91 protein-coding genes and 1 tRNA gene (2 of these 92 only partly in view) are annotated in these 115343 nt (G+C 70.5%); 56 read left to right on the top strand and 36 right to left on the bottom strand.

Features of this window, described 5'->3' with window-relative positions:
* From GTZ93_RS01615 to pdxA, 4 genes are all read left to right on the top strand, one after another.
* On the top strand, positions 1 to 709 hold the 3' portion of the coding sequence (locus GTZ93_RS01615) for an alpha/beta fold hydrolase (RefSeq protein ID WP_139919856.1). 311 nt of this gene lie to the left of the window's left edge; the window shows 709 of its 1020 coding nt (coding positions 312–1020); its start codon lies beyond the left edge, outside the window; it ends in the stop codon at positions 707 to 709.
* Positions 710 to 885: 176 nt separating this feature from the next.
* The gene (locus GTZ93_RS01610) at positions 886 to 1893 is read left to right on the top strand and encodes a peptidylprolyl isomerase (protein WP_121752233.1); all 1008 of its coding nucleotides are present in this window, start codon (positions 886 to 888) and stop codon (positions 1891 to 1893) included.
* 65 nt (positions 1894 to 1958) lie between these two features.
* A complete protein-coding gene (locus GTZ93_RS01605; protein ID WP_139919857.1) occupies positions 1959 to 2930 on the top strand; it encodes a peptidylprolyl isomerase in 972 nt (323 codons plus the stop codon).
* A complete protein-coding gene (gene pdxA / locus GTZ93_RS01600; RefSeq protein ID WP_257979310.1) occupies positions 2927 to 3979 on the top strand; it encodes a 4-hydroxythreonine-4-phosphate dehydrogenase PdxA in 1053 nt (350 codons plus the stop codon). The genes GTZ93_RS01605 and pdxA overlap by 4 nt, the downstream gene beginning before the upstream one ends.
* On the opposite strand, the gene GTZ93_RS01595 is transcribed toward pdxA, so the two are convergent.
* From GTZ93_RS01595 to GTZ93_RS43190, 4 genes are read right to left on the bottom strand one after another with little or no spacing between them, the layout of a single operon-like run.
* Entirely contained in the window at positions 3900 to 4220 is a 321-nt protein-coding gene (locus tag GTZ93_RS01595; RefSeq protein WP_121752234.1) for a hypothetical protein, read from the bottom strand. The genes pdxA and GTZ93_RS01595 overlap by 80 nt on opposite strands.
* A gap of 8 nt (positions 4221 to 4228) precedes the next feature.
* Positions 4229 to 4723 (bottom strand): SRPBCC family protein, encoded by a 495-nt coding sequence (locus tag GTZ93_RS01590; protein WP_139919858.1) that lies wholly within the window; start codon positions 4721 to 4723, stop codon positions 4229 to 4231.
* Entirely contained in the window at positions 4720 to 5070 is a 351-nt protein-coding gene (locus GTZ93_RS01585; RefSeq protein WP_139919859.1) for an ArsR/SmtB family transcription factor, read from the bottom strand. Before GTZ93_RS01585 ends, GTZ93_RS01590 begins: the two co-directional genes overlap by 4 nt.
* A gap of 41 nt (positions 5071 to 5111) precedes the next feature.
* Positions 5112 to 6659: an AgmX/PglI C-terminal domain-containing protein gene (locus GTZ93_RS43190; RefSeq protein WP_161662615.1), complete on the bottom strand. Its 1548-nt coding sequence runs from the start codon at positions 6657 to 6659 to the stop codon at positions 5112 to 5114.
* A 298-nt stretch (positions 6660 to 6957) separates the two neighbouring features.
* On the opposite strand from GTZ93_RS43190, the gene GTZ93_RS01575 reads away from it, so the two are divergent.
* A complete protein-coding gene (locus GTZ93_RS01575) occupies positions 6958 to 7230 on the top strand; it encodes a type II toxin-antitoxin system RelE family toxin (protein ID WP_139919861.1) in 273 nt (90 codons plus the stop codon).
* Here GTZ93_RS01575 and GTZ93_RS01570 read toward each other — a convergent pair.
* Both GTZ93_RS01570 and GTZ93_RS01565 read right to left on the bottom strand, forming a co-directional pair.
* Positions 7154 to 7504: a type II toxin-antitoxin system Phd/YefM family antitoxin gene (locus GTZ93_RS01570; RefSeq protein ID WP_139919862.1), complete on the bottom strand. Its 351-nt coding sequence runs from the start codon at positions 7502 to 7504 to the stop codon at positions 7154 to 7156. The genes GTZ93_RS01575 and GTZ93_RS01570 overlap by 77 nt on opposite strands.
* An 81-nt stretch (positions 7505 to 7585) precedes the next feature.
* On the bottom strand, positions 7586 to 8671 hold the full coding sequence (locus GTZ93_RS01565) for an aldo/keto reductase (protein ID WP_139919863.1): 1086 nt from the start codon (positions 8669 to 8671) through the stop codon (positions 7586 to 7588).
* Positions 8672 to 8900: 229 nt separating this feature from the next.
* On the opposite strand from GTZ93_RS01565, the gene GTZ93_RS01560 reads away from it, so the two are divergent.
* Positions 8901 to 9797: an SMP-30/gluconolactonase/LRE family protein gene (locus tag GTZ93_RS01560; RefSeq protein WP_139919864.1), complete on the top strand. Its 897-nt coding sequence runs from the start codon at positions 8901 to 8903 to the stop codon at positions 9795 to 9797.
* The gene (locus GTZ93_RS01555) at positions 9794 to 10933 is read left to right on the top strand and encodes an OprO/OprP family phosphate-selective porin (protein ID WP_257979311.1); all 1140 of its coding nucleotides are present in this window, start codon (positions 9794 to 9796) and stop codon (positions 10931 to 10933) included. Before GTZ93_RS01560 ends, GTZ93_RS01555 begins: the two co-directional genes overlap by 4 nt.
* On the opposite strand, the gene GTZ93_RS01550 is transcribed toward GTZ93_RS01555, so the two are convergent.
* The 6 genes from GTZ93_RS01550 to GTZ93_RS01525 form a co-directional block, all read right to left on the bottom strand.
* Positions 10934 to 11269, bottom strand: a complete 336-nt coding sequence (locus GTZ93_RS01550; RefSeq protein ID WP_121758119.1) for an HPF/RaiA family ribosome-associated protein — start codon at positions 11267 to 11269, stop codon at positions 10934 to 10936. It lies immediately after the preceding gene.
* Positions 11270 to 11426: 157 nt separating this feature from the next.
* The gene (locus tag GTZ93_RS01545; protein ID WP_139919865.1) at positions 11427 to 12833 is read right to left on the bottom strand and encodes a S41 family peptidase; all 1407 of its coding nucleotides are present in this window, start codon (positions 12831 to 12833) and stop codon (positions 11427 to 11429) included.
* 68 nt (positions 12834 to 12901) lie between these two features.
* Complete coding sequence (locus tag GTZ93_RS01540; RefSeq protein WP_139919866.1) at positions 12902 to 13528, bottom strand: DUF1360 domain-containing protein; 627 nt, start codon at positions 13526 to 13528, stop codon at positions 12902 to 12904.
* Positions 13529 to 13623: 95 nt separating this feature from the next.
* Positions 13624 to 14631: a zinc-dependent alcohol dehydrogenase family protein gene (locus GTZ93_RS01535; RefSeq protein WP_139919867.1), complete on the bottom strand. Its 1008-nt coding sequence runs from the start codon at positions 14629 to 14631 to the stop codon at positions 13624 to 13626.
* A 52-nt stretch (positions 14632 to 14683) separates the two neighbouring features.
* Positions 14684 to 15526: a GIN domain-containing protein gene (locus GTZ93_RS01530; protein WP_121752242.1), complete on the bottom strand. Its 843-nt coding sequence runs from the start codon at positions 15524 to 15526 to the stop codon at positions 14684 to 14686.
* A gap of 33 nt (positions 15527 to 15559) precedes the next feature.
* Positions 15560 to 16978: a hypothetical protein gene (locus GTZ93_RS01525; protein WP_139919868.1), complete on the bottom strand. Its 1419-nt coding sequence runs from the start codon at positions 16976 to 16978 to the stop codon at positions 15560 to 15562.
* Between the two features lie 124 nt (positions 16979 to 17102).
* Between GTZ93_RS01525 and GTZ93_RS01520 the strand changes: the two genes are divergently transcribed.
* Positions 17103 to 18029 carry an aldo/keto reductase gene (locus GTZ93_RS01520; protein WP_161662614.1) on the top strand — a complete coding sequence of 309 codons (927 nt, stop codon included), beginning with the start codon at positions 17103 to 17105 and terminating at the stop codon, positions 18027 to 18029.
* A 10-nt stretch (positions 18030 to 18039) separates the two neighbouring features.
* Here GTZ93_RS01520 and GTZ93_RS01515 read toward each other — a convergent pair whose 3' ends face one another.
* Positions 18040 to 18534 (bottom strand): hypothetical protein, encoded by a 495-nt coding sequence (locus GTZ93_RS01515; RefSeq protein ID WP_120575686.1) that lies wholly within the window; start codon positions 18532 to 18534, stop codon positions 18040 to 18042.
* 166 nt (positions 18535 to 18700) lie between these two features.
* Between GTZ93_RS01515 and GTZ93_RS01510 the strand changes: the two genes are divergently transcribed.
* The 6 genes from GTZ93_RS01510 (at position 18701) to GTZ93_RS01485 (ending at position 24716) form a co-directional block, all read left to right on the top strand.
* On the top strand, positions 18701 to 19219 hold the full coding sequence (locus GTZ93_RS01510; RefSeq protein WP_120575687.1) for a pyridoxamine 5'-phosphate oxidase family protein: 519 nt from the start codon (positions 18701 to 18703) through the stop codon (positions 19217 to 19219).
* A gap of 429 nt (positions 19220 to 19648) precedes the next feature.
* The gene (locus tag GTZ93_RS01505; RefSeq protein WP_139915849.1) at positions 19649 to 20983 is read left to right on the top strand and encodes an inositol-3-phosphate synthase; all 1335 of its coding nucleotides are present in this window, start codon (positions 19649 to 19651) and stop codon (positions 20981 to 20983) included.
* The gene (locus GTZ93_RS01500) at positions 20961 to 21896 is read left to right on the top strand and encodes a phosphatase PAP2 family protein (RefSeq protein WP_139915850.1); all 936 of its coding nucleotides are present in this window, start codon (positions 20961 to 20963) and stop codon (positions 21894 to 21896) included. Before GTZ93_RS01505 ends, GTZ93_RS01500 begins: the two co-directional genes overlap by 23 nt.
* Before the next feature lie 4 nt (positions 21897 to 21900).
* The gene (locus tag GTZ93_RS01495) at positions 21901 to 23130 is read left to right on the top strand and encodes a GtrA family protein (RefSeq protein WP_167547846.1); all 1230 of its coding nucleotides are present in this window, start codon (positions 21901 to 21903) and stop codon (positions 23128 to 23130) included.
* Positions 23120 to 24115 carry a hypothetical protein gene (locus GTZ93_RS01490; RefSeq protein ID WP_120575691.1) on the top strand — a complete coding sequence of 332 codons (996 nt, stop codon included), beginning with the start codon at positions 23120 to 23122 and terminating at the stop codon, positions 24113 to 24115. The genes GTZ93_RS01495 and GTZ93_RS01490 overlap by 11 nt, the downstream gene beginning before the upstream one ends.
* A gap of 19 nt (positions 24116 to 24134) precedes the next feature.
* Positions 24135 to 24716 carry a protein-tyrosine phosphatase family protein gene (locus tag GTZ93_RS01485; protein WP_120575692.1) on the top strand — a complete coding sequence of 194 codons (582 nt, stop codon included), beginning with the start codon at positions 24135 to 24137 and terminating at the stop codon, positions 24714 to 24716.
* On the opposite strand, the gene GTZ93_RS01480 is transcribed toward GTZ93_RS01485, so the two are convergent.
* The gene (locus GTZ93_RS01480; protein WP_257978997.1) at positions 24643 to 25299 is read right to left on the bottom strand and encodes a sterol desaturase family protein; all 657 of its coding nucleotides are present in this window, start codon (positions 25297 to 25299) and stop codon (positions 24643 to 24645) included. The genes GTZ93_RS01485 and GTZ93_RS01480 overlap by 74 nt on opposite strands.
* A gap of 196 nt (positions 25300 to 25495) precedes the next feature.
* Entirely contained in the window at positions 25496 to 27985 is a 2490-nt protein-coding gene (locus tag GTZ93_RS01475) for an efflux RND transporter permease subunit (protein ID WP_120575693.1), read from the bottom strand.
* A gap of 441 nt (positions 27986 to 28426) precedes the next feature.
* Here GTZ93_RS01475 and GTZ93_RS01470 point away from each other — a divergent pair, with 441 nt between their 5' ends.
* The 3 genes from GTZ93_RS01470 to GTZ93_RS01460 all read left to right on the top strand — a co-directional run bounded on the left by GTZ93_RS01470 (position 28427) and on the right by GTZ93_RS01460 (position 32457).
* Positions 28427 to 30892, top strand: coding sequence for an efflux RND transporter permease subunit (locus tag GTZ93_RS01470; RefSeq protein WP_139915873.1), 2466 nt, complete (start codon positions 28427 to 28429; stop codon positions 30890 to 30892).
* A gap of 46 nt (positions 30893 to 30938) precedes the next feature.
* Positions 30939 to 31661: a hypothetical protein gene (locus GTZ93_RS01465; protein ID WP_139915851.1), complete on the top strand. Its 723-nt coding sequence runs from the start codon at positions 30939 to 30941 to the stop codon at positions 31659 to 31661.
* A 223-nt stretch (positions 31662 to 31884) separates the two neighbouring features.
* Complete coding sequence (locus GTZ93_RS01460) at positions 31885 to 32457, top strand: hypothetical protein (RefSeq protein ID WP_139915852.1); 573 nt, start codon at positions 31885 to 31887, stop codon at positions 32455 to 32457.
* 155 nt (positions 32458 to 32612) lie between these two features.
* Here GTZ93_RS01460 and GTZ93_RS01455 read toward each other — a convergent pair whose 3' ends face one another.
* Positions 32613 to 32828 carry a hypothetical protein gene (locus GTZ93_RS01455; RefSeq protein WP_169820352.1) on the bottom strand — a complete coding sequence of 72 codons (216 nt, stop codon included), beginning with the start codon at positions 32826 to 32828 and terminating at the stop codon, positions 32613 to 32615.
* Between the two features lie 186 nt (positions 32829 to 33014).
* On the opposite strand from GTZ93_RS01455, the gene GTZ93_RS01450 reads away from it, so the two are divergent.
* The 3 genes from GTZ93_RS01450 to GTZ93_RS01440 all read left to right on the top strand — a co-directional run bounded on the left by GTZ93_RS01450 (position 33015) and on the right by GTZ93_RS01440 (position 37266).
* Complete coding sequence (locus GTZ93_RS01450; RefSeq protein WP_121752248.1) at positions 33015 to 34283, top strand: hypothetical protein; 1269 nt, start codon at positions 33015 to 33017, stop codon at positions 34281 to 34283.
* A 137-nt stretch (positions 34284 to 34420) separates the two neighbouring features.
* Positions 34421 to 36565: a glycogen debranching protein GlgX gene (gene glgX / locus GTZ93_RS01445; RefSeq protein ID WP_139915854.1), complete on the top strand. Its 2145-nt coding sequence runs from the start codon at positions 34421 to 34423 to the stop codon at positions 36563 to 36565.
* 35 nt (positions 36566 to 36600) lie between these two features.
* On the top strand, positions 36601 to 37266 hold the full coding sequence (locus GTZ93_RS01440; RefSeq protein ID WP_139915855.1) for a class I SAM-dependent methyltransferase: 666 nt from the start codon (positions 36601 to 36603) through the stop codon (positions 37264 to 37266).
* A 16-nt stretch (positions 37267 to 37282) separates the two neighbouring features.
* On the opposite strand, the gene GTZ93_RS01435 is transcribed toward GTZ93_RS01440, so the two are convergent.
* Entirely contained in the window at positions 37283 to 37585 is a 303-nt protein-coding gene (locus GTZ93_RS01435; RefSeq protein ID WP_139915856.1) for a hypothetical protein, read from the bottom strand.
* 405 nt (positions 37586 to 37990) lie between these two features.
* On the opposite strand from GTZ93_RS01435, the gene GTZ93_RS01430 reads away from it, so the two are divergent.
* The 5 genes from GTZ93_RS01430 to GTZ93_RS01410 all read left to right on the top strand — a co-directional run bounded on the left by GTZ93_RS01430 (position 37991) and on the right by GTZ93_RS01410 (position 44758).
* Positions 37991 to 38060: transfer RNA gene (locus GTZ93_RS01430), tRNA-Leu, on the top strand.
* Between the two features lie 267 nt (positions 38061 to 38327).
* The gene (locus GTZ93_RS01425; RefSeq protein WP_126934877.1) at positions 38328 to 39452 is read left to right on the top strand and encodes a slipin family protein; all 1125 of its coding nucleotides are present in this window, start codon (positions 38328 to 38330) and stop codon (positions 39450 to 39452) included.
* A 112-nt stretch (positions 39453 to 39564) separates the two neighbouring features.
* Entirely contained in the window at positions 39565 to 42078 is a 2514-nt protein-coding gene (locus GTZ93_RS01420) for a VIT domain-containing protein (RefSeq protein WP_139915857.1), read from the top strand.
* Between the two features lie 101 nt (positions 42079 to 42179).
* Positions 42180 to 43994 carry an acyl-CoA dehydrogenase gene (locus tag GTZ93_RS01415; RefSeq protein WP_139915858.1) on the top strand — a complete coding sequence of 605 codons (1815 nt, stop codon included), beginning with the start codon at positions 42180 to 42182 and terminating at the stop codon, positions 43992 to 43994.
* 101 nt (positions 43995 to 44095) lie between these two features.
* Positions 44096 to 44758 (top strand): glutathione S-transferase family protein, encoded by a 663-nt coding sequence (locus tag GTZ93_RS01410; protein ID WP_139915859.1) that lies wholly within the window; start codon positions 44096 to 44098, stop codon positions 44756 to 44758.
* Between the two features lie 22 nt (positions 44759 to 44780).
* On the opposite strand, the gene GTZ93_RS01405 is transcribed toward GTZ93_RS01410, so the two are convergent.
* A complete protein-coding gene (locus tag GTZ93_RS01405; RefSeq protein ID WP_139915860.1) occupies positions 44781 to 45716 on the bottom strand; it encodes a hypothetical protein in 936 nt (311 codons plus the stop codon).
* 142 nt (positions 45717 to 45858) lie between these two features.
* Here GTZ93_RS01405 and GTZ93_RS01400 point away from each other — a divergent pair, with 142 nt between their 5' ends.
* Complete coding sequence (locus tag GTZ93_RS01400) at positions 45859 to 47529, top strand: ligand-binding sensor domain-containing protein (RefSeq protein ID WP_139915861.1); 1671 nt, start codon at positions 45859 to 45861, stop codon at positions 47527 to 47529.
* Positions 47530 to 47533: 4 nt separating this feature from the next.
* Here the strand turns inward: GTZ93_RS01400 and GTZ93_RS01395 are convergent, their stop codons facing one another.
* Positions 47534 to 48637, bottom strand: a complete 1104-nt coding sequence (locus tag GTZ93_RS01395; protein ID WP_139915862.1) for a putative NPN-dependent ornithine cyclodeaminase — start codon at positions 48635 to 48637, stop codon at positions 47534 to 47536.
* Between the two features lie 205 nt (positions 48638 to 48842).
* Here GTZ93_RS01395 and GTZ93_RS01390 point away from each other — a divergent pair, with 205 nt between their 5' ends.
* The 3 genes from GTZ93_RS01390 to GTZ93_RS01380 all read left to right on the top strand — a co-directional run bounded on the left by GTZ93_RS01390 (position 48843) and on the right by GTZ93_RS01380 (position 50717).
* Positions 48843 to 49157 (top strand): hypothetical protein, encoded by a 315-nt coding sequence (locus GTZ93_RS01390; protein WP_139915863.1) that lies wholly within the window; start codon positions 48843 to 48845, stop codon positions 49155 to 49157.
* 237 nt (positions 49158 to 49394) lie between these two features.
* Complete coding sequence (locus GTZ93_RS01385; RefSeq protein WP_120575711.1) at positions 49395 to 50099, top strand: LysM peptidoglycan-binding domain-containing protein; 705 nt, start codon at positions 49395 to 49397, stop codon at positions 50097 to 50099.
* A gap of 231 nt (positions 50100 to 50330) precedes the next feature.
* Complete coding sequence (locus tag GTZ93_RS01380) at positions 50331 to 50717, top strand: response regulator (RefSeq protein ID WP_120598280.1); 387 nt, start codon at positions 50331 to 50333, stop codon at positions 50715 to 50717.
* On the opposite strand, the gene GTZ93_RS01375 is transcribed toward GTZ93_RS01380, so the two are convergent.
* Both GTZ93_RS01375 and GTZ93_RS01370 read right to left on the bottom strand, forming a co-directional pair.
* Positions 50711 to 52636, bottom strand: a complete 1926-nt coding sequence (locus tag GTZ93_RS01375) for a sensor histidine kinase (RefSeq protein ID WP_257978998.1) — start codon at positions 52634 to 52636, stop codon at positions 50711 to 50713. The two genes, GTZ93_RS01380 and GTZ93_RS01375, sit on opposite strands and share 7 nt — an antisense overlap.
* A gap of 108 nt (positions 52637 to 52744) precedes the next feature.
* Positions 52745 to 53005: a hypothetical protein gene (locus GTZ93_RS01370; RefSeq protein ID WP_139915864.1), complete on the bottom strand. Its 261-nt coding sequence runs from the start codon at positions 53003 to 53005 to the stop codon at positions 52745 to 52747.
* Between the two features lie 188 nt (positions 53006 to 53193).
* Between GTZ93_RS01370 and GTZ93_RS01365 the strand changes: the two genes are divergently transcribed.
* The gene (locus GTZ93_RS01365) at positions 53194 to 53880 is read left to right on the top strand and encodes a response regulator (protein WP_139915865.1); all 687 of its coding nucleotides are present in this window, start codon (positions 53194 to 53196) and stop codon (positions 53878 to 53880) included.
* 9 nt (positions 53881 to 53889) lie between these two features.
* Here GTZ93_RS01365 and GTZ93_RS01360 read toward each other — a convergent pair whose 3' ends face one another.
* The 3 genes from GTZ93_RS01360 to GTZ93_RS01350 are packed head-to-tail and all read right to left on the bottom strand — an operon-like array spanning position 53890 to position 59098.
* On the bottom strand, positions 53890 to 56826 hold the full coding sequence (locus tag GTZ93_RS01360) for a bpX6 domain-containing protein (RefSeq protein WP_139915866.1): 2937 nt from the start codon (positions 56824 to 56826) through the stop codon (positions 53890 to 53892).
* The gene (locus tag GTZ93_RS01355; protein ID WP_139915867.1) at positions 56823 to 58640 is read right to left on the bottom strand and encodes an LpqB family beta-propeller domain-containing protein; all 1818 of its coding nucleotides are present in this window, start codon (positions 58638 to 58640) and stop codon (positions 56823 to 56825) included. Before GTZ93_RS01355 ends, GTZ93_RS01360 begins: the two co-directional genes overlap by 4 nt.
* Positions 58637 to 59098 carry a bpX5 domain-containing protein gene (locus GTZ93_RS01350; RefSeq protein WP_139915868.1) on the bottom strand — a complete coding sequence of 154 codons (462 nt, stop codon included), beginning with the start codon at positions 59096 to 59098 and terminating at the stop codon, positions 58637 to 58639. The genes GTZ93_RS01355 and GTZ93_RS01350 overlap by 4 nt, the downstream gene beginning before the upstream one ends.
* Before the next feature lie 145 nt (positions 59099 to 59243).
* Between GTZ93_RS01350 and GTZ93_RS01345 the strand changes: the two genes are divergently transcribed.
* Complete coding sequence (locus GTZ93_RS01345; protein ID WP_167547787.1) at positions 59244 to 59714, top strand: SRPBCC family protein; 471 nt, start codon at positions 59244 to 59246, stop codon at positions 59712 to 59714.
* A 53-nt stretch (positions 59715 to 59767) separates the two neighbouring features.
* Here the strand turns inward: GTZ93_RS01345 and GTZ93_RS01340 are convergent, their stop codons facing one another.
* Complete coding sequence (locus GTZ93_RS01340) at positions 59768 to 60922, bottom strand: AAA family ATPase (protein WP_139915870.1); 1155 nt, start codon at positions 60920 to 60922, stop codon at positions 59768 to 59770.
* A gap of 45 nt (positions 60923 to 60967) precedes the next feature.
* On the opposite strand from GTZ93_RS01340, the gene GTZ93_RS01335 reads away from it, so the two are divergent.
* From GTZ93_RS01335 to GTZ93_RS01325, 3 genes are all read left to right on the top strand, one after another.
* Positions 60968 to 61588, top strand: a complete 621-nt coding sequence (locus GTZ93_RS01335; RefSeq protein ID WP_139915871.1) for a hypothetical protein — start codon at positions 60968 to 60970, stop codon at positions 61586 to 61588.
* Positions 61589 to 61608: 20 nt separating this feature from the next.
* Entirely contained in the window at positions 61609 to 62319 is a 711-nt protein-coding gene (locus tag GTZ93_RS01330) for a YqiA/YcfP family alpha/beta fold hydrolase (RefSeq protein WP_120575721.1), read from the top strand.
* A 62-nt stretch (positions 62320 to 62381) separates the two neighbouring features.
* A complete protein-coding gene (locus GTZ93_RS01325) occupies positions 62382 to 63095 on the top strand; it encodes an esterase family protein (protein WP_139915872.1) in 714 nt (237 codons plus the stop codon).
* Positions 63096 to 63189: 94 nt separating this feature from the next.
* On the opposite strand, the gene GTZ93_RS01320 is transcribed toward GTZ93_RS01325, so the two are convergent.
* From GTZ93_RS01320 to GTZ93_RS01300, 5 genes are all read right to left on the bottom strand, one after another.
* Complete coding sequence (locus tag GTZ93_RS01320; RefSeq protein ID WP_167547786.1) at positions 63190 to 63831, bottom strand: LysM peptidoglycan-binding domain-containing protein; 642 nt, start codon at positions 63829 to 63831, stop codon at positions 63190 to 63192.
* 117 nt (positions 63832 to 63948) lie between these two features.
* Positions 63949 to 65355, bottom strand: coding sequence for an MATE family efflux transporter (locus tag GTZ93_RS01315; protein ID WP_139924205.1), 1407 nt, complete (start codon positions 65353 to 65355; stop codon positions 63949 to 63951).
* 78 nt (positions 65356 to 65433) lie between these two features.
* Positions 65434 to 67578, bottom strand: coding sequence for a beta-propeller domain-containing protein (locus GTZ93_RS01310; protein ID WP_161662613.1), 2145 nt, complete (start codon positions 67576 to 67578; stop codon positions 65434 to 65436).
* 133 nt (positions 67579 to 67711) lie between these two features.
* Positions 67712 to 68884, bottom strand: a complete 1173-nt coding sequence (locus GTZ93_RS01305; RefSeq protein ID WP_120599751.1) for a TIGR02266 family protein — start codon at positions 68882 to 68884, stop codon at positions 67712 to 67714.
* A 93-nt stretch (positions 68885 to 68977) separates the two neighbouring features.
* Positions 68978 to 70804: an Hsp70 family protein gene (locus GTZ93_RS01300; RefSeq protein ID WP_139923486.1), complete on the bottom strand. Its 1827-nt coding sequence runs from the start codon at positions 70802 to 70804 to the stop codon at positions 68978 to 68980.
* Between the two features lie 248 nt (positions 70805 to 71052).
* Here GTZ93_RS01300 and atpH point away from each other — a divergent pair, with 248 nt between their 5' ends.
* From atpH to atpA, 3 genes are all read left to right on the top strand, one after another.
* Positions 71053 to 71595: an ATP synthase F1 subunit delta gene (atpH, locus tag GTZ93_RS01295; protein ID WP_139923485.1), complete on the top strand. Its 543-nt coding sequence runs from the start codon at positions 71053 to 71055 to the stop codon at positions 71593 to 71595.
* A gap of 148 nt (positions 71596 to 71743) precedes the next feature.
* Positions 71744 to 73228 carry a sensor histidine kinase gene (locus tag GTZ93_RS01290; RefSeq protein WP_161662612.1) on the top strand — a complete coding sequence of 495 codons (1485 nt, stop codon included), beginning with the start codon at positions 71744 to 71746 and terminating at the stop codon, positions 73226 to 73228.
* 231 nt (positions 73229 to 73459) lie between these two features.
* A complete protein-coding gene (atpA, locus tag GTZ93_RS01285) occupies positions 73460 to 75007 on the top strand; it encodes a F0F1 ATP synthase subunit alpha (RefSeq protein ID WP_139923901.1) in 1548 nt (515 codons plus the stop codon).
* Positions 75008 to 75113: 106 nt separating this feature from the next.
* Here the strand turns inward: atpA and GTZ93_RS01280 are convergent, their stop codons facing one another.
* A complete protein-coding gene (locus GTZ93_RS01280; RefSeq protein WP_139923903.1) occupies positions 75114 to 75962 on the bottom strand; it encodes an HAD family hydrolase in 849 nt (282 codons plus the stop codon).
* A 217-nt stretch (positions 75963 to 76179) separates the two neighbouring features.
* Here GTZ93_RS01280 and GTZ93_RS01275 point away from each other — a divergent pair, with 217 nt between their 5' ends.
* The 4 genes from GTZ93_RS01275 to GTZ93_RS01260 all read left to right on the top strand — a co-directional run bounded on the left by GTZ93_RS01275 (position 76180) and on the right by GTZ93_RS01260 (position 81680).
* Positions 76180 to 78777, top strand: coding sequence for a PAS domain-containing protein (locus GTZ93_RS01275; protein ID WP_139917461.1), 2598 nt, complete (start codon positions 76180 to 76182; stop codon positions 78775 to 78777).
* A 70-nt stretch (positions 78778 to 78847) separates the two neighbouring features.
* Positions 78848 to 79714, top strand: coding sequence for an OmpA/MotB family protein (locus GTZ93_RS01270; RefSeq protein ID WP_161662611.1), 867 nt, complete (start codon positions 78848 to 78850; stop codon positions 79712 to 79714).
* Positions 79715 to 79800: 86 nt separating this feature from the next.
* The gene (locus tag GTZ93_RS01265; protein ID WP_139917457.1) at positions 79801 to 80685 is read left to right on the top strand and encodes a hypothetical protein; all 885 of its coding nucleotides are present in this window, start codon (positions 79801 to 79803) and stop codon (positions 80683 to 80685) included.
* Positions 80686 to 80846: 161 nt separating this feature from the next.
* Complete coding sequence (locus tag GTZ93_RS01260; RefSeq protein ID WP_139917456.1) at positions 80847 to 81680, top strand: hypothetical protein; 834 nt, start codon at positions 80847 to 80849, stop codon at positions 81678 to 81680.
* A gap of 74 nt (positions 81681 to 81754) precedes the next feature.
* Here the strand turns inward: GTZ93_RS01260 and GTZ93_RS01255 are convergent, their stop codons facing one another.
* From GTZ93_RS01255 to GTZ93_RS01245, 3 genes are all read right to left on the bottom strand, one after another.
* Entirely contained in the window at positions 81755 to 82444 is a 690-nt protein-coding gene (locus tag GTZ93_RS01255) for a nucleotidyltransferase family protein (RefSeq protein ID WP_139917454.1), read from the bottom strand.
* Between the two features lie 228 nt (positions 82445 to 82672).
* On the bottom strand, positions 82673 to 82981 hold the full coding sequence (locus GTZ93_RS01250) for a CBS domain-containing protein (protein ID WP_120579902.1): 309 nt from the start codon (positions 82979 to 82981) through the stop codon (positions 82673 to 82675).
* A gap of 131 nt (positions 82982 to 83112) precedes the next feature.
* Positions 83113 to 83649 (bottom strand): hypothetical protein, encoded by a 537-nt coding sequence (locus GTZ93_RS01245; RefSeq protein ID WP_167547785.1) that lies wholly within the window; start codon positions 83647 to 83649, stop codon positions 83113 to 83115.
* Between the two features lie 200 nt (positions 83650 to 83849).
* On the opposite strand from GTZ93_RS01245, the gene GTZ93_RS01240 reads away from it, so the two are divergent.
* From GTZ93_RS01240 to GTZ93_RS01230, 3 genes are all read left to right on the top strand, one after another.
* Positions 83850 to 86807 carry a hypothetical protein gene (locus GTZ93_RS01240; RefSeq protein ID WP_139917452.1) on the top strand — a complete coding sequence of 986 codons (2958 nt, stop codon included), beginning with the start codon at positions 83850 to 83852 and terminating at the stop codon, positions 86805 to 86807.
* A gap of 31 nt (positions 86808 to 86838) precedes the next feature.
* Positions 86839 to 88029 carry an OmpP1/FadL family transporter gene (locus GTZ93_RS01235; protein ID WP_139917450.1) on the top strand — a complete coding sequence of 397 codons (1191 nt, stop codon included), beginning with the start codon at positions 86839 to 86841 and terminating at the stop codon, positions 88027 to 88029.
* 86 nt (positions 88030 to 88115) lie between these two features.
* The gene (locus GTZ93_RS01230) at positions 88116 to 89405 is read left to right on the top strand and encodes a YecA family protein (RefSeq protein WP_139917448.1); all 1290 of its coding nucleotides are present in this window, start codon (positions 88116 to 88118) and stop codon (positions 89403 to 89405) included.
* A gap of 4 nt (positions 89406 to 89409) precedes the next feature.
* Here GTZ93_RS01230 and GTZ93_RS01225 read toward each other — a convergent pair whose 3' ends face one another.
* Positions 89410 to 90579: a cyclic nucleotide-binding domain-containing protein gene (locus tag GTZ93_RS01225; protein WP_139917446.1), complete on the bottom strand. Its 1170-nt coding sequence runs from the start codon at positions 90577 to 90579 to the stop codon at positions 89410 to 89412.
* A 339-nt stretch (positions 90580 to 90918) separates the two neighbouring features.
* On the opposite strand from GTZ93_RS01225, the gene GTZ93_RS01220 reads away from it, so the two are divergent.
* The 4 genes from GTZ93_RS01220 to GTZ93_RS01205 all read left to right on the top strand — a co-directional run bounded on the left by GTZ93_RS01220 (position 90919) and on the right by GTZ93_RS01205 (position 105439).
* Positions 90919 to 93150, top strand: a complete 2232-nt coding sequence (locus GTZ93_RS01220; RefSeq protein WP_139917444.1) for a Kelch repeat-containing protein — start codon at positions 90919 to 90921, stop codon at positions 93148 to 93150.
* Positions 93151 to 93334: 184 nt separating this feature from the next.
* Positions 93335 to 98674, top strand: a complete 5340-nt coding sequence (locus tag GTZ93_RS01215) for a hypothetical protein (RefSeq protein ID WP_139917442.1) — start codon at positions 93335 to 93337, stop codon at positions 98672 to 98674.
* 175 nt (positions 98675 to 98849) lie between these two features.
* Positions 98850 to 104945, top strand: a complete 6096-nt coding sequence (locus GTZ93_RS01210) for an FG-GAP-like repeat-containing protein (protein ID WP_161662610.1) — start codon at positions 98850 to 98852, stop codon at positions 104943 to 104945.
* Positions 104942 to 105439, top strand: coding sequence for a DUF6843 domain-containing protein (locus GTZ93_RS01205; protein ID WP_139917439.1), 498 nt, complete (start codon positions 104942 to 104944; stop codon positions 105437 to 105439). The genes GTZ93_RS01210 and GTZ93_RS01205 overlap by 4 nt, the downstream gene beginning before the upstream one ends.
* Before the next feature lie 50 nt (positions 105440 to 105489).
* On the opposite strand, the gene GTZ93_RS01200 is transcribed toward GTZ93_RS01205, so the two are convergent.
* Positions 105490 to 106668, bottom strand: coding sequence for a cyclic nucleotide-binding domain-containing protein (locus tag GTZ93_RS01200; protein WP_257979107.1), 1179 nt, complete (start codon positions 106666 to 106668; stop codon positions 105490 to 105492).
* A gap of 279 nt (positions 106669 to 106947) precedes the next feature.
* Here GTZ93_RS01200 and GTZ93_RS01195 point away from each other — a divergent pair, with 279 nt between their 5' ends.
* The 8 genes from GTZ93_RS01195 to GTZ93_RS01160 form a co-directional block, all read left to right on the top strand.
* Positions 106948 to 107790 (top strand): hypothetical protein, encoded by an 843-nt coding sequence (locus GTZ93_RS01195; protein WP_139917435.1) that lies wholly within the window; start codon positions 106948 to 106950, stop codon positions 107788 to 107790.
* A 165-nt stretch (positions 107791 to 107955) separates the two neighbouring features.
* Positions 107956 to 109239 (top strand): WD40/YVTN/BNR-like repeat-containing protein, encoded by a 1284-nt coding sequence (locus tag GTZ93_RS01190; protein WP_257979495.1) that lies wholly within the window; start codon positions 107956 to 107958, stop codon positions 109237 to 109239.
* A complete protein-coding gene (locus GTZ93_RS01185) occupies positions 109236 to 109886 on the top strand; it encodes a hypothetical protein (protein WP_254380198.1) in 651 nt (216 codons plus the stop codon). The genes GTZ93_RS01190 and GTZ93_RS01185 overlap by 4 nt, the downstream gene beginning before the upstream one ends.
* A complete protein-coding gene (locus GTZ93_RS01180) occupies positions 109883 to 111121 on the top strand; it encodes a YncE family protein (protein WP_139922912.1) in 1239 nt (412 codons plus the stop codon). Before GTZ93_RS01185 ends, GTZ93_RS01180 begins: the two co-directional genes overlap by 4 nt.
* On the top strand, positions 111118 to 111837 hold the full coding sequence (locus tag GTZ93_RS01175; protein ID WP_139922914.1) for a c-type cytochrome: 720 nt from the start codon (positions 111118 to 111120) through the stop codon (positions 111835 to 111837). The genes GTZ93_RS01180 and GTZ93_RS01175 overlap by 4 nt, the downstream gene beginning before the upstream one ends.
* A gap of 25 nt (positions 111838 to 111862) precedes the next feature.
* The gene (locus tag GTZ93_RS01170; protein ID WP_121754226.1) at positions 111863 to 112297 is read left to right on the top strand and encodes a hypothetical protein; all 435 of its coding nucleotides are present in this window, start codon (positions 111863 to 111865) and stop codon (positions 112295 to 112297) included.
* Positions 112298 to 112388: 91 nt separating this feature from the next.
* A complete protein-coding gene (locus GTZ93_RS01165; protein WP_139922916.1) occupies positions 112389 to 114854 on the top strand; it encodes a hybrid sensor histidine kinase/response regulator in 2466 nt (821 codons plus the stop codon).
* A 306-nt stretch (positions 114855 to 115160) separates the two neighbouring features.
* A protein-coding gene (locus tag GTZ93_RS01160) for a hypothetical protein (protein ID WP_139922918.1) crosses the window boundary here: on the top strand, positions 115161 to 115343 show its 5' end (the start). 576 nt of this gene lie beyond the right edge of the window; only the first 183 of its 759 coding nucleotides appear in the window; its start codon is at positions 115161 to 115163; its stop codon lies off the right edge, out of view.

Here is a 115343-nt window from a genome sequence, read left to right as displayed (position 1 = left end):
CTTCGACGACCAGGCCGAGCACGACGTGAGAACGGCTTTGCGCACCGTGATGTCCACCGGTGCCCAGCAAGTGCTGTGGGTGGGCCACTCCAAGGGCGGCCTGATGCTCTACGCCCACCTGGCCAAGAACCCCCAGGCGCCGGTGAAGGCGGCCGTCTCCCTGGGTGCGCCCTTCACCTTCGCGGTGCAGCCGGGCCTGCGAGCGTTCGTCCAGCGGGTGGAGCCCGTCCTCAAGCTCAAGGTCATCCCCACCCGGCGCGTCACCAGCATCGCCTTCTTCGGGGCGCCTCCGGGGCCGCTCACCCGGTACATGATGCTGGCGGACAACATGGATCCGCAGGTGGTGCGCTGGGCGCTGGCCAACGTGCCCGCGGACGTGGCCGGGGGCGTGGGACGGCAGTTCGCCCGGTGGATCACCACCAGCCAGTTCACGTCGTTTGACGGCAGCTTCGACTACCGCGAGCCGCTCGCCGGGGTGAAGATTCCCTTCCTGCTCATCGCCGGCAGCCGCGACCTGCTCGCGCCTCCGCTGGCGGTGGCCCGGGCGAAGGAGCACCTGGGCGGCCCCGTGAAGATGCTGGTCGCCGGCCGCGGCCACGGCTTCGAGGCGGACTACGGCCACGCGGACCTGATTCTGGGCCGCAAGGCGCCGGACGAAATCTTTCCCCAGGTGGAGGCCTTCCTGTCCTCCAACGCCACCCTGCTCTAGAGGAAAAGCCCTCCAGGAGGGCCGGTTGTCCGGGCCCGCCCGGCGTGCTACCCGGGAGGCCGTCCCATGGGCCCATCCGTTCGCTTCCCATCCCGGCCGTGACGTCCCGCTTGAAAGCCCCGCGGCCTGGCACCACCGTGGAAGGTCCCCTGTCCCCTCCCCCGAGGCCTCAGCGCATGCGTCCCGCTTCCTTCCGCGCCTCCTTGCTGTCGTGGTCCGCTGTCGTCACCCTTGGAGCGGCCCTTGGAGTCCTGGGGCTGACGGGCTGCCGACCGCAGGCCCAGGAGGGTCCGGACCCCACGGTGGTGGCCACCGTGAACGGCGAGTCGCTCAGCCGGACGGACTTCGAACAGGAGCTGGCGCGGGAGCTGGCCACCACGGAAGGTCCCGAGCCCACGCCCGAGGAGGTGGAGCCCTTCAAGCGGGCGCTCGTGGACACGCTCGTGAAGCGGATGCTGCTGCTCCAGGCCGCGAAGCAGAACAACATCGCCGTGACACCCGAAGAGGTGGACCGCGGCGTGCTGCGGCTGTCCGGCGACTACCCGGCGGGCAACTTCAACGAGGTGCTCGCCCAGGGGCAGCTGTCCATGGCGGAGCTGCGCGCGCGCGAGGCGAGCCGGCTCACCATCGAGAAGCTCTTCACCAACCACGTCTATTCGCGCGTGGCGGTGACGGAGGAGGAGCTGCGCGCGTACTACGCGGCGCACGAGGCGGACTTCCAGGAGCCGGAGGAGGTCCACGCCGCGCAGATGGTGGTGAAGGGGCTGGACGACGCGCGCAAGCTCCAGGTGCAGCTCAAGGCAGGCAAGAAGTTCTCCGACCTCGCCCGGCGCTATTCGCTCAGCGCGGACGCCAAGGTGGGGGGCGACCTGGGCTTCTTCCCCCGGGGACAGATGCCTCCGGCCTTCGACGAGGTGGTATTCAAGCTGGGGGTGGGGCAGGTTTCGGACGTGGTGTCCACGGAGTACGGCTACCACCTGTTCAAGGTGCTGGAGCGCAGGTCGGCGAGGAAGCGGGAGCTGGTGGAGGTGCGCGGGAAGGTGGAGGGGCGCCTCTTGGAGGCCAAGCGGGCGGCGGCGCAGGAGGCCTTCGAGAAGGAGCTTCGCGACAAGGCCCAGGTGGTGGTGAACGAGGCCACGCTGCAGACCATCCGCGGGCGGCCGGCGCCGCAGGCGGCGAAGTGAAGGACTTTTCCGGGAGCCAGGCGGTTGGGCTCGCCGGTGTCATGGTGTTCAAGAGGGTCGTTGCGATGAAGAACCTGGTGGCGTTCCTGGCGGCGGTGATGCTCCTGGCGGGGGGCACGTCCGCCCGCGCGGAGCTGGTGGACAAGGTGGCGGCGGTGGTGAACCGCGACGTCATCCCGCTGTCGGAGGTGCAGCAGCGCGCCGCGCCGGAGCTCCAGCGCGTGAACTCCGAAATCGACCCGCACAAGCGCGCCGAGGCCCGCGCGCAGCTGATGAAGACCGCGCTGGACACGCTCATCGGCGAGAAGCTGATGGAGTCGGAGGTCCAGCAGCTGGGCATCACCACCACCGAGGCGGAGGTGGATGAGCTGGTGCAGGACGTGCTCAAGCAGAACAACGTCAGCGACATGAGCCAGTTCGAGCAGCTGCTCAAGAACGAGGGCTTCACGCTCGCCGGCTACAAGGACATGCTCCGCAAGCGCGTGGTGCGCGACAAGCTGCTGCGCATGAAGGTGGGCCCCAAGGTGAAGGTCACCGAGGAGGACCTGAAGGCCGCGTACACGCAGTACACGCGCCTGGAGACCGAGGACGTGGAGGTGCACGCCCGCCACATCCTGGTGCAGGTGGACGCCAAGGCCACGCCGGAGCAGGTGGCCGCCGCGAAGCAGAAGGCGGAGGGCATCGCGCAGGAGGCCCGCCGGCCGGGCATGGACTTCTCCGCCCTGGCGCGCGCCCGCAGCGAGGGCCCCAGCGCGTCGGACGGTGGCGACCTGGGCTACTTCAAGCGCGGCGTGATGGTGCCCGCCTTCGAGAAGGCCGCCTTCAACCTCAAGGAGGGTGAAGTCAGCGAGCCCATCCGCACCAACTTCGGCTGGCACATCCTGAAGGTGGAGGAGCGCCGCAACATCGCCGTGGCCTCCTTCGAGGAGATGAAGCCCAAGCTGGAGTCCAAGCTCCTCAACGAGAAGACGGAGAAGTTCCTGGACCAGTACGTCCAGGAGCTGCGCTCGAAGGCCAACGTCGAAGTGAAGATGTGAGCCCGCGCCCGGTGGCCACGACGGACGTGCGCCCCCGCGTGGGCATCTCGCTGGGGGACGTGTCGGGCATCGGGCCAGAGGTGACGGCCCTGGCGCTGGCGAAGCCCGCGGTGCGCCGCGCGCTGGTGCCGGTCGTGTTCGGGGACGGGCCCACGCTGGATGGCTTTCCCCTCTTCCGCCGCTTCCCTCGCGTGGCCCTGGAGGAGCTGGGCCGCATGGAGGGGCCGGCGGTGGTGGAGGTGACGCACCTTCCCGCGAAGCACCGCGTGCCGGGCAAGCCCACGCGCGAAGGCGGCAAGGCGCAGTACGCGTACGTGCGGGCCGCCATCGACGCGATGCGCGCCGGGACGGTGGACGCGCTGTGCACCGCGCCCGTGTCGAAAGAGGAGATTTCGCGCGCGGGCATCCCGTTCATGGGCCACACGGAGGTGCTGGCGGACGCGTTCGGCGTGGACGTGTTGATGATGATGGACGGGCCTCGCGTGCGCATCGCGCTGGCGACGAACCACGTCCCCATCTCCGCGCTGCCGAAGCTGCTCACGGTGGAGAAGCTGGTGGCGCAGCTTCAATTGCTGTCGCGCAGCCTGCAGCCGGTGGTGGGCCACAAGCCGCGCATCGCCGTACTGGGCCTCAACCCGCATGCTGGCGAGGGCGGGATGCTGGGGCGTGAAGAGGTGGAGGTGATTGGTCCCGCCATCCGCCTTGCTCGGGCGAAGCGGGTGGATGCGCACGGGCCCATCCCCGCGGATGGCCTGTTCGCGCGGCCTGACGAGGTGGGCGCGAAGTACGACGTGGTGCTGGCCATGTACCACGACCAGGGTCTCATCCCGGCCAAGGCGCTGGACTTCGAGCGCACGGTGAACGTGACGCTGGGCCTGCCGGTGCCTCGCACGTCGCCGGACCACGGCACCGCCTATGCGATTGCCGGCACGGGGACCGCGAGCTGCGTGCCCATGATGGAGGCCCTGCTCAAGGCGGCCCGGCTTTCTTCGGGAGCCGGGCAGACAGGTGCTTCGCGAGGTCCTCGCCGTCCTCCTTCGGGTCGATGAGCTTCGCGTGCGTGCCCCGCGCCGTGGCGTCGGGGACCACGAGCACGGTGACCTTCCCCGTGGGGCAGTGACCCAGGCAGGACGCGGGGATGAGCTGCGTCCTGGCCGCCAGGCCGTGGGCCTTGAGGGCTTCACGCACCCGGCGCGGCAGGTCCACCCCGCCCGCGTCCACCGGCAGCCTCATCAGGCAACGGTGACACAGGTGCAACTCGATGGGGTCTGGGTCCTCCCGCGCGGCCATGCCTCAATCTAGCGCTGGAACCGCTTGCTGAGCTTGTTGAGCTGGCTCTCCATGCCCATGGAGGCCCGCTCCGTCCACTCCTTGCTGTGCATGGCGTCGGACGTGACGACCATCCGCACGGTGTCGCCCTTCGCCTCGAACTCCACCACCGTGGAGACGGTGTACGGCGTGACGCCGGGGATGAAGTCCACCACGTGCCGGTACGCGAGCCGCGTCTTCGGCGTCAGCTCCGTGTACGTGAGGCTGCTGGGGCTGGAGAGGGGCATGCCCGCCTGCTTCATGAAGGCGACCTGTTCCGGCGCGGTGGCGATCATGTCGTAGCGCAGCAGGCCTTCCGGACGCGCGTCCAGTTCGTGCACCTTCACGGTGAAGCCCTCCGGGCCCCACCAGGACTCGAAGCCGTCCTTCGTCGTCCACAGCTCCCAGACCTCGTCGAGCGTTGCCGTGTAGCTGCGGTCGAAGGTGACGGTGCTGCGCTTCGCGGTTTCGGTCTGGGTCGTCATGGGGGTTCCTCCTCGGATTTGGGGGCGTCCGTGCGTGCCTTGCGTCTTCGCTCGAGCGCCTGGCCGAACCGGTCGAGGCGGGCCTCCCAGAGGCCGCGATACCCGGTGACCCAGGCATCGAGTTCCTGAAAGGGCTCCGGGCGAAGCGAGTACAGCCGCTTCGTGCCCTCGGGGCGGACCTGGACGAAGCCCGCCTCCTGGAGGATCCCCAGATGACGGGAGACACCCGACTGCTGGATGTCCACCCGCGCCACCAGGTCGTTCACCGACAGCTCGCCGCCCTTCAGCGCCTCGACGATGCGGCGGCGCGTGGGGTCGGCCAGGGTTTGGAAGACGTCAACATTCATGGACGTGAATATACATATCCATGAATGTTTCGACTGTCCAGCTAGAAGACGAAGGGGTAGTGCACCGGGGTGTTCATGGCGACGCGGTGCACGGGGAACTTCCAGCCGCGCACCTGGTCCTCGATGCAGCCGGCGAGCGGGGAGCCCTTGAGGGCGTCGGTCTCCATGGCCACGCCGGAGACGGTGCCAGCGGTGTCCACGGACCAGCGCATCTGGAAGCGGCCGCCGTTCTCCAGGGCGGTGCCGGCCTTGAAGTTCTGGACGCAGGTGGCGATGGCGGGCTGGTTCGTGACGACCACATTGGTGATGTCCGAGGGCACGAGCTGCTCGCGCTCGGAGGTCGGGGCCGGCGGGATGTAGACGGTCTTCTCCTGGGCCTGCTTCGGGGCGGAGGCCTCCGCTTCGTCGGTGAAGCCGAGCTCGCGGGCGAAGTCCTCGTCGATTTCGGATCCGGGCTGCGCGGCTTCCTCGGCCTCGGCTTCGGCGGCGGCCTGACGGGCCCGGGCCATTTCCTCCTCGGAGATTTCGCCACCGAAGGACATCTCACGGACCTCGCTGCTGTCCTCGGGCGCTTCGAGCGTGGCCGCGCGCTGGGCCACGGGGGCCTTCTTCGGCGTCACCGGAGCGGGCTGCGTGGACGGCGTGGGGTCCGGGGCCAGCGTGTGCAGGCCGGTGGTCAGACCCGCGCTCGCGGGACCCGCGAGGACGGGCGTGTTCGGCGTGAGGGTCTGCGCGGCGCGCTGCGCGTCCGTCAGGGCGGGCGTGTTCACGCCGCCCGCGATGGACTGCGAGAAGTCCGGCGTGGCCAGCTGGGTGCCGGGAACACCGTAGAAGCCCTGCGTGCCCGGCTGGGTCGTCGCGAAGCCCTGGGTGCCCGGAGCGCCGATCCGCGCGGCGACGGTGCCCGGCTGAGTCGTCGCGGAGCCCGACGCGGCCACGGGGGTGCTGTTCAGGACCTGTGATTGCGGCGCGGGCTGCGTCTCATCCTTCGACGTGAGGCGCAGGCCCGCGACGACGAGGAGACCCGCGGCGAGCGCTCCCATCGCTATGGCGCTCACGAAGGACATGGGGCTCATGCCGAGGATGCGCGTGGACGCGTCGGCGATGGCGGGCGGAGGCTCGGGCGCCACGGGGGCGTACGGCATCCACGGCTGCGGCGCGTAGGCCTCGGCCGGAGAACCGGGCGTGGCCCAGACGGGCGACGGCGGCGTGGCGTCCCACGACGTCACGGCGCCACAGGAGTTCTCCTGGGAGGTGCTGGACGGGGACTCATCCGCGCGCAGCCACTCCGGGATGACGAAGTTCGCGGCCTCGGCGGACAGCGTGAGCTGGGGCTCCACGTTGTCGTTGGACAGCGGCGGCAGCGACTGGAGCCAGGTCTCCTCCGTGGAGGCCAGGTCGAGCAGCGTGCGCAGAGGGCCGGTCGCGAAGGACTCCGGCACGATGTCCTCTTCTTCGGAGGTCTCGGAGGAGAGCGCGCGATCCAGGCACGCATCCAGCTCTGCTTCGAAGGTCTCGGGGTCGCGGGAGAAGTCGGAACCGCCCACCTGCGCCCGCGAAGACACATCACCCGTCAGTAGCTCGCTCACGCCACCCTCCCCGCCGCCCATACAGCGCCAGACCGCCTGACCACCGACTCACTGCCAGGGGGCCGATGTTAGGAACGCCCCCCGTTCGCGCCACCGCGAGCGTCCGCCCGTGAACGCTTCAGCGGTCATTTGCCCCCGCGCGAGGCCCGAAACGTACGGCCCCGCACTCCACACTGTGCGCCGGTGTGCCGACAGGGATCGGCTTTCCACAGACACACCCGGCTTCCGTCCATGGCCGTTTAGTGACCCGGGGAAAGTAAGCAGTGGGGTGTAGAGCTACTGGGCCCACCGGCCCCGCATGAGAAAAAAGCCCCCCGCCACCTATACGGTCGAGTTCCTCCAGACCGCCGTGAAGCAGCTCGCGGCGGTGGATCCGGTCCATCAGCGCCGCATCGAGAAGCAAATCGACGCCCTCTCCACGGAGCCCCGGCCCGCGGGCGCGGAGAAGCTCAAGGGCAGTGACTACCTGCGGATCCGCATTGGCGACTACCGCGTCATCTACCAGGTCGAGGACGGCCGGCTCGTGGTGTTGATCGTCGAACTGGGCCACCGGCGGGAGATCTACCGCTAGCCGTCTTCTTCGCCTTCTTCGTGAGCCCCAGCTCCGCCTTCACCTGCTTCCACGCGACGCGCGGCTGGCCCTCGGACTCCCGGCGCGCGGCGTCCGCCTTCTGGATGTCCCTCCGGTCCTCCAGCGATTCCAGTGCCTGGAGGTCCTCGAAGGGAATCACCGCGACCAGCTTCTTGCCGTGCCGGGTCAGGACGAGCCGCTCCTTCCCGTAGGCCGCCCGGTTGAGCAGCTCCGCCAGGTCGTCGCGCGCTTCGGTGATGCTGACTTCCACCATGGCCGTTCCTCAGGAAACGTACGTTCTGTACGTATCATACAGAACGTCCCGACACGGCGCTTCCCGGCCCGGCGTGCCACTTCAGTACCGAGGGGCACCCGGCTTGGGCGTCAGGTTGCTGGGCGGGGCCTGGACTCCGTTCACGCGCAAGCCCGCGTGCATGAAGGAGGGTGCTCCCAGGAGGAAGGCCGCCGGGAAGTTGAGCGTGGGCTGGGATTCGTCATCCAGCGCCTTCACCTGCGCGGGCGTGAGCTTCACGTCCAGCGCACCCAGGTTGTTGTCCAACTGCTCCAGCGTGCGCGCACCCAGGATGGTGGACGCCACGCCCGGCCGGCCCTGCACCCAGGCCAGCGACACTCGCGCCACCGAGGTGTTCTGCTCCTTCGCCACGCGCTGGAGCACGTCGATGAGCCTGTAGGTCTTCTCGTTGAGCGACGCCTCCGCCCACGCGCCCCGGTCCGCCTTCTGCTTGCCCGCGTTCTCCCGCGTGTACTTGCCGCTCAGCACCCCGCTGCGCAGCGGCGACCACGGCGTCACGCCGAGCCCCAGCTCCCTCGCCATCGGGATGAGCTCGCCCTCCACCGTGCGCTCCAGCAGCGAGTATTCGATCTGCAACGCCACCAGCGGCGCCCAGCCCCGGAAGAAGGCCGTCACCTGCGCCTGCGCCACCTTCCACGCGGGCGTGTCGGAGAAGCCCACGTAGCGGACCTTGCCGGAGCGCACCAGGTCGTCCAGCGCCCGCATCGTCTCCTCGATGGGCGTGTTCGCGTCCCAGGCGTGCATCCAGTACAGGTCGATGTAGTCCGTCTGCAGACGGCGCAGCGATTCATCACATGCCGCCATCACCGACTTGCGGCCCGCGCCGCCGCCGTTCGGATCCCTCTCGAAGAGGTTGCCGAAGAACTTCGTGGCGATGACCACCCGGTCGCGCTTCGCGGGGTGCTTCCCGATGTGGTCCCCGATGATCTTCTCCGCGTGCCCGAACGTGTACACGTTCGCCGTGTCGATGAAGTTCCCGCCCCGCTCGATGAAGCGGTCCAGGATGGCGTTGGACGTCTCCACGCTGCTGCCCCAGCCCAGGTCCTCGCCGAACGTCATGGCGCCCAGGCAGAAGGGACTGACGCGCAGGCCGGAGCGGCCCAGGGTGACGTAGTGGTCGAGCGACATGGGCGGCTCCCTCGCGAATGGAAAGTGCGCGGAGCCAATCCCAGACGCCTCACCACTCCAACCGCCCTTCTCTCGGGCCGTCCAACGTCAGACACGCTCCCACGCCCATCCGATCAACGCCGGACATCCGCGCGCGCCAACGCCCCTGCGGCGTCGTGCCCCCCAGGGCAGGGTCAGTGTCCAGCGTCCGTGTTCCCCGGCCCTCCCTCCTGCGATAGGAGGACGTTCCATGCGAATCCTCTTCCCTGCCCTGCTGGGCATGACGCTGGCCGCCGTGGGTTGCTCGTCCTCCTCTGAGGTGAACGACCCCACGGAGAATCCCGTCATCGAGCGGGGCCCCAAGACCATCGCCGTGGACGGCGACCCCAACGGCATCTGGTGGGACGCAGAGAGCGCGACCCTCTACATGGCCGACGACGAGAACAACCGCGTGCTGCGCTACCGCGACGGCGAGGGCATCACGAAGGTGGCGGATCTGCCCGCGGCTCCCGCGGATGGTCCGGGCCTGGGCGGGATGGTGCGGATGGCGGACGGCACGCTGGTGGTGGTGCGCTTCGGCGGCGGCACCGCGGGCGACGTCGTCTACGTCAAGCCGGATGGCACCTCCGCCATCGTCCCCAACCTGCCCCCGGAGCGCCGCCGCATTGGCATCACCGTCACCGCCGACGGACAGCTGTTGGACGGCTACTTCGTGCGCAACAACAACGTGAACGTGGGCAGCGTGGCCCGCCTGGGTCTGGAAGGCACCGAGCAGGAAATCGTCGGCGCCCTGGTGAAGCCCGTGGGCGTGCTCGCGGTGAACGACACGCTCTACATCAGCGATCAGATCGCCGGGAAGGTGTACCGCTCGCCGCTGTCCGCGCCGTCGCAGCTGGTGGCCTTCGCCACGCTGAACAGCCCGGACCTGCTGGCCGTGGGGCCCAACGACACGCTGCTCACCGGCAGCCGCGACGGCACCGTGCTGAGCATCCGCCAGTCGGGCGAGGTGAGCGTGCTGGCCGGCGGCTTCCAGCAACCGCACGGCCTGGCCTACGACGCGAAGAACAAGCGCCTCTTCATCGCCGACCATGACGGCACTCCGGCGGACGGCACGAACCACACCCTGCGCATCATCCCGCTCGAATGAAGTCCGCTCCCCTGTTCACGCTGGCCCTGCTCGCGTCGGGAACCGCCCTGGCGCAGGAGGAGAACTACCCGCGCTTCACTCCCACCTTCGTGGCCGAGGTGGACTACCGCGTCCACGCGGACGACATCGAAGGGCACAACGGCTTCAACCTGGCGCGCCTGCGTCTGGGCGGGCGAGGCCAGCCCGTGCCCTGGCTGGTGGCCGTGGGCACGGCGGAGTGGGCGCAGGAGAAGCCCGCGCTGCTGGATGCGTACGTGGACCTCCTCGTCATCGACGGGCTGCGCTTCTCCGTGGGCTACGCGAAGACGCCGCTGTTCCCCGCCGGACGAGACCAGAGCATCGAGACGCTGCCCATCCCAGAGCTGCCGCTGGTGACGGCGGCGTTCTGGGCCCGGCGCGACCTGGGCGCGGAGGTGCAGTGGACGCCCGCGTCGCTGCCCCTGGAAGGCTGGCTGCGGCTGGGCAACGGCTCTGGCAGCCCGCTGGGCAACGACAACGCCCAGCCCTCCGTGGACGTACGCCTGGACGTGCGCCACTCCGGAGTCCGCGTGGGCGCGGGCGCGCACGTGGAGGACGCCTTCGACCGGCCCGGCATCGGCGGGCGAGGGGCGCAGAACTTCCTCTTCTACCGGCCGCCTCCGGTGTCCGGCTACCGCACCGTGACGGAGGCGCACGGGCGGCTGGACGCGGGGCCGGTGCGCGTGGACGTGCAGGCAGCCGCCGCGTGGGAGCACCGCTCGCGCGACACGGACGGCAACCCGGCCACGCCGCGCGAATCCCTGCCCACGATGAGCAGCCAGGGCCTGGGCGTGGAGGCGTCCTGGGTGATTCGGGGCATGCCGCGCAAGGGGGCGCGGTGGCCCGAGCCGCTCGCGGGCGTGGGCTCGGAGGGCATCCCCTCTGGCTCACTGGAGCTGGCCGCGCGCGTGGAGCGGCTGTGGCTGGGACGGGGCGCACCGGATGTGGTGCCCGGAGGCACCACGGCCGGCGCGCTGGCGTTCCACTGGTGGGTCACGCGATTCCTGGGCTTCGGCGTCGCGGGCTACGTGAACCACTACGACACGCCGCCCGTGGAGATGCCCACGCGCGACTGGTCGTACCTGGCGCTCCTGCGCACCACGGTCAGCCTGCAATGACTAGCGGTGGTGCGCGTGCTGGCGATCCACGTGGTGCTGAAGCTGGCGCCGCGCGGCTTCGAACGCGTCGGTGACGGCCTGGTAGGCATCCGCGTGGGCCGTGAACTCCAGAGGCTCCCGGTCCGCGACGATGTCCTTCCCCGGCACGTGCAGCTCCACGCGGACGTGGAAGTGGTGCCCCTGGGCGTGGTGGCGGTGCGGTTCCTCCACCACCACGTTGCAGCCGGTGATGCCGTCGTGGAACTGCTCCAGCTTGTCCGCCTGGTCGCGGATGTGCTCGTTGAGGGTGTCGCTCGTTTCCATGCCCCGGTAGGTGATTCGCAGTGCGCGCTTCATCGTCCGCCTCGGGTAGGGCTCCGTGCTCTGGAGCCGGTGTGGATTCAAGGCATTGCATGGGTCCGGCCAACGTCCCGGGCCCACGGAACTGCCTATAACGGCCCCCATTTGACGGGGCATGACGGGACACGCGCCCGTGTGCATGGGGCACGTTGACTCACGGCAGCTTGCGCAAGCGAGGCAGCAGCTCCGCTACTGGCCGCCCCAGCTCCTCCGCGTCCAGATACACCTGCACGGCGTGTCCCACGCCCTCCACGGGGTCGGCGAAATAATTGCGCTTGGTGGGCACCACCCACGCGAAACCCGTGCGCGGCAGCACGAAGCCAGGCGCGTTGCCGTAGGTGAGGAAACCTCCGGTCCTCTCGCCCACCAGCGGCGCTCCCGTGGCGCGGTGCAGCGCGTAGGCGCCGCTCTCTCCCGAGGACGCGGAGTCCCGGTCCACCAGCACCACGATGCGCCCGGTGAAGGGCGTCTTCGCATGGCCTTCCGCGCGGCCGCTGTCGAACACGGGCCGCGAGGGCTCCGGCGTCACGGGCCACTTCGGCCGGATGGCTTCACGTTCGACCTTTGCTTCCGGCGTGTCCAGCCGTCCATCCATCGCCTGCCGCTGCACGCGCGAGTTCCATTCGAAGCACGGGAAGAAGGCGCCGTGCATCCACACCTCGCCGGAGGAGAACCACGGCCCGCGCACCATCGTGTCCAGCCACTCGTAGACGTAGCCGTCGTTGCCGCCGCTGTTGCCTCGGAGGTCGAACACCAGCAGCTTGTGCTTGCGGTGCTTCGGCGCGTCCGCGACGAACTGGCGCAGCCCGGCCTCCGCTTCTGGCGGGCCTGAGAAGCGGCGGAGGGTGATGATGCCCACGTCGCCCTTCGGCTCGTATGTGTAGATGTCCTTCGGCGCGAACTCACGGGCCGGACGCGGCGGACGGACCTTGAGCGGCAGCGACGTGTCGCCGCAGCGGAGCGTCCGTGCATCACCTCCGCCTCGCGCGGAAACAGTGAGCCGCTGTGCGCGGGAGCCATCCGGCTTCAGCACCGGCGCCACCCGCAGTGTGTCCGCCTGCGCGCCCTCCACGGTGTTCGCGTCACAGGACGTGAGTTGGAGTCCCGGAGGTGCGTCGGCCTGGTACTCGCGGAAGGCGAGCCGTGGCTCCTCGCGCAGCATGCTCAGGAGGCCGGACGGACCGAAGTGGTTGTCCGTCAGCGCCTCGCGGACGGCGATGGTCGGCGTAAGCACGCCGTCCTGGAAGGACACGGTGGGCCCGGATGCGGCCACCTTCGCGCTCCAATCCCGGAAGAAGGCATCCGGATCAAAGGTGCGGTGCGCGAGCAGCTCCGGCCAGCCTGAGTACGTGGTGCGCAGTACCTGATGCAGGAAGCGCACGTCCTCCGCCAGCGCGGCGCTGTCCACGCGCGTGTCGGGCGTGGGCTTCGGGCGGCGGAAGGCCTCGTGCAGCACAGGGCTCTCCGGGTCGTAGCAATACGCGGCGCCGGTGGTCCGCGAGTCCAGGTACGGGGAGGGGGCCGCCGTCAGCAGGCCTCCCACGAGGAGGAAGAGATGCATGCCTGGATTACGACGCGGTCCCTCCAGCCATTGCCAGAAACAAGGCTCAGCGACTCACGGTGAAGAGGTCAGCTCGGAGACGGGATGGGTGCGCGGCCGGGCTCGACGACCTGCGGCCCACGACCGGGGAACTGCATGCCCGCGTCGGAGTCCTTCTTCTGCTCCTTCTCCAGGATTCGCGCCTGCGCTCGGGTGCGGTGCAGCCCTTCGCCCACCCGTTCGTAGGCCCGGTGCAGGAAGAAGGACGCCGCGCTGAGCGCGAACACGGAGGCCACGAAGCGCGTCTCACGCGGGCGCACCGTCGAGGCCACCATGAAGCCCGCGGCCACCCACGGCGTCAGACAGAAGGGGCAGTCCAGCAGCTCGCCCAGCGCGCGCCGTGGGCCCTCACCACGCGCGGTCTCCACCACCTCGCCCGCGGTGCTGTCGGACTCGTAGCGCGTGAACGGTGCTCGGAACACGCTGAAGACCCGGTCCAGTGCCACCAACCGCGTCACCGCGTGCGTCGCGACGCCGAACAGCGCCAGGTCCTTCCACCCCAGGCGCTCCGGCAACCGACGCCCGGAGGCATTCATCCAGCCCAGGAAGCCGACCAGCGACGTGCTGAACGTCCCGATGAGCGCCGCGTACGAGCCCAGCGGGTGGTGATCCGAGTCGTAGCCAGCGAACGGTCCCGTCTCCTGAAGCGCTTTCATGGGGTGCACAGCCTCCATGCCGCCAAAGCTGTGCATTCCCCCTGACTCCAAGCATCCGGGCAGCCAGGCGCGCGGGCACTCGCTCCAATGCGGCCCTACTCCGCCACCGTCATGTCCAGGACCGCGGCCCCTCGCACGCGGCCTTCGCGCAGGGCCTGGAGCGCCTCGTTCGCGGCGGACAGGGGAAACACCTGGACCTCCGTGCGCACGGGAACTCGCGGCGCCAACGCCAGGAAGTCCATCGCGTCCTGACGCGTGAGGTTCGCCACCGAGCGCACCACGCGCTCCTCCCACAACACCGAATAAGGGAAGGACGGGATGTCACTCATGTGGATGCCGCCGCACACCACCACGCCGCCCTTGTCCACGGCCTTCAGCGCGGCGGGCACCAGCGCGCCCACGGGAGCGAAGAGGATGGCCGCGTCCAGCGGCTCCGGCGGCGGCGTGTCCGAGCTCCCCGCCCACACCGCGCCCAGTTCCCGCGCGAAGGCCTGGCCCCTGGCGTCACCCTCGCGAGTGAAGGCATGCACGCGGCGCCCCTGGTGCCGCGCCACCTGGATGAGGATGTGCGCGGCGGCGCCAAAGCCATACAGCCCCAGCCGGGGGCCCTCTCCCGCCATGCGCAGGCTGCGGTAGCCGATGAGCCCCGCGCACATCAGCGGCGCGGCCTCCACGTCGCGGTACGACGGCGGCAGCGGGAAGCAGAAGCGCGCATCCGCGACGGTGTACTCCGCGAAGCCCCCGTCGATGTCGTAGCCGGTGAAGCGCGCCGTGTCGCAGAGGTTCTCCCGGCCGGAGCGGCAGAAGCGGCACTGCCCGCAGCTCCACCCCAACCACGGCACGCCCACGCGCCGCCCGGGGGCGAAGCCTTCCACCCGCGCGCCCGTCGCCACCACCGTGGCCACGATTTCGTGGCCCGGCACCAGCGGCAGCTTCGGGCGCGTCAGCTCTCCATCCACCACGTGCAGGTCCGTGCGGCACACCGCGCAGGCGTGCACCTTCAACAACACCTGCTCCGGCCCGGGCTCCGGAATGGGCCGCTCCTCCTGCCGCAGGCGCTGTCCGGATGCGTGGAGCACCATCGCCCGCATGGTCCCTGCCATGGCCCGCCTGCCTCCCCACCCGCGCACTCCACGGGTGTCGAGAACAAGCTAGTCAGTGCCAGATGACCCGGCCGCTGCCGTTGACCCGGAGCTGGGTCGACTGCGCATGGCCATACAGGTCCACGTTCCCAGACGAGTCGAGCACGACGACCGCCCCGCCCCCGTCCACGTACGCGGCGACGGTGCCGGAGCCCTGCGACGTGATGTTCACGTCCACGGCCCGGAGGCCCGAGGCTCCGATACCACCGCTGCCATCCAACCAGGCGTCGAGCCGGTTGGTGACGCCCTTGAGCGTCGTGAAGCCGGAGCCGTCCACCCGGGCGCGCACATGCTTCGCGGCCCCCTCGAACTTCAAGTCGCCAGAGCCGGACTGCGACAGGTCCACCCACTCGGCCATGCCTTCGCCGGCCGCGCACAGCTCCATGTTTCCGGAGCCGCTGAGCTTCGCATCCAGCGTGCGCACCCCGCCGCAGAAGCGCAGGGAGCCGGAGCCCTTCGCCACCAGCTTCACGTCCTCCTTCACCCGCTCGAAGCCCTCCACGCGCAGGATGCCGGAGCCGTCCTGCGTCGCGCCCACCATGCGCGGCACCAGGATCTCCACGCGCGCCGGGCCCCGGGGCGCGAACGAGCCATCCGTCTCGATGACCAGCGTGTTTCCGGGCGACACGAAGGTGCGCACGCGGTGCTGGAGGTTCTCATCCAGCGTGACCTTCACGTCCGGCACCTCACCTTCGCGAATCACCACCTCCATCGAGCCCCGGTTCTCCACGGTGGAGAACTCGGTCGCCACGCGCGACTCCGTGACGGTGTTGCCGTCGCCCTGCACCTCATCGGTGAAGTAGCAGCCGGACAGCAGTCCCGCCGCGAGCGCGGCCACTCCCAAACGCTTCCACATGTTCCCCTCCCGGACTTCGAATCGAATGCCGCGTCAGATCTGCACGCCCAGCAGGACGCCCGGCCACACGCGCACGGTGGTGCGTCCCCCGTCGGAGACGCTGCGCCACTCGGGCCCGATGCCCAGCTCCTCCCAACGGTCCCCGTTGTCCCAGGTCACGAGCGTGTTGCCGGTGACGCCACCGATGAGCGCGAAACGCTTCGCCACCTGCCAACCCGCCACCAGCCGCAACTGTCCCAGTACGTTCAGGCCGTCGCCATCGCGAAAGAGGTTGTCCGTGTGGACGCCGCTGCCAATGACATCCAGGTCGAAGAACAATGGCCCCGCGGGGATGTGCGCGCCAAAGCCCATGCCTCCCACGTAACGGCGGCGGTGCGTGTCCGTGCCCGGGTTGAAGCCCAGCGTCAGCAGCGTGTGGAAGTGCCGTCCGCCGAACTTCACCGCGACGTTGGTGTACGCGAGGTCGCTGGCCCACAGCTGCAGGTTCGCCTGACCGTTGCCGATGAAGCTGAGCAGGCCCAGCGCCTCGCCCTGGGACTCACGCGCGACGTTGATCAACCCCAACTGGAGGCCGTCCACCTTGCCCGCGACGTTGACCAACCCCACCTGCGCGCCGGACACGTCCCCGCCCACGTTGAGCAGCGACAACTGCGCGCCGTCCATCCGGCCCGCGTAGTTGAAGCCCGAGGAGGCCTGGAGACCCGACATCGTCGAAGCAATGTTCGCGCCCGCCGCGAACTGCGCGCCCTTGAACTGCGCGGTCGCGATGTTCGCGCCCACCGTGAACTGGCCCCCCACGCCGCCCGAGCCCGCGATGTTGGCGCCCACGGAGAACTGGCCGCCGGACAACTCGCCGCCCACCACGTTGCCGCCCACGGAGAACTGGCCGGCCGCCGCCGCGCCCTTCACCACGTTGAGGCCCACCGCAGCCTGAATACCGTCCAGTTCGCCCGTGACGATATTGCCGCCGGTGGCGAACTGCGCGCCGGACGCAGTGCCTCGCACCACGTTGGCTCCCAGCGCGAGCTGCACGCCGGACAACTCCTCGCCCACCCAGTTCGCGCCCAGGGACATGGCCGCGCCATCCACCCGCTTCGCATGCGTCGCGAGCGCACCGAGCGCGAACGTGGTCACCAGCCGCTCCGTGGCCGTGCCCGCCGTGCTCACGTGCGGCAGGGCCATCAGCACCACCGGGACGTGGATCTCCTCCGTGTCCGAGCGCTGCTGCGCCACCGTGGCCCCCGCGGGCTCACCGCCTGTCGCGGCCTCCACGAGGGGCGCGGGGGACAGCGCCGCGACAGGAATCGCGACGGCCGTGGGAGCCGGTGCCTCCTGCACGGGAGCGAAGTGTGACTCCGGAGCAGCGGTCCCTTCCGTGCGCTCCTCGGCTCCGGCCGCTCCCGCCGCCACCGCGACCATCACCCCGACACACACCGCGACCTTGCGCTTCATCGCCTGGACCTTCCTGAAAAAGGATTCGGCGAAGGGAACACCGCGACCTTCCAGAACTGTCACCTGCCCGTCTTCACCTTCACGAAGCCCGGTGTCCGGCGCTCCCGGCCGCTACGCTTCCCCCATGCGCCCGTCCCGTCCTCCCCACCCTTCCCGCCGCGAGGTCCTGGTGGCGGGCATCGGCGCCGCGCTCGCGCAGTCCCTCTCCGCCCTCGCCCAGAGTCCCCGCATGCTCACCCGCCCCATCCCCAGCTCCGGCGAAGCCCTGCCCGTCATCGGCATGGGCACCTGGCAGACCTTCGACGTCGGCGGCGCCGCGAACGAACGCGCGCCCCTGGCCCAGGTCCTCCAGAAGTTCTTCGACTCGGGAGCGCGCCTCATCGACTCGTCCCCCATGTACGGCCGCTCCGAGGCCGTCGTGGGCGACCTGCTGAAGCAGTCCGGCCAGGAGAAGACCCCGTTCCTCGCCACCAAGGTCTGGACGCGCGGCAAGGCGGAAGGGGCGGCGCAGATACAAGCGTCCCTCCAGAAGATGGGCCACGGCCGCATGGACCTGATGCAGGTGCACAACCTGCTGGACGTGGACGTGCATCTGCCCGTGCTGCGGGAGATGAAGGCCGCGAAGAAGATCCGCTACGTGGGCGTCACCCACTACCTGCGCAGCGCCTTCGACGACCTGGAGAAGCACATCAAGGGCGGCAAGCTGGACTTCGTGCAGCTGCCCTACTCGCTCGCGATGCGCGACGCCGAAGCGCGCCTGCTGCCCGCGGCGAAGGAGCACGGCGTGGCCGTGCTCGTCATGGAGCCCTTCGACAAGGGCAACCTCTTCCGCAAGATGAAGGGCCGCCCCCTGCCGGACTGGGCCGCGGAGTTCGACTGCTCCAGCTGGGCCCAGTTCTTCCTCAAGTTCATCCTGGGCCACCCCGCCGTGAACTGCCCCATCCCCGCCACGTCCGACCCCGCCCACCTGGAGGACAATGTGAAGGCGGGCTTCGGACGGCTCCCTGATGAGAAGCTGCGCGCGCGGATGGTGAAGCTCTTCGAGTCTTGATCAGCCCGGACTACAGGTCGGGCGACGGCGAGTAGCGCAGCTCTCCGCCCGGCTCCAGCACCAGCCCGGTGCCGGGCTCGCCGGCCTCGTCGTCGCGCCCCACCTCCAGCACGCCGTCCTCCGCGTCCCACTGGCCCAGGTAGTACTCGCCGCCCGCCGCCATGCACGCGCGCCCTTCGGACACCACCGTCTCCACCACTTCCTTCTTGTCGCTGGTGAGGCGGTAGAGCGTCCACGTCTTGCCGTCCTCGCGGAAGCCCTTCACCAGGTCCGCCAGCTCCTCGTCGCGAGGCGTGCCGCCCGCCTTCTCCTCGCGCGCCCACTCGCGCGGCTCCTTCGCGGGCTGCGTCTTCTGCCACGCCCGCGCCAGCTCCAGCAGCTTCTGCTGGGCGGCGTCCTGGAGCGCGTGCATCGCGTCCGGCAGCTCAATCTCCTCCAGCGCCAGCAGGGCCGTCTCCAGCTGCAGCGCCTTCAGGCTCCACTCGTTCCACGCGGTCTTCAGCATCCGTGTCGCTCCCGGCCGTCGCGCCTCGTTCCGAAAGACGAAACAAGCGAGTGGGCCCGGCACGCCCCCTATCACACGCCCGGCTGCCGGGGTGCCGACCCGGCGGTGCGGACGATGTTCGCTGCCCGGCCGCTGCCTACCTTCAACCGCCAAGGGAGGCGAGCACATGACGACGACGAAGAGTCCGCAGGACGTGGTGGAGCACCTGGGCAAGCTCATCCACGGCATCAAGGTCGCGATGATGACGACCGTGGACGCCGACGGCAGCCTGCGCAGCCGGCCGATGTGGACCTACGACAAGGACTTCGACGGGGAGCTGTGGTTCTTCACCAACGACCACACCCACAAGGTGGACGAGGTGCAGAAGGACCACCACGTCAGCCTCGCCTACTCAGACCCCACCCGGGACCGGTACGTGTCCGTCAGCGGCCGCTGCGCGCTGATCCACGACAAGGCCAAGGCCAAGGAGCTGTGGAACCCCGCCCTCAAGGCCTGGTTCCCCCAGGGTCTGGATGATCCGAACCTGGCCCTGCTGCGCGTCTCCGTCGAGAAGGCCGAGTACTGGGACACCCCCAACAGCAAGATGGTCCAGCTGGTCGGGTTCGTGAAAGCCGTCCTCACCGGCGATAAGTACCACCCGGGCGACAACCAGAAGCTCGACCGGGGCGCCCCCCGCCACAACTGACGGGAACCCGAACGGGGCCGCCGGAAGGCCGACGGTTCCCACGCTCTCAAATCCTGACACGTGTGTCAGGGGGTGTGTGAAAGCAGGACAGCCTCAGACCTGACGCACCTGGACCCACCCGGCGAGCGCCCCCAGGGAGCTCGCCGTGGTGGGTGAGACTTTTGCCCCATGGTTGCTGTTTCTCTGACAGCGCCGTTCGTCCTGGCTTGTAGCGAGGCCCCGGCCCGAGTCATGCAGCCGAGCGCCGCCGTGGTACGAGCCGCAAACCGTCCGCACATCACGTTGAAGTGACAGACGGTTTAGAGTATCAACCATCCGCTTTCGAGATTTTCCACCTTCCGTCCGGCATTTTTGCCGGCGCCGGATGGAACGGACTCGGAGACGCTCATTGGGCGGAGCGATTTCCCGCCATTCGAAGGAATCAGGACGATGGAGAATAAGAAGAAGGTCGCGAAGCCCGAGGGCAAGCTGGCGGTGCTCATCCCGGGCCTGGGCGCGGTTTCCACCACGCTGATGGCGGGTGTGGAGCTGGCGCGGCAGGGCAAGGGCGCCCCCATTGGCTCGCTCACGCAGATGGGCACGGCCCGCCTGGGCAAGCGCACCGACGGCCGCACCGTGAAGCTCAAGGAGCTGGTGCCGCTGGCCACGCTGGAAGACGTCGTCTTCGGCGCGTGGGACATCATCAGCGAGGACGCCTACCAGGTGGCCGTGCGCTCGGGCGTGCTGACCGACAAGCACCTGGAGCAGGTGAAGCCCTTCCTCCAGGGCATCAAGCCGAAGCCGGGCGTGCATGATCCGGAGTTCGTGCGCCGTATCGCGGCCAACCACATCAAGGCCACGAAGACGCACCGCGAGAGCATCGAGGCCATCCGCCAGGACATCCGGGACTTCAAGAAGGAGCTCAACGCCAAGCGCGCCGTGATGGTGGTGTGCAGCAGCGTGGAGACCTTCCGCCCGCTGCCGGAGGCCTTCCAGACGCTGGCCAACTTCGAGAAGGCGCTGGACGCCAACAGCCCGGACATCAACCCCACGGCGCTCTACACCTACGCGGCCATCAAGGAAGGCGTGCCGTTCGCCAACGGGACGCCGAACGCCTCCGTGGACACGCCGGCGCTGCAGGAGATGGCCAAGCTGGAGGGCGTGCCCGTCGCGGGCCGTGATCTCAAGAGCGGCCAGACGATGATGAAGACGGTCATCGCGCCCGCGCTCAAGGCGCGCATGCTGGGCCTGGAGGGGTGGTTCTCCACCAACATCCTGGGCAACCGCGACGGCGAGGTGCTGGATGATCCCCAGGCCTTCAAGGCCAAGGAAGTGACCAAGTCGAGCGTGCTCGACACCATCCTGCAGCCGGACCTGTACCCGGAGCTGTACAACAAGTACTCGCACAAGGTGTCGATCCACTACTACCCGCCCCGCGGCGACGCGAAGGAGGGTTGGGACAACATCGACATCACCGGGTGGCTGGGCTACCCGATGCAGATCAAGGTCAACTTCCTCTGCCGCGACTCCATCCTGGCGGCGCCGCTGGTGCTGGACATCGCGCTGTTCCTGGACCTGGCCAAGCGGATGGAGTGGCGGGGCATCCAGGAGTGGATGTCCTTCTACTTCAAGAGCCCCATGGCCCACCCGGGTCTGCCGGTGGAGCACGACCTGTTCATCCAGCTGACCAAGCTGAAGAACACGCTGCGCGTCGTCGCGGGCGAAGAGCCCATCACCCACCTGGGGCTGGACTACTACGGGGATGACCTCCCGCTCGCCCGCTAAGAACGACTCCGCGTTCAAGTGGCTCGTCACCGTCATGGCGGCGGGCCACTTCACGTTGGTGGTCTCCACCGGCCGCGTCCGGTGGGAGCACGTCGCGGCGGACCTGCTGCTGGTGGTGCTGGCCTGGGCCGGCGCCGGCCCGCGGCGGTTCCTCCGCGGGGCGTTCCCGCTGTGGCTCACCGGTATGATCCTGGACAGCCAGGCGCTGTGGCTGGGGGTGCGCGGCACCATCCACACCGGCGACCTGTGGAACCTGGAGAAGCTGCTGTTCCCCGCCCCGGGCGGCACGCACTGGCCCGAGTGGTGGTCGCGTCACCCCAACACACCGTTGGACCTGCTGTGCGGCTGGGCCTACGCGGCCTACCTCTACGAGGTCTTCCTCGTGGCGCTGTTGTTCTTCTTCAAGAAGGACGTGCGCTTCGAACAGCTGTGCTGGGCCTTCTTCGTGGTGAACGCCATTGGCGTGGTCACCTACGTGATCTACCCCGCGGCGCCCCCCTGGTACGTGCTGAAGTACGGGCCGGGACTCGCGGACCTGTCGGCGCCGCCCAGTCCGGCGGGCACCGCGCGCTTCGATGCCTTCTTCGGCATCCACTACTTCGCGAACTTCTACGCCAAGAACCCCAACGTCTTCGGGGCCATGCCGTCGCTGCACGCGGCCTACCCGCTGATGATGGTGCTCGTCCTCTGGCACAAGGGCCCCGCGTGGCGGGTGGGCACCATCCTGTTCGCGCTGCTCGTCGCTTTTTCCGCCGTGTATCTCACGCACCACTACGTCCTCGACGTGCTCGCGGGAAGCATCGCGGCGGTCGTGGCCTTCGTCGTCGTGAGGGCTGTCTTCGCAAGACGGGCCATGGAAGCGCCAGGAGTGGCGCCCATGACCCTGCCGTCTGGAGGGAACACCCGTGCATGACAACATGCTGGCCTTGCTCAGTGGAGACCTGTCCCCTTCGGCGCGCATCTGGACCGCGCTGGCGCCCGCGCTGTTCGCGGTCGCGTACTTCCTCGTGGGCCTGGTGCTCTTCTGTATCCGCTGTGCCATCAAGGGCATCCCGCGAGACGAGGAGACGCTGACGCGCGGCAAGTCGGTGCTGGTGGGCTTCTTCCTGCGCCACTACTTCTTCTGGGTCATCCAGCCGCTGTGGCGGGTGCTGCTGCGCTCGGGCCTTCCGGCCAACGCGCTGTCCATGCTGTCGGGCCTGCTGGGCGTGTCGTCCGGCGTGGCGGTGGCGGCGGGCCGGTTCGCGCTGGGCGGCTGGCTGTTCCTCCTGGCGGGCGTGCTGGACGTGATGGACGGCCGCGTGGCGCGCACCCGCAAGGAGGCCAACCCCGCGGGCGCGGCGCTGGACTCCGTGCTGGACCGGTACGTGGACTCCGCCATCCTGATGGGCCTGGCCTGGTACTACCGGGACACCTGGGTGCTGCTGCCCGCGCTGGGTGCGCTGATGGGCTCCTCGCTGGTGCCGTACGTGCGCGCCAAGGGTGAAGGCCTGGGCGTGAGCGTGCGCGACGGCGCGATGCAGCGGCTGGAGCGGGTGCTGTTCCTGGGCGTGGGAACGGCGCTGTCGCCCATCCTGGAGGCGCTGTTCTGGCCGACGGAGAAGCACCCCATGCACTGGCTGGCGGTGGCGGGCCTGGTGTTCGTGGCCGTCCTGAGCAACGTCACGGCGCTGGCGCGCTTCCGCACGCTGGTGCGGGCCCTGACGCCCAAGAAGCCGGTGAAGCAGCGCTCGGGCGTGGCGCTGTTCGGCTTCAACGCGGCGGCGGGCGCCATCGCCACGGCGGTGGACTTCGTGGCGGTGCTGGGCATGGTGGAGTGGGGAGGCATCTCCCCGGTGTGGGCCACGGTGGCCGGCTGCGTGCTGGGCGGCGTGGTGAACTACTCCATCAACCGGGTCATCACCTTCCGCAGCCAGGGTGCGGTGGCGCCGCAGCTGGCGCGCTACACGCTGGTGAGCGCGACCAGCGCGCTGCTCAACGCGGGCGGCGTGGCGCTGCTCACGCTGCACCCGCAGCTGGCGTACACGCTGGGTTGGTGGCTGGTGCGCGGCGTCGTGTACTTCGCGTGGAACCTGCCCTTGCAGCGCGACTACGTCTTCAACGACAACTCGGACGAGCTCCTGGAGCAGCGGCCCCATGCGGCGTGACACGCGCGCCCGCGGCTTGAGGGCCCTGCTGGTGGGGGCCCTGCTTTCGCTTCCGGGGGTGGCGGCGGCGGGCGGCGTGCTGGGGTTGTCCTTCGACTCCAGCGACCGGTACGGAGAGAGCTTCACCTTCGTAGCGGATGCGGACGACGGCACCTATGTGACGGTGAACCTGTCGGTGACGAACATTGGCCCGGGGTCGCGCACGGGCATCTGCCGCGCCACCGTGCTGCGGCCGGGCAAGCCTGCCTGGTCGCCGCAGACGCGCATGGGGGCGAAGGAGTGGGGCTACACGCCCGACACGGACACGCTCAAGTTGGGCACGTGCACGGCCCAGGCGACGGACGCGGGCCTGACGGTGGACGCGGCGTTGGACAACGGGCGGGTGACGCTGGAGTACGCGAAGAAGCCCGAGCCGTGGTCGCCGGAGGGCTCCGTGGTGGAGAACGGCAAGGACCGCTACCGCCACGAGGTGCTGCTGGGCGCGAGCCCCGTGAAGCTGACGCTCCAGGTGCCCAAGTCCGCGGCGGTGACGCTGGCGGGCGGCGGGTACGTGGACCACTCGCGCAGCACGGTGGCGCCGGCGAAGCTGGCGAAGCGCTGGGTGCGCTTCCGCGCGATGAAGGGTCCGCAGCACATGGTGGTGCTGGCGCGCGAGGGGCAGGAGGGCGACTACGCGCCTGTCTACGTCTGGGAGGGCAAGGGGGCCGCGCGGCTCCTGGAGTCCTTCACGGTCACGCAGACGGGCACGAAGGAGAAGAGCACGTGGCGGGCGGAGCTCACCGACCGCGACGGCAAGCCGGCGCTGACTTTGCGCGGCACCTCCCTGCTTCAGCGCAGTGCACCGGTGGAGTCGCTGGGAGTACTGAGTGGGCTGGTGCGGCCCGTGGTGGGCTCGCCGGTGACGTACCTGCTGCGGGGCGTGATGGAGCGCCCGGGCAAGGCGCCGGTGGAAGGGTTGATGGAAGTGTCGGTGGAAGGCGAGTAGCCGGCAGGGGTCTTCAAGCGTGAGCGAGTCGTTGCTGCGGTCGGTGCATCACGTCCCCGGGGTCCGGGGGTTCGTGCGCAAGCAGGTGCTGCGGGTGGTGGCGCGCGGGGTGGAGTGGACCACCAAGCTGCCCGGCAAGCGCGCCCTCAACGTGTCCCAGGTGAACCCGTGGCTGCACGTGGGCGGCGGCGTGTCCCGCGCCCGCTACGGCGAGCTGAAGGCCCGGGGCATCACCTGCGTCATCGACCTGCGCGCGGAGCGCTGTGACGACCGCGAGGCGCTGGCGGCGCTGGGCATCGAGTTGCTCAGCCTGCCGGTGACGGACCGCTATCCGCCTTCCGTGGAGCAGCTGTCGCAAGGGGTGCGCTGGGCGCTGCCCCGGCTGGACGCGGGCGGCGTGCTGTACGCGCACTGCGAGCACGGCGTGGGGCGCGGGCCGCTGATGGGCCTGGCGGTGATGGTGGCGCGCGGCTGGGACGCGCCGGAGGCGTACCGGGCGGTGCGCCACGCGCGCTGGCAGGCCACGCTCAACGACCGGCAGTTGCGCGGTCTGGCGGACTTCGTGGCGGCTTGGACGGGCGTTCCGGAGAAGGCGGCCTAGGCAGCGGGGCCTGCCGTCCGCCGCTCCCCATCAGCATGTCCATCCACCGGTTGCTGATGCCGAAGTTGCGGTCCGGCGTCGCGAAGTGGTGCGCCATGTGGTGCGCGCGCAGCGCCCTGCCCCAGGCCGTTTTCGGCGTGCGGTGGTGCGTGGCCCAGTGGAGGGTGTCGTAGGTCACGTAGCCCCAGACGATGCCCACGAAGTACGGGAGCATCTGCGCCGGGCGCCCCACCATCCACAGCAGCCCGCCGATGAGCGAGGACAGCGGGATGGTGACGATGAGCGGCATCACCAGGCGCTGTGAGTCGTCCGGGTACTTGTGGTGGTAGCCATGGGCAATCTCATGCACCCGCTGGGTGAGCCGGCCTTTGCCCTCCCAGTGGAAGAAGAACCGGTGGATGCAGTACTCCATGACAACCCATGTCAGCAGACCCAGCGGGATGAACAGCAGGACCCGCCCCACTGACGTCCGTCCCCCTGACAGGCCCCACCCGAGCAGGCCCAGCGTGAGCGGGATGTAGAGGAGGACCGGCACCGCGGGGTGCAGCTTCGAGGCCGCCTCCATGAAGGCGTTCTCGAACATCCGGCCGGACTGATACCTGAAGTATGAGCGCCCCATACAGGACGAAGGTTGGGCCGGCGACTCCCAGGCGCCCGTGCCCGTTCGTCCCTCCGCAGTGTCGCCTGGCGGAACGGCCCCGGCCCCTCCGGACGCAATGAAAAAGGCCCCGGCGGCAATGCCGGGGCCTCCTTGCCTGCACGGATTGACGTTGCGCGGATCAGCTCTCCGCGGGGCGCTCGGTTCCGTCGTCGCCGGAGGCCGGGGTCGACGTGGCGCTGCTGTGCTTGTTGCGCCAGCGGTCCACCAGCAGCAGGAGCGCCGGGAAGCCCACCAGCACGATGACCATGTTCACCGCGAAGCCCAGGTTGGCCAGGTCACCAATGGAGTTGAGGCCCGGGTGCTTGGCGAACACCAGCGCCAGGAAGCCGATGGCGCTCGTCAGCAGGCCGCCCGTGATGGCCCGGCCCGTCTCCGCGTACACCGTGGTGAAGTCCGCGCCCGGCTCGCCCAGGCGCTCAATCAGGTGCACGCCCGCGTCCACCGTCGTGCCGATGAGCACCGGGATGACCACGATGTTCAGGTAGTTGAACTGAAGGCCCATGATGGCCATCAGGCCCACCAGCGCCGCGATGGACAGCAGCGTGGGCAGCATGCAGATGACCGCGTTGCGCAAGGAGCCCAGCGTCAGCCACATGGCCAGGAAGACGCTGACCACCGCGGCCACCAGGATGCGCGGCCCCTCGGAGGCCACCATGTCCAGGATGTCCGCCAGGATGAGCGCCTCGCCCGCCGCGGACACCTGACTGCCGTCCGGCATCTGGAGGTTGCGCACCTCCTTGGTGAAGCGCCGCGTGCCCACGCCGTCCGACAGGCTCACGTTCGCGTAGACCAACACCACGCCGCCCTTCTGGCCTGCCGCGGGCTCGAACTGGCGGCGCAGGCCCACCGGCAGGTCCTCGCGCACGAAGGGCTTCGCGGACGTCATCTTCACCGCGCGCAGCAGGTCGTCGCGCTGGGCCTTCTCCACGCGCTCCGGGTCGATGCGCTGGAGCTTCTTGTGGATGGCCTGGAGCAGCGCGTGCTTCTCCTCCTGATGCTGCGGCACCAGGTCCTCCAGCGCGCCCACGAAGTCGATGGTGGAGTCCTTGCCGAACTTCTCCTTGCGAGCCTGGAGCTGCTTCACCACCTCGCGCTCCATCCCCTCCGTGTCCGTCAGCACCACCACCGGCGTCGCGGAGTAGCCCAGGATGTGGTCGATGCGCTTGTCCAACCGCACGCTGGGCAGCGACACGTCATCCAGCTTCGTGGAGTCGTAGTTGAAGCTCACCCGGTACGCCTGGCTGATGAGCCCCACCAGCGCCACGCCAATCACGACCACCACCGCGCGGTAACGGCGCGGCAGGAAGCGCGCGAGCATCGCCATGGGCCCGGACTGCGACTGGTGCTCGCGAGGCACCCAGCCCCAGCGCGACACCAGCCCCAGCAGCGCCGGCAGGATGAGCAGGTACGACGCCACGCTCACCATCATGCCCACCGCCGCGATGACGCCGAACTCGTGAAACGCCCTGAACTCCGACCACGACAGGCTCAGGAACGTGAGCGCCGCCACCAGCGCGGAGATGAGCGCGGAGAAGCCCGTGTGCCGGAACGTCTCCCGCACCGCCTCCTCCGACGTCATGCCCTCCGAGCGCAGCGTGCCCCACCGCCCCAACAGGTGGATGCCGTGCTCCACGCCCAGGCCGCCCAGCACCGCCGCGAGGAAGCCCGTGAGCAGATTCACCTGCCCGTACGCGATGCCCACGAAGCCGTAGGTCCACGTCAGGCCCGCGATGACCGGCACCATGGTGAGGCCCACGGACAGCCCGCTGCGGAAGTGGAAGATGAGGTAGGCCAGCAGCAGCACCAGGGCCAGCGTGGACGCGCGCGCCAGGTCGCCGGTGATGACCGCCTGCTGGTCGATCTTCTTCTTGAACGTGCCGGTGATCTCCGTGCGGAAGCCGGGCCCGTACTTCGACAGGTCCTGCTTCGCCAGGTAGTCCTCCACCTGGGTGATGACCGTCTTGGAGTAGCCCAGGTCCGCGGAGGAGCCCTTGGCCTTGAGGAGCATCACCACCATGCGCTCCTGCGGATCCAGGTAGTACAGGCCGCCCTGCCCCGCGAGCCGCATGTTCGCGCCGCCGGTGTACTTCTTCTGGATGTCGCTGAAGTCCAGCGACGGAGGCGCCTCTTCCTCCAGCCGCACGAAGAGCGGGTTGGCCTGCTCCTTCTCCCACGCGAAGCGCGCGTCGATGCGCTCCTCGATGGTCTTCAGGTCCGGCAGGTCCACGTAGTAGAGGCCGTGCTCGTCGAAGAACTGGCTGGGCCGCTGCGCGTTGACGAAGCGGATCTCCGACAGCGTCGCCAGCTTCGGCGCCATGTCGTCCACGAACTGCTTGAGCTGTTCAGGCTCCGCGCCGATGCCGGCCACCACCACGTTGCCCATGCCGCCGAAGCGCGTGCGCAGCTTCTCCAGGTCCTGCACGGACTGGAACGACTTGGGCAGCAGGTTCGCCAGGTCCGCGTTGAGGCGCAGGTCGCGTGCGAAGAAGGTGCCCAGACCCGTGAGGACCAGCGTCACGAACAACGCCACCCAGGGCCTCTGGTGGCTGCGGGCCGCCAGGGAGCCCATCGCCGCCTCGAACCGTCCGGACCACCGCGTGTCACTCATGGATGTGATTTCCTGCTGAAAGCCCGCGCCGTGACGGCCCGGGGACAACCTTGAGCCCGAACGAACCGGGCTGCTCTCGCGTATATGCCCCGAGCCACCGTGCGTCCAGGCATCGACCCGGGGCCTCCACTGGCCGCATGCCTGGCCCGGGGAACAAAGACAGCCGGGCCTGGGCCGCGCCATGTATGCCGCCCCGGCGCGCGTCATGCCAGGGGATCGGCTTCTCCTCTGAAAGTTGAGGCATTTTGCCCCACCCGTTCCGGTGTCGGCGGACGGGCGGAGCAGCCCCTCGCGCCGTCGTGCTGACGGTCTGTGACATGGCCAGCTTTTGCCTCGATACGGGCCCTGCCAGGAGGCAGGCGCCGCATGGAGGCATGGTCGATGGCCTCGAACCCGTCTTCAGCAGCGGAAAGCACGTGGATGCACCGGGTGGAGCGCACGATGGGTGCGCTGGCCGCGCACAACCACCGCCGCCCCTTCACGGCGCTTGTCTGCGCGCTCGTGCTGTCCGTCGTGGGCCTGCTGTCCGCGCGCCACCTGACCCTCAACGCGAACCTGGTGGACCTGCTGCCCCAGTCCTTCGAAAGCGTGGAGGCCATCCACACCCTGGAGCAGCGCTTCGGCGCCCAGGGGTGGGTGGTGGTGGTGGGCGAGGATGGGGACCCGGCGCAGCTCCAGCAGTTCGCGGAGGACGTGGCGCCGAAGCTGGAGGCGCTGCCGGGCATCCGCTACGTGGAGATCACCCGCCCCAGCAGCTTCTTCCGCAGCCACGCGCTCTACTTCCTGTCGCCCGAGGACCTGAAGGAGGTGGAGCGCCGCATCGACACGCGCCTCACCTGGGAGAAGGAGCAGGCCAATCCACTCTACGTGCCGCTGGCTGACGACCCCGCCCCATCGCTGGACTTCTCCGACCTGGAGGAGAAGTACGCCGGCGGCGCGGTGACGCGCCTGTCCAGCCACCCCAGCGACTACTACCTGGACCCCGCCGCGCGCCGCGTGGTGGTGCTGGCCAAGCCAGAGGTGTCGTCCGCGGACCTCACCTTCTCCACGAAGATCGTCGAAGAGGTGCAGGGCGTCCTGCGGCAACAGGACCTGTCGAAGTACGGGCCCGGCTTCCACACGCAAATCACCGGCTCGTTCCAGAAGAAGATGGATCAGCAGGGACAGATTACCCGCGACGTGGCGGTGTCCTCGACGGTGGCCACGGTGCTGGTGCTGCTCTACCTGTTCCTGCACTTCCGCAGCGTGCTCGCGGTGGGGATGGTGTTGGCCCCGGTGGGCGCGGGCCTCGCGTGGACCTACGGCCTGGTGGGCGTGGCATACGGGCGCGTCAACCTGCTCACGGCCTTCCTGGGCGCCATCCTGGGCGGCCTGGGCGTGGAGCACGGCATCCACCTGTTGGGCCGCTACCTCGCGTTGCGCGGAGAGGGACGGTCCTCCGAGCAGGCCACGCGCGAGTCGTTCACGCACACCGGTGGCGCGGCGCTGGTGTCCGCGGTGGTGGCGGCGCTCACGTTCTTCGTGCTGGGCACCTCCAAGCTCACGGCGTTCCGCGAGTTCGGCGTCATCGCGGGCGTGGGCATGCTGGTGCTCATCCTCGCGTACGTGCTGGTGCTGCCGGCGGTGCTGGGGCTGGGAGCGCGCTGGGGTTGGAGGCCGCGCGCGAACTCCACGGAGATGACGGAGGCGCCGCTGGGCCGCGTCATCACGCACCGGCGCGGGCTGCTCACCGTCGTGTCCGCGCTCGTGGTGGCGGGCCTGCTCACGCAGATGCCGCGCCTGCGGTTCGACTACGACATCGGCTCCCTGCAGGACCAGCGCCTGGACTCGTTCGTGCTGGACCGTGCCGTCAACCAGCTCATCGGCTATTCGCAGGTCCCGCTGGTGGTGCTCACGAACTCCCGCGAGGAGGAGGCCGCGGTCGTCCGGGAGCTCCAGGCGCGCAAGCGGCAGCAGGGCGCGAACTCCACGGTGGACTTCGTCGCGGCGCTCGCGAGCCTGGTGCCGGAGCGGCAGGCGGAGAAGCAGGCCATCCTGAAGGACATCGGGAAGTTGGTGGAGGACGTGCCCGAAGGCCAGCTCACCCCGAAGCAGCGCGGGCAGTTGGAGGAACTGCGCAGGCAGGTGCGAGCACAGCCCTTCACCGAGGCGGACCTGCCCTCCAGCGTGCGCCAGCAGTTCGAGGGACGCGACGGTCACGGCACCGGCTTCGTGCTGGTGTATCCGTCCGCGGATCAATCCAACGGACAGGCCATGCGCCGGATGGCGAAGGAGGTCCGCGGGATGGTGCTGCCGGATGGCCGGCCCGCGGTGGTGGCCGGTGAAGCGATGGTGCAGGCGGACATCGTGAACCTGGTGTCGCACGAGGCGCCGTTCATCCTGCTGGGCTCCACGCTCACGGTGCTGCTGGCCATGTGGCTGACGCTGGGCGGCCTGCGCACCGCGCTCCTGTGCCTGATGCCCACGGTGGTGTCGCTGTTCGCGGTGCTGGGGCTCATGCCGCTGCTGGACATGGAGTTCAACTACCTCAACATCCTGGTCATCCCGGTGCTCATCGGGACGACGGTGGACGCGGGCGTGCACCTCATCACGCGGCTCGCGTCACCACGCAGCGACTTCGTGCGGGTGTATTCGGAGACGGGCAAGGCCATCTGCGGTGGCCTGCTCACGAGCGCGGTGGGCTTCGGCGCGCTGCTGCTCGCGGACCACCCGGGCCTCAACTCGATTGGCGCGCTGGCGAACGTGGGGTTCGGGATGAACCTGCTCATCATGCTGGTGACCTTCCCGGCGCTGTTGCTGGTGCTCTCCGAGCGCAAGCGGCGCCGCCGTGCGGTTCCCTCGCGGCGGAGGGGTGAGCACCTCATCAGGGATGGCCAGGGTCCTCGGAGGCCCACGCCCTCCCATTAGGCCGAGGCGTCGTCCGTCCGGCCCCACAGCCGCAAGGAGCGGAACGATGTCTCAGCAATGGATCTGGATGAGCGTGGCGGCGGGCACCCTGGCGCTGGGCACCGCGCACGCGCAGGTGGATCCGAACTCCGCGGGCGCCATCACCACCAGCCAGCCGAACCCGGGCGCGGCGCCGGGCACCCCCGACCCCATCAATAGCGTGTCCGCCAGTCCGACGACGCAGCTCATTGGGAACGTCACCGGCGCGAACTCGGGCACGGGCGGCAGCGGCACGTCCACGGGCGCGGTGATTCCGCAGCCGTACAGCGCCCAGCCGTTCGTCTCCGGCACCTCGCCGGAGTCCCTGCCGCTGAGTCCCGGCAACACCACCACCGTGACGGGCACGGGTACCGTGGTCGCGCCCGGTTCGGCCACCACCGTGACAGGGACCGGCGCGGTGCTGGCTCCCGGCACCAGCACCACCGTGGCGGGTTCCACGGGCTCCACCGCCACCACGGGCGCGCTGCTGCCGCCCGCGACGACGACCCCCGGCACCACGCTGCCGGGCGCCTCCATCAGCACCGTCACGCCGGGGACTCCGACGGGCACCATGTCCAGCACGGGCGCGGTGCTGCCTCCAGCCACGGGCCTGACGCCACCGGGAATCACCAGCTCACAGCCCACCACGCCGTCGCCAGGAGGCAACCCGCTGACGCCGGACAGCAACACGTCCAGCAACTCCGTGACGCCACTCGGTGGCGGCAGCGTGCTCCAGCCCCCGAGTCCTTGAGCCCCGTGGGCCGGGCTCCCTGGCTCGCACTCCGAGCCATCGGGCGTGGGGCACGGTGGACAACCCCGTCCCGCGCAACCCTCCCCTCGCGGCCGCCCATGCCGTTCCCCGAGCAAGCAGGCGGATGAGCCACCCCTGCACACATCCCGAGGCCTGCTCACTTTCGGTCGTGCAGGCAGCCACGACCTTTCGAGCAGTCAGAACTCCTATCGGGGGAATCCACATGAAGAAGTTCCTGAAGACCCAGCTGACGGTGGCGGCGGTTCTCGCGGGTGCGCTCGCGCTCGGTACGGGATGTAAGTCGGATCAATCCGCGACGCGCGGCACCGAGCCGGCCTCCGACTCCACCATGGGCACGGACTCCAGCGGCACGGGGACGGACACGTCCGGCTCCGGCACCACCACCACGCCGCCTCCCAGCAGCGGCGGCTCCGGCTACGACACGGGCAGCACGTCGCCGGACACCACGCTGCCTCCGTCGGACATGAACACCGGCGGCTCCGGCAACACGGATGACTCCACGCTGCCGCCCGCCACGAACGACGGCACCCTGGACCCGGGCACTGGCGGCGCGGGCACCGGTGAGGCCGAGCCCGGCGTGCACGACGGCGAGATGACCGAGCCGGGCACGGGCGGCTCCGGCCTGGATCCGGACGACAGCGCCATCCCGGACGACAGCAGCCTGCCCAACGACTCCACGCTCGACCCGAACAACTCCGGCGCCAAGGGCAACATGACCACGCCGGTGCCGGACTCCACCGGCACGATGGCGCCCAACAACGGCACCACGCGCTAGTCCCCCTCGGGGTGGACATGGGAGCGCCCGTGACCTTCACCGGTCGCGGGCGCTTCGCCGTTTCCAGCGTCCGGCCTTGCACGCGCGAACAACAAGACCCCGCCGACGCGCGAAAGGCGTCAGCGGGGTCATGGAGACAGCGAGACCTGAAATGATCAGGTCACCTTGACGCCTGGCGAGTAGGGCTGGCCCACCGGTTCGATGATGCGCGGGCTCCCGTTGTCACCCGGCCCATTGCCGGGACCGCCACCCGGGTCGAAGGTGGACGGCGTGCGGCGCTCCTGCTGCTCATCCTCTTCCGTCCCGGCTTCGCGCGCCGGCGCGGGAGGCAGCCCCTCCAAGGGAATGTGCAACACGTCTTTCTTGCTCATGACGAACGCCTCCTTTCCCCTCTGAGGTTGGGGCGGACCGGGGGGTTCCGCCACCGGGCGCACCCCCGCCCGCATGCCCCCCGACCTCCAGAATGCGTTTCTCTTGGATGACAGGGAGCAGCCGGGGGCTTATCCAAAGAGGTCCAGGCAGCGCGCACCCGCACCCGAACCGAAAGCGTCCAACGCATGAAGCTGTTGCTGGCAGGCCGACGAGGAGCAAGCGATCCGCTGTTCGCCCCCCCGGAGGCGCCCCTGTCCTGGCTGCAGCGCGTGGAAGCCTGGTTCCAGCAGGTGGCCGCGGACGTGCTGGAGGGCACCCGCATCGAGGAGGGCCCCCAGGGCGCGCCCGTGCTGCGCCTGCGCCTGCACCCGGCCGCGGCGGAGGTGTCACTGCTCGCGACGACCCAGGAGCGCATCGTCGTGTCCGCGGACACCAGCGCCGCGGGGCCCGGCTACCACCGCTATCTGGTGGACCTGCTCAAGGGGTTGGGCGACCTGAACGGCATCTCCTGGGCTCCGCCCGACGAGGACGTGGGCGTGGGTGACGCCACGGGCTACTTCCACACTGGCGACGTGGACCTGGTGGAGAAGCACTTCCTGGGCTGGCTCCAGCACTCGGTGGGGCAGGTGCTGCGCATGCGCAGCCTGGGCAACTCCGGCTTCGCGCTGTCCATGCGCTTCGGCCACACCTTCCAGCATCCGGGCGCGCTGCTCACGCCCCTGGGGCCTCGCGACGAGCGCTGGCTGCGCACCGTGCACGAAGACCCGCGACAGGGCACGGACGTGTTCCCCTGGTGGAACCCCGGCGTGGACGCCCGCGAGCGCTTCACGCGCGCCTTGTGCCGGCTGTGGACGGACGTCGTCTGGCGCCCGCCGCTCCTGGAGGAGGAGCGCCAGCGCCTGCGCGACGTGGCCCGGCTGCTGGAGCAGGCCTGGCGCGAGGACCCTTCGCTCCCCTACCCGTGGCGCGAGTGGCAGGAGGTGCTCGGATACCTGGGCATGGGAGGGACGGTGGCGGAGGAGGTCCACCGCCGCGCCCTGGAGTCGCCCGGTGTGGGGCCGTCCATCGGCTACCGGCGAGGCTCCGTGCAGGTGGCGCTCCCGGAGGGCTGGGAGATTCGCATCCCCGGCTCGCTGGCGGAGTCGCGCCTGCAGGACGGCAGCTGGGTGGCCCGCGACCATCGCCGCACCGTGCGTGTGGTGCCCCTGGAGGACTCCGCGGAGGAGCAGCTGGCGCCCACCAGCCCGGAGCGAAAGGCCCTGGAGCTGGAGCACCACGGCGCCCGCGTCAGCGGCCGCGCGTCCCTGCACGTGGGTCCCGGCGAGTGCCGGCTGACGGCCCTGTGCCGCTCCGGCAGCCGCCGCGCCCTCTGCGTCGTGAGCTTCGATGATCCAGACGAGCAGGACTGGGCCCTGGGCACCTGGCGTTCATTGGACCACGCTGTCGCCGCCTGACAGGGCAGGTCGTTTCAGCACCGACCACTTGCCAGAGCGCTGTCCGGTGGACAGTCAGCACACCCGGACGTCTTGCCGCATCGCGCAGTCGCACCCACATTCCGGCGGCAGTTTCCCCACGGAATCGAGTGAGACGCATGAGCGGCAAGCGGGAGATCTGGCCGGGCAAGCCCTGGCCTCGTGGCGCGACCTTCGACGGCGCGGGAACCAACTTCGCGGTCTATTCGCAGGTGGCCACCCGCGTGGAGGTGTGCCTCTTCGACCGGGCGGACCCGACGAAGGAGATTGAACGCTTCGACCTGCCGACGAGCACGGAGTTCGTCTGGCACGGCTACGTGCCGGACCTGGAGCCCGGGACGCTGTACGGCCTGCGAGTGCACGGCCCCTACGAGCCGGAGAAGGGGCACCGCTGCAACCCGCACAAGCTGCTCGTGGACCCCTACGCCAAGGCGCTGCACGGCGAGGTGAACTGGAAGCAGCCGGTGTTCGGCTACCCCCTGGACCATCCGAAGAAGGACTTGATGCGCGACGAGCGCGACAGCGCGGCCGGCATGCCCAAGGGCGTGGTGGTGAGCGACTTCTTCGACTGGGGCAATGACCGGCGCCTGGACATCCCGTGGCGCAAGACGGTCATCTACGAAGCCCACGTGCGCGGCCTCACCATGCGCCACCCGGGCGTGCCGGAGCACCAGCGCGGCACGTACGCGGGCCTGGGCTCGCCGGCCATCATCGAGCACCTGCAGAAGCTGGGCGTCACGTCGGTGGAGCTGTTGCCGGTGCAGGAGTTCGCGGACGACTCGTTCCTCAACGACAAGGGCCTGTCGAACTACTGGGGCTACAGCACGCTGAACTACTTCGCGCCGGAGCAGCGCTACGCCAGCCGCAAGACGCCGGGCGGCGCGGTGGCCGAGTTCAAGTCGATGGTGAAGTCGCTGCACGCGGCGGGCATCGAGGTGATTCTCGACGTCGTGTACAACCACACGTGCGAGGGCAACCACCTGGGGCCCACGCTGTCGTTCAAGGGCATCGACAACGCGTCGTACTACTGGACCATGCCGGAGGCGCGGCACTACCTGGACTTCACGGGGTGCGGCAACAGCCTCAACGCCTCCAACCCGCAGACGGCGCGCTTCATCGTGGACTCGCTGCGCTACTGGGTGGAGGAGATGCACGTGGACGGGTTCCGCTTCGACCTGGCCACGGTGCTGGGCCGGGTGGGCAAGGGCGGCTACGACCCGAACGCGCCCATCTTCCAGATCATCAACCAGGACCCGGTGTTGAGCCGCGTGAAGCTCATCGCGGAGCCGTGGGACGTGGGGCTCGGCGGCTACCAGGTGGGCGGCTTCCCGTCGCCGTGGCACGAGTGGAACGGCAAGTACCGGGACGCGCTGCGCAAGTACTGGAAGGGCGACGAGAACCAGGCCTCGGAGGTGGGCTACCGGCTCACGGGCAGCGCGGACCTGTTCGCGGCGGCGCGGAGGCGTCCACAAGCGTCCATCAACTTCGTCACCGCGCATGACGGCTTCACGCTGCACGACCTGGTCACGTACAGCAGCAAGCACAACGAGGCCAACGGCGAGCACAACCGCGACGGCGCGGATGACAACCAGGCGTGGAACTGCGGCGTGGAGGGAGAGACGGACAACACCGACATCATCTCCCTGCGCGAGCGCCAGAAGCGCAACCTGATGGCGTCGCTGTTCCTGTCCACGGGCGTGCCGATGATTGTCGCGGGCGACGAGATGGGCCGCACGCAGCAGGGCAACAACAACGCCTACTGCCAGGACAACGAGCTGTCGTGGGTGGACTGGAACCTGGACAAGACGCGCCAGGACCTCCTGGAGTTCACGCGCAAGCTCATCCAGTTCCGCCACGGGCAGCCGGTGCTGCAGCGCCGCCGCTTCTTCCAGGGCGAGCACCTGTGGGAGTCCGAGCACAAGGACCTGGCGTGGTTCCGGCCAGACGGCACGGAGATGGGCGCGGAGGACTGGCAGAAGCCCTTCGTGCGCTCGCTGGCGTTCCTGCTGGGTGGCGACGCCATCCCCACGCCGGACGAGCGGGGCCAGCGCGTGAACGGCGACTCGCTGCTGGTGCTGCTCAACGCGCACCACGACACGGTGCCGTTCACGGTGCCGCCGCCGGGCGAGGGCGGCGCGTGGCGGCTGGAGCTGTACACGGCGGACGACAAGCGCGGCGATGAAGAGATGAAGCCCGGGAAGTTCGAGATGGCCGGGCGGTCGCTCGCGGTGTTCCGCAAGCCGGGAAGCAACAACACGCCGTGATACGGTGCCCGCGCTGTTGATCAGGAGCGCACGGCATGGCGGACGAAGGGGACGGCGGCAGGAGTGAAGAGGCCGCCGTCGCGCGGGTGTACGGGGAGATCGCCTCCGCCTACGAGGTGCTCTACCCGTCGCTGCACCGCTACGGTGACCGCGTGGAGCACTTCCTCGCGGACGTGATGAAGCCGGGCCTGCGCGTGCTGGACGTGGGCTGCGGCCCGGCCCTGCACACGCGAGGACTGGACGCGTCCGTGGACGTGGTGGGCCTGGACCTGGCGCCGGAGATGCTGGAGTTGGCGAAGCGCTCAAGGCCGTCCGGCACGTGGCGCGTGCACAGCTATCTGGATCCGGTGCCGGAGGACCTGGGCACGTTCGATGTCGCGCTGGCCATTGGTTGCCTGGACTTCTGTGACGACCTGCCGCGCGTGCTGGGGCACATGGGCAGGGTGTTGAAGCCGGGCGCGCGGATGTTGTTCACGGTGCTGGAGCGCAGGTCCGGGCTGGAGGCGCACGAGGCGTCCACGCGACGGGTGCGCACGGCGGACACGGACGTGACGCTGCACCTGTGGAGCGCGGAGGAGACGACTCGCGCGGTGGAGGCGGCGGGGCTCCGCGTGCGCGAGTACGTGCACGGGCCGGGCTGGGAGCTGCTGGCCGAGGAGCGTGTGATGTGGTTCGGCTGGTGGGACGTGACGCGCGGCTGAAGCGAGTCCCTTTCCGCTAGGGGCAATTCGGAAACGCGCAGTGCATCTTGATGAACACGAACGTCGTTCGCCCCTCGTGCACGCCTGTGCCCGGGTCGTCCCCGCTGCACACGTTGTTGCCGTTGCTGTCGTAGGCATGCACTTGCACCCACCAGGCACTCGACTCGTAGACGTAGGGGAGGGTCACGCCCTCGATGACGCCATCCCTCACGTTGAGCGATAGGGGCCCCATTGTCGGGCGCCCATCACCCGACCGCAGGGTCACCGTCGCCGTCACCACGGGGCAGGGATCCTCTCCCATGGAGATCCGCAGCTTCATGGCCCCCAAGCGCCAGCCGGAGTCTTCGTCCCCAGCGCTTTCCTCCCCACAGGCCCCGAGCAGCGCACAGCTCATTCCCAGCATCACGACCCAAACGGCTCGATTCATGTGTCCCCGAGATGGCGCATGGAGCACGCAGCGCTTGGACACCTGAGCCCCAGGGTCTGGGACATGGGCCGTCAGGATTTTCGCACGCCCGCGTCCAGAGGCCCGTCGGCAGCTTCAGGGGGGCGCACGGGGTTGTCCCGAGGCGTCCGGTTCCATGCGGGGGCGCTTTGCGCCGGTGCATGAGACTCGGACGTTCCTCACGGCCATCACCTCCGGGTGTTCCTGCCGCTATCGAAGGCCGTACCGGTCGCACGCCACCGTGAGGCGCGCATGGCTGCCCTTGGCTGGGCAAAAACCCGAACTCGCTCAACGGTAGAGCACGAGACTCAAGATCTCGCATTCGAAGGTTCGACTCCTTCGTTCGCCGGACCCCGTCGTTTCCGCTGGTGCCAACGCGAGTCCACCGCGTCCTCCTCCCCACGCCGCACACTGGCCGGTCGCCAGGGTGTCCAGAGGCTTCCGTGCTGTTCGCGGAACGCTCCGGTCGCCGTCCGTGACCTGCATCCGGTGCGGAGGTTCGGGAGGCTGAACGCGGATCCGGACGGTCTGTTCGCGCGAAGCGCTCGTGGGGCGGCGGGGTCCTTTTCTCCAGCCGCCGGGTTGCACTCTTTTCTTGTCGTCGAGGTGACGTGTCATGGGTATCGGTCGGGTGGAAGTGGCGCAGAACGAGCGGCTGTTCGTGGTGGTGAACGGGAAGGCGGAGCAGTACCTGGGGCCGGGCCGGCACTGGGTGGTGCGTCCGTTCCAGAACGTCCGCTACGAGCGCGTGCCGCTGGAGCCGCCCGTCACCCGGCTGGATGAAGCGAAGCTCGCGTTGGTGCCGGAGAAGGACCTCCAGGTGCTGGAGCTGGGCGCGGACGAGCGCGCGGTGGTCTTCCATCACGGCCAGCCGGTGCGGTGGCTGGGTCGTGGTCAGCATCAGGTGTGGACGGCGCAGCGGCTGCCCGGTCGAACCGGTCGGCCCGAGACGCCGACCGTGCGAGTGGAGCGCGTGGACGTGTCCGGGGTGGCGACGGAGCCCCCGCGGGACGAGGTGCGCGCGCTGATTCCGGCCAGTGACTACGTGGAGACCACGGCCACGGAGGGCACGGTGGCGCTGCGCTACGTGAACGGTGTGCTGGACGCGGTGCTGCCGCCGGGCCGGCACGCGGCGTGGACGGTCGCGCACAAGGTGCAGTTCGCGGTCATCGACCTGCGCGAAAAGCTGCTCCACGTCACCGGTCAGGAGGTGATGACCAAGGACCGCGTGACGCTGCGGCTCAACCTGTCCGCGGCGTACCGGGTGGTGGACGCGCGGCGGCTGGCGGTGGTGGCGCGAGCGCCGGATGAAATCCTCTACCTGGCCATGCAGCTCGCGGCGCGCGAGGCCGTGTCCACACGCACGTTGGATGAACTGCTCGCGGCGCGCGAGATGGTGTCCGAGGAGCTGTACGCGCAGGTGAAGTCGGGGGCGGAGGGCGTGGGTCTGGAGCTGCTGCGCTTCGGCATCAAGGACGTGGTGCTGCCGAAGGAGATGAAGGACCTGCTCAACCGGGTCATCCAGGCGCAGAAGGAAGCGGAGGCCAACGTCATCCTGCGGCGCGAGGAGACGGCGGCGACGCGCTCCATGGCACAGACGGCGAAGGTGCTCGCGGAGAACCCGCTGCTCGTGCGGCTCAAGGAGTTGGAGGCGTACAAGGACCTGGCCGCGAAGGTGGGTCAGGTGCACCTGGTACTCGGCGAGGGGGCGGTGCCCACGCTGCAGCTCAAGGGCAGCTGACACACGGCCGTGTGGCTTCACAGCCACACGGCCTGTCGTTTCAGAGGGGAACCAGGGTTGGCCCGGGGGCTGCAATGTCCCCGGGCACACCCTGAAACCAAGGTTCCCGACCATGCGAGTCCTGCTCGCCACACTCTTCGTCTGCCTTCTGGCCGCCCCGGCCTCCGCACAACCCTGCCCCCCGGCCGCTTCGCCCACCGCGGGCGTCGCCCAGGGCACCCTGGTGGCTCGCTTCCGTGCGCAGCCGCAGCAGGCGGAGCCCACCGAGTGCCCGGACACCGAGCCGCGCACATTCAGCCTCAAGCGCACGGAGGTGGACGCGGAGGTCAGTGGCTTCCTCGCTTCCGTCACCGTGACGCAGGTGTTCGAGAACCCCTACACCTCGCCGCTCGAAGCGATCTACGTCTTCCCGCTGCCGGAGCTCGCCGCCGTGGATGGCATGGAGATGCACATCGGTGAGCGCGTCATCACGGGCGTCATCCAGACCCGCGAGCAGGCCCGCGACACCTACGAGCGCGCCAAGGCCGAGGGCAAGACGGCCGCGCTGCTCGACCAGGAGCGGCCGAACATCTTCACCCAGTCCGTCGCCAACATCCTCCCCGGCGAGACCATCCGCGTGCGCATCCACTACGTGGAGCGCCTCACCTACGACGCCGGCACCTACCGCTTCAGCTTCCCCATGGTCGTGGCCCCTCGCTTCATCGGCGGCACGCCGCTTCCCACGCGCCAGGGTGAAGGCGTGGAGCCCGACACCACCACCGTCCCCGACGCGAGCCGCATCACGCCTCCGGTGCTCTCCGACACGCGCAGCGGCCATGACATCCAGCTCACCGTGCGCATGGACGCTGGCCTTCCGGTCCACTCGCTGCGCTCCACCACCCACCGCGTGGACGTGAAGCGCGATGGCCAGACCCGCGCCACCGTGAGCCTGGGCCGCGATGACCGCATCCCCAACAAGGACTTCATCCTCGAATACGTCGTCGCCGACGCGCTCATCCGCCCCGCCGTCCTCATGCACCGCGAGCCCGGCGCGGACCACGGCTACTTCCTGGTGATGCTCAACCCGCAGCTGTCCCCCACCGAGAAGGAGATCGTCCCCCGCGAGCTCTACATGGTGCTCGACACGTCCTGCTCGCAGTCCGGCCTCGCCATCGAGAAGTCCAAGGCCATCACCAAGGAGGTCCTCAACCACCTGATGCCCGAGGACACCTTCCAGGTCCTCAACTTCGACACGCGGGTGACCAAGTTCGCCCCCACCGCCGTCCCCGCCACGCCGGAGAACATCCAGAACGCCCTGCCCTACGTCGCCAACTTCTGGGGCGGTGGCGGCACCGACGTGCGCATCGCCGCCGAGGAGGCCATGGTCCCCGCCAACGACCCCGCCCGCCTGCGCATGGTGCTCTTCATGACGGACGGCCTCATCGGCGGTGACGAGCAGGTGCTCAGCACGCTCCAAGAGCACCTGCGCGAGGAGACGCGCATCTTCTCCGCTGGCGTGGGCTCCAGCACCAACCGCTACCTCATCACCAAGATGGGTGAACTGGGCCGCGGCGCCTCCACCCTCGTCAACCTCAACCGCCCGGAGGAAGACGTCGCCCGCGAGTTCGAGCAGCGCATGCGCGGCCCCGTCCTCACCTCGGTCGTGGTGGACACCGACGGCCTGCCCGTCAGCGACGTGTACCCGAAGTCCGTGCCGGACCTCTTCGCCGGCCAGCCGCTGTTCCTCGTCGGCAAGTTCACCGGCACCGGTGACGGCGTCCTCCGCATCTCCGGCCGCGTGCGTGGCCAGGTCCGCCGCTTCGACGTGCCCGTGCACTTCCCCGAAGTCGCCCCGGAGCACGACTCCCTCAAGAGCCTCTGGGCCCGCCAGCGCATCGAAGAGCTCACCGTGGAGGGCTACCGCGGCGAGACGCCCGAAGTCGTCCAGGGCATCACCGACACCGCGCTCCAGTACCACCTGATGAGCCGCTACACGTCCTTCGTCGCGGTGGAGCAGGTGGCCCGCACGGCCCCCAACGGCGAGTCGGTCCGCGAGATGGTCCCCGTGCAGCTCCCCGACGGCATGGTCTCCGGCGCGCTCAGCCGCGAGGAGATTCCCCCCGGCGACCCCATCATCTCCGTGCGCGCCCCGCGCAACGCCCGCCGCGTCACCGCCTACTTCCCCTTCGGCCTGGTGAAGCCGCTCACGTTCGACTCGCTCACCCGTTCTTGGCGCGGCCGGTTCCTCGTGCCGCTGGGTGTCTCGGATGGCTACTACACCGTGTTCATCATCGCGGAGCTGGCGGACGGCCGCGTGGAGCGCAGCGAGGTTCGCTACCGCCTGGACTCCCAGGGCAATGACTTCGACGTCGTCCTCTCCCAGAAGGAGCTCGCCCCCGGTGACACGCTGACGTTCGACGTGGACGCGGTGGAGACCACGCAGGAGGTCAGCGTGTACGGCGACCTCTTCGGCGAGGACCAGCAGCTGCTCGACTCGCAGGACGGCCTGCGCTTCAACAAGTCGCTGGTCATCCCCGAAGGCACGCCCGCCGGTTCCTACGAGCTGGTGTTCGTCGCCCGCGACGCCGCCGGCAATCGCTTCGAACGCAGGGAGACGCTGCGCGTCATCCACACTCGGCGTGACTGACCCGCGAATCAATCTCGGATACCCTGGCGGTCCGTTTCTGGCCCCGCGCCTTCACTGGCGCGGGGCTGTTTCATTCGCACCCGGCCGCGAGGAGTCCTTCGATGTCGTCGTCCCTGCACTACACGCCCAACCTCCGCGATATTGAGTTCAACCTCTTCGAGTTCCTGGACATCGGCCACACGTCGCTGGGCAAGGCGCCCTTCGGGGACCTGGACGAGACGGCGGCCCGGCAGACGCTGCAGACGTTCGCGCAGCTGTGCACGCAGGAGCTGGCGAAGAGCTTCGACGAGTCCGAGCACAACCCGCCGAAGCTGGAGAACGGCGAGGTGAAGCTGCCCCCCGGCCTGAAGGCCGCGATGGGCGCCTACTACGACGCGGGCATGCACCTGCTGGAGACGCCCTCGCACCTGGGCGGCCTGGGCGCTCCGCCGTCGCTGGGCTGGGCCGCGTTCGAGCTGATCCTGGGCAGCAACCCCGCGCTGGCGTTCTTCACGCTGGGCAACCTGTTGGCGCGCGTCATCGACAAGCTGGGCACGGAGTCGCAGAAGCAGCGCTTCCTTCCGCACATCCTGGACAAGCGCTGGAGCGGGTCCATGGTGCTGACGGAGCCGGACGCGGGCAGCGACGTCGGCGCCGCGCGCACCAAGGCCCGTCAGGTGGACGGCGACGTCTGGGAGATTGAAGGCGTCAAGCGCTTCATCACCAACGGCGAGTCGGACATCGCGGAGAACATCATCCACATGGTGCTCGCGCGTCCGGACGGCGCGGCGCCGGGCACCAAGGGCCTGTCGCTGTTCGTGGTGCCCAAGTTCTGGGTGAACGAGGACGGCAGCCTGGGCGAGCACAACAACGTCGTGTGCACCAAGCTGGAGAAGAAGATGGGCCTGAAGGGGTCCGTCACGTGCGAGCTGACGTTCGGCGACGGCAAGCCCACGCGCGGCCTGCTGCTGGGTGACGTGCACGACGGCATCCGGCAGATGTTCCACATCATCGAGAACGCACGCATGGCGGTAGGCCTCAAGTCCATGGCCGCGCTGTCCGCGGGCTACTACCGCGCGCTGTCGTTCGCGAAGGACCGCGTGCAGGGCAGCGACCTGGGGAAGGCGCGCGACAAGACGGCGCCGCGCGTGAACATCCTCCAGCACCCGGACGTGCGCCGCATGCTGATGGCGCAGAAGGCGCACGCGGAAGGTCTGCGCGCGCTGGCCCTGTTCACCGCGTCCGTGCAGGACCAGGTGGAGATCCAGGGCGGCCACCGCTCCACCGCGGCGGGCGAGGCGGACGTGCTCAACGACATGCTGCTTCCGCTGGTGAAGGGATACGGCTCGGAGAAGGCGTACGAGCTGCTGTCCCTGTCGCTCCAGGTGCACGGCGGTTCGGGCTTCCTCACGGACTACCCGGTGGAGCAGTACATCCGGGACCAGAAGATCGACTCGCTCTACGAGGGCACCACGCACATCCAGGCGCTGGACCTGCTGATGCGCAAGGTGGCGCGCGACGGCGGCGCGACGCTGATGGGCCTGCTGGAGCGCGTCCGCGCGACGGCGGATGGCGACGAGGGCGGTCCGGAGCTGAAGACCGAGCGTGCCGCGCTGGGCGAGGCGGTGGGCCACCTGCAGACGATGCTCGGCACGCTGATGGGCAAGCTGGGCGAGTCCGTCTACCACGTGGGCTTCCAGGGCAACCGCGTGCTGTTCGCCGTGGCGGAGGTCATCATCGGCTGGCTGCTGGTGCGCCACGCGGCCGTGTCGCTGGAGCGGATGAAGACCAACCCCGGTGACAAGGCGTTCTACGGCGGCAAGGTGGCCAGCGCCCGCTGGTACTGCCATGAGGTGCTGCCCGGCATCTCGCACGCGGCGCGCATGGTGGAGAACGGCAACCTGGACCTGATGGACCTGCCGGAAGAGTCGTTCTAGCCAGAGACAGGCGGTGGCGGCGCGCTTCTCGCAGCGCGTCGCCAACCGCTGGTGCGAACAAGCGCCTCGACAGCGGCGGGCGCGGCATCAACAATGCCGCGATGATCACCCTGTATGGCTTTGGCCGCGTCCATTCGAAGGTCGTAGGACTCACGCGCGATTTGCGCGTCCTATGGATGCTCGAGGAGCTGGGCGTGCCCTACCGGGTGCACGGCGTGGATCATCCCGCTGGGGAAACCCGGAGGGAGGAGTACCAGCAGCTGAACCCCTTCTGCCAGGTGCCGGTGCTCGACGACGACGGCTTCGTGCTCACCGAGACGGGCGCCATCCTGCTGTACCTGGCGGAGAAGACGGGCCAGTTGATGCCCACGGATTTCCAGGGCCGCGCCCAGGTGATGCGCTGGTGCTTCGCCGCGCTCACCACCGTGGAGCTGCCGATGTCCCAGCTCATCATGGTCGACCTGCTCGGCGCCTCCGACCCCACCGGCGCGCAGCGGCGTCCCGGGTTGGTGAAGTACGCCGAGCACCACCTGACCACGCTCGAGGACTGGCTCCGGGAGCGTCCGTATCTCACTGGCGAGACGTTCACCGTGGCGGACATCCTGATGACCACGGTGCTGCGCGAGGTGCGCAACGCGGGCGTGCTCGAAGGCTTCCCCCGGGTCTCCGCCTATCGCGAGCGCTGTGAGGCACGGCCCGCCTGGCAGCGGACGCTGGATGCCTATGAGCAGCGACTTGGAGTCCCGGCGGGCAGCGCGCGCTAGCCGCGGGCAGCGTGGCGGGCACTCAAGGTTCCAGGTCGGTGGCAGAGAAGGTGTAGTCACCCACGCCGTAGGAGAAGAGGAGCCCCGTGGTGAAGAACAGCTCGACCGTATGACGGCCTTCCTGCATCACCTGGAGGTCGAACGTGTCGCTCTTCGGCTTTGTTTCGACCATCGCCGCCTGGTACAGCACCTCGCCCCCGGGGTCGCGCACTCGCATGCCACAGTTGTTGTTGCCGACGCCTCCGCAAACCAACCGGTAGGTGCGGCCCGCGACGACGTCCAGCGCGACGACGTCGACATCGCCGTAGGGTTCGATGTGCCCCGAGACGTTGGTGCCAACGGGCCGACGGGTGGCTTCCGCGAGGGTGTTCCCGAAGTCGTCCGGCCCCCGGTCCACCAGCGAGTATTCGTAGCGGGTGTCGAAAGTGGAGGGGGAGGCGGAGAAGCCCTTCACGCGGGCGTACACGGTGCCATCCTGCGTGGCGAGCACGGCCGCCTGGTAGTACGCAGGCCCCCCTGAGCCCACCGAGCCCGGCAACTTGAGCCCGTCCGCGCCGAGGAGCTCAACCAAGCAGGTCGGCTCGTAGCCTTCGTAGCCTTCATCCAGGTAGCGACGGCAGCTGAATCGGCAGATGCGGCCGGCCTTGATGCGGAACGAGAACAGGTCCACGTCGTCCGCGATGTCCAGGTTCGCGTGCATCGATTGGTCGGCGTCCATGAACTCCAAGGGGGTCGCGGCCTCGATGGAGTCCCCATGGTCATCCCCCTTGCGCACGTTCCGCTTGCAGGACATGTCCGCCTGGACGTAGCCCTGGGGGCAGTCGCACACGGCCTGTCCGGAGGACGCATCGCACCGGCCCGGACCGCAGTAGACGACATCGCACGGGTCGGACGGTGCGCAAGCACAGAGGATGGCGAGCGCGAGCGCCATCGCCAGGGAAGAACCCGAACGCAGCATGTCTTGGACTCCAACGGAGGCCCGGCCCCAATCCCCCCGCGCGCGACCATCGTTCGTGAAGGGCGACAGGGTCAACAGGGCCGCGGGTGCGGCTCCGGGGACACAGACCGGGCTGGCCCGGGGTTCGCAATAGGGGTGGAGCATGATGCTCTCCACCCTCACCGCGCTGACCCTGGCCGCTACCGTCACCAACACCGAGACCGTGCACGACCTGGAGCCCTTCGGCGGCCACGTCGTCGCGTGCACCGAAGGCGGCCTGGAGCTGTTCACGACCGCGGGCCGTCCGGTGCGCGTGCTCACGGTGGAGGACGGGCTTCCCAGCCACTACTGCCGCGCGCTGGAGTCCACGGGCGACCGGCTCTTCGTCGCCACGGATGAAGGGCTGGTGTCGCTGGACGCCCGCTTCCAGGTGACGCCCGTGCTGGACGTGCACTGGCAGGCGCTGCCTCCCGCCGAGGACGCGAGCACTCCGGACTACGTGAACCGCCTGGAGTCACTGGCCTCGGTGCTGACGCCGGGTGCGACGTACACGGCGTTCTCTCCGCGCTTCGCGGGCACGGCGGAGGGACGTCTGTTCGAGCTGGGCACCCAGCGCGCGTGGTCACTGCCGGGACCGGTGCGCTTCATCTCGGACACACGTGACGGCGTGGACGTGGGCACCACCGAGGGCGCGTTCTCCATCAGCGCCAGTGGCCGGCTCTCCGCGCTTCGCGACGTGCCCACCGGGCTGCTGTCATTCACCGTGACGGAGCAGGGCGTGCGCATCGTGGGCAGTCACGGTGAGGTGCACGCTTGGGAGACGGAGTCCGTGCCACTCCAGGCCGTGAGCGTTCCCAAGGGCGCCACCGTGTTGAACACGGAATGGGCGGGCACGCGTTCCTCGGGTGTGTTCCTGCATGGCCCGAAGGGGTGGCGCCGGGTCACTCCGACCGGGCAGATTTGCGGCAATCACATCACCGCGCTCGCACGGCATCAGGGGCGGCTGGTGGTGGGCACGTTCGACCGGGGCGCCTGCTGGCAGCGCGATGACGGCCGGTGGCAGACCGTCCGCACACCTTCGCTTCCCAGCGACCAGGTGCTGGGCATCAGCAGCGACGGACCGAACCTCTACGTCGCCACCACGTACGGCCTGGGCTTCCATGACGGGAAGACGTGGACGCAGATTGCCTACGGGTCTCGCAACCCCGTGGCCCTGGGGAAGCTGTCCGTGCTCAACGTGTCCCAGATGGATGAAGGCGTCGCGCTGGTCGACGGCCGGGGCATGTCCCTGGTCACTCCCGGGACGTCTCCCCTGTCGCTCATGAAACGGCTGCCGCTGCCGACGGAGTGGAGCAAGCACCCCTCCGTCGGTGAAGCCTCGGGCCGATTCCTGTGGATGGGCAGCGAGGACCGGGGCCTGCTGCGCTGGGACGGCGCGAAGTGGCAGCGCTTCCACGACGGCCGCGACCTCACCGACAACTGGATCACCGCGCTGTCCACCGACGCGCAAGGACGCGCCATCGCGGGCACCTGCCAGGACGGCTTCAGCTACTTCGACGGCGCGAAGTGGACTCGCGTGCGCGCCGCTCCCGGCCTGCCTTCCTCCGCCATCGTCTCCGCCGCGCTCGTGCCCGGCGGGGCGCTGGTGGGCACGCTGCTCGGCGCGTCGTACTTCGACGCGGCCACGGGGGAGACGCGGGCCCTGCCGAAGCTGGCGGATCCGCGCGTCTACGCGGTGCTCCCTGACGGTGACTCCGCCCTCTTCGGCACCGAGGGCGGGCTGTCGAGCGCGGCCTGGAAGGCCGTCTCGGCTCCGGCCCTCACCCAGCGCTGAGGCTTCAGGCCGGCTTCGGCGCCGTGCCTCGCGCGGCCAGCTCGCGCTCCACATACAGCCGCAGGATGTGCATGAAGTCCTGCGCGTTCGTCACCACGCCGAAGGCCTGGTGCGTGCCCCGGTCCTTCAGCTTGCTCACCACGAACTCGGACGAATCCACGCAGATGGTGGGCAGCTCCCGCAGGCTGCCGTCCTTCTCCGTCACGAACGCTGGCAACATGTTCCCCGTCGCGATGGCGTGCAGCGCCGTTGCCACGAGCACCGCCATCGTCGCCTTCACCGCGTGCCTGCGCATCGCGTCCTGCGCCGCCAGGTTGTCCGTCACCACGTCCGGCAACGGCCCGTCATCCCGGATGGACCCCGTCAGCACGAACGGCACTCCGTGCTTCACGCACGCGTGCATGATGCCGTTGGTGATGACGCCCGCCTCCACCGCCTTCGCGATGGAGCCCGCCTGCCGCACCCGGTTGATGGCGCGCATGTGCAGCCCGTGCCCGCCCGACGTCGCCTCGCCCGCGCCGCTCATCCCCAGCGTCGTGCCGTAGATGGACGCCTCGATGTCGTGCACCGCCACCGCGTTGCCCGCGAGCAGTGCCCCCACGAAGCCGTTCTCCACGAACCACGTCATGTCCGCCCGCGCCCGCGAGTGCACCAGCGCCGGCCCCGTCACCCAGATGGGATAGCCCCCACGCTCGCGCTCCTCCACCAGCACCCGCGCCATGTGCGCGTAGTCGATGGGCTTCTCGCGCGACACCTCGCTCGTCATGAACTTGAACTCGCCCTCCCCCTCCTCCATCAGGTAGGCCATGTTCACGTAGACGCCTTCGCTGCCGTCCTCCGCCTTCCCCACCACCACCTGCTCGCCCGCGCGCACCCGGCGGCCCTCGCGCACCCAGAGCTCGCCGGCCGCGTCCCGCACCAGCGCGCCGTCCATGCGCGGCTCGCGCGGCATCCGCCACCGCCCGTCCACCCTCACGTACGTGGGCAGGTTCGTCGTGGTGAAGAAGCCCTCCGGCAGCACGCCGTCCGCCGGAGCCGGGGTGAAGCGCGCGTCCGGGTAGCTGGTGAACCGCGCCGCCGTGAAGTCGGGATGAGCAATGGTCGTCACCCCACCACCATGCGCGGGCCCTCCCACCCGTTCAAGGGTGCAGCACGTCCCCATCCCCTCGGATTGTTTCCCCTTTCATAAGGGCCACCCACCTGGACGCACCCGGTCAAGAGCGCCGCCCGCAACCACCGCGCGCATCCCGGGTTCAACCCTCCAAGGACGAAGCGCTGGCACCGACGCCCGCGCGCATCGAGGAGGACACACCATGAAGCGCAACGGACTGGGGATGCTCGCGGCGGTGCTGGGTCTGACGGTGGCGCTGCCGGCCGTGGCCGCGGAGGCCGACCGGCGCCAGGTGAACCAGCAGCAGCGCATCAAGCAGGGCGTGAAGAGCGGCGAGCTCACGGGCCGCGAGGCCGTGCGCCTGGAGCGCCAGCACCGCTCGCTCCAGCGTGAAATCCGCCAGGACCGCCGGGACGACGGCCACCTGGACGCCGCCGAGCGCGCCCGCATCGACGCGAAGCAGGACGCCCTCAGCCGCCGCATCGCCCGCCAGAAGCACGACGGCCAGAGCCGCTAAATCCCCGGAAATTGCGCACCGCGACAAGGCTTCTCCGGGCGGCCCACCGGGGGGCCTTGTCGCCGGTGCGCAGCCTTTCAGGGCCCGGATTCCGCTCCAGGTACGCCAATTCGCCCACATGTGCGCGCTTGGAGTGAAAAGCAGGTGGGGGACGCAACACCGGTTCTTGAATGCCGAGAATGGAAACAATCGCAGCCGGTGACCACCTCCGGGTCACTGCTCCCCTAGGAGCCCCCCATGAGCTACCGCATCCAGTCTGGCGACACCCTCTCTGGTCTGGCGAAGCGCTACGGCACGTCCGTGGACTCGCTGATGAAGGCCAACCCGGACATCCAGAACAAGGACCTCATCTACGCGGGCAAGACGCTGAACATCCCCGGCTCGCGCGACAGCTTCGAGCCCGGCACCCAGGGTCAGGGCGTGCGCGGCGGCGGTTCCGGCGGCTCCAGCGGCGCGGGCAACGTGACGGCGCCTCCGGGCGGCGCGGGCCCGGGCACGCGCGGCCCCGGTGGCAGCCCGTTCGACATCGCGATGTCTCACATGGGCAAGAACGCCGGCTCGCTGAAGCTTGAGCAGACCGGCGTGGGCGCGGACATGGAGGACTGGGTCCCCAACAACGTCAACTGCGCCAACTTCGTCTCCGCGTGCCTGGAGCAGGCCGGGCAGATCAAGGACAGCCAGCACAGCGCGTCCGTGATGACGCTCCAGGGGAACCTGGACCGCGACCCGAACTTCAAGCGCGTGGACCTGAAGGACGCCAAGCCCGGCGACGTCGTCTCCATGAAGGTGGGCGACGGCCAGCACGTGGTGATGTTCGCGGGCTGGAAGGACGGCAAGCCCCAGTTCATCGGCTCCAACAACGTGAACTCGGACGGCTCGCAGCGCATCAGCCTCACGTCCATGAACTACCCCATCATGTCCGTGCACCAGTACCAGGGCTGAACAGACCTGTAGCCTGAGGTCCCCGGTGGGGCCTTCGCCTTCCGCGCTCCTGGCGCCTGGAAGGGGGAGGCCCCATCCGCTTTTCGCGGGGATGGCCTCGGCCGCCTGCCCTCCAAGGCACCCCGAGTGGCGCGGGCCTCACAGTGCCAATGGCCTATCGTCCAGGGCTGGACGTTCCCTGGACACGGGGTCTTTCGGACGGGGCCGGACGGGGGGAGGCTCCCGGAAGCCATGCGAAGCCTCATCCTCCTCGTGGAAGACCATGTCGACAGCCGTGAGATGCTGGAGGAGTTCCTCACGCTGGAAGGGTTCGCCGTGGAGGTCGCCGGCAACGGCCTGCACGCCTGGGAGCGCCTGAGGCGCGGCCCCACGCCGGACGTGATGCTGCTGGATTTGATGATGCCGGTGATGAGCGGCTGGGAGCTGATGGAGCGCGTGCAGAAGGAGCCGCGCCTCGCGAACCTGCCCGTCATCGTCGTGTCGGGCGCGGGCGCCACCCGCCCCGTGCCCCAGGGCATCCGGGCGTCCATCCCCAAGCCGTTGGACCTGGACGACCTGATGCGCGCGCTGGAGCCGTTCCGCTCCTCCGCGCAGTCGCAGTTAGCCGCCGCCTACTGAGCCGGCGGTGTCGCGGGCTGCGCCTGTTCACGCGGCAGGAGCACGCGGAAGACGGTGCCTTCCGACGCGCGCGAGCGCACCTCGATGCGGCCTCCGTGGCCCTTCACCACCTGTTCGACGATGTAGAGCCCCAGCCCCAGGCCGCCGTGCGTGTTGCTGCCCGCGCCGCGCCGGAAGGGGTCGAACAAACGCGGCAGCATGTCCGGCGGAATGGGCTCTCCGCCGTTCTGCACCTCCAGCACCACGTGCGCGTCCGCGTCCGACAGCGTGAAGCGCACGGGTGAATCCGGCGGGCTGTACTGGAGCGCGTTCCCGCCCAGGTTGCTCACCACCTGCAGCAGCCTGCCCGCGTCCCAGGCGCCGTCGTAGCGGCCCGGGCCCACGCTCAACGTCAGCGAGCGCTCCGGCCACGCCGCCTCCAGCTCCTCCACCGCCTGGCGCAACACCGCGCGCACGTCGCCGGGCACGCGCTCAATCGGGATGCCGCCGCCCAGCCGGCTGCGGGTGAAGTCGAGCAGCTCCGAAATCATCCGCGCCATGCGCTCGCCGGAGCGCGCGATGCGGGACACCGCCTTGCGGTCGCGCTCCTGGAGCGCGTCGCCGTGCATCAGCTTGGTGACGGACAGCTGGATGGCGTTGAGGGGGTTTCGCAGGTCGTGGCTGACGATGGCGATGAGCCGCTCGCCGAACTGCGCCGCCTCCCGCGCCGCTTCTTCCGCGCGGCGGCGCTCGGTGACGTCCACCAGCGTGACGACGCCCGCGACGATGTGGTCGTCCCGGTCGCGCACGGGCGCGCTGGAGCCCAGCAGGTGCGCGGTGGTGCCGTCCGGCCGGCGCACCTGGAGCGGCTCCGCCTGGCGCGTCTCGCCGGTGCGCAGCGCGCGGGCCATGGGCCACGCGTCGTCCGCCAGCGGCTGGTTGTCCGCGGTGAACATCTGATGCGACGACTCGTAGTCCGCCAGGCTGGCCGAGGGCCGGAACGGATGCCCCAGCAGCGACTCCAGCGCGCGGTTGCCCAACAGCAGCCGGCCGCTGGGCGCCTCCGCGATGAGCACGCCCGCGGGGAGCTGGTCCAACACCGCCGCCAGCCGCGCGCGCTCCGCCTCGATGGTGGACAGCAGGCGCTGCCGCTCCGCCTCCGCCTGACGGCGCTGGGTGATGTCCAGCACCGTGGCGGCGCGGCCCACTCGGCGGCCCGTGGCGTCCCTCAAGGACGTCACGTGCACGAACGCGGGGAAGCGGCTGCCGTCGCGGCGCAGGTGCAGCGCTTCGTATTCGTGGAACGGCTTGGAGCTGGCGGCGGCCATGTGCCGGGGCAGCGCGCCGCGCGACTCGGGCGCGACCAGGTCCTCCAGCCGCAGGCCCTTGAGCGCTTCCGCGGGTTGCCCGTGCATGCGCGCGAGCGCGGGGTTCGCCGCGACGAAGGTGCTGTCCTCCGCGGCCATCACCGCCACGCCCACGCCCAGGTGCGTGAAGATGTCCTCCCAACGCCGGGGGCCGGACGCGTCCGGAGCGCCCTGCTCGCGCGCCGCTTCCGCTGCCTCGCGCGACGCGAGCATCCGCGCCTGGACATGGGCCTCCAGCGCCGCGGCCTCCACCGCGTCCACCGCGTCGTGGAAGCGCTCCACCTGTTCTTCGTCGCCCGAGCCCCCGCCGCCCCGCTCGCGCCACAGCCGCAGCACCGTGTCGCGCAGGCGCCGGAAGTTGGTCGTCGTGGGGTGCCCGTCGGAGCCCTGCACCAGCAGCGACAGCTCGCGCGCCAGTGAGTCGGAGACGCGCGCGTCCGGGTTCGACATCCGGGCCGCCACCGCGGACAGCCCATGCGTGAACGTGTCACCAGAGCCCGGGGCTTCGTGGAGCCACGCGTCCTGCAGGACGTCACGGGACTGGAAGAGGAAGTCGGCCAGGGTCAGGGACACGGTGCGAGGCTCGCGGGCGAAGGGGCCTGGGGTGCATCCGGGAGAAGAGGAGCTCACCTCCGACTTAGGCCCCCGCTTCTCATGCGACAAGGACCGTCTGGCGACGTGTCAGGAGGAAGGCGAACGGACCAGGCCCAGCGGCGACAGGGCGGTCAACCGCAGGAGCCCCGCGTCCGGCTCCACGCGGTAGCGGACCTGGAAGCCGCAGGCGAGCACCGTCGCCCCCTCCCGCCCCGACGACGACACCGGCAGACACGGCATCCCGCTGGCGAGCGCCCCCAGCTCCGCCTGAAGCTGCTCACGCACCGCGGGCGTACACGCCGTGAGCGTGCGCACCACCGGGGGTTCCAGCTGGCAGCGGTAGGCCATGAGCGCCGCCCAGGGTGTGCATCTACAGCTGGCCTGCAAGATGACAGTGGCACGGTGATACGGTCTGTCAGACGGCGGGCGTCTGGGGGGAACAGTCGCCGGGGCACACTGTCGGACAGGTGACGCTGGGGCTCCCGTCAGCCCAGGGGCGCTTCAAGAGCCCGAGGAAAAACGGGTCGAATCAGGGGATGGCCCTGGGCGTCCACCACCTGTTGCTCGTCGAGGACGATCGGACATGGCGCGAGGGTGTGGGCCGCGCCGCGAGTGAAGCGGGCTTCGTGGTGTCGTCCGTGGCGGACGGCGCGGAGGCGCTGGACTGGCTGCGTCATCGCCCGCGCGCGCAGCACCCGGACCTCATCCTTTTGGACCTGGTGTTGCCCCGGCTGGATGGATGGGAGGTCTACGGCCAGCTGCGCATGGACGCGCGGCTGCAGCACCTGACGGTGATGCTGATGTCCTCGGCGAGCGGTGCGCCGGACGTGCCGCTGCACGGGGTGGTGGGCTTCCTGCACAAGCCGCAGCAGCCGGAGGCGCTGGTGCAGGCCCTGGCGGAGCGTCTGCGCGAGCTGCCCGGGCGTCCGAAGGAACCCCCGCGCGTGCCGTACGCGCTGCGGCTGACGGACGAGTCGCTCTACGCGCTGCACGCCCTGCCCGCCCCGGTCCGTCACGCGGTGCGCGTGCACCTGTTGCGCGCCTCGGAGCTGGCGGCCTCGGAGCTGCCCCTGGCGTCGTCGTGGTTGATGGCGCTGCACAGCGAGCAGCCCTCGCTGCTGGTGACGGTGGAGGGCGTGCGCGTGGTGCTGGTGGTGGACGACGCGGCCTGTGCGCTGACGGCGACCATCGTCATCGTGCCCAGCCACATGCGCTGGACCTGACGTCGAGGTTCACACCACCGGCACGCGGTGGAGCTCGCCGGAGTGCAGGTCCAGCCACACCACGCGGCCGAGCAGGTCGTGCACGACGCACCAGTCCTCCGTGAGGCGTACGACCTGGGGCGGGGTGCCGGAGAACTCCACCGTCACGCGGGGGTGGTCGGCGACGGTGCGCAGGACGGCTGTGTGCAGCTCGCCCTTCTGGAAGCGCGTCACGCTCCAGGAGGGAGTGAGCACCACGCCCATGCGCTCCCCGTCCTGCCGGGACGGGCGGTGGAAGCGCCGCGCGACGATGGGCGCCACGTAGTAGGGCCAGGGTCCAGGCTCCTCGTCTTCGGTGGGCGCGATGAGCACGCCCATCGCCTCGCCGTCGGGCGTGAGCGCGAGGGCGTCCAGTGTCTCCCGCAGGTCCTTCATGTCCGCGCGCCCGCGCAGGACGGGGCCGCCCTCCAGCTCATAGGTCCAGCGCTCCAGCCGTTCGAAGTCCTGGCCCGGGGTGAGGTGCAGCACGAGGAAGGACAGGTGCTTCGCGTCCACGGCCATCTCGAGCACGACGCCTCCCACCTCCGGCACGCGCCACAGGGAGCGCGGCTCGGCGGCGAGCGTGTCCACCATGCTCACGGCGTCGCGCATGGCGGTGAACCACCGCTCCCCGTCGTAGGTGGGCGCCCACGCGTCCAGCTCCAGGTCGCACCAGCGCGTGGCCCGGCGCTCCACCAGGTCCAGCCGGGACACGCGCCACAGGTCACCGCGGCGAGCCAGCGCGAGGGCGCGGTTTCCCTGCTCGGACAGGACCAGGGAGAACGCCGGCACGTCGAAGGCCGCGAGCGTGCGTCCATCCGGGCCCACCAGCCGCGCGCCCGCTTCTCCCAGCGCGAGCAGCACACGCCGGCCCGGCAGCACCACGGCGTCATGCACGGCGTGGGCGCCCGCGTGGTTCCGGTCCATCCACACGCGCACGTGCGGCAGGTCGTGCGTTTCGGACCAGGGGCTCCGTTGCGAGGCACGCGGCGTTGGCAGGTCCGTGCGCAGCGCGGCCAACGCGGGATCCTTCAGGGCGTGCAGTTGCTGGAGGAGACTGGCGTTGGAGGGGAGCGCTTCCACCACCTCGTCGCGCATCAGCGAGCGCACGGTGGGGACGAGGAGCGCGCTCCGGGCATCGGAGGCGTCCGCGCGCAGCAACTCCGTGGCGAAGGCCAGGCGTTCGGGAGCGCGTGCCGGGGTTTCATCCGAGAGCAGTATCTGGATGTCGTCGCGCGCGGCGCCGAAGCCATCCGGGAACTCGAGCGCCAGTCGCGCCAGGAGCTTCGCGCTGCCCGTGCCGCCGGCCTGGATGCCCCGCTCCACCCAGCCACGTGCGAGGTGGCGCGCGGACGACACAGGCCACACGGCGTCCACCGCGCGCGACCAGTCTCCGGCCTCCGCGAGCGACTCCGCCCACAACATGCGCAGGGCCTGCGCTTCGGCGGGATGGGTCTTCTCCAGGCGCAGCACGGCGTCCGCGAACACGCCCGAGCGCCGCGCGATGGCCACCGCGCGCTCCACGTCCTTCGCCAGGAACCACTGGCGCACCACGAGGCCCGGCGGAAGGTTGCGTCCCTCGGCGAGCTCCGCCGCGAGTTGGAAGCGGCCGTGGCGCTCCAGGAAGGACACGGCCTCCTCCGCCGCTTCCAGCAACTCCGCGAGGACGAAGGCGGCCTCGTCGATGCGGCCTTCGCGCTCCAGGCGGCGGAAGGTCTCGCGGTAGCGCTCGCGCAGCGCCTCGAACACGGCGGGGCCTCCGCCGAACGACTGCGCGGCACCGCTCCGGCCGCGGGGTTGGATGCGCAGCTCTTCGCGCGGGCCGGGAACGCCGAGCGCGAGCTTCGCGCGTGCGTCCGGGTCCTTACCCAGGGGGATGGCGTGGCGCAGGGCTTCGTCGAGGTTGCCCTGCTCGAAGAGCTCGAAGAGGTGGCGCAGGTAGTCCCCCTTGCGCCGTCCCACGAGCTGCCCCAGGGGCGTGTTCCGGAGCATCCACTCCTTGAGCTGCTCGAGCGCGCCCGGGCCTTCGGGTTCAGCGGGACGTGTGTGGGTGCTGGAGACCTGTGAGGCTTTTGCGGCGTCACCTCCGCGCATTCCAGCGAAGAGCCGTGAGAACCAACCGGCCCGTACGCCAGTGCCCATGGCGGAGGTGTGAGCCGCGTTCGAGGAGAAGGCGCTCCGCAGACGGTCGAGCCATCCCGCGCGACTCGGGGCCAACGCGTTGCCCGGTGTGTCTTGCGTCTCCGTGCGAAAGGCACGGCGCAACCGTGCGAACAAGCCTTCACGACGGACGGTCAGCACTGCGTCGCCGGGCCTCCGTGAGAAGACCCGCCGCAGCCGCGCGAGGAAGCCCTCTCGCACCACCGGGACCTCCCGCCCCGCCATGCGCGCCAGCATGCGCTCCGCTTCGGGCGCGAGCGCGGGCACCTTCGGTCCAAACGTCGCGCGTGTTGGCGGAGGCAGCGGATCCAGCGCGACCTTCAAGGGCGGAGGCGGCGCACCCAGACCCTTCACCTGGACACGCCGCCACTCCGAGACGTCCAGCCACGTCCCCGGATCCACCTGGCGCAGCGCTCCGGGCCCGTACATCCGTGCGACGCCCTCGTGCACCAGCACGACGGCTCCCACGGGTGGCTCCAATCGCTCGCGTTCCTTCGAGCTCAGCGGCGCGCTGGTGAGCACTCCGGACTCCAACACCAGCGGCAATCCGGGTGCGGCCCCCACCGAGCTCTTGCGCGGTGTCGCCAGCTTCAGCAAGTGGCCACCCGCCAGCGCCCAGACCGTGGCCCCGGGTCTCCAGGCCTCCAGCACGCGGCGGCGTGCCTCGGCCTCTCCCAGCAGTCCGGAGTGGAACCACCAGGCAGCCACCACCACGGTGCCCCGGTGCACCTGGGCGCGAGGACGCACGACTCCGGCCGCGGCGCTCACGACGTGGCCTCCGGGACGGAGCGGTACAACACAGCCTGCTCCATCAGGTCCCACAACACGAACTCCCCTGCCCGCGTCAGCCATCCCAACACCGGCTGCCCGTGGCTCGCCGCGGCCTGCACCACGGGACCACTGGCCACCGCGAGCGTCCGGGACGCCTGGCTCGAAAAGAAAGTGAAGGCGCGTTGTTCCGGATGCAATGCGATCAGTCCGGGCGGGGACGGAACGGGAGGCTGCACCACGCCCACCACGCGGTGCCTCTCTGGCACGGTGATGACCGACACGCCGGTGTCCAGGAACAGCTTCCAGTCTGAATCATTGTCACGCGCCGCGAGTAGCCCTGCCTCGGGATGCGCCCCCGACGGCGAGTAGCCGAAGTACGCATCCCCGTGCCGCGCGTTGATGGGGACGAATCGTGCCGGTTCTTCGCCCAGCACCTTGAGCCGCGAGATGATCGCGCGCCCCGCTCCCAGGTTCTGGGGCCGCAGCACGCAAAGCGGGAGTGAGTGCACCTCCGCCATGGAAGAGACCCCCTCCTCCTCCAGGCTCAGCGCCGAGGTCCCCATCGACGACGGAGGCGCCAGCGAGAACAACCGGCCCTTGCCGTCCTTCAACCACAGGTATTCCTGCCCACGTGGATTCACCCAGCTCACGAGGCTCAGCGGGAGCGCCCCCGGCGCGAGGGCTGGCTGTTTGCTGTCATCCGCTGCGTGGTAGCGCGCCTTCCGGAGTCCCTGCGGCGTGTGTACCTGCCCGTGCATCACGTAGCCATCCAGGTGACTGGCGAGTACGAGCAACCCACCCGAGGAGCGCCACCCCGCCGCGATTACCTGCTGCCCTCGCGGGACCTGGACGCGCCGGGGCTTGGGCACGGTGGCGCGCGGAGAATGCGGCACCGCCATGGCCTCGACGGCGCCGTTCGCGGAGAACAGCAGCACGCGCCGGCCATCACCGGAGAAGGAGAACTTCACGATCCGCCGGTCGGCCTTGCGCGGCATCACCCCGGAAGCCTGCTGATTGGAAGCGAAGGGATTGCGCAGCAGGCGCAGGCAATCCGCCGGAGGCGGAAGCTCCAGCACCACCGAGCGGGGAACACGGCCCGCGGGCCGCACGTCCACGTCGAGCCGGTGCGCGCCGGGCTCCATCGGTTCGGAGACCTCCACGCTGGACATCCCCTCCGCGCCCTCCAGACGCCCCAGGCGCGAGGAGCCCACGAGCCACACGTCCTCGGGCGCGCTTGAAAGCTCCAGCGCCTCGCGCCACGCGGTCAGGTGTCGCGACGATGCGGGCGTGGTGGAGCGGGCGGTCAGCCACGCGAGGAGCGACGTGCCGCCCAGGCCCGTATGGGTGGCTTGAGCGGGCTCGGTCTGGAGCGCGCCCCAGGTGAACGCCGCGCCCACGGCCTCCGCGCGGCGCGCGAGCACGACCAGCAGCGCGAGGTGCGCGATTCGCGGCAAGCCCAGCTGATCCGGTCCCACGTCCAGCAGCACCACGGTGCGCCGAGCCCCCTGCGGCTGATGGAACGCGGGCTTGAGGAACGACAGTTCGCCGAACGCCGCGCGGCGCACCAGTTCTTCCGGTGCCTCCAATGCCCAGAGCCACTCACTGACGAGCAACCGTTCGAAAGGCCCTCGTCGGGAGAGCCCGTCATAGCCTTGAGGCTCACCGCCCTCGGCCTCACCGCGAGGACGCAGCGTTCCGACCGCCGCCGACAGCCGCGCCACGTGCGGCCCCAGGTGGCGCGCCAGGTCCTCCGGAAAGAGGGACAGCTGCGTCGCCCAGGGGCGCAGCGCGGGAGGCAATGCGGTCGTCACGAAGCGGCCTCCACGGCCGGGACGGACAACCACGCGGTCAGCGAAGCGCGCGCGACAGGCTTGGCCGCCGCGACGGAGACGAGCACCCCTGACGCAGGCAGCACCACGAGCGGCGCATCGCCCTGCCCCGCGAGCAGCGCACGCTCCAACAGCGAAGGCGCCACATCCGGCTCCAGCGCGCAGGGAAGCAGCAGCGCGGGCGCCAGCGGATCACGGCCCAGGTACACCGCACCATCGACCCAGGGCAGCGAAGCGGCGGTCCCCAACAGCACGAGCACATCCGGTCCCGCGACACCGGTCCACGACGCGAGCGTCGCGTCCTCCGCCCGCGAAGCGCGGTGTCCCAGTGCGAGCGCCACGGGACCAACGCCCGCCACGGCCACGGGCTCCAGGGGCAGGGCCCGGGGGCGCCAGCGCACGGGAAGTCCCGCGACGACCGGCTCCAGAGGCGGCCTCATGACGCCCTGCTCCCGCGCATCCCACGCCCGTTGATCACCCCGGCACTCTAACGAACGGGCGTCAGCGCCAACAGAGGGACCGACACGCGACAGGCCCCCGGACTCGAGCTGTACAGCGTCCGGAGCCCTGCTCATGCTCCCGAGCATGAGCACGACCCGGATCCACCACCACCTGAAGGCCCCCCGCTCACGCGTCTACAGCGCCCTGATTGACGCCCGCGCGGTCGCGACATGGATGGTGCCCGACGGCATGACGAGTCAGGTGCACGTCTTCGAACCGCGCGAAGGAGGCGCGTTCCGAATCTCGCTCACCTACGACGCGCCCACGGAGACCGGCAAGACGACCGCACATATGGACACGCATCACGGCCGCTTCGTGAAGCTCGTGCCGGACGAACAGGTCATCGAAACCACCGAGTTCGAGACCACCGACCCCGCGCTCCAAGGAGAGATGATCATCACGTTCACGCTCACCGACGCGCAAGACGGAGGCACCGACCTGCTCTCCGTGCACGAAGGACTGCCACCCGGCGTACCGCCCGCGGACAACGAGCTCGGCTGGCGGATGTCCCTGGAGAAACTCGCGAAGTACGTCGAGCAGAGTCCCTTGGAGTAACGGCACCTTCAGTGCCGTCGGGGCAGGCAACTCCACAGGAGAGGCCACCAGCATCACGCCGCGCGAGTGCTCGCTTCTTCCGCCAGCACCGCCGCCACCGCGCCACGCAACGCACGCAGCGTCTCCGGCAGTGCCTCCGGAGCGAAGCCCGCATCCATCTCGCGCGCCACGCCCTCCAGCTTGAGCCGCCACGCGGCCACCGCGTCCAAGTCCACGGGCCGCGACTCCAGCAACACATGCCCCGCCTGCGCGATGCGCTGGGCCCGAGCCAGAGGCCCCGCGCTCGCCTCCAGCGCCGCGGCCGGCAGCGCCAGGTTCTCCGACGCGGACAGCACGTCGCGCAGCACATCGCGCGCCAGCGCCTGTGCCTCCTTCGTGGGCACCGCGTAGACGAGCGGCCACAGGTCCGCCACGCCCGGCGTCGTCCTCCCCGCCAGCGCCGCGGCGGCAGCCACCAACCGCTGCACCTTCACCGCGCGCCGGTCCGACAGCGCGATGCCCGCCGCCCGCAACGTCCGCAGCGCCTGCGCCAGGTGCGGCCGCACCGGCCCCAGGTCCGCGCGCCTCGCCGCCTGCGCCACCACGTCCAGGGACGCAAGCGACGCCACTCGCGGCGCCGCATCCGCCCACAGCGACGCGCCTCCTTCCAGCAACTCCTCCAACCGCGGATCCGGCACCGGCTCCACGAAGATGCGCGCGAGGAACCGGTCCGCGAACGCGGCCAGCGCATCGTCCTCCGGCAGCGCGTTGGACGCGCCCACGCACACCCGCAGCGGGCACTGCATGCGCGTGTGGCCTCGCCGGAAGGTGCGCTCGTTCAGCAACCCCAGCAGCGTGTTGAGGATGGCGGTGGAGCCCAGGAACACCTCGTCCAGGAAGGCCACCTCCGCCTCCGGCAACATGCCCGCCGTCTCCGTCTCCACCAGCCCCTCGCGCAGCTTGCGCAGGTCCACCGGCCCGAAGATTTCAGACGGCTCCGTGAAGCGACCCAGCAGGTATTCGAAGTACGCACCACCCAGGCCGCGCGCCGTCCTGCGCACCGCCTCGCTCTTCGCGGTGCCCGGCGGGCCCACCACGAGCAGGTGCTCGCCCGCCACCGCCGACAGCGCCACCAACTCCACCATCGCCTCGCGCTCCACCAACCCCCGACTCGCGTCGGTGAGCGCGTCGCGGACCTCGGCCGCCGCGACCTCGAAAGATACGGACATGCCCGCAAGCCTAGCCTCGCCCCCGGTCCGGCATACAGTGGCGGCATGGATACGAAGTGGAAGTGGCTGGCCCTGGCGGGCGTGCTGGGCGCGGGGCCAGCGGTCGCGGACGGGTGGCACGGCTATGCCTCCCTGGGCGCGGGCATCACCCTGGATCATTTCAGCGACTGGCGCGCCAAGGGCCCCGCCCTCCAGGCCTGGCTCGCCGTGGAGACGCCGCCCGGCCTGTCCCTGGGCGTCGTCTTCGAAACCACCCAGACCTGGGGCCAGCAGTTCGCCGAGGCCCAGAACCCCTCCGAGATGAGCCGCGTGCAACTGGACTACACGGCCGTGGGCCTGGAAGCCCGCCTGCGCTTCCTCGGCGACAAGCCGGTCACACCGTGGGTGGGCGCGCGCCTGGCCAAGAGCTGGTCGCAGCCCTTCACCCCGGACAGCCTGGGCCAGCTGCGCCGCGAGGACTTCGACGTCACCAGCATGGCCTTCCGCGTGGGCCTGGACGGCTGGATCTCCGACCGGTGGGGCATCTCCATCGCCACCGCCATCCAGTTCTGCGACGTGAAGTTCACCAAGGCCGCGGAAGACACCAGCGCCAGCGCGGGCGTCAGCGTGGACATGTGCTCCAAACCGCTCCAGAGCATCGTCGCCGGACCCGTGCTGCGCTTCTAGCGCGGGTACAGTGCGCGCCCATGAACGCGCCGCCCCCCACCCCTGCTCCCCGCTGGCTCTACCTGCACGGCTTCGCCTCCGGCCCCCTCTCCGCCAAGGGCGTCTGGCTGGACGCGCACTGGGCGAAGCAGGGCATCGCGCTGGAGCGTCTCAACCTGCGCGTGCCGTCGCTGGAGCACCTGAGCCTGCACACCATGCTGGACACCGTGCGGGACGCGCTGGGCGCTCCCCATGACCGCGCTGTCCTCATCGGCTCCAGCATGGGCGGGCTCGTCGCCGCGCGCACCGCGGAGCAGGACGCGCGCGTGGGGGCACTGGTGCTGCTGGCCCCCGCCTTCCACTTCGTGGAGCAGCTCCAGCGCCGCCTGGGCCCCCACGCCTGGGCGGAGTGGAAGCGCACGGGCTACCTGGAGACGGATGACCACGCGGAGAAGCGCCGCACGCGCGTGCACCACGGCGTCATGGAGGAGGCCCAGCTCATGGAAACGAAGCGCGGCCCCTGGCCCGACGTGCGCGTGCCCACCCTCATCATCCACGGCCGCCAGGACGACACCTGCGACGTGCGCTATTCGCGCGAGTGGGCCCAGGGCAAGCGCCACGTCCGGCTGGTGGAGGTGGATGACGGCCACGAGCTGACCGCCTCGTTGGAGCTCATCGCGAAGGAGGCGGATGCCTTCCTCACCCCTTGGCGAGGTGTGGAGCAACCCCGGCAGGTGTTCACTGGCGGCTGACCGGTGCGCGTCCGCCCGGCGGTCGTATTCGCGCCGCGAACGCGCCGGGTAAGGTGGCGGCCATGAACCGCGAATACCACCGCTGGCACAGCCCGCGGCTGAACCGGGACATGGAAGTGCTGCTGTACGGGCACTCGGGCGAACCCGTCATCCTGGTGCCCACCAGCAAGGGCCGCTTCTTCCAGGCCGAGGACTTCGGCCTCATCAGCGCCATCGCGGACGGCATCGCCGCGGGCCGCTACGTCGTGGTGTGCGTGGACTCGGTGGATGAGGAGTCCTGGTACAACAAGGACGTCGCCCCCGCCGTGCGCGTGGCCCGCCATGCCCAGTGGGAGGACTACCTGCTGCATGAGGTGGTGCCGCTCGCGAAGGGCCGCGCCGCCGGGGGCCGCCTCACGCTCGCCGGGTGCAGCCTGGGCGGCTTCCACACGTACAACGTGGGCCTGCGCCACCCGGACGTCTTCCAGCGCCTCATCTCCATGGGCGGCAAGTTCGAGACGGAGGACTTCCTCGACGGCCACCACGACGAACAGGTGTACTTCCACACCGCGCCGCAGTGGCTGCCCAACCTGCACGACCCGGGGCGCCTGTCCGCCCTGCGCCGCGTGGAGATGACCCTGGCCGTGGGCGAGCACGACTTCTGCCGCCCCTCCAACGAGAACCTCTCCAAGGTCCTCTGGCAGAAGGACATCGGCAACGACCTGTCCATCTGGGACGGCGGCACCCACGACTGGCCCGTGTGGCGGCAGATGATCCGCCAGTACCTGCCGGCCTGAAGTCGCGGTGGGTGCCGGACTCGGGACACGACAAAGCCTCCGGTCGGAAGGACCCGGAGGCTCTCGTGATGCGCCACCGTGAGGAGCCGGAGGGCTACTCGATGGGCATGAACACCTTGAAGCCCGAGCGGCCGTTGTTCGTCGTGTTGCGCTCGATGAAGTCGCTGGCGGACGAGTGGCCGTCGCCCAGCGTCACCGCCGTGTGGCCGTAGATGCTGCCCAGGCGCGTGGAGGTGCTCTCCCACGTGAGCACGAGGCCCGGAATCTTCAGCGCGTCTTCCAGGGACATGTCCACCTGGCGGAACTTGTCGCGCGGCAGGTTGTTGTCGATCTGGTTGCCGTTGCCCGACACGCCGATGCCCATGGAGTTGCGGATGGCCCGGCTCACGCCCGTGGCGCAGAGGCCCTGGCTGTTGTAGCCGCCCATGCCCATGGCCGCCGCGCGCGCCGCCTCCGCCAACCGGCGACCCTTGTCGGTCCCGCCGGTGGGGGCCACGCCCATCGGGCCGCCCACGTCCTGCCCACCGCCCACGCCGCGCCCACCCCGGACGCCCTGACGGCCACCACCCGCGTCGAAGCTGTCACGGCCGGAGTGGCCGACGCGCAGCGTCCGACCCGAGAAGATGAGGTCCGGGTTCGAGATGTTGTTGTCGCGCGCCAGCTTCTGCACGGAGGTGCCGAAACGAGCGGCCAGGCCAGAGAGGGTGTCGCCAGGGCGGATGCGGTAGTTGGACATGTAGGCTCCTGGGACAATTGTCGGGGCTTCCAGATCCAGGTTGCGGCCGTTTCCTAGATTCTTGGAACTTTTCCCTGCACTGGAATTTTACACCCCAACAACCCCCAACAACCCCCATCAGCCCTCCAGGGGCCGGAGGGTGCCCGCGCTGACGCGCCAGAAGCGCCACAGCACGGCGGCGGCCACGGTGATGAGGCCCGCGCACAGGCCCCACCAGATGCCCAGCACGCCCATGCCCAGGTGGAAGCCCAGGAGCAGGGTCAGGGGCAGGCCCACGGCGTAGTGGCCCACGATGTTGGCCACGAAGGTGAAGCGCGTCTGGCCGGCGCCGCGCAGCACGCCCGCGCCCACGCCCTGCACACCGTCGAAGACCTGGAAGATGGCGCTCACCATCAGCAGGGGCAGCAGCAGCGGCAGCACCTCCGGCGGAGCTCCGGCCAGCGTCGCCAGGCTCCGGGGGAAGAGCGCGAACACGAGCCCGCCGAGCGACATGACCCCCGCGCCGAGGGCGAAGGCCATCAGCCCGCTCCTGCGGGCCTGCGGCGTGTCGTGCGCGCCCACGGCCCAGCCCACCCGCACGCTGCCCGCGTTGCCGATGCCCAGCGCCATGGTGAAGGTGAGACTGGCGAAGGAGATGGCGATTTGATGCGCGCCCACGCTCTCCGGCCCCAGCTTCGCGGACAGCACGCCCGCCAGCGCGAAGACGCCCACCTCCGCCGCGATGTGCAGGCCAATGGGCAGCCCCACCCGGAACGCCCGCAGCTGATCCGCCTTCACCGGCCTGCGTGACGGCGTGCCCGGCACGGGGATGGCCTGCACCGCCCGCGCGACGATGAGCACCTCCAGCGCCGTGCACAGGAGCGTGGACAGCGCCGCGCCCGCCGCGCCCATGGCCGGCACGTGGGTGAGCGGTCCGGCCCACGCGGGCAACGACTCGCCGCCGAAGACGAACAGCGGCACCAGCATCACGTTGATGATGTTGGCCAGCACGGCGGACACCACCAGCGGCCGGGGCGTCCCGATGGCCTGCAGGTACGCGCGCACCGTGAGGAAGATGAGCATCAGGGGCAGGCTGGGCGCGCGGAAGTGCAGGAAGGCGCGCACCTGGACGATCTGCTCCTCGGCCACGCCCACCCATGGCAGTCCGGCCGGCACGGTGATGAGCACCGCCCACAGCACCACGCCCACGAAGGCGGACAGCCACACGCCCTGCCAGAGCACGTCCCGAGCGCGGCGCGGGTGGCCGGCGCCAATGGCCTGGGACACCAGCGGGTCCACGCCCATCATCAGCCCCATGCCGAAGCTGCTGACGGCGAAGAAGAGGGCGTGGCTCAGGCCCACCGCCGCCAGGGCGGACGTACCGGCCCGGCCGACGATGAAGGTGTCCGTCACGCTCATCAGGGACTGGCCCGCCTGCGCGATGCACAGGGGAATCGCCAGCCGTAGCAGGGCGCGCAGCTCCCCCTTCGCGCCGCGGGCCGGGGGGGAGGACGACACGGAGGGCTCGACGGCTTCGGGCGGCATGACGGGGCCTATAGGGAAGGGATTGCGCTGGTGCAAGCGACGCAATCCCCGACCCCGTCTGACCGCCCGCCCGCCCCGTCAGGGAGTGCTGACCGGAAACGGAACCGTGACGAGCGGCGTCTGGAGGCTGTCCACCTTCGACACGCGCACCCCCGCGTCGCTGATGGCGTAGACGTAGTCATCCGCCATCACGCTGCGGCGCACATCCGGCACGTAGTAGTAGCTCCACTGCGGCATGCCCGTGGTCCTGAACAGGTCCGACATGGGCACCGCGCCCACCGGGGAGATGCCCGCCGCCAGGTCCACCCGGAACACGCGCAGCTCCGTGCGGAAGCCCTGCCAGTAGTTCTCATAGGACGAGTAGGACCTCGAGTAGTCCGTGAACGGGATGGCCACCAGCCCCTTGGCCGCGAAGTAGTTGAAGGCCTTGTGCTCGTAGAGGGCCTCGCTCCAGCCGTAGGCCTCGCCCACCAGCTGCGTGGCGGCCTCCTTGGGGTTCGCCAGGTCGCTCACGTCGAAGAGGGACAGCTTCAGGGTGCTCGTCCCGCAGCAGCCGCCGTTGGGCTCCGTGTGGATGCCCATCGTCAGCAGGTGGTGGTCGCCCACCGGGTGCATGTACGTGGAGAAGCCGGGCACCTTCAGCTCACCCACCTTGCGCGGGTGCGCCGGGTCGCTCAGGTCGAAGGTGAAGAGCGGATCCACCTGGAGGAAGGTGACGACGTAGCCGCGCGGGCCCGCGAAGCGCGCGCTGAAGATGCGCTCGCCCTCGGCCAGGTCCTCGCTGCGGCCCAGCTCCGCCAGCTGCCCGTTCTTCACGCCCAGCGTCGTCACGCGGCTGGCCGTCGTGGTGCGGCCCCACCACCAGTCCTGGTGCTCCGGCTCCGGGAGGCGCGTGGTGACCGTGGTGGCCATGCGCAGCACGCCCTGGTACTCGTCCAGGGCGAACTGGTTGACGGGCGTGCCCTCCACCGTGCCGGAGCCCGCGTACACCGCGCGGCCCGGCTGGCGCAGGTCGAACTTGTGCAGGTAGGTGAAGTCCTTCTGCCCCGGCTGCGGCCACCACCAGTAGTGCGAGTGCGCCAGGTACAGCGATTCCTTGGACGCGTACACCGTGCCCGGCTCCGCCACCAGGCTGGTGCGCCCCGGCGCCGCCGTGCGCGCGTCCAGGTCCAGCGAGGCCACCGTCACGAAGCCCAGCGCGGACGGCGCGTTGCTCCGGTAGAAGTCACCGCAGGACGTGGGCAGCGCCGTCGTCACCCCGTCCGCGTCCACGTGCCGGCCCGCGGGCAGCCACTGGTCCAGCGTGTTCGCGCGGATGCGCTTCTCGTTCTCGACGATGAGCGCGTCGAGGGTCTTGGTGAGCTTCCCCTCGTCCTTGTAGAGGTCCTCCGAGTACTCCACCCAGAACTTCACGTCCTCCGGCCAGCGGAACGCGTCCGACAGCACCAGCCGCACGTTGCTGTCCACGCGGCGCGCCTGGTTGAAGACGCCGGGCAGGTAGACCTGATCCACCACCGTGGGGTGCGCCACGTCCGACACGTCCACCGTGGTCACCTTGGTGCTGTCCGCGTTGTAGTAGCCGCAGCCGAAGCCGTAGCAGGCCATGTCCGCGACGGGCACCATGCCCCCGCCCACGCCCCCGCCCACCTTCGTCGGGGTGCCCGGCAGCGACAGCGCCACCTGCGAGACGATGACCAGCCGGTTCTTCTCGTCGAGCAGCATCTCCCGGGGCCAGCCCTCCACCTCCAGCGTCGCCGCCAGCGTGAGCTGCTCCGCGGGCCACGAGCGGTGCGCGTACAGCCGGTTGCCCGACAGCACGAAGATGCGCGTGCCGTCGTTCTGCACGAAGTCCGACTCGTGCACGCCCTCCACCTGGTTGTTGGTGCCGGTGGAGTCATTCGGCGCCTGGCCGCCACCGGCGCCGGCGTTCACGCCGCCCCCCGCCGAGTCCTCCGCGGGCATGGGGCCAAAGACGACGCCGCCGCGCGTCCCCCGGCCGAAGCGCTCCCAATAACCGGGCTTCTGCTGCTCCAGGTTCGCGCGCATCTGCTTCGTCGCGGTGTCCTCGATGTACTGCTCCAGCGCCGAGCAGTCGTCGAAGGTCGTGAGCTTCAGCGACTGCTGCACGGGTTCGTTGTCCAGGCCCTCCGGGGCCTTGCCCCCGTCACCGCACCCCACCGCCAGCAGCGTGAGCCCCACCGTTCCGAAAAGACGTAGACGCATGCGTGAATCCTCCCTCGAAAGTCGACTGCCTCGCGGGGCTCGGCGCTTTGCCACGCCCATGCCAGGGGAGAATCCCGTCGCTTCTGTCCGTGATTGCGGGGGGTTGGGAGGCGCGCGGGGTCACCCGCCGCTCTCAGAAACCTGAGGCGCGCACGGGACTGGCGGTGGGAAAACCGAGGGACTGGGGCACGAAGCGCACGAAGCGCTGCTGCAGCTGCGCGTCCATGCCTTCCAGCCGCAGGCCCATGCCCGTCTGCGAGCGGAACGCGCTCCCCATCCCGGGCGGGTTGCACCACGCCACCACCGCCTGCGCCTCGCAGGGCGTGCGCTGGCCGGCCATCACCAGGCGCAGGGACAGCCGCGAGCCCTCGCGCGCGGGCGTGAGCGTGCGCACGAAGAGGCCCTGGGGGCTGGCGTCATGGCTGAAGCCACTGAGCGTGGGGCCACCCGGCGTGTTGAACTCCACCACGGTGAAGAAAGGCACCCGCTCCGCGGCCCTCAAGGGGAGCGTGCCCTGCGACAGGCGCGCCAGCACCTTCGCCAGCAGCTCGTCCGCGCCCAGCTGCCGCTTGAGCAACAGCGGCGCGCCGCTCAGCTCCTGCGCGCGCTCCAGCACGTCCGGTGCCTCCTCCACCCGCGACATCAAGACCAGCGGCTTGCGTGGGAACTGCTCGCGCAGGCGTGTGGCCAGCGACAGGGCCTCCCGAGGCAGCCGCGACACGTCCACCACGAAGCCGTCCAGCCGCTCGCCCTGGGCCACGGCCTGCGCCGCCGCGTCATCCAGGTCCTTGGCGTAGAGCACGTGCATCCCCTCGTGCTCCAGCGCTCCGCCCAGGAAGGTGTGCAGGAACCGGCCGCCCTCCACCAGCAGCACGCCCCGGCCGCGCGGAGGGCCCGTCCAGGCGCGCTCACGCGACAGCCGCACCGCGGCCACCTTCGCCGCCAGCGCCTCCTGGCTCACCGGCTTGGGCAGGAAGTCGTCCGCGCCCGCGCGCCCACAGTGCATCACCTCATGGGGTTCATCCGCCGCGGTGAACATCACCACCGGGACGTTGCGCCCCGCAGGGTGCGCCTTGACCAGGCGGCAGGCCTCGTCCCCCTGGAGCTTCTCCAGGTGCAGGTCCATCAGGATGAGCGCCGGCGTCCGCTGCGCCAGCTCCGCCAGGCACGCATCCGCCCCCTCCAGACCCACCGCGTCACAGCCCATGCGCGACAGGTGCAGCCGCATCACGTCCCGCGCGGTCCGCGAGTCGTCCACCACGAAGACCAGATCTCTCGGGCGAGGAGAAAAGCCGGGGGTCGTCATGACTCCCGGAGATACGCGGACTCCAGGGAAGGCACCACGGACCCGGCGCCACAACGTGAGCTGGTGGACGCCTTTTCCGTGCGCCGGGGGACGTCAGCCGCGGGGCTCCGCGCGGCCGGACAGCAACTTCGTGAGCTGACGGGCAATGAGGGCGCACTGCGCGGCGTCACCGGCGGCCAGCGCGTCCTTGCCTCCCACCAGCAGCTGCTGCACGGTGCCCACGGCCGACTCGGCCTCCGGGCTGGGGTTCTCCCGGGCGCTCTGCTGGAGCAGGCGGGCCAGCTTCTCCCCGCGCTCCAGCAGCTTGCGGAAGGTCTCCTCCGCCTTGCGCGCGTCCACCACGCCCTGCGCCTGCGCGTAGTGGGACTGCTCCTGGCCCAGCTTCTCCGCCTCGCCCTGCGGCAGACCGGCCCGGGCCTCCAGGCGCACCAGCTCCATGTGGCCAGAGGTCAGGTCGGTGGCCTGCACGGAGAGGATGCCCTCGCCGGACAACTCGAAGACGACCTCCAGCGGCGTCTCCCCGCGGTTGGCGACGTGCAGGTTCTTGAGGACCACCTCGCCCAGCTTGTGGTTCTCGTCCTGGAACTCGCTCTCCCCCTGGTACACGGGGATGCGCGCCTCGGACTGGCCGGAGGTGCCCGGGAAGAAGATGTCGCGCGCCACCACCGGCACGCCCGTGTTCTTGGGGATGAGCCGCTTCACGCGCCCGCCCATCACGCCCACGCCCAGGCTCTGGCTGGCTACGTCCAGCAGCAGCGCCTGCCCCGCCTGCCGGACCAGCTCGTCCGCCTGCACCGCGGCGCCCAGCGCCACGGCCTCGTCCGGGTGCACGTCCGTGGAGGGCGCGCGGCCGAAGAAGTCCGCCACCAGCCGGCGCACCAGCGGCACGCGGGTCATCCCGCCCACCAGCAGCACCACGTCCACCGAGCGCGGATCCATCCGCGCCTCCGCCATCACGCTCTTGCAGACCTCCAGGCAGCGGCGCGACAGCGGCTCCGACAGCGTCTCGAAGAAGCTGCGCGTGAGGGCGGTGTTGATTTCGGTGAAGCGCTTCACGCCCGCCGTGTGGTCGCCCAGGCCGGACACGGAGATGAGGGCCTCCTCGGACTCGGTCAGCTCGCGCTTGGCCGCCTCCGCCGCCACCTTCAAGCGCCGCAGCGACTGCGCGTCCTTGGAGACCGCCTCCTGGAAGGCATCCTCCACCTGCGCCAGCAGCCATTGGACGATGCGTTGGTCGAAGTCCTCGCCGCCCAGCGCGTGGTCGCCGCCCGTGGCCTTCACCTCGAAGACGCCCGCCTTCACGTCCAGGATGGACACGTCGAAGGTGCCGCCGCCCAGGTCGAACACCAGCGCGCTGCCCTCGAAGCCGCGGGACAGGCCGTACGCCAGCGCCGCCGCGGTGGGCTCGTTGACCAGCCGCACCACCTCCAACCCCGCGATGGCCGCCGCTTCCCGCGTGGCCTGGCGCTGGTTGTCGTCGAAGTTCGCGGGGACGGTGATGACGCACTTGCGCACGTCACGTCCGAAGTGCGCCTGCGCGTCCAGGCGCAGCTCGCCCAGGATGAAGGCGGACACCTGCGTCGCGGGCAGCACGCGGCCGGACAGCTTCACGCGCACGTCGCCCGTGGGGCCGGCCACCAGGGGATACGGCACCACCGCCTTCGCCTGCTGCACCAACTCTGGCGTGTAGCGGCGTCCCAGGAAGCGCTTGGTGGCCCACACCACCGCGTCCGGGTGCTCCTCCCCCAGGGCCTGGGCCGGCTGCCCCACCAGGCGGTCGCCCGCCCGGGTGAGGCCTACCACCGAGGGCGTGAGGCGTCCTCCCGCACGTGAGGGGATGAGGCGCGGGCGTCCTTCTTCCACGGTCGCGACGACGCTGTTGGTGGTGCCCAGGTCGATGCCGATGACAGGTTCTTGCATGGCGAGGGTGGGGCCCACGCTACGGGTAAGCGCCCACTTCCGCCAAGTCCTGTCGCACCCCGGCCGTCCGTTGCCGGGCGCCGGCCTGCCTTCAAGGGCCCGGGGGCGGTCACCAGCACACACCCGGGGACGCTTCCCCGCCCGCTCTCTCCATGGACCTTGGGAGGCCCCGAGCGGCCACGGCGATCCAACGCATGGCGCCGGCATCATTGCCGCCAGGGACGCCCCATGCTAAGGGCGCCAGCGTCATGGTGAACGTCTCCATCGCCCGCCGCTACGCCCGCGCCATCCTCGACGTCGCAGCGGAAGGCAACCGCACCGACGCCGTCGCGGAGCAGCTCAACGCCTTCGCCGCCGTCGTGGGCCAGAGCCCCGACCTGTCGGACGTGCTGCTCAACCCCATCTACAGCCGCGCCCAGCGCAGCCGCGTGGTGGAGGCCCTGCTCCAGGCCATGCCCTCCCCCGCGGAGCCCGCGCTCGCCAATGCGGTGCGCCTGCTGGTGGACCGCAACCGCCTGGGCTACCTGCCCGACATCGCCCGGCTCTACCGCGACATGGCGGACGCCCGCGCGGGCCGCGTCCGGGGCCAGGTCACCAGCGCCGCCCCGCTCTCCGCGGACGCCCTCACCCAGCTCCAGCAGTCGCTCCAGCAGCTGACCCAGCGCAACGTCGTGCTGGAGACCAAGGTGGATCCGTCCCTGCTCGGCGGTGTGGCCGCGCAGGTCGGTGGCACCCTCTACGACGGCACCCTGCGCACCCAGCTGGAGCAGCTGCGCCGCGAGCTGAAGTAACCCCTCCCTCACTCCCGGTGCGGCAGACGTGCCGGGTTGTCAGGGTTGCCCCGTAGTCCTAGTCAAACCTGTATTTCCCGTCGGCTCTGGGAATAGGTATACTTCTGGGCAACGCGGACAAGCCCGCGTTTTCCGAGACGACCCGCCCATGCCGCAGCCTGTGTTCCAACGGCTTCCCGGAGCCCTTCCGTCCCTGGGGGTTCCCGAGGAAACCCTGCCCTTTCTGGGTGCGTTGCTCAACGCGCCGGGTTGGGGGGTGGCGCTGGTGGACGGGGACTCCCGCCTCGTCTGGATGAACGACCTGCTGGCTTCGCTGAGTGGCCGCCCGGCGCAGCTGTGCGTGGGTCGCTTCCTCTCGGAGGCGTGGCCCGGCCTGGCGCCGCCGCTGTCTCCGCTGCTGGCGCGGGCGCAGTCCGGTGAGCGCGTGGCGGAGGAGCTGGTGTCGGGCCGCTTCGGCGAGGTGGGCACGCTGCGCCACCTGACCGTGAGCGCCATGCCTGCGGCCCCTTCCTCGGGCGTGCTCCTGCTCCTGCGAGACTCCTCCGCGCGCCTGCGCGAAGAGGCGGCGCTGCGCGCGAGCGAGGAGCACATGCGCTCCATCGTGGAGATCTCCTGCGACGGGTACTTCTTCCACGACCGCGGGCAGTTCCTGGACATCAGCCCCGGCCTGGGCCGCCTGATGGGCTACTACGAGACGGCGGAGCTGATCGGCCGGAACATCCTGGACTGCGTGGCGCCGGAGTTCCGCGCCCCCGCGCGCGACGTGATGGACCGCGGCGTGGAGGCCCCGTACGAACTGGCCGTGCTCCACCGCGACGGCCGCCGCATCCCCGTGGAGGTCATGGGCCGGCCGGCGACGTTCCAGGGCCGCTCGGTGCGCATGGGCGCGGTGTGGGACGTGAGCATCCGCAAGGCCGCCGAGGAGCGCCTGATGCGGATGGAGCACTTCCGCGACCAGTTCCTGGACGCGGCGGGGGACGGCTTCAAGGCCCCGCTCCAGTCGCTCCAGTGCGACGTGCTCGCCCTCCAGCACGCTCCGTCGATGCCAGAAGCCCTGACCGAACAGGTAGGGCGGGTGGGCCAGGGCGTGCGCCGGGTGGAGCGGCTGATCCGCCAGCTCCTGGACTTCACCCGCGCCCGGCTGTCCAACGGCCTGCCCGTGCACCCCTCCTCCGTCCACCTGGGCCAGCTGGCGGAGCGCGTGCTGGCGGACCGGCAGCGGGCCCACCCGGACCGCGACCTGCGGCTCGTCGCCAGCGGCGACCTGAAGGGCACCTGGGACGGCGAGCGGCTCTTCCAGCTGATGGACTCCCTGGTGGGCAACGCCCTGCACCATGGCCCGGTGTCCTCATCCGTGGTGCTCCAACTGACGGGGCGCTTCGACGGGGTGACGGTGCAGGTGCACGACCCGGATTGCCGGGTGCCGCCGGAGTACCAGGGCACCCTCTTCGAGCCGTTCAAGCACCGCGCCCTGTGCTCCGCGGATGACGGGCTGGGGCTGTCGCTCTTCATCGTGCGGCAGATCGCCCTGGCCCATGGCGGGCGCATCTCCGTGGAGTCGGGGGCGGCGGACGGCACCCGCTTCATCGTGTGGCTGCCCCGCGAGGACGGCCTCCCCGCGTCCGGCGCCTGAAGCCGGGCCTGGCGCCGGGCTCCCTGGGCTTGCGAGCAGGCGGGGCCCCTCTCGTCCGGGGTGCCTGCTTACGTGCGCGATAAAGGGGTGCGGGGGTGGGGGAAGGCCCTGTCGCGTGGCGCGTTGCGAGAGTCCCGGTGCCCGTGATAGGGGGCCACCCGGTACATCAAGATTCGCGGCGGCCATCCCCGTTTCCTCAGGCCGCCCCCTCCGCAAGGACGCTAGACGCCCATGGAAATCCGCGCCGACGAGATCAGCAGAATCATCCGGGAGCAGATCAAGGACTACGGCAAGAAGGTCACCGTCGCCGAGACCGGCACCGTGCTGTCCGTGGGCGACGGTATCGCCCGCGTGTACGGCCTGGAGGGTGCGCTCGCCGGTGAGCTGGTGGAGTTCGCCAACGGCGTGCAGGGTCTGGTCCTCAATCTGGAAGAGGACAACGTCGGCGTCGCCATCATGGGTGAGTTCAAGGACATCCGCGAGGGTGACACCGTGAAGCGCACCCAGCAGATCGCCTCCGTGCCGGTGGGCAAGGGCCTGCTGGGCCGCGTGGTGAACGCGCTGGGCCAGCCGGTGGACGGCAAGGGCCCCATCGAGGCCACCGAGCACCGCCGCCTGGAAGTGAAGGCGCCCGGCATCGTGAAGCGCAAGTCCGTGCACGAGCCCCTGCAGACGGGCATCAAGGCGCTGGACGCGCTGGTGCCGGTGGGCCGCGGTCAGCGCGAGCTCATCATCGGTGACCGCCAGACGGGCAAGACGGCCGTCGCCATCGACGCCATCATCAACCAGAAGGGCCTGGGCGTTTACTGCGTCTACGTCGCCATCGGGCAGAAGCAGTCCACCGTCGCGCAGGTGGTGGAGAAGCTGAACAAGTACGGCGCCATGGAGTACACGGTGGTCGTCGCCGCGAACGCGTCCGACCCGGCCCCCATGCAGTACTTCGCGCCGTACGCGGGCGTCGCCATCGGCGAGTACTTCCGCGACAACAAGATGCACGGCCTCATCGTGTACGACGACCTCTCCAAGCAGGCCGTGGCGTACCGCCAGCTGTCCCTGCTCCTGCGCCGCCCGCCGGGCCGCGAGGCGTACCCGGGCGACGTGTTCTACATCCACAGCCGCCTGCTGGAGCGCGCCGCCAAGCTGTCCGACGAGGAGGGCGCGGGCTCCCTCACGGCGCTCCCCATCATCGAGACGCAGGCGGGTGACGTGTCCGCCTACATCCCGACGAACGTCATCTCCATCACCGACGGGCAGATCTTCCTGGAGACGGACCTGTTCTTCGCCGGCGTCCGTCCGGCCATCAACGTCGGTCTCTCCGTGTCGCGCGTGGGTTCCGCGGCGCAGATCAAGGCCATGAAGCAGGTCGCAGGCTCCATGAAGCTGGAGCTGGCGCAGTACCGCGAGCTGGCCGCCTTCGCCCAGTTCGGCTCCGACCTGGACAAGGCCACGCAGGAGACGCTGGCGCGCGGCGCCCGCATGGTGGAGCTGCTCAAGCAGGGCCAGTACGAGCCGCTCTCCGTCGAGCGTCAGGTCATCCAGATCTACGCGGCGACCAACAAGGACGACGCCGGCAAGCGCGGGTGGATCCGCCAGGTGCCGGTGAGCGACGTGGTCCGCTGGATGAAGGAGATGCTGGAGTTCGTGGACAGCAAGTACCCGAACATCGTCTCCGACCTGGTCGCCAAGCGGGAGCTGACCGCTGACATCAAGGCGAACATCAACAAGGCGTTCACCGAGTTCAACGACCTGTTCCAGGCGACCCCGGGCGCCAAGGTCTAAGCTTCGCGCCCCACGCGCGGTGCCTTGACGGACAGCCCCGCCCTCCCTTCAAACGGGAGGCGGGGCTTTTCGTTTGCCCGCGGTGGGCCACTACCACCGCGCCTCTTCAGCGCAGCCGGGGCAGGATGGCGCGCAGGCTCTTGTCCGCGCTGCCTCGCGAGCCCAGGCGCTGCACGGCGGCGCGCTCGTAGGGCATCACGTTGGCGCGCTCCACCAGTTGCACGTGCGCACCCAGCGCGGCGGGCATGGCCAGGTCCAGTTCGAAGATGTCGCCCGCGACGAGCGTGGACTCCGGGCCCGTGTGCGTGGCGTCCCAGATGCGCTTGAGCGCGGAGAAGTAGCGCCCGCGCTTGAGGTACACCGGCCGGCCCAGCACGCCGTCCAGGTGGAGCGCTTCCGGCAGCGCGTCGAAGCGCGCGTCCTTCGGCTCCGTGTCCTCCAGCTGGAACTTGCGCGCGTCGCCGAAGACCTTCAGCCGCTCACGGCCCTTGGGGGCCAGCTTGTCCAGCTTCGCCTCCACCAGCTCCGTGTGCGCGTTCGTCACCACCGACACGGGCAGGCCCGTGGCGAGCAGCGCCTCCAGCACCTCCTTCGCCTCCGCCTTGAAGGCCGTGGCCGAGTGCCGGTACGCCTCCCGGTACAGCGTCTGCACCGTGTCCGTACGCAGCACTTCGTCGTCGCCCTTGCCGTAGCGCTTGAGCAGCCGGTGCGCGGTGCAGGTGGCCGTCAGGTAGGGGTCCGCGGTGGCCGGCGCCACGATGCGCCCCGCGACCTCCCAGCCGTACTGGTCCACGCCCTCATGCAGCGCGGCGACCTCCTCCGCCCACGCCTGGGACGCGTCCTGCCCCAGCACCCCGTACAGCGCGTCCTGGAAGTGCTTGAGGAAGGGCTCGCCCTCCGCCAGCACGTCCGTGAAGGTCCCATCGAAGTCCAGCACCACGCACGCGATTCCCATCCACCGGTCCTTGCAGCCCGGCCGCTTCGAAGCGCGGCCGTGAACGAAAGCCCCGAATGACGCCCCGTCGGCCGCTCCGAATCAAGCCCCCTGCCCTGCCTCCGGGTGGAGGCCGGTGCCAACTCCCGGAAAGCCGGATGGAACCCGGGTCGGGTGGTCCCGGCCCCCCGCCACCCCCACCGTAGAGCCTCCCGCGGGGGAGGGGGGCTCCGCGCCCATGTCCGAGCCGACTGGCACCTTTCTGGCGGAGTCCACACCCGTGCCGCAGGAGTGGCTGCGCACGGTGTTGCATCTGCTGCCGGTGGGGGTGGTCATCGTGGACACGGCGGGACGCCTGCTCGCGGCCAACGCCGCCGCGAGCGCGCTGTGGGGCCAGGCTGCGCTGGCGCGGATGCAGCTGGAGCACTTCGGCACCTTCGAGGCGTACTGGCCCGGCACGGGCAAGCGCCTGCGCGGCGAGGAGTGGGCCGTGGCGCGCACGCTGCGCACCCGGCAGACCGTCTCCAACGAGGAGGTGGACATCGTCGGGAAGGACGGCGCGCGCCGCACCATCCTCAACTCGTCGGCGCCGCTGTACTCGGCGGAGAGCGGATTGGTGGGCGCGGTGAACATCAACGTGGACATCACCGAGCGCAAGGCCACCGAGCGCGCGGAGTTCTTCGTCAGCGAGGCGAGCCGGCTGCTCGCCGAGTCCCTGGACTGGGAGACCACGCTGAAGGCCGTGGCGCGGCTGGCCACGCTGGAGTGGGCGGACTTCTGCATGGTGGACGTGCTGGGGCCGGACGGCGCGCTGCACCGGCTCGCGGTCAGCGCGAGGGACCCGAGGAAGCAGTCGCTGCTGGACCAGACCCTGCTCTTCCCGCCACTGGCCGGCTCGGACTCGCCGCTCGCCCGGGTGTTCGCGCGCGGCAAGCCCGTGCTCATCGCGGACATCACGCCCCCGTGGCTGGACGCGGTGTCCCTCTCGCCCGAGCACCGCCAGCTGCTGGAGGCGCTGGCGCCGCGCTCGTCCATGCTGCTGCCCCTGGCGGTGGGACGGCGCCGCTTCGGCATCATCAACCTGGTCTCCGCGTCGCCCGCGCGCCTCTACACGAAGCGCGACCTGGGGTACGCCACGGAGTTCGCGCGCCGCGCCGCCCTGGCGGTGGAGAGCGCCCGGCTGTACCGCGAGGCCCGCGAGGCCCTGCGTGAACGGGACGCCTCCGCGGCCATGCTGGAGTCCTTCTTCGCCGCGTCGCCGGTGGGCATGGGCTTCGTGAACCAGGACCTGCGCTACGTGCGGCTCAACAAGGTCATCGCGGAGAACAACGGCATCTCCCTGGAGAAGCACCTGGGCCTCACCCCCCGCGAGCTGATGGGCCCGGCGGGCGCCCCCATCGAGGACCTGCTGCGCCAGGTGCTGGAGTCGGAGGTGGCCGTGGTGGACGACCCGGTCGAGTACGTCGCGGGTCCGGAGCCGCGCACCTTCCTGGCCACGTACTTTCCCGTGCGCTCCGGCAGGGAGCTGCTGGGCGTGGGCGGCGTGGTGCGCGAAATCACCGACCAGCGCCGCATGGAGACCCACCTGCGCTTCCTCACGGAAGCCACCACGCGGCTGGCCACGTCCCTGGACTGGCGCACCACCGTGCGCAACGTGGCGGAGCTGGTGGTGGCGCAGCTGGCGGACTACTGCCTGGTGGACATGCTGGGCGAGGACGGCCAGCACCTGGAGCGCGTGGAGCGCCGCGCCCTCGACGAACGGCTCCAGGCCCAGCTGGAGAAGTCCATGCCCTACGCGCCCCAACCCGGCGCCCAGTCCGTCCTGCGCAGGGTGCTGGAGACAGGGCGCTCGGAGCTGGTGGCGGAGGTGGACGAAACCGCCATGCGCGCCTTCGCCGTCAACGACACGCACCGGGAGATTCTGGAGGGGCTGAGCCCGCGTTCGGTGATGGTCGTCCCGCTGATGGCGCGCGGGCGCACGCTGGGCATCGTGAGCGCGGCGACGTGCTCGCCCACGCGGCGCTTCGGCCCGCGGGATTTGTCGCAACTGGAGGACCTGGCCTGGCGCGCGGCGCTGGCCGTGGACAACGCGCGGCTGTACCGGCAGGCGGAGCAGGCCGTGGCCGCGCGCGACGAGTTCGTGGCGGTGGCGACGCACGAGCTGCGCACGCCCCTGTCCGCGCTGCACCTGCAGCTGTCGTCGCTGCAGCGCACGGTGGACAAGCTGCCGTCGGACGAATCCGAGCGGCTGGGCCAGGGGCTGCAAGGGGCGCTCCGGCAGGCGGACCGGCTGACGCGGCTGGTGACCCACCTGTTCGACGTGGCGCGGCTGGGCACGGGGCAGATGGCGCTGGAGCTGGGCGCGGTGGAGCTGTCCTCGCTGGTGCACGCGCTGGTGGCGCGGATGGAGGAGGCGCTGGCCACCGCGGGCTGCGTGGCGGTGGTGCACGCGGACGCGCCGGTGGTGGCGCTGGCGGACCGGCCTCGCGTGGAGCAGGTGCTGATGAACCTGCTCACCAACGCGATGAAGTACGCGCCGGGCCTGCCGGTGGAGCTGTACGTGGAGCGCGACGGGGAGCAGGCCATCATCGCCGTGCGCGACTGGGGCCCCGGCATCCCTTCGGACGCGCGCGAGCGCATCTTCGAGCGCTTCACGCGCAACAGCGGCGAGCACGCACGCGCGAGCCTGGGCCTGGGCCTCTACATCTCCCGGCAGCTCGCCCGCGCGCACGGCGGCGACCTGTTCGTGGAGCCGCCGCCGGAGGGCGGACCCGGCTCGCGCTTCGTGCTGCACCTGCCCCGGTGGAAGAAACCGTCCGGGGCGGCCCCCAGCTGAAGCAGGCGGGCGCATGTCGCACGGCGCCACCTTGCCGCCCACACCCGGGGGGACATTACCCTTCAGGGCCATGGACGACGCGCGGAAGACAGCAGCGCTCGGACGCTGGCGGTGGCTGCCCTGGGGGCTGCTGGCCGTCGCGGTGGTGGTGGCCTCCACGGGCGCGTGGCTGGGCTCGCGCTCGCTCCACGCGCTGGAGGCCCGGAGCGCGCAGCTGGAGCACGAAGCCACCGAGTCCGAAACCCACGTCGCACAGCTGCAGACGCTGCGGCAGGCCATGGAGCAGCGGCTGCGCGCGCTGGAGCGTCAGCAGCAGGCGCAGGAGTGGGGCGGCGCCGCGGCGGAGCTCCAGGCGAAGAGCGCGGAGGCGCAGCACACGAAGCGCGAGGCGGCGCTCGAATCGCTGGGCAGGACGCTGAAGGACCCGCTCCAGGCGGGCGACGTGGCCGTGGCGCTGGAGGACGACGCGCTGCGCGTGGAGGTGTCCGAGCGGCTCCTCTTCGCTCCCGCCACGACGTCGCTCACGCCGGAGGGCGCCGCCGTGTTGAAGCAGGCCGCGGCGGTGTTCCGGGGCCCGCTCGCCGACCACCGCGTCGCCGTGGAGGCCCACACCGACGAGGTGCTCCCCACCGCGGCCGGTGCTCCCGCCACCACCGCGTGGGAGCTGTCCGCCGCGCGGGCCGTGGTGGTGGTGCGGCAACTGGGCGAGCGCGAGGGACTGGCTCCGGAGCGCCTGAGCGCCACGGGCCACGCCGCGTACCGGCCGCTGGTGCCCAATGACAGCCCGCCCCACCGCGCCAGCAACCGGCGCGTCACGCTGCGGGTGTTCCCCACGCCGGTGACACCGGAGAGCGCGGCCGTGGCGCGCACGGAGCCGCCGCCGCGGCCCATGAAGCGCCTGGCGAAGGCCAAGCCGAAGAAGACGGCGCAGCGCTGACGCACGGGACGCGGAGTGAATAGAACGCCTGGCTGCCCGTCCAGGGGTGCAGAGGGTTTCGCCTCGCCCCTGCCTCGGAGCCTCCCGTGTCCGCCTTCCGCCCCGCCCTGTGCGCCACCTTCGCCGCCGGCCTCCTCCTGGCCGCGGCTCCCGCGGAGGCCCGCTTCGGCAAGAAGTCCTCGGACAGCTCCGAGAACAAGAAGGAGGACAAGAAGCGCGACTCCAAGCGCGACACCCAGCGCGACAACAGGGGCTCCCAGTTCCACGCCGCCACGCCCATCCGCTCCAACTCGCGGTACGAAACCCACTCCTACCGCTCGGCCCCGCGCGACCGGCCCTCGTACTCCGCTCACATCTACGGCAACGCCATCGTGGCGGCCGCGGAGGTGCTGAGCGTCGTCGCGGAGACCTCCAACCCGCGGCCCGTGGTCGTCCAGCAGCAGCGCAACGCCCAGCCGCTCAGCCTGCGCGCGGGACTCAACGGGGGCATCATGGGCGGCGGCGTCGCCGGGGACGCGTTCCTGGGCATCGAGGGCGAGGCGCTGGGCATCGCCGTGCAGGGCACGCAGCTGGTGCTGCCCACCGACGACGGCACGCGCGGCACGGACGACATCCGCCTGGCGATCCTGCACATCACCTATGCGCCCGTGTCCACCGACCGCGTGCGCTGGCGCCTGGAGGGCGGCCTCTCCACCGCCCACGCGCCGGACGTCCTCTTCGTGGGCCCCAGCCTCGCCACCTCCCTGGAGGTCTGCGTGGCGGGCCCGCTGGACCTGGAGGCGCGCGTGCAGGGCACGGCCGGCACCTACCGGCAGCTGGACGCGAGCGCAGGCATCGCGCTGCACCTGGGCGCCCTCAACGTGCGCGGCGGCGTGCGCGGCCTCGTCCTGGACGACGCGGGCCGGGTGGACGGCATCCAGCACATCGACAGCTTCGTGGGCCCCTACGCCGGCGCCGGTCTGGCCTTCTGAAGCACCCGCGTGTCCGGGGGTGCACATGCCCCCTTCCGGACACCACCCCCCATCCCCGGGGCCCTGGTTTCACCGGGGGTGATGAGGGTTGAATATTCCGGGCGAGCAGGCGTCCACATGCCGCGGCCCATCCCGTGGGCCCATGAAGAGGAGAGGTTGCCGTGGGCTTCTGGAAGACGCTGTGTGCCGCGCTCGCTGTCGCTGTCCTGCTGGGGTCCGCGCCCGCCGAGGCCCGCTTTGGCAAGCGCTCCAAGCCGAACACCTCCGACTCGAAGGACTCCGACGACAAGGACGACAAGCAGGAGCACCGCGCCACGCCCGTGGGCCGCGCCTCGGACGCGCCGGTGCGCTCCAGCGTGCGCTCCTCCGGCGTCGGCATCGGCTGGTTCGACGTCCTCTTCCTCTCCGGCCCGGCCAGCTACCACCGCCGCGCGCGCGCGGAGGCCCCCCGCGGCGCCCGCGCGCCCCGGCCCGCGCCGCTCGTGCACCTGAACGTGCAGGGCAACAGCTTCGGCGACGTGGGCGGCGCGCTGGACCTCTTCATGGCCCTGGACGGCCAGCGCTGGGGCATGGACGCGCGCGTGAGCGGCATCGCGCTGGAGTCGGATGACGGCTCGGCGGACACGGACCGGCTGACGCTGCTGGACGCGCACCTGACCCTCTCCCCCTGGTCCACCGAGCGCGGCCGCTTCCGCATGGAGGCCGGCATCGCCAGCGCGCACGCCCCGGACGCCATCTTCGTGGGCCCCAGCCTCGCCGCGTCGCTGGAGGCGTGCATCGGCCCGTCGCCCTTCGACGTGGAGGCGCGCATCCAGGTGGTGCCCTTCCCGCACCGCCAGGTGGACATGCAGGCCGGACTGGCGCTGCACCTGGGCGCCCTCAACCTGCGCGGCGGCTGGCGCACCCTGTACCTCAGCGACGGCGGCCACCTGGACGGCGTGGTGCACGCGGACCGCTTCACCGGTCCCTACCTGGGCCTGGGCCTGTCGTTCTGAAGGCCGGAAGGCTGAAGTAAAAACTCCCGGGGTTGCCGCGCACCGTGCGGCCCCCGGGAGTCTTCGCGTCGGGGCTACTCCTCCGACGACGCCGCGTAGGACGCCGGGGTGGTGTCCGTCCCGGCGCCGTTGGACGTGCCCGCGCGCTTCATGCGCCGCTTGGGCGGCGGGGCCAGCTTGACCTCCGTGCTGAAGACGCGCCCGTAGATTTCAGGCGTGTTGATGTTCACGATGACGCCGGGGTCCTTCACGTTCAGGCGGCGCGGATTGAGCGTCTTGAGCGCCGCCTCCAGGTCCTCGCCCTCCGCTTCAATGAGCTTGCGCGCCGCGCTCTTCGACAGCACCACCGGCCAGCCCGTGGCGTTGTCGTACTCCGGCCGGAGCACCATGACGGCGTCGGTGCCGCCGCGCTCCATGTCCTTGAGCATGGACTTCACGGTGGTGACGCGCAGGGCCGGCATGTCCACCGGATGCACCAGCACCACGTCCGCGTCCTCGGCCATGGCCGCCTCCAACCCGGCCTTCACCGACGCCAGCAGGCTCTTCTCCCAGTCCCTGCTCGTCACCAGCTCCAGGCTCGGGTGCTGCTCGCGCACCGCTTCCTCGTCGCTGCCCACCACGCCCAGCACCCCGCACCCCGCCTTTCCGAAGGTGGACGCCAGCGACTGGAGGAAGCTCTTGCCCCCTTCATGCTCGATGAGCGCCTTGGGGTGGGACATCCGCCGGGCCTTGCCCGCCGCCAGGATGATCGCCACTGCCTTCATGACCCGCCTCCTCGCCCTCGACGGAAAGCCGGGGGCACCGCCAACAGGCTGTTGACCTCCTTCCGGGATTGCAGCCCGCCCGCCAGTACGAGTCGTCAGACAGCCGCCAGTCACACGAGGAGGTGTTGGCTGCCAGCCCTTTGGGCAAGGGCAGGTGTCCACCAGCGGTCAGGCGGGTGGGCCAGAGGGCTTCCCCTCCCCCGCGCCGGATGGGCGTCACCCGGCCCTTCAGTGCAGCCAGCCGCTGGAGGCCGCCAGCCTCAGCGGGGCGGCCGTCTCCACGGTCGTTTCTTCCGGCGCCGCCAGCGCCTTCACGGTCAGAATTTCAGCCAGCCGGGCCAGCGGACGGCGACGGGCCACGCGGTGCAGTTCGTCCTCCGTCACCTCGCCCAGCAGATCGCCCCCACGCCCCTCCACCACTGGCAGCAGGTGCACGCCGTGGCGGTACATCTGCTGGAGCGCGCCCAGGACGGTGTCCTCCGGGAACAGGGTGATGGCGTGGGAGACGAGGTTCTGGAACTCAGGGCTGCGGCACATCGACACGTGAGGCCTCCGGTGCTCGGCGTTCGGGCGCCGTGTGCCGGAAGGCCTTAGCAATCCGCTTGCCGACGTCCGCGCAGGGGGTCCGGAGCTTCTCCAGAGCCCCTGGACGGATCCGCCTGCCCGCCCTACTTCTTCGGCGCGGGCTTCACCGACTCCACCATCTTGCGGAAGCCCTTGTCCGCGCCGTTCACCGTCTTCTCCGGCCCGGTGAGCTTGTAGAAGATGGCGCCCTCCGGCCCCTCCACGATGGCGCCGCGCAGCTTGAAGTTCGGCTTGGGCGCGGAAGGCCCCATCATGGGACCGCCGCCCGCGTACGTGCCCTTCACCTCCACCGTGGTGACGGGCAGCCCGTTCACCTTCTCCTGCTTCGTCTTCGCGTCCTTGTCCTCCAGCGGCTTGCCGTCGGGCTTCTGGAACTGCGCCACCCAGCGCTTCACGTTCGCGTCCACCGCGCCGCCCTGCCCCTGCCCGAAGTAGAAGACAGCCAGTTCCGCGTCTTCCGCGTCTCCCTTCACGGCGGGCACCTTGTACGTCGCCGCGCGCATCGGCCGGGGAGGCTGGGCGGCCCACTCCGTCGGCGCGCTCCACGTCAGCCCACCGGCCTCCTCCGCGCTCGCGCCCATCGCCACGGTCATCGCCAACACAGTCAGCAGTCGTTTCATGGACGGCAGCGTATCCGCCTTCCCTGGCGCGTCACGCCCTCGTGCCGCGCACGCCGCGTGAGACGTCCACCCGCGTGCACGCGTGGGAACCCCATAGCTGACTCGGCGCGTCAATCCCTCTCACTTTGTGACCGGGGGAGGGCGTGCTACTCACTGACTTGTTTCCAGCAGTTCACCTTGGGCTGGAGGGGATTCCCACCATGAAGAAACAGTTGTTCCTCGGGGCCATGGCCCTAGGAGCTGTCGCCTGCACGCCGGAGATTGCGCAGGAGGCTCCGAATCTGAACGTCGGCCTGGCGGAGTTCGACCCCTCGGCGTCTCCCGCCGTGGTTCCCTCCCCCAACGACCTGGCCATCAACCAGCAGACGAAGAAGGTTCAGGCGCCGATCAACCCGGCGGCGTCCGCGGCGGAGCAGGAGTTCACGCGCGACTACCTGAACTCGCTCAACGGCTTCCCCACGTCCGCCATCGCGAACACCAAGATCAAGGACCTGGATCCGCGCTCGGTGAGCCCGAAGACGGTCATCTTCATCGACATGTACGCGGGCACGCCGCTGGCGACGAAGCCGGTGACGCCGACGCTCGCGTACAACGAGGACACGGACCTCCTCAACATCATCCCCCCGGTGGACATCAACACGGGCCTGCCGGCGTGGCCGAAGGGCTCGCGCTACGCGGTGGCGCTGGTCGGCGGTGAGAACGGCCTGAAGACGAACTCGGGCAACCCCATCATCGGGTCGGCCACGTGGGCCTTCATCAACTCCGACAAGTCGCTGGTCACCTGCGAGGACCTGACCTCGCCGGACTGCGGCCCGGCCACGGAGCTCATCCCCTCCGCGGAGACGGACCCGGCCAAGCGCCTGGCGGACCAGACCGCCAAGTCGCTGCAGCTGGAGCAGCTGCGCCTGGGCTACAAGCAGGTCTTCGACAAGGCCCTTGCGCCGCAGGGGTTCAAGCGTGAGGACATCGTCCTCATCTGGACCTTCAGCATCGTCAACCAGCCGGACGCCACCATCAACCTGGCGGCCACCGACCGCGTCCCCACCATCATCCCCTTCCCCAACGACCTGCTGCGCGTGCCGGCCACGGCCACCGCGGCGGCGCACCTGAACTTCCCCGTCCCGACGACGCCGGGCCTGCAGCAGGACCTGTTCACGGGCCTGAACACGCTGGACGGCTTCTCCACCACGGGCGCCATCGTCACGGAGAACGGCGACGCGCAGGGAGTGCTGGACGGCACCATGTTCCGCGTGGCCTCGGACGGCCCGGCCCCCCGCGTGGACTCGTCGTCGCTGGCCGCGGGCGTGAAGTTCTTCAAGCTGTCCAACCTGGACAAGGGCACCAAGCCGGACGTGGTGCCCTGCCTGGTGGAGAAGAGCGGTGACTGCGGCACCAGCGTGGGCGCGGCGGGCATCGTCGAGGTCCCGCAGCAGCTGCAGATCGTCCCGAAGGCGCCGCTGGATGGCGCCACCCAGTACGGCGCGGTGCTGACCACGGACCTGAAGGACACCAAGGGCCGCAACGTCGCCCCGGCCACGGCGTTCGCGCTGATGCGCCTGGCGAACCCGGTGTTCGCCAACGGCAAGAGCACCATCTCCTCCGTGCCGGACTCGCTGGCGCAGGCGCTGGAGCCGGTGCGCGCGGCCCACAAGCCGTTCTTCGACGCGCTGGCGGCCGCCGGCCTGCCGCGCTCCAAGGTCGCCCTGGGCTGGTCGTTCACCACCCAGAGCACCACGTCCGTCCTGCAGCAGCTGTACACGCTGCCCGGCGGCGTGTACGGGACGCCCGCGGCGCCCACCTCCGTGTTCCCCATCACGTCGCAGGTGAAGGCGGCGATGGCCGGCACGCAGCCGGCGGCGCTGCCCAGCGACAACATCGGCGCGGTCTACGAGGTGCGGGCGAACACGCCGTGGCTGCTCACGGGCCCCTTCGGCACGCTGAACCCCGCCGCGCCGCGCCCCACGCGCTACCCGTTCATGCTGTTCGTGCCGACCGGCACTGCGCCTGCCGGCGGCTGGCCGGTGATGGTGTTCGGCCACGGACTGACCAGCAACCGCACCGCGGTGCTTGGCGTGGCCAACAAGATGACCGGCGCGGGCTACGCGGTGGCGGCGATGGATGCCGTCTACCACGGTGAGCGCACCAGCTGCGTGGGCTCCGCCACGGTGCTGGGCACCACGGGCTCGGTGGGTGACTCTGGCGCGTGCGCCAACCCCGCGACCCAGCGCTGCGAGGACAACGCCGCCAGCCCGTCCTACGGCCGCTGCGTGGCGCGCACGGACGCGGCCCGCGCGGACTGCAGCGCCGCGGCGCTCCCGGCGGGCGTGCCGGCCGACGTGTTCTGCTCCAACGTCGTCTCCCCGTCGCAGGGCCAGTGCATGGCGGACAACAAGTGCGAGGGCGGCGACTTCCTGCGCAGCGCGCAGGGCGTCCCGGTCATCTCCGGCTGGAACTTCCTGAACCTGGGCAACCTGTTCACCACGCGCGACAACTTCCGCCACCACGTGGTGGACTTCAGCCAGTTCGTGCGCGTGCTGGGCAGCCAGCAGCTGTCCGACGCCGTGGGCGGCCTGAACGCGGCCCAGGTGGACTACGTGGGCCAGAGCCTCGGCGGCATCATGGGCACCATGTCCACCGCGGTGTCCCCGCGCGTGCGCCGCTCGGTGCTCAACGTGGCCGGTGGCAACCTGGCCGGCGTGCTCCTGACGGCGCCCGCCTTCAATGATCAGCGCACCGCGTTCCTGGGCTCGCTCGCCGCCGCGGGCGTGAACCCGGGCTCCCCGACGTTCGACACGTTCATCAGCCTGGCGAACACCATCCTGGACCCGGCGGATGCGCGCAACTACGCGTACCTGCTGGACAACAACGCGGCGGCCGGCACGGACGTCAACGTGCACCGCACGTTCATCCAGTACATCGAGGGTGACGAGGTCATCCCGAACGCGAACAGCATGGCGCTCATCAACGCGGCCAACCGCACGGACGCGCCGCGCACGGTGGCCACGTACATGTTCCCGGCGTCCAACCCGCTTGTCGGCCCCATCCCGCCGTCCGCACGCCACTCGTTCCTCAACCACCCCGGCATCCCCGAGGCGCTGCGCCACGCGGCCCAGGACCAGATCATCGGCTTCCTGTCCACGGGCACCGTGGCGCAGTAACGCGAACCACTGAGAGAGGAATCAAACACTCATGAAAAAGACACTCTCCCTCGTGGCAATCCTGGCGGCCGGTACGAGCCAGGCCGCGGGATTCCAGGTCGACACCCACAGCGCTCGCGCCACCGGCGTGGGCGGCGCGGCCACGGCATGGCTGGAGGACTCGTCCTCCATCTATTACAACGTGGCGAACATGGTCGGCGTGAAGACGCTGGACATCACGCTGGGCGACACGGGCATCCTCCCCAGCATCACGTTCCAGCGGCCGGGCATGGAGGCGGAAGGGCAGCGCACCACGCTGTCGCCCCCCCCGCACCTGTTCGTCGTCTACAAGCCGTTCGAGAAGGCGGCGTTCGGCGTGGGCGTGTTCACGCCGTACGGCGCGCGCAGCCGCTGGGAGGAGGGCTTCAGCGGCCGCTTCCGCGGCTACGAGTCCTCGCTGGCGACGTACTACATCAACCCGTCGTTCGCGTATGAGCTGCACCCGCGCTTCCGCTTCGGCGCGGGTCTGGACATCGCCCGGGCCACCATCGAGCTGACGCGCGGCCTGGACTTCGTGAACAGCGAGGGCTCCATCCACCTGGGTGGCGCGGACTGGGGCTCCGGCTTCAACATCGGCGTGCAGGCCAAGCTGCTGGACAACCTGGACATGGGCCTGCACTACCGCAGCTCCATCGACATCGCGTTCCAGGGCCAGGCGGACTTCCAGAACATCCCGGTGGAGTTCCAGAGCCGGCTGACGGACCAGAAGGCGCACGCGGACGTCGTCCTGCCGTCCACCGTGACGGCGGGCCTGGCGTACCGGCCGCTGAACAACCTGCTGCTGGCGTTCGACGCGAGCTGGGTGGACTGGTCCTCGTTCTCGGAGCTGGCCATCCGCTTCGAGAACCCGTCCATCGACAACCCGCTGCCCAAGCGCTGGCGTGCGAAGTGGAAGTACTCGCTGGGCGGTGAGTACGCCGTGAACGAGGCGCTGCAGGTGCGCCTGGGCTTCACGTACGACCCGTCCCCCAGCCCCAACAGCACGCTGACGCCGGACCTCCCGGACGCCAACCGCTTCAAGGTGTCCGCGGGCGTGGGCTACCAGTTCAAGCCGTTCCGCGCGGACCTGGGCTACCAGTTCGTCGCGCTGGCGGACAAGGAGAGCACGGCCCCGGGCATGCCGGGCACGTACTCCGGCAACGCGCACGTGCTGGGCCTGACGCTGGGCTTCAACCTGCAGTAACCGGCTGAACCGTTTCCTGAAGTAGCGGGCGCCCGGCTCCTTCCGTTCATGGAAGGGCCGGGCGCTTTCGCTTACGGTGCCGGGCCGTGAGCCCTTCCAAGCCCGGCCGCAACGACCCGTGCCCCTGTGGCAGCGGGAAGAAGTACAAGGCCTGTCACGCCGCCGAGGACCGCGCGAAAGCCGCGCCGCCTCCCACCGCCCCCGCCCATCCGCTGAAGCAGGACCTGGAGGGCGCCATGGCGCTCCTGGGCGACGCGGACGTGTCCCGTCTGTCGCAGGCGCTGGAGCACCTGGGCGTGCTGCTCCAGGCCGCGGGGCCCCAGCCGGGGCTGAGATACGACGACAAGGCCTTCAGCGACCACGTGGGCCAGGCGCTGGCGAAGCTTGCCGCGCAGGAGGGCCTGGACGCGATGGAGGCGCGCAACAGCCTGCGCGTGGGCGTGGTGCGGGAGCTGGGCACGCGCGGCTTCCAGGAGAAGCTGGGCGCGGGGCTGCTCGCGCAGGTGGCGAAGAGTGGACGCACGCCGGAGGAGCGGCGCGCGCTGTGCGTGGGCGCGCTGCTGGCCACGGCGGCGAAGAAGACGGGCAAGGTGCGGCCGGAGGACAACCCCGTGCTGGACGTCGTCTTCGACGTGCAGTTCCGCGAGTGGAGCCAGAAGCACGCGGAGGTGGTGCGCAAGTACGAGTCCCTGATCGCGGGCATGGAGCAGGAGGACCTCACGCCCGAGGCCTCGGAGGCGCTGCGCAAGGCGGAGGCGGGCGAGCTGGACGCGCTGGTGAAGCACGTGCAGGCGGACCCCGCACTGGTGGAGCGCATCTCGCGCGAGGCGAAGGAGCGCGCGCAGCGGGTGGAGGCCAGGCTGCGCGACCCCGCCACGCCGTCCGTCTTCTCCCCGGAAGAGGAGCTGTGGCTCACCGTCGCGCTGTGGGAACCGCTGCGCGCGATGAAGTCCCAGCCCAAGGACCCGGAAGGAAGGCGGCAGGTCATCGCCGCGCTCTTGCGCGCGGTGAAGGTCGCGGTGGACGCGGACTTCCTGGAAGGGATGCTGGAGCGCATGCGCGACGGAGCGAAGGACCCGGCGGCGGACGAGCCCACGCGCGAGTGGCTCACCGACGCGGCCATCGCCTTCGAGGCGGAGCCCGCGCGGCTGGTGCTGGCGGCGCTGCTCACCGCGCGGCAGGAGGCGAAGGGACGGAGCGCGGAGGAGATGGTGGCGCTCGCGGACCTGAAGGCCCTGCCCGCGTGGACGCCGGAGCAGCTGGAGCCCTACCGGCAGCTCATGGAGAAGGAAGGCCGCGCGGCCGGCGCCGAGCGGATCCGCCGCGCGCAGGACTGGCTGCGCGAGCACCCCGTGCAGCTGGACGCGGAGGCCTGAGGCGCTAGACGAAGAGCGCCTTCGCGGTCTGCTGGAGGCGCTCCGTGCCCATGCGCATGAGCTGGCCCTTGAGGCCGGGCTGGCTCACGACGTGCCGCTCGAAGGCGGCGCGCTCCAGGCGCAACACCACGCACGGCGTCTTCGTGCGCACCGTCGCGGACACGGGCTTGTCCAACAGCAGCGAGATTTCACCGAACACGTCGCCTTCGCGCAGCTCCGGCAGCAACACGATGCGGCCCGGCTGCTCCAGCGACAGCTGACACTGGCCGCGCAGCAGCAGGTAGAAGGCGTCGCCCGGCTGCCCTTGAGTCAGGAGCACCTGTCCCGCGGGCACGGCGCGCAGGTCGAACTCGCGCGACATCGCCTGCTTCAGCGCGGGCGACAGGTTGGTGAACAGGGGGCTCGTCCGCAGCAGGTTGTCCACCAGCCGGCGCTGGTAATAGGCCTGCACCGCCGCCTCCACCTCCGGGTGCGCGGCGCTGACGCGGGACAGGGAGGAGCGCTTGAACTCCAGCAGCACGGAGCGCTCAGGCACCTCCACGCTGGCCAGCCTGGGCCCCTCGGACACCAGCGCCACCTCGCCGAAGAAGTCCCCTGGCCCCAGCGTGGCCACGACCTGGCGCGCGTTGCCCTCCACCCGGCGCGTCACCTCCGCGCGGCCCTCCACCAGCGCGAACATGGAGTCGCCCGGCTGCCCCTCCTCCACCACGCGCTGGCCCGGCCAGAAGGCGCGCACCTCCAGCGCCTCCACCAGCGCCACGAAGGCGTCGCGCCCCACACCGGACAGGACGGGCACGCCCGGGTCCTTGCCGTCGGGCACCCAGGCGAAGGTGGGGGCCAGGGCGCCGGGCGGCAGGGCGAAGCGATCCGCCAGGGCACGCACCGTCTTGGGACGCGCGCCCCGCAGGCCTCGCGACAGCACCGTGGCGGCCACCGCGCGCAGGAGCCCTCCCGCGCGGGTCCAGGCAAGCGCCGCGTCGTCGTAGGCGTGGGCGGCCTCCGGCGTGCGCTCCAGCCACTCGAGCAGCTCCGCGACGCGCTGGTGCAGCTCCGGGTCGCCGGGGTCCGCGCGCAGCGCGTCCTGGTAGCCGGCCAGGGCCGCTTCCAGCTTCCCCTCGGCGGCGAGGGACGCCGCCCGGGATTTGAGGGACGCCGCAGGTAGGAGGTCCGCCATGCGGCCCCATGTAGCGCAGGCGCGGGTCGCGCGCACCCGTCCGGAAAGACCGGGAGTGAAGAACCGGAGAGTGCGAACCGACCTGGGCCTGCCAGATGCAGGGACAGGTCGGATACCGGCAGCCCAAAGGTTGAGCGCTTTCACTGTGGCGCCGATTGGCGACGCGGTCGGCGTCCGTCCGCGGTCCCGGACGTCCCGTCTCCGCCCTGGGACGTTTGCGTGAAGAGGACGCCAGGGAATCCCTGTCACAGCGCGGGATGAGGCCCCCTGGCAATCCCTTTGCAACCGACTGTGTAAACCCAGTCATTCCCTGTTCACCTGAACCCAGTCGGAGAATCCATGTCCTTGAAGTTCCCCCTGCCCTGGCTGCTCTCGGGCCTGATGCTCTTGTCCTCGGGATGCGATCCCACCGCGGCCGGAAGCACGGCTCCGCACCTCGCCGCACGCAGCGATGACATCGTCTCCGGAATGGAGACCACGGGCTCGATGATCACCCCCCGCGAGTTCCACACAGCGACCCTGCTCCTGAACGGCAAGGTGCTCGTCGCAGGTGGGTACAAGTACGTCACAGGACAGACGCCTCAATTGCTCCAGGTGTCTGAATTGTACGACCCGGCGACGGGGAACTGGACTCCATCGGGCTCAATGGCCGCGACACGTTGGCGGCACACGGCCACCCGGCTTGGCAATGGCAAGGTTCTGGTCGTGGGAGGCAACAGCGGGACCGCCGCGACCGCGGAACTCTACGATCCCACCACGGGGACGTGGACCGCCACGGCAAACCTCCCAGGGCTCCGTAGGGAGAGCCATCGAGCAGTCCTGCTGGGCAACGGCAAGGTGCTTGTCACGGGAGGCTCGACCGAGGGCCAAATCCACACGGCCTTCTCCGCGCTCTATGACCCATCGACAGGCACCTGGTCCACGACGGGCGACATGAAGGACGGCCGCAGCAATCACTCTTTGACCTTGCTGAAGAATGGCAAGATCCTTGCCGTAGGCGGCATGGGCTTCAGCACTGTCTGGCCTACCCTCCGGTCTCTCTCGACTGCGGAACTCTACGATCCAGCGACGGGGACATGGACCCTCACGGGCCTCATGGCAAGTGACCCGATCTTTCTCACTCCAGGGCGAACCGAGCACAGCGCCACGTTGCTCCCCTCGGGCAAGGTCCTGGTGGCGGGTGGCTATTCCGCCAGTGGGTTTATCGACATGAGCCCGCCGACCGTGACCGCGGAGCTCTACGACCCCGCGACGGGCACCTGGTCAAACACGGGCAGCATGGCCGAGGGCCACTCGGGCAATGTGATGGATGCCCTGCCCTCGGGGAAGGTGGTGATCGCGGGCAAGACCTGGGCGGCCAACGCAGGGACCGTGGAGCTTTACGACCCTGCGACCGGCGCCTGGAGCACGGTGGGCACCCTGGCGAATCTTCGCCTTGGGTCGACCACGACCACGCTGGCCTCGGGGCGCGTCCTCATCGCGGGAGGGCAGCGCTATGACTCGGCCACCTCGCAGACGGTCTACATCGCCCAGGCCGAGCGCGTGGTCCTCCCCTACTGGAAGCCCGCGGGCAACATGGCCACCGCGCGCTTCGGGCTCACCGGCACGCTGCTGACCAACGGCAAGGTCCTCACCACGGGCGGCTTCAACGGCACCACCGAGGTCGCCTCCGCCGACCTGCGCGACCCCACCACCGGTGCCTGGAGCGCCACCGGCGCCATGGCGATGGCCCGCCAGTTCCACGCGGCCACCCTGCTCACCAGCGGCAAGGTGCTGGTGACGGGCGGCTACGGGGACGACGCCTACCGCTCCTCCTCGGAGCTGTTCAACCCCACGACCGCCACCTGGACCACCACCGGCGGCATGAACCAGCCCCGGCTGCAGCCTGTCTCCGTGAAGCTCGCCAACGGCAAGGTGCTCGTCGCGGGCGGGGACACGGGCCTGGGCTACACCGCCTCCGCGGAGCTCTACGACCCCACCCCGGGCACCTGGACGTCGGCGGGCAGCATGGCCTCCGCGCGCATCCACACCACCCCCGCGCTGCTGCCCAACGGCAAGGTGCTCGTCGTAGGCGGCTACGACGGCAACGTGACCCTCGGCACCGCGGAGCTGTTCGACCCCGCGACCGGCGCCTGGTCCTCCGCGGGGACCCTCGCCCAGGCCCGGGAGGGCGCCAGCGCCACCGTGCTGCCCAACGGCAAGGTGCTCATCGCGGGCGGCACGGCCGAGTACCCGCTCAACACCGCGGAGCTGTACGACCCGGCCACCAACACCTGGAGCGCGGCCCCCACCCTCAACTCCTGGCGGACGGACCACGCCGCCATCAAGCTGGCGAACGGCGACGTGATGGTCGCGGGCGGATACGGCGTCAACACGGGCTACGGCGTGGACGCATACCTCGACTCGGTGGAGGTCTACGAGTCGGCGCTGGGGCGCTGGACGCGCACCACGCCCCTGGGCACCCTGCGCTACGCGGCGGAGGGCGTGCTCCTCCAGGACGGCCAGGTGCTCGTCATGGGCGGCTCGGACTTCGACGGCCCCGTCTCCACCACGGAGCTGTACGTCCCCTGAAGCCCGCGGTCTTGATGCCTCGTCCGTCCTTCTGAACTTCCCCGCCACCCCGTTGGCGGGGGAACGGCGCGGGCCCACCAGGCCCCGTCGCGATTCCCCACCACCCATCACCCAACCTTGGACCACCCCTTCCGGCCGGGGAGGGGATGGCCCCGGGTCCACCCATTTCCTGGAGTCCACTGGAGTGCGTCCCTTTTCAAGACATCTCGCCGTCGGCTCGCTGGGACTCGTCCTCGCGACCGCCTGCGGCTCACCCGAAGTTCCCTCATCACCCCAACCCGTCGAGGAGTTCGCGGTCATCCAACGGCAGGCCCTGGAGGAGTCCTGCTACGACCGCGACAACTCGCTGCTCCAGTCCCTGAAGACGCCCCTGGGCGCCCGGGACTGCACCTTCGACGAACAGTGTCCGCAGGGCGCGTTCTGCAACGAGAGCACGCACCAGTGCGACTGGACGTGTCTGGAGAGCGGTCCTGCGGGCACCGCCTGCGGCACCGGCAAGGTGTGTGATTGCTCCGGTCAGTGCGTGACCGAGGGCGGCGGCAACCCGCTCGTCCTGTCCGGCACGCTGCCCCGCGTGGACGTCGCGCCGGCCGCCCTCTCCGTCACCACGCCCGCGGCGGGCCAGCCCTTCGCCGCCCGGCGCCTGGTAGTGGGGCTCGCGGCGCTGAACCCGACGGAGGCGGCGCGGGTGACCTCCACGCCGGTGCGCCTGGTCGCCGGCCCCGGCATGGAGGTGGCCTGCGACGTGGGGGAGGCCCCCGCGACCGTGTTCGCCAGCGACTGCCTCGTGAACACCTGGGCGTTCAGCGCCTTCGGCACCGGCCAGCGCGCCACGGTGCGCATGGACGTGCGCCCGCGGCAGGACAGCACCGAGCGCCGCTGGTACGTCACCCTGGAAGCGCAGGGCGCCACGCCCCAGCGCACCCGCGTGGACCTCGACCGCGCGGACGCGGCCCCGGGCGTGGGCGGCGTGCGGCCCTTCTTCGGCAACGTGACGCTGACGCTCGACCCGTCCAGCGACGCGGGCACGGAGCCGCTCGTCCTGCCGGTGCGCGCCTTCGCCAACGGCGCGTACCTCATGCTGTTCGACGAGTCGCGCACCCTCTCGCCGTCCGGCAAGCTGCGCCTGTCCACCTCGCAGTCACACCACGGCGAGGAGTGGCTGCCCGCTGGCAACGGCTCCAGCGCGGCGGACGCCGTGACGGTGGACGTGGAGGGCACCTACGACGGCACCGGCGCCAGCAACAGCACGCTGGTGGGCACCTTCACGGTGCGGCTGCCCCGGCCCATCAGCAGCGCCTGGGGCGTCCAGGCGACGTACCGGCTGTCGCGCCTGCGCGTGGACACCGACGCGGGGGTGGATGACCTGCCGCTGACCGCCTGCCCGGCGACGCCCTGCGCGACGGGCTCCGTCTGCGAGCCCGACCTGGGCGTCTGCGTCCCCGGCGTGCGCACCTGGAGCGGCGCCCCCGTCGCCTCCGGCGGAGGCCCGCTCAACACCGTCGTCAGCGAGGAGCGCGCGAGCTGGGACTCCGAAGCCCAGTCCCGGCTCACCGACTTCATGACCGCCTCGGCGGCGAACGGCACGCCGCTGTCCTCGTCGCAGCTCGCCCGGGGCCTGCTCTGCAACCAGGCCACCAGCGGCGCGACGCTGGAGGTCGCCGGCTTCCCGGCCTTCGCCACGGCGGACGCGGGCCTGCCCTTCGTGCTGGCGCGCTCCGGGGACCTGCGCTGCCAGAACGGCGGCATGCCCTACGTCGCCGAGCTGGGCAACACGTGGGACCGCTACCCGGACGTCAACGGCCTGAAGAACCTGGACCGGCTGACCGACCTGGAGATGCTCACCGAGTGCCTGGAGGACCTGAAGCGGCCCGCGGTCAACGGCCCGGGCCTGGGCACCTCCGACTGGTTCGCCCAGCGCTACGGCGCGCGCTACGCCATCAAGACCCAGCGCGCCACCGTGTCCACGGCGAGCCGCACCACACCGGGCCGCTGCTTCAACCTGGCGCGCTTCTACGGTGCGCTGAACCTGAGCGCGCGCGACGGCAACAGCCGCGACCAGCGGCTTGCGGGGCGCCTGCTCCAGCAGTGGATCGCCACCCACGGCTACCTCGCCCAGCAGCTCGTGCAGCAGCGGGAGCTGTCGGACTTCCTCAACGAGCCCGCCCCCTCCGACTGGGAGTCCACGCCCGCCGTGCTGGACCGCTTCGAGAAGGGCTGGGACCTGCTCCTGGACGGCACCTACGCCAACCTGCTGCCCGGCAACGACGCGGCGCGCACCTGCAGCGTGCTCAACCCCGACTACCGCCTGCCCCCCGCGCCCCTGGCGTCGTGGACCTGGGCCACCAACCAGTCCGTGCAGGACCGGGGCACCGGCGCCCGCTGGCAGCGCAGCCGCTCCACCTTCTTCTTCCACACCCCGGACCTGGCGGCGCGCTGCACCAGCACCTCGTCCGTGAACCTGGCGTCCGCGTCGTTCCTGCTGGACGAGTCCCCCACGGGGCCCCGTTCCCTCCAGGTGTCGTGCCTCCAGAAGACCGGCGGTCTGGAGGTCACCGTCCAGGCGGCACGCCGCGGCACGCCCGGCGGAACCCGCTTCTTCACCTGGACGCTGCCCTTCCCCGCCGGCACCCAGGGCGTGGCGTTCGCGGTCCTGGACCAGGGTGCCACTATGAGCCTGTTCTCCCCGGCCAAGACGTACCTCGTGCCGGCGCAGAGCACGCTCGCGTACGAGCACACCATGCTGCGTCCGCCGTACACCCAGGCTGTGTCCGGTCCGTCCGGGACCCGGCTGGCGGTGTGGGACTTCGTCGCCGACACCGGCCACCTCTCCGAGGCCGTGGACCGGCGCACGCTCTATGACACGCCGTCCGCGGACCTGGCGCCCATGCCCGGCTCGCAGCCGCACCACGACCAGCCGGTGGGCCTGCCTGCGTCCATCCTGGAGGGCCTGACGGCGAACCTGCGTCTGCTCAACACGCACCTGGAGGACGTGGAGCGCACCACGCTGGCCACCTGCGCCCCCGTGGCGTCCGGCACCCCGCGCGACCAGGCCATCACCCGCTTCGGCCGCACCATGCGCTACGCGGTGATGATGGAGACGCTGGCCCGCTCCGCCTACGCCCGCGAGAAGGACTCGTGCGCCACCGCGCAGGGGCTGACGGAGCTGCCCTGGGACAAGCGCTGGCGAGACGCGCAGGCGGAGCTGGAGGCCGTGCGCCGCCAGTCCTACGAGAAGCTGCGCGCCATCAACGACTGCCACCCCTACGGCATGCCCGACGACGAGGTGCCCCTGCTCTTCGGCGCCACGCTGACGGGCCCCATCGAGCGCTACTTCGGAAGCTCCTCGTACCTCCACGCCAACGCCACGGCCGCCGTGAACACCGCCGTCGGCGACAAGCAGGCCGCGGAGAGCTCCTGGGTGTCCCTGCGCAACGGCGAGGTCCAGGAGGCCTACCAGGACGCCGCGAAGCAGCAGCGGCTGCTGGAGCTCAAGCGGCAGTACGGCGCGCCCATCGTCCAGATGTGCGGGCTGACCAACGTCAACGCGGCGGACGCGCTGGACCTCTTCGACCCGTCGAAGACCGCCCAGCCGCTGCGCCCGGAGGCGTGCTTCGTCAAGCCGGAGTGCCAGACGCCCCCCGCGCAGGTGTACGCTGCGGTGCGGACCGAGCACGCCCGCTTCGCGCTGTGCACCTGGAAGCGCCTGGTGCCCTCCACCTCCGTCTACACGGACGCGGCGGTGCGCGCGCTGGTGGAGCACTACACCGCCGTCGACGTGATGCCCGGCTCGGGCACCGTGACGTGGGGGAGCACTGCGCTGCCGGTGTCCCGGCTGTACGGCCAGCCCCTGCCCACGAATGAGATCGCCTCCGGCGAGTTCGCCGCGGCCCGGGCCGCGTGCCTCCAGGAGCTGGGCACCCAGGGCAGCCAGCTGCCCACGCCCTCCAGCCTGGGGCTGAAGCTGGAGAGCAGCTGCTACCGGGGGGACATGGGCACCGCGATGCTGTCCATCGTCGGCGCGAACCAGGGCCTCCAGGTGGCGCAGGCGCAGTGGACGGACGCCCAGGAGCGGCTGCGCATCGCCCAGGAGCGCTGCCTCACGCTGGAGACGGACACCCAGAAGCAGATCGCCCTCAGCGCCAGCTACGAGGCGGAGATGACCGGCCTGCTGGAGGAGAAGGTCCGCGTCGACCGCAAGGTGAACAACATCAGCGACGTCAACAACAAGGGTGAGTCCATCATCGGCGCCTTCGCGTCCGGCACCTACGTGGGCATCGTCTGGGGCGCGGTGAAGCTGTTCAGCTCCGGCGTGGAGAACCGCTACAAGGACGAGTCCATCGTCCTGAACGCGCGCATCCAGCAGCTCGACATGCAGCACCGGCTGGCGGTGGAGGCGCTGTCCCTCCAGACGAACGTGAACCAGTGCTACGCGGAGGCCCGCACGTACATGGTGGGCATCAGCACCGCGGCGCTGCAGATCGACCGCGTGGGCACCGACGTGGACACCGCGCTGCTCCAGCTGGAGAACATGGAGGGCCGCGTGCGCCAGCTCCTGCTGGAGGGCAAGCAGGTAGTGGCGCAGGAGGAGGCCCGCCAGGTGCCGCTCTTCTCGCACGACTTCTGGCTGCACGAGCGGCTGACGCGGGCCCGGGAGTCCTTCGCCACGGCGAAGCGGCTGTCGTACCTCTTCGCTCGCGCGCTGGAGTACGAGAAGCAGCAGAGCCTGCCGGCCACCAGCGCGGTGCTGGCGGCGAAGGGGCCGCTGCAGTTGCAGAGCGCGCTCAACGCGAACGCGTACGCGGCCCTGGACAAGACCGTGCATGGCCGGGACGTGGAGGGCCAGGCCTTCGTCGTGCAGCTGCGCGGCAACGTGTTGAAGCTGGAGGACCTCGTCGCCGCCACGCCGGGCGAGCGCAGCCTGACGAAGCAGGAGCGCTTCACCCGCCGGCTGCTGTCGCCGGAGAACGCGGTGTACGACGACAACGGCCGCTACCTGGGCCAGGGCCTTCGCTTCTACCTCCAGGACAGCCTGGGTCCCAACTCCATCCGCTGCGGCGAGAAGGTGTGGACGGTGCACGCGCACCTGGTGGGCGATGACCGGGTGGAGACGTGGCTGAACGGCCACGGCCTCGCGCCGCTGGTGCTGCGCAAGCGCAACACCTTCAGCAGCCACAGCTGCGACCCGGACCACAAGGGCTTCCAGACCCGCGCCCTGCGCCCCTCGCTGCGCAGCGGCGGCTACACGGGCACCGCGAAGCCGGGCGAGGAGACCACCTTCACCCTGGCGAGCGTGAGCGCCAACACCGGCCAGACAGTGCTCGGGTTCCAGCAGAACCCCTCCGGCGCTCCGTCCACGGAGTGGAAGGGCCGGGGGCTCTACGGTGAATACGAGGTCATCTTCCCCTGGGTGGACCTGATGACCGCGGGAGGCGTGTCCACGGGCTTCCCCATGGATGGCGTCACGGACGTGTACCTGCGCTTCGAGCAGGTCTCCGCCGCGACCAGCCACGTCTACGAATAGCCCCAAGGCCTCATCGCCAAGGCCGATGACAGGACCCGGGAAGCGCCTCCGGGTCCTGTCCCTTCCTGAGCGCGCGCCGAACGACCCGCTCCGGGTCGAGGTGCGCGCGCTCGATTGTCATTCCACTCTTTCTTGCCACGAATTCGAGGGTCAGGTGTTTCTCCGAACCAGATGGATGGCGGTGGTCTGCGCGCTCCTGGGCACGCAGGCGCAAGCCGCGGGGGAGCCCGCGCCGGGCTCCGTGAATGCGCAGACCGTGAGGCTGCCGGATGGACCGGGCAGCGTGCGAGGCCTGGCGGACTCCGCCAGCGTGAATGTCTTCAGCGGCCAGGTGGGCTACGGAGTGCCGCTGGACCTGCCGGCGGGCATCGCGGGCTTCGGCCCGAAGCTGTCGCTCACCTACTCCGGTGACCTGGGCAACGGTCCGCTGGGCGTGGGCTGGACGATGCCGCAGGTGGTGTTGCGCCGCTCGGTGCGGCTGGGCGTGCCGGCCTACACGAGCGCGGATGAGCTGGAGCTCGTGGGCGTGGGCGGCGGACGACTGGTGGCGCTGCCGGACGGCACCTGGCGCGTGGAGGGCCAGGGCCACTCCGTGAAGGTGGAGCGCGACGGCACGGGCTACGTCATCACCGAGAACGGCGGCGTGCGCTACCGCATGGGCGTCAGCGCCGCGGGCCGGCAGGCGGACGGCGCGCGGGTGGCGGCCTGGCACGTGGAGGAGGTGCTGCACCCCAATGGGCAGACCACCGCCTTCAGCTACACGCAGCACAACGGCCAGCAATACCTGGCGGACGTGCGCTGGGGGCCCAACGCGGCCTTCCGCGCGGAGTTCGTCTACGGGGCGCGGCCCGACCCCACGGTGAGCTACCGCACGGGTTTCAAGGTGGAGACGGCACAGCGGCTGACGGAGGTGCGGGTGCACTCCTTCGGGGAGCTGCTGCGCGCGTACGTGCTGGGCTACGAGGACACCCTGGCGCTCAGCCGGCTCAAGACAGTGACTCAGCTGGGCCGCGGGCGCGTGGGGGCGCTGCCCACGCTGACGCTCACCTACGCGACGCCGCAAGCGGCGGCCACTGCACAGGTAGAGCCCGCGGGCGGCTGGCTCCTGTCCAACACGGGCACCGCCCTGATGGACGTGGACGGTGACGGCCTGACGGACCTGGTGCGCCTGACGAGCTCCGGCCACCAGTGGCGCAAGGGCACGGGCACCGGCTTCGCCGCCACGCGGGTGCTGAGCGGGGCCTCGGGCGCGCAGCTCTCCAGCTCGCGCTTCCTCGACGTGGACGGTGACGCCCGGCCGGAGCTGGTGCGCAACTTCTCCGAGGCGTGGCAAATCAACCGGCTGCAGGGCGAGTCCCTGGGCACCACCGCCACGAAGTGGACCGGCACGGACGGGATGCCGCTCTACAACGACACCACCTTCTTCGCGGACCTCAACGGCGACGGCCGCGTGGACGTGGTGCGCACGGGCAGCGAGTCGATGTCCGTCCGCTGGAACCGCGCCACGGGCCTCGCGGCCTCCGTGCAGAAGCCTCCCGTGGACGGCGTGTCGCTGCTCCCTGGCGCGAACACGCGCTTCCACGACGTGAACGGCGACGGGCTGGCGGACGTCGTCCAGCTCAGCACCAACTGGTTCAAGGTGTACCTGGGCAAGGGCGACGGCACCTTCGTCGCGGGGCCGCTCCAGAACTACCCCTGGGGTGAGGGCACCACGCAGGCCAACGTGAAGCTGGCGGACCTCAACCGCGACGGCCTGATGGACCTGGTGTACGTGCGCAACGGGTACGTGAGCTGGTACCGGGGCAAGGCGGGCGGAGGCACGGAGACGGCGCCCACGCAGCTGGTGCCCCCGGGCGTGGACGGCGCCTCCACGGTGGTGGCGCTGGCGGACCTCAACGGCAACGGCAGCGAGGACGTGGTGTGGAGCGGCCCGGACGGGATGTGGGCGCTCGACCTGGCGGGCCCGACGACGGCGGGCATGCTGTTGGGCATCGACAACGGGCTGGGCAAGACGGTGGCCCTCCAGTACCAGGCCAGCGCGGCGCTGGCGGCGGAGGCGGACGGCACGCCCCAGGCGTGGACGCGGCGCTTTCCCACCTCCATCCCGGTGCCGGTGCGCATGACCGTGAACCCCGGCGTCGGCGGGCCCGCGCGCGTGGTGGAGTACACCGTGCGCGACGGCTTCTGGGACGCCACGGAGCGCCGCTTCGGCGGCTTCCTCGTGGGCGGCGTGCGCACCGTGGGCAGCGGCCCGGCGGACACGCTGTACGAAGAGACGCGCTACCACGAGGGCACGGGCATGGACCGCTCGCTGCGGGGCCTGGCGTTGGAGGTCCGCCGCGAGGACGGGCTGCACACGCTCTACGCCGTGGCCACGTCCGTCTACGAATCGCGCCCCGTGCAGGGCCTGCCGGACGTGCCGCTGCTGCGCAAGCCCGCGCTGCTGGAGGCGCGCACGAAGCACCATGAAGGACTGACCACGCCGCTGGAGACGCTGACGACGTATGCCTACGACGCGCGCGTGCGGCCCATCGAGGAGAAGTCCTTCGGCCGGCTGGACCTCACTGGCGACGAGCGCACCGTGCAGCGCGGCTATGCCAGCGACGACGCGCTGATGGTGCAGGACGTGGTGTGCGAGGAGACGCTGATGGAGGCGGACGGGACGGTCCGCTCGAGCGCGCGCATGTTCTACGGCGACGCGGCCCAGGTCTTCTCCTGGACGGACCCCACGCAGTGCCGCGCGGGCCGGCTGATGCGGGAGACCCACGGCCTGCTCGCCGGCGAGCAGCCGCGCTGGGTGCTCCAGTCCGCCACGGAGTACGACGCCTGGGACAACCCCACGCGCCGGTACGGCAACGGCCTGTGGCGCGCCTTCACCTACGACGCCCACCACCTGCGGCCCCTCACGGAGTCCATGGAGCCGCAAGCGGGCCGGACGCTGACGTGGACCAGCGCGTGGGACGACGTGCTGGGCGCGCCCCAGAGGGTCACCAGCCCGGACGGCGTGGTGACGCAGATGAGCTACGACAGCCTGGGCCGTCCGGACGCGATCTCCGTGGACGGCGCGCCGCCCCACCTGCGCTATGCCTACGACTGGACGGCGCCGCGCCCCAGGACCTTCACCTACGTCTTCGACGGAGACCCCTCCGCGCTCGCGGGCAGTTGGACAGGCGGCTGGAGCGCGAACGGCGCGTGGCGCGAGAGCGTCTCCGTGTCCGACGGCTCGGGCCAGTCGCTCTACACGGCCACCCGCCTGGAGGCCGCGCGCTGGGCGGTGTCCGGCTGGCGCGACCGGGACACCCGGGGCCGGACCATCTTCCGCTCGGAGCCGTTCTACGCCCAGGGCGCCCTGCCCACGGCCCGCCCGGCGGGCGTGGTGGGCCAGACGCTGGCCTATGACGCCCAGAACCGGCTGGTGAGCCAGTGGCTGCCCAACGGCGGGCTGCGCACGCACGGCTACAAGGCCTTCGAGTCCACCCGCACGGACACCGCGATGGCCCCGGTGCTGAGCCGGGTGGACGGGCAGGGCCGCATCATCCGCACCGAGCGGCAGGTGGGCACGGCGCTGGAGTCGGTGGACGCCCACTACGACGCCGCCGGCCACATCCTCTCCCTGAGCCTCCAGGACGGCGTCGTCACCCACGCCTTCACCTACGACACCCTGGGCCGCATGGTGGCCGCGCAGGACCCGGACGTCGGTGCGCGCACGCTGGAGTACGACGACCGCGACCGGCTGGTCCTCCAGACCAATGGAGCGAACCAGGGCCGCACGTTCGCGTATGACGACGCCAACCGCCTCATCCGCACCGTGGGCGAGGACGCCACGACCCTCCTCTACCACTACGACGAGGGCGCGGACGGCACGTCCTCCGGCCACACCGCCGCGCGGCTCGCCTGGGTGGAGGAGCCCCGGGGCCAGGTGCACTTCGGCTACGACGCCTACGGGCGCAGGTCGCTCCAGCGCCGCACGGTGGACGCGCTCCAATCGGAGGAGTCCGTCACCTACAGCGCTTCCGGGCTGCCCCTGACGCAGACCACGGACGGGCTGGAGGTGCCCTTCGGCTACGACGCCGCGGGCAGGCTGGTGCGCGCCGGGACGTACTGGGAAGCGCTGACGCTGGACGCGTCGGGGCTGGTCCTGGAGGAGCGCTATGGCAATGGCGTGCGCCAGGTCTACGCGCGGGACGCCGTGGGGCTCGTGTCGCGCATCCAGACGCTCAAGTCCGCGGGCGGCGCGCTGTACGACGTGACGTTGACGCGCAACGCGTACGGCGCGCCGGTGGCGGTGACGGACGACGACGGCGTGGGGCTCAACCACGCGGCGACCTTCGCGTACGACCCGGCCGCGCGGCTCACGGACGCGCTGCTGGGCGCCGTGAAGCAGTCCGACGGGACGCTCGCCGCGGGGCCCGACACCTTCCACTTCAGCTATGCCTATGACGGGCTGCAGAACATGGTGTCCCGCCAGTCCACGGGCCCGCACGCCCTGGCGCTCCTGCAGGGCAGCTATACCTACGGCGAGCGGGGCTTCGGGCCTCGTCAGCTCACGAGCATCGGCTCCGGCCCCAACGGCACCACCCTGGACTACGACGGGGCCGGCCGCATGGTGCGCCTGGGCGGGCGCCAGATGGAGTACGACGGGCTGGATCAGCTGGTGCGCGTGACGCTGCCCTCCGTGGGCAGCCAGCCCGGCGTGGTGGAGCACGCCTACGGCCACGACGGCGTGCGCATCCGGACGCAGGACCCCACGGGCCAGGTGCAGTACGCCTTCTCCCAGCGGGTGCTCCAGCGCAACGGGATGCGGGAGCTGCTGGTGACCGCGGGGGACCGGACCATGGCGCGCGTGCGCTACGCTCCGCCCACCGTGCCCGCGGGTCCGCTCAGCGGCGCGCTGTCAGCCCTGCCCGACGCGCGCTCCCTGACGACGGTGGTGGCGCTGGGCGGCGTGCTGGCGCTGATGGGGGTGACGCTCGCGTCCCTGCGGCGACGCCATGAAGGCCCCGCGCCCCTCGTGAAGGTGGGCGCCGGGGCCCTGGTCCTGGCGCTCACGACGTCCGCCTGCGAGCCGGCGCTGGACCTGTCGCGGGCGCGCTCCGTGCCGGAGGCGCTGGCCGCCGTGGAGTCCGTGCTGTACTTCCACAGCGGCGTGGCCGCCGGGCCCGTGCTGATGACCCGGCAGGACGGCACGGTCTTCGAGGAGCGGCGCAGTGAGCCCTTCGGCACGCCCGTGGACGCGTTCCGCGAGACGGCGACGGGCGCGTCCGTGGGCAGCGCGGACTTCCGCGCGGAGCCGATCAACTCGCTGAACAAGCCCACGGATCCGGACACCGGCTGGAGCGACCACGGCGACCGCTGGATGGCGCCCGAGGTGGGCCTGTGGCTCAGCCCGGATCCGCCGGTGAAGGCGCCCCAGGCGAGCTTCCTCGCCGCGCCCTGGGACCTGCATCCCTACCAGTACGTCCGGCAGAACCCCGTCTTCTACTGGGACCCGGACGGGTGGTCGTCACATCAGAACCCGCTGGCGACGGAGCTGAAGCGGCCCCTGACGGCGGGGCAGGTGCAGATTGTCACCCGCTCCTTCGCGCCGTTCGACACGTTCGGCGGTGCCTACCTCCCTGGTGGCTACGCGGGGGATGGCGCCGACCGCGGCTTCACGCCCTCGCCGGACGTCACCGCGAAGATGTCCCTTGCCGTCACGATCGACACCGCGACGGGCGCCAAGGTCTTCGCAGAGGCCTGGAGCGACGAGTCCGAGGGCTCCGGCCTCCCCGCCCGCGTCTTCGGGCGGATGTCCGGCTATCCGCTGACGGAGCCCCTGAAGGGCACCGCGCGCCCCACGACGCGCGTGGACGTGACCACCGAGGATGGCTTCGTCCGGCTGAACCAGGACATGGCGGCGGCGCTGCCTCTGAACAAGTTCGCGGCGGACATCGACACGCACAGCTACATCCAGATGTTCAAGGATGGAAACCTGTTGAGGCTTCGCGGCTTCATGGTGGGTGACGCCTTCCCGAACGCGGAGATATTCATCCGTGACTCCGCCAACAACCGGGTCATGCTCCACACGTTCGCCACGCCGGGAGGGGAGAACGGTCCCTACGAGTACCTGGGCGGAGACAAGCGTAGGGAAATGGGAAGCTTCGCAGTGCAGATCCAGACCAATGGCAAGGGTGAATTCACGGGTGTAAGGGCGGCCGGTCAGGAGTCCTTCATGTCCGTGGACGACTGGAACAAGCAGATGACCTCGTCCGGGGGAGCGAACACACCATGAGTCCATCACGAAAGCGGCTTCACCTCTGCCTGCTCCCAGCGTTGCTGGGCCTGCTGGCCTGCGGCACCCGGGCAGCCCCGGAGGTCCACCTCATCCCTCAAGGCTACCGGGGACCGGTGGTCATCTTCTTCAACGTCCCCGGCGCCCGCTCCGCCCTCCAGGAGGACGGACGGGAGTACCGGATCGGCGAGGACGGGACGCTGGCGGTCAGCTCGCCGCCCAATTACGGCGGAGGCAGGCTCGACAACTTCCGGTTCTTCTACGAAGGGCCGGGGGGCACGCGGGAGCGACTCGCCTACGCGGCCTCGACGCCCCACAACCAGCTTCAGGTCTTCGCCGTGCACCAGGGGGAGATGCCCCTCAGGCCCGGTTCCCGGGAGGAGGTGCGCTTCGAGATGTACGTCGTCGGGGTACCGGATGAGATGCCGGACTGGTCCGATCGGCTCCATGCCCTGGTAGAGCGGAAGGTCGCGGCCATGCCCCTGCCGCGCTGAAGCGCTCACCGCGCCCCCGGGTTTCAGGACCCGGGGGGTCGCGGGGTGCCTCAGCTGCTCAAATCCCGCACCCGCTCCGCCAGGCTCTGGGTGAAGAGGCGGTAGATGCGCAGGGCCGCGGCCTCGTGCGTCTCCAGGAAGTATTGGAAGTCCGTCCGAGTGACACGCAGGGCGCGCACCACCGTGTGCGCGCGCACGTGCGCGGACACCGGGCCATCCAGGATGAGGGAGATTTCCCCCAGGAACGCGCCCGGCCCCAGCATGTTGAGCTGGCGCGCGTCCCGGCCTGGGCCGGTGGACACGCTCACCATGCCCTCCAGCAGCACCACCAGCCCCATCCCCTTCGCGCCCTTCTCCAGCACCGTCGTCCCCGCCGGCACCAGCACGGGCCGGGCCAGGCGGTAGAGGTCGCGCATGTCTTCCAAAGACAGACCATCGAAGATGGGAATGGCTTTCAGATAGCCATAGCCATCCACCACCGGCTGAGCCTTCTCCGCCGCGACCGAGCCCTCCGGCGCCGACGCGAGCCCCAGCTGCTGGAGCAGCCGCGCCTGCTCCGCCTGGAGCAGCAGCAGCCCCGCCCCCGACGCGTGCTTGATGCCGTCCGCCAGGAGCACCAGCGCGCGCCACGTCGCGCCCTCCGCGTCCAGCAGCTCACACATGCGCAGCACCGCCTCCGGCCGCTGCCCGTCATCCACGGGCACCGCGCGCAGCATCTCCAGCTCCGCGTGCGAGTTGCCCAACACCCGGAACACCTGCGCCGCCTCCATGGGCCGGTGCATGCGACCCAGCAGGTGCGCCAGCGACTCGCGCGCGCCCAGCGCCTGGTACAGCGACAGCGCCTGCTCCAGCGAACCAGCCCGCTCGAAGGCCGCCGCCGCGCGGGCCTGCTCCCCCACCCTCAGCCACGCCTCCGCGGCCAGCAGCGGCGCTCCCGCCTGTTCGTACAGCGGCGCCGCGCCCCGGTCGTCTCCATCCGATTCCAACAGCCGCGCCGCGCCCGCGAAGTCGCGCGCCTGCCGCAGCACCTCCACCAGCCGGGTGCGCGTGTCGGCGGGCACCACCAGCGCCTCTTCCAGGACCCGCTCGCGCTGCCCCGCCCCCATCGCCTCGTACGCGCGCACCGCGTCCTCCACCGCGCCCTTCAGCACCCGAGCCCACACCCCTCGCGTGACGCTGGAGCCAGGGCCCACGGCCACGTCGTCCCCGTTCGAATCGTTTGGAGTCACGGCCTTGTCGTTCCTCCCGGACGCCCTGGCGGACAAAGGGGGTCCACGCCTGGGTCCGGACCCTGATTCCGTAGCATTCTGAAACAGGGAAAGCCAGCCAGCGCGGTGAAGAGGGGCAGGCTTTGGACACACTGTCCACCGCGTGAATCGGATGCGCAAAACCTGAGAGGTTGGGGTGGGCGCAAACCCTGCGCTTCGGGGTGGCTGTCGTGCGTGAGAGGGATTCCCCACCTTCTGGCGTCCCTGCCCCAGGGACTCCTACCCAAGGTGTCTTGCCCCATGACGTCGCGCCCCGCTTCCTTCCGTTCTCTCAAGGTCCTGGAGTCGTCCCACCCGCGCCGCGCGCTGAACCTCCTCGCGCGAGGCGGCTGCCTGCTGATGCTCTCGTCCGGAGCCGCCCGCGCCAACGAGCCCGAGGCCCCGGCGCGGGCTGCGGCTCCGGTGCAGGCCGAAGCCCCGGTGCGGGCTGAGGCTCCGGTGCAGGCCGCGGCTCCGGTGCAGGCCGAAGCTCCCGTGCGGGCGGAGGCGCCTGTGCAAGGGGACGCGGACCCGGCGGATGACGCGGTGTGGGGCGAGGAGGCGCTGGCGCAGGCGGAGCTGCCGGCGTCGATGACGGAGGCGGCGCGGACGCTGGAGGATTCGCCGGTGGTGGTGTGCTCGGGGGCGCTCCAGCAGGCCTACCGTCCCGGACTGCTGCTCACCACGCCCCGGAGCTCCGTGCAGCGAGAGTCACTCCAGTTCAGCGGCTGCCCCGTCAACGACGGCGTGGTGATGACGGCCGTGGGGATGGAGACCCTGCATTTGAAGCGCGCGACGTGCATCAACAACGCGGGAGGGGCCTCTATCGCTACGGTGACATGGTCCAACGGGGAGAAGTCCTCCGTGCGGTTGGACCGAGTGGAGGTTCGTGCGGATGGCGCCATGCAGGTCTTCACGTCCGAGGGGACCATCAGCACCGGGCGTCACGCGGGCCACGGCGTGCGCCTGGTCACCGCCGTGCCCACGCTCACCACGCTGGCGGCCTGCGTCCAGCCGTCGGGCCTCACGGCGAACCTGGGCGTCGCCACGCTCACCGTGCAGGACCTGCCCACCGTCCTGGACGTGTCCGCCGGGAAGCAGTGACCGCGCGGTCGCTCCCCTGCCGGGCGCTTCGGGGAGGAGCGGACTCCGCGCCGCATGCACCGCTATGCAGGCGCGGGCCGGGCGTTATCGTGGGGGGCCATGAGGCCTGCCCCGGAGCGCCGGATGCGAACGCGACGAATCACGGGGGGTTGGAGGGGGGCGGCGGTGGCCGGCCTCCTGGGCTCGGTGAGCTCGGGCGCCGCGTGGGCGCACGCGGGCCTGCCGGAGACGGCCAACGTCACGCTGCGGCGAGGCCACTCCGAGGACTTCTTCGTGGGGGCCACGTTTGGCGCGGTCATCTCGCGCGACAGTGGGCGGACGTGGCGCTGGGTGTGTCCGGATGCCATGGGGTATGGCGGCTGGCGCCCGGAGTCCTTCGTCTGGCGCGAGACAGGGCAAATCCTGGCGGCCACCGGCAACGCGCTGCTGTCCTCGAAGGACGGCGCGTGTTCGTGGTCGTCGCACCCGGCGTTCAAGGACACCTGGGTGACGGGGCTCGCGGCGCACCCCTCGGATGACGCGGTGCTGTACGTGGCCACGGGCCGCTCCACTTCGGCGACCAACGGGGTGTTCCGCTCGGAGGACGGCGGGGAGACGTGGCGGCCGTTGGGGCTCCAGCGCGCGGGGGTCCTCTTCTCCGCCGTGCGCGTGTCCACCGCGGACCCGCGCACGCTCTACGTGTCCGCGTCGGACACGGCGCGCATGTATCTGTTCCGCAGCGACGACGCGGGCGAGACGTGGGAGGAATTGCCGCAGGCCTTCCCGGACCTGGTGCGCCCGTTCGACTTCGTGGTGACGGCGACGGACCCGGTGGAGCCGCACCGCGTCTGGGCGCGCGTGTCCGCGCAGGGCTACACGCACATCCTGCACAGCACGGACGGCGGGCGCACCTTCACCGCGCGCACGGGCGCCGGCATCGACGACGTGTTCATCAACATGGACGTCTCCGCCGACGGCGGCACCGCGTGGGTGTCCACGTACAACTCCTTCTTCCGCAGCCAGGAGGGCGGGGCCTTCTCCAAGCTGGTGCTGCCCACCGGCAACGCGTGCGTGACGCGCGTGGGAGACGTCATCTACGGCTGCGGCTCGCCGTGGCTCCATGACTGGTCGCTGGCGCGCAGCAGCGACGACGGCACCACGTGGGAGCCCCTCTTCAGCCTGGAGCAGATTCAAGGCAGCCATCAGTGCCCGGCGGGAACGCCCGTGCGCGAGCTGTGTCCGTCGCGCTGGCCCCAGCTCGCGGAGACGATTGGCGCGCCGCTCTACCCGGATGGCGTTCCGGACGCCGGCGTGCTGGATGCGGGAGTGCAGCCGGTGGAGGACGCGGGCACGCCCGCCGACCCGAAGCCGAAGCCGTCCTCCGGTTGTGCCGCCGCGCCCGCGGGCATGTTGCTTCCGCTGTTCCTGCTTCCCCTGTTGCGCCGCGGCCGTCGGCGCGAGGCCCCATGACCATGAAGCTGAAGACGTCCCTGCCCTGGAGTACCGCTGCTGTCGCGCTGCTCGCCCTGAGCGCGTGCAATGGCGACGACACCGAGCCCCAGGCCACCGAGTGCGAGGAGCCGCTGTACGCGGGCGGCGCCACGGACGAGGCGTGGCGCACGCTGGTGGATGCGAGGAACCAGCCCCAGGACAGTTCGCGCGCGGTGACGCTCACGTCGCCCGAGTCCCAGCAGGAGTACTGGACGGACCAATCCGCGCCGCTGTGGCAGTGGACGTCTCCGCTGCGCGCGTCGCTGGAACGCCCGGGCCGCACGTCGCCGCTGCTGGAGGGCCGTCCTCGCGAGTCGAAGCGCTCGGTGCTCGCGTGGCTGGGGAACCTGGTGCTGCCCACCGCCGAGGCCCACCTGCCGCCGTACACGGGCGACCTCTACTGGGTGAAGGTCCACGTCGCCGGGCGCGAGTGCCCCATCGTCCAGGTGTTGACGTCGGAGTTGCAGTGGCAACTGGATGACGGCTCCTGGCAGACGGTGAAGGACTCGGCGGGCAAGGCGCTGTCGGTGCAGGTGGTGAGCGCGTACCTGGTGCAGAACCGCATCACGGAGGGGCCGTACACGCTGGGGACTCCGGTGCCCTTCACCATGGGGATGGCCAGGTGAGGCGCGCCGCCTGGCTTTGCGTCCTGGCGCTGGGCGCTTGCACGGAGGCCGAACCGCCGGAGCCGGGCAAGGACGTGCCCGAGCTGACGTACGCGGAGCCCAACCCGTGGACGCGGGGCGGCTCGACGGTGCCGCCTCCGGGGGCTTCCGGGCGATTGCTGGTGACGAACAGCCTGGATGACTCCGTGAGCCTGCTGGACATGGACGGGCTGGGGACGCCGGGCTGGGGCGAGCTGGCGCGCGTGCCGGTGGGGCTCAACCCGGTGGAGTTGGAGGGACCGCACCACACGGCGGTATCGCCAGCTGGCGACTACTACTACGTGGGCATCTCCAACTACGTGCCCGGAGGCGGCTCGGGTCCGCATGGCGCGCATGGGACGGGGACGGCGGACGGCTACTGCCTGAAGGTGAGCGCGAAGGACAACCGCTTGGTGGCGTCCACGCGCGTGGACCGCAACCCGGGGGACGTCATCGTCAGCGCGGACGGGCGCACGCTGTACCAGACGCACTTCGACCTGTTGCGCATCGCGGACGTGGCGCGGAAGGGCGGGCCGGAGGAGGACATGGTCTCGCGCCTGGTCATCCTCGACGCGGAGACGATGACCGTGAAGGAGCGGGTGAAGGTGTGCCCCGCGCCGCACGCGGTGCGCCTGTCCGCGGATGAGCGCACGGCGTACGTGGCGTGCTGGTCGGACGAGGTCGCGGTGGTGGACCTGGCGGCGGCGGGCATGCCGGTGACGCGCGTGAAGGTGGCGGCGGGCTCGGGCACGGCGGTGAGTCCGCGCCATCAGCCATACGCGCTCACGGTGTCGCCCACGACGGGGGACGTGTGGGTCAGCTCGCTCGCGAGCAAGCAGGTGCAGGTGCTGGAGCCCGGGACGCACACGATGAACCCGGAGCGCACGGTGTACCTGCGCGGCTCGCCCATGTTCGGCGCGTTCACGCGGGACGGGCGCACGCTCTACATGCCCTATCAGCAGGAGGACGCGGTGGCGGTCATCGACGCGGCGACGTCCACGGTGCAGCGCACGGTGCAGTTGTCACAGGCGGGATGTCTCAACGTGCACCAGTTCATGCTGACGCCGGACGAGCGCCACGGGCTGGCGGTCTGCGAAGGGGACCACATCGGCCCGGGCACGTTGCACGTCGTGGACCTGACGGAGGGCACGGTGCTGTCCACGGTGCAGATGGGCATCTTCCCGGACTCGGTGAGCCTGTTGCGGGGGCAGCCGTGAGGGGCCTGCGCGCGGGTGTGGCGGCGGTGCTCGCGGGGGTGCTGGCCGGGTGTGGTGGCGAAGAGGGGCCCCAGGCCGCGGCGGACTACGGAGAGGCGCTGTTCCAGGACGCGCGGCTGTCGTCGAGCGAGTACAACAAGTTCTCGTGCGCGACGTGCCACGTGACGACGGCGGAGGTGCCGGCGGGGCGCATCGATTCAGGGCACACGCTGTACAACGTGGCGGCGCGGCCGAGTTGGTGGGGCGGCGACGAGACGCAGCTGCTGGACGCGGTGAACTTCTGCTACGTGAACTTCATGCGCGGCGTGACGAAGCTGGGGGCGGAGGAGCCGCGCTCCCGCGCGCTGTATGAGTACCTGTCGCGGATCAGCCCGGACGCGCAGGCGCCCGCGCTGCCGTTCACGGTGGTGAAGGACATCCAGGACGTGCCCCGGGGCGACGCCACGCGAGGCGAAGCGGTGTACCGGGCGGCGTGCCAGAACTGCCACGGCGCGACGCACACGGGCGAGGGCCGACTGACGGACCTGGCGTCGGTGCTGCCGGAGGTGACTCGCGATTACGACCGGCTCTTCCCGGGCATCCCGCACGCACAGGTTGTCATCGAAAAGGTGCGGCACGGTCCGTTCTTCGGCGTGGGAGGCAACATGCCGCTCTACAGCACGGAGGCCCTGTCCGACGCGGACCTGGGTGCGCTGCTCATGTATCTGGGACTTTGATGCGGATCCCCACGCTCTGGCTGCCATGACGCTGCGTGGATTGCGCGCGCTCGGACTCGGGCTCCTGGGTCTTGGGCTGAGTGGGTGCGGCCTGCTCGGCTACCACAAGCTCCCTGTGGCTCCTCGTGCGCCTGAAGAAGAAGCGGCTCGGGTTCACTTCCCGGAGTCCTTCGACAATGCCACCCATCTTTCAGGGCCCATGCTGGAGGCCCTGAGCCTGGCACTGAACGACTTCCTTCCACCGGGTCGGAAGGTCCAGACCAATGCACGCGATCCGCGCATCGCGGAGTGTCTGTCACGCCGCGACACCTACGAGACGCGTGTGCTCCGCTCCGAGGAGGGATTGTTCTTCATCTCCTTCATTCCGGATCTGTCGCGCTGCGGCCTGGATGCGGAGATCCTGGATGGAGGCGCGGTCTATTGCGTGGATGCTCAGGGCCGCATCGTCACCGTGCGATGAAGCCGCCTGACCGCTGCGCAGGCAAGGAGGGCAGCGCAGGACATCCCGCCCCTGCCCATGCGAGCCCGGCCGCCGCACCTCAAGAACATTCATGTCTTCGTCGGGTCCACAGGAGCACGGCCCTTCATCTGAAGAGCCTCTGCCCACGAGGGGCCGGTCCCCTGCGTCCCTGGCCGAGCTGCTGAACACCGAACGCGAGGCGCTCCTGGAGGACTGGTGCGCCCGGGTGTCGCCTCTCTTCACCACCCTGCGCCTGTCACAAGAGCAGCTCGTTGACGCCCTGCCCGCCCTGCTCGATGAGCTCCACACCACGCTCGTGGACGCGGAGGAGGGCGCGGACGGCCTTCCCCCGCTCCACCACAGCGAGGCCGCTGGAGCACACGGCCGGCAGCGCCTGCGCCTGGGCGCGGACGTGTCCCTCGTCACGCGCGAATACGCCCTCCTGCGCGACTGCATCCTGTCGCGCGCCGAGCGCACCGACGTGGACGTGCCGCTGCATCAACTGCGCGTGCTCAGCGCCAGCATCGACAACGCGCTGGCCCAGGCCGTCATCCCGTTCGCGTTCGACAGCGCCGAGCGTCGCCACATCGAGGTCGAGGAGCGCGAGCGCTTCTTCCAGCTGTCCCCGGACATGTTCTGCATCGCGGGCCTGGATGGGTACTTCAAGCGCGTGAACACGTACTTCGTCAGCGTGCTCGGGTGGAGCGAAGCGGAGCTCTACCAGCACCCCTTCATGGACCTCATCCACCCCGATGACCGGGCGTCCACCCAGGAGGAGATGCGCAAGCTGGCCCACGGCATCCCCACCCTGCGCTTCCAGAACCGCTTCCGCACCCGCGACGGCCGCTACCGGTGGCTCGCGTGGGCCTCCCGCCCCGCGCCCGAGCTGGGCCTCATCTACGCCGCCGCGCGCGACATCACCGAACAGAAGACCGTGGCCCAGGAACGCGAACAACTGCTGGAGGTCGTGCGCGACAGCGAGGCCCGCTTCCGCAACATGGCGGACCACGCCCCCGTCATGCTCTGGGTGACGGACGTGCAAGGCGCCACGACGTACATGAACCGGGGCTGGTACGCCTTCACCGGCCAGACCGAGGCCACGGGCCTGGGCTTCGGCTGGTTCGACGCCATCCACCCCGACGACCTGGAGCGCACCCAGCGGACCTTCACGGAGTCCAACGCCGCCCGCCAGCCCTTCCGCCTGGACTACCGCCTGCGCGGCACGGATGGACATTACCGGTGGGCCGTGGACACCGGCTCGCCCCGCTTCGACGCGGACGGACACTTCCTGGGCTACATCGGCAGCGTCATCGACATCTCCGACCGCAAGCAGGCGGAGGTGGAACGCGAGGCCCTGCTCGCACGCGAGAGCGCCGCGCGCCGCGAGGCCGAAGAGGCCAACCAGCTCAAGGACGAGTTCCTCGCCACCATCAGCCATGAGCTGCGCACGCCCCTCACGGCCATCCTCGGCTGGGTGCAGCTCCTGCGCACCGGCACCCTGCCCGCCCCCCGCCAGGAGCGCGCGCTGGAGACCATCGAGCGCAACGCGCGCGCGCAGGGACAGCTCATCGAGGACCTGCTCGACGTCAGCCGCATCGTGTCCGGCAAGCTCAAACTGGACGTGTCGCCCGTGGACCTGTCCGCGGTGGTGCAGCAGGCGCTCGAGTCCGTGCAGCCAGCTGCGGACGCGCGCCGCATCGAGGTAAGGGCCACGGTGGACACCACCAGCAGCGTCATGGGCGATCCGCACCGGCTCCAGCAGGTGGTGTGGAACCTGCTGTCCAACGCGGTGAAGTTCACGCCCAAGGGCGGCCACGTGCGGCTGGTGGTGTCGCGGCGCGACTCCATCGTGGAGCTCACCGTGGAGGACACCGGCCAGGGCATCTCCGAGGCCTTCCTCTCCCACGTCTTCGAGCGCTTCCGTCAGGCCGACAGCGGCAGCACGCGAAAGACGGGCGGGCTGGGACTGGGGTTGTCCATCGTGCGCCACATCGTGGAGATGCACGGCGGCACCGTCTCCGCCGCCAGCGACGGCGAGGGCCGGGGCGCCACCTTCACCGTGCGGCTGCCCCTGTCCGTCACGCAGCGGCGCGACCCCGCCATGCCGCCGTCGCCGAAACCTCCCGCGGCGGAGCGGCTGCCCTCGCCCCCGCCGGAGCTGGGCGGCGTGCGGGTGCTCGTGGTGGATGACGAGGAGGACGCGCGCGAGCTGTTGCGCACGCTCCTGGAGGACAGCGGCGCCCGGGTGGTGACCGCGGGCTCCGCGCTGGAGGGACTCCAGGTGCTCCAGGCGGAGCATCCGGACGTGCTCGTCTCCGACATCGGCATGCCGGTCACGGACGGCTACGGCTTCATCGAGCGCGTGCGCGCGCTGTCCGCCGAGAAGGGCGGCCACACCCCGGCGGTGGCCATCACCGCCTATGCCCGCTCGGAGGACCGCACCCGCGTGCTGCGCGCCGGCTTCCAGAGCCACGTGCCCAAGCCGGTGGAGCCCGGGGAGCTGCTCGCCGTCATCGCCTCGCTCGCGGACCGGTACCCCGCGCTTCCGAAGGCGTGACGGCCGTCCCCCGTGGAACGCCCGCCGCTGACGAACGCGACCTCGCGGCCCAGGCCGGTCCGACTGTCGGACAGGTTCGTGCGGCGCGGCGCGGACGGGGTGCCCCCGCCTGGGGCTCGAATCTCGCACCAGGGGCGCCGCATCCACGCCGAAGGCCTCGCGGCCACTGGACGCGCACCGCGATCGAGGCCGCTCAGCCCGCGGCCCGCGTAGGACGCCGGACACGGCGCCACGCATCCTCCTGGCCATCGGGCCGGGGCAGGGCTTACCTTTCCCCCAATGCGTCCGCCGCCCGGACAACTGGCGATGTTCGACGCCCCGGCGCCCGGGCGTGAGCCGGAGCGTTCGCGGCTGCCCTCGCGCGAGGACGCGCTGCCCCGGGCCGCGGACCTGGCCCGGCGCGTGTCCGCCCTGCTGGGCCAGCCCGTGCACCTGCGCCTCACGGACAACCGCGCCACCCTGGTGAGCTACCGCCGCCTCCCCGAAGGC

Source organism: Corallococcus exiguus (assembly GCF_009909105.1).
In the GTDB taxonomy this organism is placed as follows: domain Bacteria; phylum Myxococcota; class Myxococcia; order Myxococcales; family Myxococcaceae; genus Corallococcus; species Corallococcus exiguus.
The sequence above is the reverse complement of the archived record's forward strand: the minus strand, read 5'-3'. Positions and strand labels throughout refer to the sequence as shown.

Bases quoted from the DNA above. Each gene is read 5' to 3' on its own strand.
- GTZ93_RS01320 (WP_167547786.1), bottom strand. From the start codon at position 63,831: ATGTCCAACTACCGCATCCGCCCTGGCGACACCCTCTCTGGCCTGGCC.
- GTZ93_RS01345 (WP_167547787.1), top strand. From the start codon at position 59,244: ATGAGCACGACCCGGATCCACCACCACCTGAAGGCCCCCCGCTCACGC.
- GTZ93_RS01500 (WP_139915850.1), top strand. From the start codon at position 20,961: ATGACCTCCCGCTCGCCCGCTAAGAACGACTCCGCGTTCAAGTGGCTC.
- GTZ93_RS01410 (WP_139915859.1), top strand. From the start codon at position 44,096: ATGATCACCCTGTATGGCTTTGGCCGCGTCCATTCGAAGGTCGTAGGA.
- GTZ93_RS01420 (WP_139915857.1), top strand. From the start codon at position 39,565: ATGCGAGTCCTGCTCGCCACACTCTTCGTCTGCCTTCTGGCCGCCCCG.
- GTZ93_RS01545 (WP_139919865.1), bottom strand. From the start codon at position 12,833: ATGCATCTCTTCCTCCTCGTGGGAGGCCTGCTGACGGCGGCCCCCTCC.
- GTZ93_RS01400 (WP_139915861.1), top strand. From the start codon at position 45,859: ATGATGCTCTCCACCCTCACCGCGCTGACCCTGGCCGCTACCGTCACC.
- GTZ93_RS01610 (WP_121752233.1), top strand. From the start codon at position 886: ATGCGTCCCGCTTCCTTCCGCGCCTCCTTGCTGTCGTGGTCCGCTGTC.
- glgX (WP_139915854.1), top strand. From the start codon at position 34,421: ATGAGCGGCAAGCGGGAGATCTGGCCGGGCAAGCCCTGGCCTCGTGGC.
- GTZ93_RS01325 (WP_139915872.1), top strand. From the start codon at position 62,382: ATGAACCGCGAATACCACCGCTGGCACAGCCCGCGGCTGAACCGGGAC.
- GTZ93_RS01235 (WP_139917450.1), top strand. From the start codon at position 86,839: ATGAAAAAGACACTCTCCCTCGTGGCAATCCTGGCGGCCGGTACGAGC.
- GTZ93_RS01490 (WP_120575691.1), top strand. From the start codon at position 23,120: ATGCGGCGTGACACGCGCGCCCGCGGCTTGAGGGCCCTGCTGGTGGGG.
- GTZ93_RS01245 (WP_167547785.1), bottom strand. From the start codon at position 83,649: ATGAAACGACTGCTGACTGTGTTGGCGATGACCGTGGCGATGGGCGCG.
- GTZ93_RS01195 (WP_139917435.1), top strand. From the start codon at position 106,948: ATGACGTCGCGCCCCGCTTCCTTCCGTTCTCTCAAGGTCCTGGAGTCG.
- GTZ93_RS01415 (WP_139915858.1), top strand. From the start codon at position 42,180: ATGTCGTCGTCCCTGCACTACACGCCCAACCTCCGCGATATTGAGTTC.
- GTZ93_RS01365 (WP_139915865.1), top strand. From the start codon at position 53,194: ATGGCCCTGGGCGTCCACCACCTGTTGCTCGTCGAGGACGATCGGACA.
- GTZ93_RS01515 (WP_120575686.1), bottom strand. From the start codon at position 18,534: ATGCTGAAGACCGCGTGGAACGAGTGGAGCCTGAAGGCGCTGCAGCTG.
- GTZ93_RS01450 (WP_121752248.1), top strand. From the start codon at position 33,015: ATGAAGCTGTTGCTGGCAGGCCGACGAGGAGCAAGCGATCCGCTGTTC.
- GTZ93_RS01315 (WP_139924205.1), bottom strand. From the start codon at position 65,355: ATGCCGCCCGAAGCCGTCGAGCCCTCCGTGTCGTCCTCCCCCCCGGCC.
- GTZ93_RS01210 (WP_161662610.1), top strand. From the start codon at position 98,850: ATGGCGGTGGTCTGCGCGCTCCTGGGCACGCAGGCGCAAGCCGCGGGG.
- GTZ93_RS01270 (WP_161662611.1), top strand. From the start codon at position 78,848: ATGGACGACGCGCGGAAGACAGCAGCGCTCGGACGCTGGCGGTGGCTG.
- GTZ93_RS01605 (WP_139919857.1), top strand. From the start codon at position 1,959: ATGAAGAACCTGGTGGCGTTCCTGGCGGCGGTGATGCTCCTGGCGGGG.
- GTZ93_RS01530 (WP_121752242.1), bottom strand. From the start codon at position 15,526: ATGTGGAAGCGTTTGGGAGTGGCCGCGCTCGCGGCGGGACTGCTGTCC.
- GTZ93_RS01470 (WP_139915873.1), top strand. From the start codon at position 28,427: ATGGGTGCGCTGGCCGCGCACAACCACCGCCGCCCCTTCACGGCGCTT.
- atpA (WP_139923901.1), top strand. From the start codon at position 73,460: ATGGAAATCCGCGCCGACGAGATCAGCAGAATCATCCGGGAGCAGATC.
- GTZ93_RS01385 (WP_120575711.1), top strand. From the start codon at position 49,395: ATGAGCTACCGCATCCAGTCTGGCGACACCCTCTCTGGTCTGGCGAAG.
- GTZ93_RS01220 (WP_139917444.1), top strand. From the start codon at position 90,919: ATGTCCTTGAAGTTCCCCCTGCCCTGGCTGCTCTCGGGCCTGATGCTC.
- GTZ93_RS01340 (WP_139915870.1), bottom strand. From the start codon at position 60,922: ATGTCCGTATCTTTCGAGGTCGCGGCGGCCGAGGTCCGCGACGCGCTC.
- GTZ93_RS01290 (WP_161662612.1), top strand. From the start codon at position 71,744: ATGCCGCAGCCTGTGTTCCAACGGCTTCCCGGAGCCCTTCCGTCCCTG.
- GTZ93_RS01540 (WP_139919866.1), bottom strand. From the start codon at position 13,528: ATGAAAGCGCTTCAGGAGACGGGACCGTTCGCTGGCTACGACTCGGAT.
- GTZ93_RS01240 (WP_139917452.1), top strand. From the start codon at position 83,850: ATGAAGAAACAGTTGTTCCTCGGGGCCATGGCCCTAGGAGCTGTCGCC.
- GTZ93_RS01350 (WP_139915868.1), bottom strand. From the start codon at position 59,098: ATGAGGCCGCCTCTGGAGCCGGTCGTCGCGGGACTTCCCGTGCGCTGG.
- GTZ93_RS01435 (WP_139915856.1), bottom strand. From the start codon at position 37,585: ATGAAGCTGCGGATCTCCATGGGAGAGGATCCCTGCCCCGTGGTGACG.
- GTZ93_RS01205 (WP_139917439.1), top strand. From the start codon at position 104,942: ATGAGTCCATCACGAAAGCGGCTTCACCTCTGCCTGCTCCCAGCGTTG.
- GTZ93_RS01370 (WP_139915864.1), bottom strand. From the start codon at position 53,005: ATGGCCTACCGCTGCCAGCTGGAACCCCCGGTGGTGCGCACGCTCACG.
- GTZ93_RS01440 (WP_139915855.1), top strand. From the start codon at position 36,601: ATGGCGGACGAAGGGGACGGCGGCAGGAGTGAAGAGGCCGCCGTCGCG.
- GTZ93_RS01560 (WP_139919864.1), top strand. From the start codon at position 8,901: ATGCGAATCCTCTTCCCTGCCCTGCTGGGCATGACGCTGGCCGCCGTG.
- GTZ93_RS01570 (WP_139919862.1), bottom strand. From the start codon at position 7,504: ATGGTGGAAGTCAGCATCACCGAAGCGCGCGACGACCTGGCGGAGCTG.
- GTZ93_RS01475 (WP_120575693.1), bottom strand. From the start codon at position 27,985: ATGAGTGACACGCGGTGGTCCGGACGGTTCGAGGCGGCGATGGGCTCC.
- GTZ93_RS01425 (WP_126934877.1), top strand. From the start codon at position 38,328: ATGGGTATCGGTCGGGTGGAAGTGGCGCAGAACGAGCGGCTGTTCGTG.
- GTZ93_RS01550 (WP_121758119.1), bottom strand. From the start codon at position 11,269: ATGAAGCGCGCACTGCGAATCACCTACCGGGGCATGGAAACGAGCGAC.
- atpH (WP_139923485.1), top strand. From the start codon at position 71,053: ATGGTGAACGTCTCCATCGCCCGCCGCTACGCCCGCGCCATCCTCGAC.
- GTZ93_RS01335 (WP_139915871.1), top strand. From the start codon at position 60,968: ATGGATACGAAGTGGAAGTGGCTGGCCCTGGCGGGCGTGCTGGGCGCG.
- GTZ93_RS01330 (WP_120575721.1), top strand. From the start codon at position 61,609: ATGAACGCGCCGCCCCCCACCCCTGCTCCCCGCTGGCTCTACCTGCAC.
- GTZ93_RS01565 (WP_139919863.1), bottom strand. From the start codon at position 8,671: ATGTCGCTCGACCACTACGTCACCCTGGGCCGCTCCGGCCTGCGCGTC.
- GTZ93_RS01250 (WP_120579902.1), bottom strand. From the start codon at position 82,981: ATGTGCCGCAGCCCTGAGTTCCAGAACCTCGTCTCCCACGCCATCACC.
- GTZ93_RS01575 (WP_139919861.1), top strand. From the start codon at position 6,958: ATGAGAAAAAAGCCCCCCGCCACCTATACGGTCGAGTTCCTCCAGACC.
- GTZ93_RS01165 (WP_139922916.1), top strand. From the start codon at position 112,389: ATGTCTTCGTCGGGTCCACAGGAGCACGGCCCTTCATCTGAAGAGCCT.
- GTZ93_RS01535 (WP_139919867.1), bottom strand. From the start codon at position 14,631: ATGGCAGGGACCATGCGGGCGATGGTGCTCCACGCATCCGGACAGCGC.
- GTZ93_RS01525 (WP_139919868.1), bottom strand. From the start codon at position 16,978: ATGAAGCGCAAGGTCGCGGTGTGTGTCGGGGTGATGGTCGCGGTGGCG.
- GTZ93_RS01275 (WP_139917461.1), top strand. From the start codon at position 76,180: ATGTCCGAGCCGACTGGCACCTTTCTGGCGGAGTCCACACCCGTGCCG.
- GTZ93_RS01480 (WP_257978997.1), bottom strand. From the start codon at position 25,299: ATGTTCGAGAACGCCTTCATGGAGGCGGCCTCGAAGCTGCACCCCGCG.
- GTZ93_RS01185 (WP_254380198.1), top strand. From the start codon at position 109,236: ATGACCATGAAGCTGAAGACGTCCCTGCCCTGGAGTACCGCTGCTGTC.
- GTZ93_RS01300 (WP_139923486.1), bottom strand. From the start codon at position 70,804: ATGCAAGAACCTGTCATCGGCATCGACCTGGGCACCACCAACAGCGTC.
- GTZ93_RS01405 (WP_139915860.1), bottom strand. From the start codon at position 45,716: ATGCTGCGTTCGGGTTCTTCCCTGGCGATGGCGCTCGCGCTCGCCATC.
- GTZ93_RS01225 (WP_139917446.1), bottom strand. From the start codon at position 90,579: ATGGCGGACCTCCTACCTGCGGCGTCCCTCAAATCCCGGGCGGCGTCC.
- GTZ93_RS01590 (WP_139919858.1), bottom strand. From the start codon at position 4,723: ATGACGACCCAGACCGAAACCGCGAAGCGCAGCACCGTCACCTTCGAC.
- GTZ93_RS01555 (WP_257979311.1), top strand. From the start codon at position 9,794: ATGAAGTCCGCTCCCCTGTTCACGCTGGCCCTGCTCGCGTCGGGAACC.
- GTZ93_RS01305 (WP_120599751.1), bottom strand. From the start codon at position 68,884: ATGACGACCCCCGGCTTTTCTCCTCGCCCGAGAGATCTGGTCTTCGTG.
- GTZ93_RS01280 (WP_139923903.1), bottom strand. From the start codon at position 75,962: ATGGGAATCGCGTGCGTGGTGCTGGACTTCGATGGGACCTTCACGGAC.
- GTZ93_RS01170 (WP_121754226.1), top strand. From the start codon at position 111,863: ATGACGCTGCGTGGATTGCGCGCGCTCGGACTCGGGCTCCTGGGTCTT.
- GTZ93_RS01465 (WP_139915851.1), top strand. From the start codon at position 30,939: ATGTCTCAGCAATGGATCTGGATGAGCGTGGCGGCGGGCACCCTGGCG.
- GTZ93_RS01510 (WP_120575687.1), top strand. From the start codon at position 18,701: ATGACGACGACGAAGAGTCCGCAGGACGTGGTGGAGCACCTGGGCAAG.
- GTZ93_RS01455 (WP_169820352.1), bottom strand. From the start codon at position 32,828: ATGAGCAAGAAAGACGTGTTGCACATTCCCTTGGAGGGGCTGCCTCCC.
- GTZ93_RS01310 (WP_161662613.1), bottom strand. From the start codon at position 67,578: ATGCGTCTACGTCTTTTCGGAACGGTGGGGCTCACGCTGCTGGCGGTG.
- GTZ93_RS01390 (WP_139915863.1), top strand. From the start codon at position 48,843: ATGAAGCGCAACGGACTGGGGATGCTCGCGGCGGTGCTGGGTCTGACG.
- GTZ93_RS01460 (WP_139915852.1), top strand. From the start codon at position 31,885: ATGAAGAAGTTCCTGAAGACCCAGCTGACGGTGGCGGCGGTTCTCGCG.
- GTZ93_RS01520 (WP_161662614.1), top strand. From the start codon at position 17,103: ATGCGCCCGTCCCGTCCTCCCCACCCTTCCCGCCGCGAGGTCCTGGTG.
- GTZ93_RS01505 (WP_139915849.1), top strand. From the start codon at position 19,649: ATGGAGAATAAGAAGAAGGTCGCGAAGCCCGAGGGCAAGCTGGCGGTG.
- GTZ93_RS01380 (WP_120598280.1), top strand. From the start codon at position 50,331: ATGCGAAGCCTCATCCTCCTCGTGGAAGACCATGTCGACAGCCGTGAG.
- GTZ93_RS01255 (WP_139917454.1), bottom strand. From the start codon at position 82,444: ATGAAGGCAGTGGCGATCATCCTGGCGGCGGGCAAGGCCCGGCGGATG.
- GTZ93_RS01595 (WP_121752234.1), bottom strand. From the start codon at position 4,220: ATGGCCGCGCGGGAGGACCCAGACCCCATCGAGTTGCACCTGTGTCAC.
- GTZ93_RS01495 (WP_167547846.1), top strand. From the start codon at position 21,901: ATGCTGGCCTTGCTCAGTGGAGACCTGTCCCCTTCGGCGCGCATCTGG.
- GTZ93_RS01585 (WP_139919859.1), bottom strand. From the start codon at position 5,070: ATGAATGTTGACGTCTTCCAAACCCTGGCCGACCCCACGCGCCGCCGC.